An 84,250-nucleotide genomic window follows, 5' to 3' on the forward strand; every position below is an offset into this window, starting at 1 on the left:
TAGAAATTTTTTGATTCTCAAACAAATTCAAATTTTCTATTGAACCACCATTTTTCAATATTAAATTTCTTAAATTACTTACTACAAATTCAACTAAAGCTCCCACAAATTTACTAATAAAACTTATTATGTTTATAAATAATAACCAAATTATATTTAATAATTTTGAAAATGTAATATTAATAAACTTCATTACAGGATCTAAACTCATTACAATAATAATTATTACAATAGATAAGTTAAAATATTTAGCTTTTTCATTAAATATATTATTTTCGTATCTTAAGAGCTCTCTGAATGTAATAATCATTAATGCTAGATAAAAAATATATGCTCGAAATGAATATGCCACTATATTTTTCCATAAAAAAACATTTGCTAAGCACAAAATTAATAAAGATAATAACATAATGTAAACAAATGTTTTTCTAGTATCAATATATGTTATTGGTTCATCTATCTTTTCTAAGTTTATAAAATATATTACTATAAAATATATTGCTACAATTATATAGGTACTATCATTAATTAAAACTCTTAAAATTGATAGTGTAATTAAAAATGGAATAAATATAGCTAGTTTTTTATTGTAATTTTTATCAATACATATTAATGTACATACGGTTGTTGCTATTGTAAATAATATTAAATAATATGATAAGTTTTTATCTATTAATATGTTAGAAATTAAGTTGCCTAATAAGAAATACATAATATTTAATGTAGCCATATATAATAATTTTACTTGTCTAAACCAACTCATACTCTTCCCCCCTTAAATGAGAGTTTTTCTATGCCTGGTATACTTAACACATTAGATGATTGAGATATATCAATTATTTTCATGTTTACATTTTTCTTAGCTATGTCAGATAATAATTTGCAACTTTCTTCATCTAAATAGGGCGTTATTATTACATAAGTACAATTATTATAGAAATTTTTAATGTTTTGCTTTAAATAATCCGCAAACTTTTTTTTCGTCGAATAATCAATTCGTGCACACATTTCCATTATTTTCGCAAAGCTATTTAGCTCTGGCCTTATCTGTGATGGATAATTTTCAACATAGGATAATAGTCTTGCATTAGTCCACGCTCCTGTAGGTATACCTTCTTTTAATGCTTTATTAGAAAGTGCTCCTAGTAACCTTATGCCATCTTCTATGACGCTTTTTTGTATGTTCTGCCAAGGTTTTTCATCGCATTGAACATTAAACATTATGACCAATTCTCTTTCTGATGTGAAATCATAATCTTTAACCATTAACTTACTCATTTTTAGACTTGATTTCCAATGTATATCTTTCATCCTATCTTCTACATTATATTCTCTTATCCCTTTAATATATAAAGGATCCTTTTGAATCCATCTTCTTACGGTATTATTTCCATTAAAATTAGTTATATCGAAATTATAATCTCCTAATGGATTAATTCTAGGATAAATTAATATTTCTATATAATCCTCAATTTCTTTAACATTTGTATTTAAGCCGAAAAAGTCTCCAATTGTCACTTTCATATTTTTTATTAAATAAGTTCCTCTTTTACCACACAAAGTATATGTTCTAATTTTTCGTTTATAAGGTCCTATACTATAACTGCTATTATGCCACAAAACTTGACCTTCCTTAAAATCTAAGTTCTCTCCATAATAATTAATACCTTCAGGAATATTTTCTGCAATGTTTAAAAAAGCAATAGGTAATTTTTTATTATTTTCTATAATAATAGATATATTAAATTTCTCATTTTCTATTATTTTATCTTCCTGCACTTTTCTAGAAATACTTAAATTTTCAAAACCATTTTTTCTTGTAATATAAGCTAAATAAACGCACACAGTAGCAAATAAAAACATAAAAATATATAATGAAATCATATTTATCAACTCCTAAATTTCTTCTATCGGAGTTTTTACTGTACTTAATATTAAATTTATTACATTATTAGCTTTATCCTTTTCTACATTTATTTCGCTTTTTAGAACAATTCTATGAGCCATTACCGATACAGCTAATGCCTTTACATCTTCCGGAATTACATAATCCCTTCCATTTATTGCTGCATAAGCTTGACATCCTTTCATCAATCCTAAAGTAACTCTAGGACTACATCCTAGCTCTATATCCATATTATTTCTAGTTGCTACTACAATATTTAATATATACTCTTTAATTTCATCACTTATATGAACTTTACAATAATTATGCTGAACATATTTTATTTCTTCTAATGTTATAACAGATTTTAATATATCCAGTGGATCACTTTCCATAAATCTTTCCATCATGCTTTTTTCTTCATTATAATTTGGATATCCCATAGAAAGTTTCATGAAAAATCTATCTAATTGAGCTTCTGGTAATGGAAATGTACCAAACTGCTCTATTGGATTTTGAGTTGCAATTACAAAAAATGGCTCCTCTAGTTTTATTGTATTTCCTTCTACAGTTACTTGTCTTTCTTCCATACACTCTAGTAAAGCTGATTGAGTTCTTGGTGTTGCTCTATTTATCTCATCTGCTAAAATTATTTGGCTTAGAAGTGGTCCCTTTCTAAATTCAAATTCTTGATTTTTTTGATTATAGAAATAAATTCCAGTTAAATCTGATGGCAATAAATCAGGTGTAAATTGTATTCTTTTAAATGTACATCCCATAGTTTTAGATAAACTTCTAGCAAGTTTAGTTTTTCCAAGACCAGGAACATCTTCTAAAAGTACATGACCTGAAGTTATAAACGCTACTATAATTTTATCTATATTTTCTTCTTTTCCCACTATAACCTTTCCAACATTTTTTTTAACTTTTTTTTAAATTCTTCAAATACCTTAATATCCATAAATACTCCCCCCAAGGCTGCATGCTTTAAATAAATGAGTTATATAAATTTATTTAATTTCAATTGACTTTACTTAAATTTATAATTTTTCAATATATAAACATTAAATCTATTTCATTAATAAAATTAACGAAATTTTGTTATATATATAATTCATTTATTTAAATATTTTATATTTTAAAACTATATTCTAATATTATATATTTTATCTTATACATTTAAAACCCTTTATTTATGGATAAAAAATGTCTATAGGCTAAGCCTATAGACATTTTTTATCCAATATCTTCTTCTGTTTTTTTAGTATTCATGAATTGAAACTCATCTGCAATAACTTCAGATATATATTTTTTCTGACCATCATTTCCTTCAAAACTTCTAGTCTGTAATCTTCCTGTAACGCTTATAAGGTTATTTTTATCTAAATATTCACATATTATTTCTGCTTTTTTCCCCCATAAAACTACTGGAATGAAGTCCACACTCTTTTCTCCATTTGCTGTTTTATATGGTCTGTCTACTGCTAACATTATTCTCGTAAAAACTTTATTGTTTTTCTCATCAACAACTCTAATTTCTGGTTTTCTAGTTAACCTTCCTACTAAAACAATCCTATTCATAAAACACCCTCCATTTAACAATATCCTGTTTTAAGAATTTTTAAACTTTAATATTAATAAAATTTAACTTTAACTTTTTAAAATTCTATCCAATATTTTATTTTTTAATCAAAGGTGTAATTAAATTCTAATAGGAAATTTTAGTTATATATATCTGAAAACTCAATTTTTATTCTTTCTACATTATTACTTTTATTATCTTCTATTAATTTAGATTGTAAAAATGTAGGGTCTTTCTTAGATAACCTATTAGGAAGACTAACTACAAATTCACTTCCAATTCCTACTTTACTCTCAACTCTAATTTTACCGCCATGCGCATCAACTAATGCTTTAACTAAGGATAACCCTATTCCGCTACCTTCATAAGTTCTTGTAAATAGTGGAGAACTTTGAACAAATCTTTCAAAAATTCTTTCTTGCATTTCTTCTGGAATACCCACTCCATTATCTTTAACAGATATTTCTATAAAATCACCACTATCATATATATTAACCCAAATAGTCCCGTTTTCATTTGAGCATTTAATTGCATTAGAAAGTAAATTCAACATTATTCTTTCCATATTTTCTCTATCAACGCCAATTATTTTTTCTTCTATCTCTGTATCAAAAATTAAATTTAAATTTTTACTTTCAATATGTTCTACTGTAGACATTGTTATATCTTCAACTATTTTTACAATATCATAATTTCCAAAATTCATTTTTAAATGTCCTACATCTATCCTACTTATATCTATTAGATTATTTATTAACCTTAATAATCTATAACAATTCTGTGTTACAACCTGCAAATATCTTTTACCTGTAATAGAGTCTATATTTTCATTGCCTCTCTTTTTAAGTTCAAATAATTGAACTATGCTAAGTATTATATTTAATGGTGTTTTTAATTCATGTGATATATTAGCTATAAATTCTGTTTTTAATCTATCATATTTTAGTGCTTGTTTTAATTTAAACTTATCTCTTTCTGCATTTTTCTTTCAGTTATATCACACATAACTAATATAGCCGACAAATTATTTTCAAATAAAAATGGAGATGCACCCAGTTCTATATCTAGCTCTTTTCCATCTTTTCTTAGTAATTTCATTTCTGTAAATTCCACTTGCTTTAACTCACCAAATATATTCTTTTGCATATTCTTTATTATTTTTTTATCTTCATCCTTTATATATTGTGCTAAATTATTATTTAATGTATCTTGTATTGTTTTTTCTCCTAACATAGTTGCAAAACTATCATTTGAAAATGTAATTTTATTATTATTTACTATTGCTACTCCATAAGGCAAAAATTCAAGTAGCTTTTTATAATATTCTTCATTCCTTACCAAATTTTCCTCAATCTTAACTCTTTTACTTATATCTTTTGCAATCAATACACTAAACTCATCTTCATCTTCAAAAAACGACATAAAGCAAACATCAACATAAATTTGTTTTCCTTTAAAAGTTTTTAATTTCACCTGCGATACTGGTAATGCATTATAATAATAATATTCATTTTCAAAAATATTTTTACTGTACTTTTTTTCTTTAGCTTCAAAATTAACTATCTCATAAAATTCTTTTCCTATAATCTCAGATGCATCACTTATCCTTAATAAATGTTGTGCAGCCTTGTTTGCAAATATAATTTTTCTATCTTTTTTTATCATTATTATATTTGGTGAATATAACAATACTTTATTTACCATCTCCGCATTAATAACGGCATTTACATCAAATTCTTTTTGTAAACACCTTCTATGAATTTTAAAATAATCTGAAATAAATTCTTCACCTTTAATCATACCATATCCATTTAAATGGCATTTATTTGATACAAGTTTTTTTTCAATTGAAATCAAAAAAACTGGCTTTTCATTATATATTGAATCATTAATAATAATTTTAAAACAAAAATCTTCTTCATCTTTAGACTTAACTTGTATTTTAAAATCCCCCATATTTTTAAAATTATTTAAATATTCATAATTCAACATTTGTATATGTTCATTATATACTTCATCTTTTTCCTTTAATTCCTTAATTAATTTTTTAAAACTTTTATTTTTATACAAAACATTGTTTTTTTCAGATAAAATACATATTGGATTATTTAAGTTTTCTAAAAAGAACATATCTTCATCTTTTATAATCATACTTTTTGGTTATAAAAAACTTTAAATACGTTATAAAATAAATATTCTTTAGATTTCTATTAATTTTCAAATATAATATTGATCTTATAACATTTCTATTTTAAATAAGTTTTTTATAACGCCTCCCCCCCTATACCATTTTATATTCTCTTGATACTTAACCTTATAATCTATATATTTACTTTTCATTTATATGTCTAAGTGTTTTTTATTGTATATCTATAGGTTTCAAAACTTTAATTCTAATTCCTACTTTTATCAAATAGTAATTTTATAATTTAAATAGTACATATTAGCTAATGGTTAATGTAATTGTTACCCTCTCTTTTTTAAATGATATTTAATGCTAATAATAAAGAATAACTTTCTATTCTATTACACTTTACAAAACAAATCATATACAAATTAAGTTTCCTCCAAACTCCTATAGTAACAAATTTCTCTCTTAGTTTATTTTTTAAATTCTTTATAAGACAGAAACATTTCAAATAAATTAGTTATTTAGTAATTAATTTTAAATTTAGCTTATATTTATATAGTAATAAAGCAATACTTAAAATATATATTTTAATAATTAACTAACTCCATTATTATTTTACAATATTTTCTTAATATTTTAATAAATTTTTTATTACTTTTTTCAACAAAATTCATGGTATTTATCTACTTTAATATATAATAAAATCATTATTAATTTATAATTAACAATAATTTAACTTAAGTTGTAACTCAATTGAAAAGAACTTATGTATAATATTAAGATATGTATAATTTTTAATGGTTCTTAAAAACTACATAGAATCGAGGGATTACGAAATGAAAAAAAAGACAAAAACTATAACTTTTATTATATTATCCATCATAGGTGTTCTTATAATTTTTTCTGGTGTTTATGGATATTCTTTACTAAATAAAATTAAAACTGTTGAATTTACAAAGGATAAAAAAGAATTGGGTATATCAACTTCTGATACTGATGATAACTCAATAGATGATATAAAGGCAACTAATGGAATAGTGAATATTGCTGTTTTTGGAATAGATAATAGATCTATTAATGAAAATGGACGTTCTGACGCTATGTTAATACTTACACTTGATACTAATAGGAATAAAATTAAACTCTCCTCACTTATGCGTGATAGTTATGTAAATATTGATGGTCACGGTTATGAAAAACTAAACCATGCCTATGCATATGGTGGTCCTTTATTAGCCGTGAAAACTATAAATCAAACTTTTAAGTTAGATATAGAAAATTATATTACTGTTAATTTTGAATCTGTTATAGATATAATTGATTACTTTGGTGGTGTAAACCTTACTATCACTGAAGAGGAAAGAAATTTAATAAATAAGTATCAGTATGAAGCTGCAGAAATAACAGGTAAACCTATCCAACTACTAAATTCTTCTGGTGAAGTAACATTAACTGGTATCCAAGCACTTTCATATACCAGAATAAGAGAAATAGGTAATGGCGACTTTGAAAGAACTGAACGTCAAAGAGAAGTTTGTGAATTATTAATAGAAAAGGCGTTGAATATGGGCTTAACAGATATTCCTGGTGCTATTTCTTCTCTTGCCGAAATGGTAACTACTAGTCTATCTAAAGGTGAAATGCTTACTTTAGGTAAATCTGCATTAAATTCTATATCTTCTTTTGATGAACAACGCTTTCCGTTAGATGGGTATTGTGATAGAAAAGTAGTTGATGAAGTTTGGTACTTAAGTTTTGACGAAGCTGAAACAGCTAAACAAATTCATGACTATATATATAATGACATAAAACCAACTCCTAAAGATCCTTTATTTTAAGTAAAAAACTATGAAATTTTTTAAATTTCATAGTTTTTTATATATTATTAAATATTATAGTTATTAAAATTTAAGTCAATTAAATAATCTTTTAAACTATTTTTTATATCATTATTTCTTAGTGCAAATTCTATATTAGCTTTTAAAAAACCTAATTTGTCACCAATATCATACCTTTTTCCAATAAAGTTATATGCATAAACTGATTCCTTTTTAGAAAGTTCATTTAATGCATCTGTTAATTGTATTTCATTGTTTTTAGAAGGCTTTATGTTTTCTAATATATTAAATATTTCAGGTGTTATAATATATCTTCCTAATATAGCAATATTGCTAGGAGCTACTTCTATAGAAGGCTTTTCTATTAAACTTTTAACTTTATATAATCTATTATTTTCTATATTACCATCTACTATGCCGTACTTGTATACTTCATCTTTTTTAACATCTTGAACACCTAAAATTGTAGATTTTTTTTCATTAAATTGCTTTATTAGTTGTTTTATACAAGGTTCTTTACTATAAACGATGTCATCTCCTAAAAGCACTGCAAATGGTTCGTCTTTTATAAATGATTTTGCACATAATATTGCATGCCCTAATCCTTTAGGCTCTTTTTGCCGTATATAATGTATATTAGCCATATTAGTTATATCATTTATCTCATTTAATAAGATTTTTTTATTATTTTTCTTTAAATTCATTTCTAGTTCCAAAGCTCTATCAAAATGATCTTCTATTGCTTTCTTATTATGGCCTGTTATTATAAGTATATCCTTAATTCCAGAATCTACTATTTCCTCTACTATATATTGTATCGTCGGTTTATCTAGTATAGGTAACATCTCTTTTGCTATAGCTTTGGTAACGGGTAAAAATCTAGTACCAAGACCTGCCGCTGGTATAACAGCCTTTGTAATTTTCACTTTTTATCTCTCCTTACTCATCATACACTAACTTCTATAAGGCTTAAGTTTCCTATTATACAATATTCACCTAAAGAAGATGGAATCATTACTAATTCACCTAAATTTATGGTTTCTGTACCCTCCATATAAGTTATTACTCCCTTGCCACTAACACATATATATACATTAAATCCATCTTTATTACTTGTTCTTAGTAAGTTCTTGTTTATATCATACCTTTTTATAGAAAAAGATTTAAAATCGCCAAATTCATAACAAATATTATTTTTAATTATTTTTTCTTAGGAATAATTTTTTCACATTTTAATTTTTCATTTATTACTTTAGTAGCTTTATTTATGTGTAGTTCTCTACCTCTATTATAGTCATACACCCTATAAGTTAAGTCACTACTTTCTTGTATTTCAAGAAGGGTTATTCCTTTACCTATTCCATGTATTAAACCTGCCTCTATATAATAAAACTCATTTTCCTTAGGTTGTGTATAGTTTAAGTGATTTTCTAATTTTCCATTAACTATTTTTTCTTTAATATCATGTTTTTCAACATCATTTAAGCCTGTAATTATTTTTCCATCATTTTTAACTTTTAATATATACCATGCTTCTGATTTTCCATTGTCATTCTCAAAATTTTCAGCATATACATCATCTGGATGAACTTGAATAGAAAGATTATCATTAGCAGTAATAAATTTGATTAATATGGGAAATTTATCTTCTGATATATCTTTACCTATTATATTTTTTTTATTTTCTTTTATTAGTTCTTTTAATTTTATTCCTTTATATTTTCCATTGCTTATTATACTTTCACCATTAGGATGACAGGACAATTCCCAAGACTCACCAATGTTACCTTCTGGAGCATCTCTTTTTATACTTTCAATATCTCTTCCACCCCAAATTTTATTAAAATATATAGGGAAAAATTTCAATGGATACATATACTCCTCCTCAAACCATCGCTATAAGAATTTAAAATATTATATAGAGAAACAAATTTTTATTTAAATTTATACATGAAATTTTTTATTTTAATTGGAACTATTAACTATATATACTTTTTTATTTACTTTAAAAATCTCTAATTTTTATAATAGTAATAGCTTAGAACATTAATTTGAATCCCTATATTTTAAACCCATATATTATATATTTATGAGTAATATCTATTTTTTATATTTAAATATAGAAAAAAGACTATCAAATCTTATGAAATGCACATAAGTTTGATAGTCTCTTCTTTATATTACTTATAATATTTAATAATATTTAATTTTTTTTACTCTTTTATTCTTGTCACTATAGAATCCGCACTTTAATTCCTTTTCATGGCGCAATATTGCATTTAACTCTCCCCCTAATAAGATTATTATAGACGTAATATATAGCCATAACATTAAAACTATTATAACTCCTATTGTTCCATATACTGATGAATAATTACTAAAATTATTTACATAAAAAGAAAATACATAACTTGACACTAACCATCCAACCGTTGTAAATACAGCTCCTGGTACTACCTCACCCCAACTCAACTTTCTTGCTGGTATAAGACGATACATAGCAGCAAAAACAAATATCATTGACGACAATGCCACTGGGTACCTAATTAAATTAATATAATCAAATAGTGCCCATTCTAAATCTAACCAATTTTTTAAGCCATTACTTATTGCCTCTCCAAATACTAAAAATGCCAAAACAAACATAATAACTCCTATAAGACCAATCATAAATACTATAGACATTAAAATAATATTAATATAATTTCTCTTTTCTTTTGTTTCATATGCTCTATTCAAACCATACATTATTGCTCTAAAACCTCTTGAAGCTGTGTACAATGTAAATATTAATGAAAATGATAACAATTCACTATTTCTAGTTTGTAAAACACTCCTTACAGTGTTTTCTACTAGCATATATGCTTCATTTGGCATAACTGTTTTTAATGCTATTAAAACCTCTGTTGGTTCTAAAGAACTATGCCCCAATAATGTAAGCAGAAAGATTAAAAATGGGAAAAATGATAACAACATATCATAAGCAAGTTGTGATGCTAATGCAGATATATTATGTTGCTTATATTTTACAACCATCTTTAATATATAATCCGTTATACACATGTATTCTTTTTTCACCGTCCTTTTTACTTGGTATGTATTTAATAATACTATCAAGTATTTACTATGCTTAAAATCTTTAGAATTTATACAAAAAATTTTTAAAATTAACTTTAACCCCTATCATACAAAATTAATTAGAGTTAAATTTTCTAACTTATAATCTTCATTGTGATTTTTAAAGTATATATTGACTATAATATTTATAATTAATATTATAACATTATTTTTGTTATTGGTAAAAAATGTATTAAATTAATATTATGTGAACTTTTAAAAGTTTTATAAATATATATTTGTGAGGTGAAAGTAAATTATGAAATTAGGATTAGCTCAAACAAATATTAAATGGGAGGATAAAAAATTTAATATTGATATTGCTGAAAAATTTATATTAGAAGCAAAGAATAAAAATGTTGATTTAATTCTCTTTCCTGAAATGTCATTTACCGGTTTTTCCTTTAATGTAGAAAAACTAGGTGAAAATAACGACTTTACTATAAATAAAATCAAACTACTATCAAATAAATATGATATAGCCATTGGTTTTGGCTATATAAAAAAATGTTTTTGTGAAAATATCTTACTAGGTAAAAATAAATATATAGTAGTTTATAAAAATAATATTATTTCAAATTACACTAAGATACATCCCTTCTCATTTTCTAATGAAGATAAATATTTTATTTCTGGTTCAACTATAGTTTTTAGTTCTATTAAAGACATTACCTTTTCAACTTTTATTTGTTATGATTTAAGATTTCCAGAAATATTTCAAATTGCCTCTAGAAAAGCTGATTTAATAACAGTAGCTTCTAATTGGCCTCTAGAAAGAATTGATGACTTTAAATTACTTCTTAAAGCCCGTGCAATAGAAAACCAGTGTTATATAGCTGGTATAAACCGAATTGGAACGGACCCTTCCTTAATTTATAATGGTTGTTCTTGTATAATCGATCCTTTTGGAAAAGAAATTATTTCTATTGAGAACTCTGAATTTTTATTAGTAGCAGATATAGATAAAAATTTAGTTTTAAATCATCAAAAAGATTTTCCTTTGAAAGCTGATAAAAAATACAATATATATAATAAATATAATAATTTATTATATTAAAATTAAGTTCTCTAATTTAAAATTAGAGAACTTAATTTTATCTAAAACATTTTTAATTTACATTTACTATAATATATAAGTAAATACATCCTCATTTCTTTCTGGTGCTATTGGAGCTTCACAATCTTTATAACCTAAAGCTACCGCATAATATGGTTTATAACCTTCTTTTAAATTTAAAACTTTAGCTTCTTCTTTATTTTCAAAGAAGTATGAAACTAATCCATTCCATAATGAACCTATATTTAAGCTTTCTGCTGCTATAAGCATATTTTGTATAGCTGCGCTACAATCTGTAAGTGGTGAATATGTGCCCTCTTTACCGGAAACTATTACTACTGTAGGTGCATTATAGAAAAGAGGTCTATTTTTAGATCCTAATTTAGAAATCCATTCTATTTCTGAGTTTTTCATAGCCTCATTAGCTACCTCACTAATTTTATTTAAAACCTCTTTATTTTGTATTATTGTAAAATGCCATGGTTGATCATTATGACCTGTAGGTGCATATATTGCTGATTGTACTATTGCATTTAATTCTTCTTTAGTTATTTGATTATCTTTAAATTTTCTTATGCTTCTTCTGTTTTTTATAGCTTTTAAAGTTTCATTATTAGTCATATTTTCCCTCCAAAATTTATAAATATTAAAATTATTTTTATAAAAAATTTATTGCAAGCACTATACAAAATTTAATTTATAATTAAATTAAATATAGTCAATAAATTTAATTATATTTATTATATTAACATTATAATCAATATATTTGTAGTATAATATAAAGATACTAGATTTTTATTTACGTTAAGTTTTTACTTGATTGAAGTATAAATTTAAATTCTAGTTCAAAACAATATACAAGATAAAATAAATTTTATTTATTATTAATTTTTAAATTTATTAGTAATATATATATATATATAATTTAATATAGTTTTTATAAAATAATGTATTTTATATATTAAATTAGCCAACTTAATATATTTTTCATAATTATCAATAAGCTTCTATAATTTAACCTAAATTTAATTACATATAGAACCTAGTCATAGGATTGCAAAAAAAATTTATTTTGTGTTCCTAAAATACTAATTTTTTATATGTGTGTTGCATATTATTAGTTATATTCTTAAATTAAACATATTTATTCACTTTTTTATTCATAGGGGGTATAGTTATGAATTTTAAAGATAATTTTGAAAAAAAAACAAAAGAAAGAATAATTTCTACAGTATTAGAGCTCTTAGATAGAAATCCAGAATCTAATGTTGAAAGAATATTTTCACTACTTAGAAAATCAATTAAAGATGAGTATAGCCTCAAAATAGTAGAAGATGTTTATGTTCAATATTCGAATTCTCCAAATATCCAAGAATACGTTAAAAATATACTAAAAAATACAGACAAAAATTGTTTGAAAAAATTCTTTAAAAATATGCTTGGAAATGCTTTATGGTATGGAGTTAGTAAAAGAGAAAAAATAGGAATGGATAATGATATAAAAATTCCATTTACCTTACTTATAAGTCCATCTATGAGATGTAACCTTCATTGTACTGGTTGTTATGCTGCAAATTATTGCAAAAAAGATGATATTCCTTATGAGGAAGTAGACAGATTGGTTAAAGAAGCACGTGATTTAGGAATTTATTATATTATAGTTTTAGGCGGAGAACCTTTTTTCAATGAATACATGTTAGATATATATAAAAAATATAATGACATATACTTTATGCCTTTTACTAACGGTACATTATTTGATGAATCTTTAGTAGATAAACTACAATCCTTAGGTAATGTAATGCCTATGCTTTCTATAGAAGGCTTTAAAAAGGAAACTGATACAAGGCGTGGTGACGGCATTTTTAACTCTGTTATGAAAGGAATGGACTTATTAAATAAAAAAGGTGTTCCCTTTGGCGCTTCAGTAGCTACAGGAAATAACAACATTAATACAGTTATTTCAAATCAATTTATTGATATGTTATATGAAAAAGGTGCTAGAATGCTTTGGTATTTTATGTTTATGCCTGTAGGAGATAATCCTATTCAAGATATTAATTATATGCTTTCTCCAACAGAGAGATTAACATTAGGAAAAAGAACTCGTGAAATAAGAAAAGAAATGAAACTTTTCCCTATAGACTTTTTTAATGATGCTCCTTATGTTGGTGGTTGCATAGCTGGAAAATATTATTGTCATATTAATTCTAAAGAGGATCTTGAACCATGTATATTCTCTCACTTTGCCACAGAAAATGTAAAAAATAAACCTTTACTTGAAGCATTAAAATGTGATTACTTTAAGGAGCTTAGAAAAAGGCATCCTTATAATAAAAATTTACTACTTCCTTGCCCTATGGTAGATAATCCAACTCAAATAAGAGAAATAGTAAAATTTACTGGAGCAAAACCTACACATCCTAGTGCTGAAATTATGATTAAGGATAAAGAATTTATTGATAAAATTGATAAATTAGCCGCTAACTTTAAACCTTATGCAGATGAAGCTTTTGAAAAAGAATTTAATAATAAAGGTAATTATGATATGTCTAAAGGCTAAAAAGCAAAAGGGGAACACCCCTTTTGCTTTTTTATTTAACAATAGCTTATGGCTAAGAAACCACATCCTTCTACGCATCTCCCACAGCTTATGCACTTTTCTTCATCATAAATCATTCTTTTTCCTTCTCTTGTGATTGCATTTACATTACATACTGCTGCACATTTTCCACATAAAACACACTTTTTATCTTCTATATGTATCTTTTTTTTCATAACTCCCCCCATTAAACTAAAATCTAATATTTCTATAGAGAAACAAAGTCCTATTAAAACTATACATAAAATCTTTGTTATCAATTAAAAACTAAATAAATATATAAGTTTTAATTTAACTTAGAACTCTATATATTCATATTACATCCCATTTATTAAATTTGTCCATATTGGATATTGTATTATTATCTATTTATGTTATAATTCATATTATATAATAATTATTATCATTTGGAGGTATTAAAATGGATATTTTAGATAAGGTTTTGGAAACATTAAAGGAAAATGGTGCTATGAAATCTGGAGAAATTGCAGAAAAGCTAAATGTAGATAAAAAAGATATAGATAAAGCAATTAAAAAATTAAAAGCAGATGAAAAAATTGAATCTCCTAAAAGATGTTATTATTCTGCTAAATAATAATTAAATTTAATATTATATTAAATTTAACTAAAAAACACTCTCTATATTAAGAGAGTGTTGTTTGCATAAAACCAAATATAACTATACTTCTATAAATATTATTTTTTCATTATATAATATATACATACAAAGATAACATGTTTTTAAGTTATATAAATATTATATATTTATATTCTATAATTGTAAATATATTACCTTAAACATATATATTAAAAGAACTTAAATTCTGAATTTGTTTACAAATTTTAACTATTTAAATTAATATCCACAACTAAAAGTTGAACATTCAGTTTCTACATCATTATATGCAGATTGTCCTGCTATATGTATACTTTCAGCATAACATTTTTTATCACTATTGTGGATACAATTTTCAGCTTTACATGCTATATTAACACTTGGATTAGGTTCTGTAGTACAGTTAGTAAATGTATCATTTTTTTCTCTAAAACTACTACAACAAGTTTCCTCTGAATTTACTGCACTATTTCCTGTAACATCTATTGAACTTATACAGCAATAATTTTTATTATTATTTGCGCAATTTGAAGCTGAACAACTTAATTTAGTCATAAAAATCCCTCCTAATAATATTTTTTCTAAGTTTTAATGAATAATTAATAGCCATTTGTACCTTCTCATCTAACCACTAATTATTATAAATATTATAAGTTAACAGGTTAATTTTTATACACTTACTTAAAATGATTTTTAATTTATTAATATATATTTTAATTCATCATAAATATCAATATTTACATTTATAAATTCTTTTTTAACTGTTGTTGGTTTATCTGAAAGAACGCATATTTTATCAGATAATTCAATAGCTTCTTCTATATCATGGGTTACAAATATTACTGTATTTTTATTTTTATTTCTTAAAGTTTTAAAATCCTCTATTAAAACTCTTTTATTTTTTATATCTAAAGATTTAAATGGTTCATCCATAATTAAAAGCCCTCCTCCATAAAAGAAAGCTCGTATTATACTAATTCTTTGTCTCATTCCTCCACTTAATTCTTTAGGATAAAATTCTTTATATTTTTCCATTCCTACACTATTCAATGATTCCAAAATTTTATTTTTTAATTCTATGCCCTTATATTTTGATTTAAATACTAATTTTAGATTATCATATATATTTAGCCATTCTAATAGCCTATCCTCTTGAAAAACAAAAGAAACGTCATCTTTTTTATATCCAATTACCTCGCCTTCATAATCTTTTATATTTTTAGTTATTATATTTAATAAAGTACTTTTCCCACATCCTGATGGACCTAATATACAAGTAACTTTTTCTTTTTCACAATTCATTGATATATCTTTTAAAATTTTCAGTTTTCCAAAACTCTTATTAACTTTTTTAACTAAAATTTCATCCATAATTTTCTTCCTCTAAATTCCCCAATAAAGTTTATTATATAGTCTATAATTATAGTTAAAATAACAATAATTATTATCCACGCAAATACACCAGCAGTATTTAAATACACTTTTTGTAACTGTATTTCACTCCCAATGGAGTTGTTTGGTGCTGCTAGGATTTCTCCACCTACAACAATTTTAAAAGTTAATCCTAAAGTTGATGAAAATATCTTACCTAACCCTTCAAAAATTTTAGGTATGTATACATACCTAACAACATCTATTTTTTGTACGTTATATACATCTAACATATGTATTATCTTTTCATCAGTGCTAATAATATTCTTTAATAGTCCTTCATATAGTATTGGAAAAACTGATAAAATCCCCATAAGAATTGGAGCCTTATCATTGTTTAACCATACCAACGCTAAAATTACTATTGTCATTGTAGGTATAGTTTTCAAAAGTTCTATCAATGGTATCAAAAAATTATATATAACATAATTTAAAATTGAAAAAATAGATAAAACAATAGCAAAACTTAATGCTATAAAAAATGCCCAAACTGACCTGTTTAAGGTTCCAAAAATTATATTTGCAAAAGTTTTCTCTGTTATTATATGCTTTACTTCTATAAGTACTTCAACTGGAGAAGGTAATAATATTTTGTTGTTTATAACTTTATATAATAAGAACCATAGCATTAGAAATAATATTGTTCCTAATGCTACTAATTTTTTATTCTTCATAATATATTTTTTCATCTGGAATTTTACCACCAATAACTTTACTGTTAGACTCCATTAGTATCTCATAATATTTCTCATAATCTTTTTTAGAATCTTTAGCTTTTACAAATTTTAAATTTGATCTTTCTATAGCATCTTTTAAAATGGTTTTATCTACTGATATTCCAAGTTCTTCACAGTAGTTTCCTAATGTATCAGTATTATTATTTGCAAATTCTATACTATCTTTATATGCTTTTATAAATTTATTAACAAAGTTATCCCTATCACTTATAAGGTTTTCTTTAATTATTAAACTACTTTGTGGATAACCATTCTCTGTTTTAAATGTTGTTTTCCACTCTTCGTTTAAATCTATAATTATATTAGAAGTTGTCTTTTGAGATAAAACTTTTGTTAACATTGGTTCTGGTATTTGAGCTATTTCACATTTTCCACTTAAAAATGTAGGTGCTAATTCTGTCGCTCCCCCTAAATAATTTAAAGTTATATCCTTTTCTATATCTATACCTTTTTCCTTTAATATAGCTTTTAAAACTATATCCGGTGTCATTCCTTTTCCTATAGTAGTTACAGTTTTACCTTTTAAATCTTCAACGGTTTTTATATCTTCATTTCCAATTAAAGAAAAAGAACCAAATCCACCTGTTGCAGCAAGTTTATATCCTAATCCCTTATTATATGCCTGTGCTGCTAAACTTGATGGAACAATAGCAATATCTGCTTCTCCAGATAAAACTTTAGATGTTAATCCATCTGTTCCTTTCTCTATTGAATACTTTACATCAACAGTTTCATCAAAGTTAGGATTTTCTTTCATTATTTTTGCCATAGTAATTGAAGGTAATCCATCTGGTACAACTACATTAACTACCTTTTTCTCCTTTGTTTCTATAGTCGATCCTTTATTTGATGAATTTCCGCATCCAATTAATAAAATGCTTCCTACTAAAGCCATGGCTATAGCTATTTTTTTCAATCTCATTTCTTATGTTCCTTTCTTAATAAATTTTTATGTATTAAAATAAATTTAAAATTTATTCCACAATTAAAGGTTAAGGTAAGAAAAGAAATTATTTACTAACAATTTACATTCCATACCTTAACCATATTTTTTAATTATAAGACAACTTTAAATTAATTTTAGTTATGGATAGTTATAGTTTTTATTATAACTTTTGTTAAAAGTTCAATATCACTAACACTTATTGTTTCATTAAGTGTGTTCTTATAATTTACAGGTACTGATATTGCACCTGTTTTAATTCCACATAGTTCCTTGTGTATCATTCCACCATCTGTTCCTACTTTACTAAAAACATATTGACTTTTAATTTCATCATCTTTACAAACATCTTCTAATAGTTCTTTTATTTCATGATGAACTATTAAATTACTATCAACTACATGTATGCCGACGCCTTGTCCACTTTTAAAGTTATCTGATGCTTTTTCACTATCAATTGCCAAACAATAATTTGGTTCTAGTTTAAATGCTGCTGCTCTTGCACCTCTTCCACCTAATTGTTTTTGAGTAGAAAATACAAAATGTATTTTTTTATCTACATTATTTAATTCCAAGTTATGTTTACATATATATTGTAACGCTTTTATCATAGAATAGCATCCTATTTTATTATTTAAATTATGCCCTATTATATTCCCTTCCACTTCATTTATGTCACCATATAATACAGCAACATCACCTTCTTTTACTTTTTTTAAAGCTTCTTCCTTTTTATCTACAAATAAATCTATATAAACATCTTCTATTTTAACCTCATCTTTTTTACAACACACTCTACCAATTATACCATTTTCAAAAACCACTAAATTATTCACAAAGTCCTTTACTTGAAAATTACCTATTTGATCAACTAATAAATGCCCTTTTTCATCTATAAAGTTTACTATAAGACCTACTGAATCCATATGAGAAACTATCATCATATCTTTATCACTATTTTTTTACCAATAGTAACTATTACATTATCCATTTTATCTACTTCATATTTTACTGGTAATTTTTCTAATTCTTCTATTATTGCTAACCTGATATTTTTTTCATGTCCACTAGTTCCAAAAGCTTTTGCCAATTTATTTAATAACATATCCATACCAATACACTCCATTTCATATATTTTTATTATATCGAACTAAACCTTTACCTTTAATATTTAAATGCAAATTAGCATATATTAAAACTTCTTTAAATAACAATTTAACAATTTTACTGTATTTAAATAGTCTTTTTGTGATGCAACTGATATTGAAGAATGAATGTATCTACAAGGTACTGAAATTGTAGCTATTTTTGAAGTTCCATTTCCTACTGTGTGGATTACACCTGCATCATTTCCACCTGCTATTGAATTTCTTCTTTGATATGGAATTTTATTTTCATCACAGCATTTAATTATTTCCTCTACCATATCATTGCTAAAGATACTCTTTTTATCCATTATTGAAATTGCAGGTCCCTTATTAACTTCAGTTGCTTTTTTATTATCTGGTATATTAGGCATATCTGCACATATAGTTCCTTCTAAAACAATAGCAAAATCTGGTTGCACATTAAATGCAGATATATTTGCTCCTCTAGATCCTACTTCCTCTTGTACATTAAAAACCCCATATAAATCACAATCATATTTTTCTTTTAATATTTCTATAATAACTAAACATCCTATTCTATCATCAAAAGCTTTACCTTTTATAAGATTTTCTCCAAAACTATCATATTCTGTATCAAAAACCACATATTCTCCATATTCAACTTGCTGCATTGCTTCATCTTTTGATTTTGCCCCTATATCTATACAACAATTTGAATAGTTAAATGGCTTTTTTCTCTCTTCAGAACTTTGTAGATGTATAGCTTTTACTCCTATAACACCCTTTAATTTCTTTTCACCTATTAGAACTGGTTTAGATGGAATAACTAACTGATTCACTCCCCCTAAATCTCTAAATTTTAAAGTACCATCCTTATTATATCCTGTAATTATAAATCCAACTTCATCCATATGTGCTGCAATCATAACTTTAGGACCGTTACCTTTTTTATGTGCAACTATATTCCCCATTTTATCGACTTTTATATCATCTACATAATTTTCTATTTCTTTCTTTATTATATTTCTTACTTCACCTTCATAACCTGTAGGACCATGAGCAGAAGTTAGTTTATCTAATAAACCACCTTTTTCAAGTTCCTTTGCTAGAAACATAAAATCCCCTCCAAATCTTCATATTTTGTCTTTTCTATAATTTTAGCTAATAATCTTCCTGCATTCTTAATGTCATTTATATTTACAACTTCAACTGAAGTATGCATGTATCTCTGTGCCAATGAAAACAGTAACGTTGGTACTCCATCTGCTGAAATTTGTATATCCCAAGCATCTGTACCTGTAGCTCCAGGACACACTTCTACCCCATAAGGTATGTTATATTCTTTAGCTATATCAATAGTATACCTTCTAAGTTTCGGGTGAATATTAGGTCCTACAGATATCATTGGTCCATCACCTAAAGCTGTATTAGAATCTTCATCTCCCAAAAAACTATTATCAAACCCAACATCAATAGCTATTCCTATATCTGGTTTTATTCCATAAGTAGCTGTTTTGGCACCTCTATGTCCTACTTCTTCTTGTGATGAGCATACAAAATACACATCTAAGTCATGATTTATATTTTCAAGTTCCTTTGCACAAGAATAAAGTATTCCAATACAGGCTCTATCATCTAGTGCTTTCCCAGAAACATTATCATTTAAAAGTTCTATAAAATTTCTTTTTATAGTTACAAAATCTCCAACACTTATTTTTTCTCTTAATGATTCTTCACTATATCCTGTATCTATTCTTAAATCTTCTACTTTAATTGCTTTTTTTCTATCTTCATCGTTAAATAAATGTGGTGGTTTCACTCCTATGATTCCTGAAATTTTTTCTTTACCATGTATGATGACTTCTTGAGAAACTAAAACCTTAGCATCGAATCCGTTTTCTTCAAATTGTAAAAATCCATTTTTATCTATTTTAGTTACAACCATAAATATTTCATCAGCATGGGCCATTAACATTATCTTTCCTTTGCCCTTACCTTTTTTCTTTATAATTACATTGTTAAGATTATCTTTTGTAACTTCTCCAAAACTTTCAAAAGCACATTTTATAGTATCAAATAACCAATGCTCTCTTCCACTAGGACCATGACTTTCACATAACTTTTTTAAAAGTTCTTTTTCATTCATCTTCGCTCCCCCTTTTTTTCTAAATATTCTAATAAATTAATTTTACCATAAATATCTATTTTAAATTTAATTATAATGTTTAAATTTAAGTTTTTTAATATATATTAAAAGCTTTAAGTATTTGTTACTTATAGACTTAAAATATTATTTAAATAAATATTATAAATTATATTTACTATTTTTGTATTAATATCAAAACCTAATAAATAAATTCAAAACATTTTTATAAAATGCATTACTAAGTTTTAAGTAATTTAAAACATACCTCACTATTTAAGATATCCAAGTTTTGGAATGGATAACTTTAAGAGTCAACTTGGAACCCTATAAATGTATTTACTTTTTAATCAATACACATAATACCATTGACAATAATTTTTTAACAAATTTTTTCAAACTGTATAAATCATTTATATTTAATATATGTTCAAAATTTTTTAAATTTTTATCTTGTTTTTTCTCATAAAACCCGTATAATATAATCTTGTAGTTACTAAATTATTAACAAATTGTAAACTTTGTAAAGGAGGAAATAAAATGTCATCAAATAATAATAATAAAAAGTTATCTTTAACTGCACTAATATTAATGATATTCACTTCAGTTTATGGCTTTAATAATATGCCAAGATCATTTTACTTAATGGGATATGGTGCTATACCATTCTACATAATTTCATCTTTAATATTTTTTATTCCATTTGCATTTATGATAGCAGAATATGGAGCAGCGTTTAAAAATGAAAAAGGTGGTATTTTTTCTTGGATGGAAAAATCAGTAGGACCTAGATATGCTTTTGTTGGAACTTTTATGTGGTACACATCCGCAATAATTTGGATGGTTAATATATCATCTACTATTTGGATTCCACTTTCTACAGCTATTTCTGGAGTGGATAAGACTTCAACTTGGACTATATTTGGATTGAGTTCTCCTAAAACACTTGGAATTTTAGGAATTTTATTAATAACACTTATAACTTTTATCTCTACAAAAGGTTTAGATAAAATAAAAAAAGTTACTTCTATAGGTGGTACTGCTGTTGCATTACTTAATATTTTACTTATAGGTGGAGCTATAATTGTGTTAATCGGTAATGGTGGAAAACTTGCTCAACCAATAGATTCACTTTCATCATTTATGACTTCACCAAATCCAGCTTATACTAGCCCTATATCTATCCTGTCATTTTTAGTTTTTGCAATTTTTGCATTTGGTGGAATAGAAGTTGTCGGTGGTCTTGTTGATGAAACAGAAAATGCCGAAAAAAACTTTCCAAAAGGTTTAACTTTTTCAGCTATAGTTATAGCCGTTGGTTATGCTGTTGGTCTATTTTGTATAGGCATATTTACCAATTGGGATAAAACACTATCTTCTGATGTAGTTAATAAAGCTAATGTTGGTTACATAGTAATGAATAACCTAGGATATACTCTTGGAACAACTTTTGGTCTTAGTGAAACAGTATCAATATCAATTGGTAACTGGATTGCTAGATTTGTTGGACTTTCCATGTTACTTGCATTATTTGGCGCATTTTTTACTATGACATATGCACCAGTAAAACAATTAATAGAAGGTTCTCCAAAAGGATTATTCAATGACAAAATATCTAAAGTTGAAAATGGAATACCTGTAACTGCAATGAAGGTTCAAGCTGTTGTTGTAATTATAATAATTGCATTAGTATCTTTCGGAGGAGACGCAGCTACTAAATTTTTTGATATATTAATAGCTATGACAAATGTTGCAATGACCATACCTTATATGTTCTTAGCCGGTGCTTTTATATCATTTAAAAGAAAAGATGAGATCAAAAAGCCATTTGTAATGTTTAAAAGCAAATCAGTATCTTTAATACTAACTATAATTGTTACAGCTACTGTTGGCTTTGCAAATATATTTTCTATAATAGAACCTGCTATTAATAATGACTATATAACTTCAATATTCAGTTTAGCTGGACCATTAATATTTACAGCAGTTGCATTAATTTTATATGCAAACTATGATAGAAAAAAGAAATCTAATAAACTATAAATCAAATAAAAAACATTGACAATTAATGTCAATGTTTTTTTGTTTGATTTATAGGTAATATTAATGTAAATTTACTTCCTTTTCCTAATTCACTTTCAACTTTTATTTCACCATTATGAAGTTCAATTATTTGCTTAGTTACAGTCAATCCTAAACCACTTCCCCCATGTTCCTCAGTACTTTTACTGTAAGTCTGAGAAAATCTATTAAATATACTTTCATGATATTTTTTATCTATTCCTATACCAGTATCTTTAATATCTATATATACTTTATAACTATCAGTCCAAACACCAACTTCTATCTTTCCGCCTTTTTCAGTAAATTTCACTGCATTTCCAATTAAATTAATTAAACATCTTTCTATTGTATCCCCATCACATTCAATTTCAAACTCTTCTACCTCTGGATCTATAATGAGTTCTATACCATTATCTTCTACAAAATTTTTCATTGAGAGTGCTAATTCCTCAACTATATAAATAATATCCACTTTTGCTATATGTAACTTATATTCTCCTGCTTCTATTTTTGAAGTGTCTATTATATTATTTATAAGCCTTAATAACCTTTTAGAATTTCTTTGTAAAACTAGCATATACTCCTCTAATTTATTTCTACTTATTCCATCTTTAGACTGATTAAAACTATTTATTAATTGTACAGATGATAAAATTAAATTCAATGGAGTTCTTAACTCATGAGATAAATTAACAAAATAGTTGTTTTTATATTTCTCAACTTCAATAACTTGTTTATATAATTCTTCGTTCTCTGCAAATTTAATATTAAGTTGATGAGTTCTCTCAAATATTATGGATTCTAAAATTTTTACATAATTCCATGCTATATATATAATTAGTAAAACTACCAACAAATATATTAGATAGGCCCATCCAGATTTCCAAGGTGGATTCAATATTTTTATATTAAGTTCTGTAGGATTACTCCAATTACCATTTGAACTTCTTGCTGTAACTAAAAACTTATAGTTTCCTGGTGGAATATTTGTATACTTTGCATAGTTCCTATTTTCTGAATCTATCCAATCATCGTCTAGTCCTTGCAATTTGTAATAATATGTTGTTTGTGCAGTGTTTTTAAAATCAGGTAAAAAAAACTCAAAATTTAAATAGTTCTCATCGTATTTTAATTCAATATTCTTTTTTATATTTATATCTTTTGTATTAAATTTTAAACTTTCAATTTTAACTTTTGCAGTATAATCAGGCTTATTTATATTCTTTGGATAAAAGCTATTAAATCCACTTATTCCTCCAAAAAACATCTCACCACTTTTACTTTTAAAATAAGAATATGTATTAAATTCTTTATTTTGTAATCCATCTGTTATATCAAAAACTGTAAAGCTATCTCTTTCAATGTTATATTTACAAATTCCATTGTTTGTACTTATCCAAGGATTCTTATCATCATCAATTAAAATTCCATATGTAAAATTATTTGAAAGGCCATTTTTATCATTATATGTTATAAATTTTTCATTTTTTATGTTAAATTTATTTATTCCATAACTAGTTGCAATCCATAAATTACCTATACCATCTCCAGTTATGCATTTTATAGCATTAAAACTTATTGTATTCGATTCACCTTTTATATGAATATAGTTTTTAACTTCCTCCGTATCTCTATTATATTTTACTATTCCTCCATCTATAGACGTTCCAAACCACATATTTCCATATTCATCTTCATATATTGACGTTATAGACTTGTCCATTATATTATTATCATTAAATATATAGGAGTAGTCTTTAAAATTTCCATTTGAGTCTAATGTACATACTCCATTTGTTGTCCCAATCCAAAGTATTCCTTTATTATCAATAAAAAGTGATCTAACATCATTATTTATTAGACTATTTTCATTCTCCTCATGATAGTAATTAGTGAATTTTCCCGTATTTTTATTAAATTTATTTAATCCATTAGATGTAGCTATCCATATCTCGTTACTTTTACCTGTGATTTGCCATATTTGATTGTCACTTATGGATTTTATATCTTCCTTTTTAAATACTTTAATAGAATTATTGTACCTATCTAAAACATTTAATCCATCATTTTTGGTACCTAACCAAATTAACCCTTCATCATCTTCATATATTCCTGAAACTTGATCTGAACTTAAAGTTTGATCTATCATAGGAATCCTTTTGTAGTGTGTAAACAACTTATTAGGATTAAAAATACTAATTCCTCCATAAGTTCCTACCCAAATTAATCCCGATTTATCTTGGGTAATTGATAACACATTATTACTCACTAAACTTTGACTATCATAATAACTGTTTTTATAAGTTATAAAATTATTATTTTTAATGTTTATTAATCCATTATCACTTCCAATCCATAAATTTCCTGAAGCATCTTTAAATATACTACTTATGTTTCCGTTTAAGTCCTCATAATTATACTTACTCATTTTATTAGTTTCTATATTTAATTCAAATAATCCATCTTCCTTGGTTCCTACATAAATTTTTTCATTATCGTTATAAACTTTAGTTATATATGTACCATTTACTAAATCATTATCATATCTTATAAATTTATTATCTTTAACTTCAAACTTATTTAATCCATTATTAGTTCCTATCCATACATCACCATTTATATCCTCACATATACTAGTTATAAAATCACTACTTAACGAGTTACTATTATTTATTTCATTAAAAAATTTATCTACTTTTTTAGATTTTTTATCTATTATATTCAGCCCATTCTCTGTAGCCACCCATATTCTCTCATTACTATCTTCCATTATGTCTACAATCTTATAATGTGATAAATCACTATATGCATTATATGTCTCTAAAACTTTACCATCCTTATTTATTTTATTTATTCCTCGTGAAGTACCTATCCATAAATATCCTTCTCCATCTTCGAATATATCCGATATGCAATTGGAGTTTATACTTATCTCTTCTTCATCATATCTATATACATAAAACTGATGTCCGTCATACCTATTTAGTCCATCATCTGTTCCTATCCAAATATATCCCTCACTATCTTGAAATATGGCATTCACTGATGATTGAGATAAGCCATCATCTACTGTTATATTTTCAAAATTTAATTTATGAATTTCTGTTTCTCCATAAACAGAATAATTCTTTATACAAAATATAATTAAAAATATAAAAATCATTATAATTTTTTCTTTCATATCAAACTCCTTTTAATAAAATTACTTTATCTAAGTATTTGAATATTCAAATCAACATTCTATTACAAACTTTATAATTATATTATAGTATTTTTATTACATACACTTGTACTTTTACTAATAAAATTTAATAATTTTTTAAATTATATTAAATAAAAAGATAATGTGGTTTTAAATTTTAATATATTATTAAAACAACATTATCTCCTAATTAACTTTTCATTCTAAAATTTTTTAAGATTAAATTTACTTTATTATGAGTAATTTAAACTTCCTACATGAGTATTTCTATAGACAGGAAGTGTTATAACAAATTCACTTCCCTCTCCAACTTTACTAATTAGTTCTATATTACCCTCATGCAACAGAATCAATTGTCTTGTAACTGTAAGACCTAATCCACTTCCACCATATTCTTCTGTAGATTTTTTATAAGCTTGTGAAAATCTATTAAATATTACATCATGATATTTACAATCAATACCTATGCCAGTATCTTTTACAGATATTTTCACTTGCTCTCCCAAATCAAACAATCTAACCTCTATTCTTCCACCTTTATCTGTAAATTTAACTGCATTTCCTATTAAGTTTATAATACACCTTTCTATTTCTGCTGGAGCACATTCTATCATTTTTTCTTCCATTTCAGGATCTATTATAAGTTCTATTCCTTTACTTTCTATTAAATCTTTCATTGAAAGAGCAACTTCTTCAACTAAATAAACAATATCTACATTTTCAAATTTTACTTCATATGTTCCTGATTCAATTTTTGAAGTATCTATTATATTATTTATAAGCTTTAATAATCTATTAGAATTTTTATTCATAACCTTCACATAATATACTATTTTCTCCTTTGGAATATAACTTTTTTCTTCATTTAATTTATCTATAAGCTGAAGGCTACTTAAAATAACATTTAGTGGAGTTCTAAGTTCATGTGACAAATTAACAAAATAATTATTCTTATTTTTTTCTTGTTTAATAATTTTCTTATATAAATTTTCATTTTCATGTAACTCTTTGTTTAGTTCACTAGTCTTTTGTTTTACTAAAGAATCTAAAACTTTAAACTCATTCCACAAAAATAATATAATCATAGCCACTATAATTATATAAATCAAATAAGCAAACGGTGTTCTCCATGGTGGTGTTTGAATATTAATATTTACTTTTTTAGGACTACTCCACTGACCAATACAATTTTGTGAACATATTTCAAAAGTATAATCCCCTGGTGGAATCTGAGTATAACTTATATTATTTAAGTTTAATCCGAAATTCCAATCCTTGTCTAATCCTTTTAATCTATATAAAAATGCTCTATTCCCTAAATTCCTATAATCAGGAAGAAAGAAATTTATATTAAAACTATTTTCGTAATGTTTTAAACTTAAGTCCTTATAATCAACTATTTCTTTATCTTTAACAGAAATATCTTTTATAACTACATCTGTACTAATATCCTCTTCTTTAAACTTACTAGGACTAAATACATTAAATCCATTATTTCCACCAAAAAACATTTCTCCATTCTTATTTTTAAAATAAGATAATAAATTAAATTCTTTTCCTTGTAGCCCATCGAAAATATCAAATATGATTATTGATTGATTTTGAATCTCCAATTTACATATTCCTTGATTAGTACTTATCCAAGGATTATCTTTTTCATCTACTAATATTCCATATACATAATTGCTTGGTAATCCAGAACTTTCATCCCCTTGCGTAAATTTTTCTGTTTTAGGATCTAACATATTAATTCCATAATCACTACCAATTAATATAGTACCTTTACTATCACTATTAATACAACTTATTCTATTACTTATTAATCCATTGCAACTATTTTCTTCATGATAATAATTTTTTATTTTATTATTTTCTTTATTATATCTTATAAGCCCTATATTTCCCCCAAACCACATTTCTCCATTTTTATCTTGATGTATTGTTAAAATAACTTTATCTAAACTTCCAATGGTACTTTCTAAAATAAATTTATAATCTATAATTTCACCATTTGGAGATATTGCTATTAATTCATTGTTACCACTAATCCAAAGATAACCTTCTTTATCAAAGTATAACGTTTTAGGAGAACATATAGGTAAATCTAGTGTAGTACTTATTCCGCTATTTTTATTAAATTTTTTTACATAACGGGATGTATTCCAATATATTTCATCATTTTCATTACCTACTACAGACCACACATGTTCATTTTCATCTTCTTTATATATAACTTTATTTTTATTTTTTCTATCAATGCAATTAATTCCATTGTCTCTAGTTCCTACCCAAAGTAATTCATCTTTGTCTTCATAAATTCCACTTATTATATTGCTGCTTATAGAGTTTTTATCTCCAGTTTTTTTATAATGTCCAAAAAAACTTTTTGAGTTATATAAATTTATTCCATCTGCAGTTCCAATCCATATAAGTCCTGTTCTATCTTGGTATACATCTATAACTACATTACTTGATAAACTTTTTAAATCGCATGTGTTATTTTTGCATTCTATAATTTTTTCAGTTTTTAAATCATATATATTTAATCCATTATGAGTACCAATAAACATTTTGCTTTCTTCATTACAATTTACTATCTTTAATTTTGTAATAGTATTGCTTAATATTTCTTTTGTTTCGTTGTTATAAATAATATTTTCTTTTGTCTTTAAATTTAATTTATTAATTCCCCCTTTTAATGTTCCAACCCATAAATTATCATTTTCTACACACAAACTTGTAATACTATTATCTGTTAGATTGTATAACTCTCCTCCATGAGAATAAGTATCTATCTTGCTTAAATCTTCATTAATGCAGTTTAACCCATCCTTAGTTCCTACCCATATATTTCCTTTCTTATCTTCTTCTATAGCAGTAATTCTATTATCTGTTAGCTTTACACGAGAATCACTTTTATAAAATCTAAAAAAATTATCCTCATCATAGTTATATATATTTAAACCATATTCAGTGCCTACCCATAATCTATTTTTAGAATCTACCATCAATACTCTTATCCTATTGTTAGATATACTATTCTCATCACAATCATTAAATTTATATATTTGAATCTTATTGGTTTTAGTATCAAATCTATTAAGTCCATTTTTTGTTCCTATCCAAATATTTTCTTTATTATCTTGTGTAATACACAAAATATTAGAAGATGATAAACCTTTATCTTTAAATTTATTGTATTTAATAACTTCAAATTTATTGCCATCATATATGTTTAACCCTTCATTAGTCCCTATCCACATATATCCTTTTTTATCCTGTATAATTGATCTTATAGTATTTTGCGACAATCCATCTTCATTAGTAATTCTTTCAAAATTTAGCTGATTTCCTACAGCTAATGCATTAGATGTTAAATAAGTATAAAATAAAACAGAAATAATTAAAAATTTAATATAAAATTCATTTTTTTTCAAATTATAACTTATCATATAATATCCCCTCATATAATAACTTCAAACTTTATCTTTTTATACAATAATATAACAATTTTTATACTATTTCTATATTTTTTCATTTAATACATTATATTGTAAGTTGAAATATTTGGAATTTTATGATATTATTACTTAAATTCAAATTCCGTAAATTTTCAACTTTAAAACAAGGAGGATATTATGCATAATTCTACATTAAATTCAATATTTAACAGAACTTCTTTGCGAAAATATAAAAATGTCGAAATTGAAGAAAATCATTTAAACTTAATTTTGGAAAGCGCTATGCGAGCTCCTACTGCTGGGAATATGATGATGTATTCTATAATAGTAGTCAAAGATTCTAAAACAAAAGAATTGTTAAGTAAAACTTGTGATAATCAACCTTTTATAGCTACTGCACCAGTAATATTAATATTCTTAGCCGATATGCATAGACTTTATAAATACTTTGAAAATTGTAATATCAAAGATTATTGCAATAAAGCCAATGTAAAATTTAAAACTCCTAATTTATCAAGTTTATTTTTAGCTGCTGGTGATGCTTTTATAGCTGCTCAGAATACAGTTATTGCTGCAGAATCCTTAAATATAGGCTCTTGCTATATAGGTGATATAATTGAAAATTATGAAATCCATAAAAAACATTTTAACTTGCCTGATTGGACATTTCCTATATCCATGCTTTGTCTTGGTTACTATCCAGATGATTATCCTAAAAAAATCACACCACGCTTTGATAAAAAATACATTATTCACTCTGAACATTATCACGATTTAAATAAAGATGATTTTAAAACTATGTATGAGCCCTATGAAAATAAAATTCCTAAACCTAATAAATATAATGCTGAAAATTTTGGTCAATTTTTATATGGTAGAAAATTTAGTCAAGAATTTTCTAATGAGATGGAAAGAAGTATAAATGTAATATTAAAACACTGGCAAAAAAAATAATTTCATAATAATAAAACTGTATAAAAATAAAATTTAAATTCTACTTTTATACAGTTTCTCCTAACCTTTTATCAAGTCTGCTGTTTTTGCATTTACAATTTCTATTAAATTTTTAGGTGGTATTTCTATCTGAACACCAATTTTCCCGCCACTAACTATAACATTTTCCAATGACTCTACAGTGATATTTATAAAGGTCTTATATAGTTTTTTCATACCAATTGGAGAGCATCCCCCTCTTATGTACCCAGTATATTTATTAATATCTGTAACTTTTATCATCTCAATCTTTTTTTCACCACAAATTTTTGATGCTTTTTTCAAATCCAATTCTTCTTTTACTGGTATAACAAAAACATATAATTCCTTACTAACCCCTTGAGCTACTAATGTTTTATATACCATGTCTTCTGACTTTCCTATTTTAGCAGCAACTGATAATCCATCTATTTTTCCATCTTTATTTTCATAGGTTATAATATTATACTTTATATTTTTTTATCTAAAATTCTCATTGCATTTGTCTTTACCTGTGCCATATTTTCTCCTTTACTAATCCAATTATATATTTAATTAATCTTTTATTTATTGTATCAAATTTTAATTTAAAGACCAAATTATAGCACATATAGGAAAATAACTTAATATTTAAGTTTTGTTATCAATTGTTATATAGAAACAAGCTACAATTTAAATTTATTCAATACCATTAAAATATATTTTTATAAAAATAAAACTGTTACCTTAAATAACAATTTCTTTTTCTGAATTTTTTTTATTCTATTGGATATACTAATTAACGATGTTTTCATACATCTAAACTAAAACTTATTTATTATATTTATATATTAAGGTATAAATTATACCTTATATTTTAAGAAAGTATTCCCTATAATACTCCCCAAATATTATATTATACTTTCTTCATTTTCCTCCATTTACAGAGGTTATGGTTATACTTCTGCAAATACAACTCATAAAAAGAAGGTGTATTAAATTGGCATGCAACCATTTTAATACACCTTTTTTACTATTAAATATACTTATCAGTACTTTCACCTATTTGTAACGAATGCTTTATCGAAAAACTCTATACATATCTTCACTATGATTAAATTTTATCTTCTTGTGTCGTTACAAATCTAATTTTAATCTTTAGATTCCTATTTCTTTTCATATACCTTACTTAACTTCTTCACTTTTATCTATGGAAAATAAATATAAATATTTTTTTATAACCGGCTTTCCTATTCCTTTTTCTAAAGCTCTACTATAATAATCTAATTGCATTTTATATTTTTCTTTTATAGACTGAATTCCATTTTCATTGTTCATTGATATATAATCCGTTTTATAATCAAATAGAATAATTTTATTATTTTTTTCAAAATACCCATCTATTATTCCTTGAATTTTTATAAACTCATTATCATACACATCTTCTTCTAATTCCTTATAAACTTCTTTAGCTCTTACTTCTATGCTAAATGGTACTTCCCTATTTAAGGTTCCTTCTTTATAAGCTTCTATTATTTTTTTCCCCAAATCATCATTTAAGAAGTTAATTATTTTACTTATTTTAATAACTTTTTCTTGTTCTTCCGTTATTAGTTCATTTTCAACCATCTGTTTTATTTGCCTTCTTATTCCAGCCTCACTACAATCCTGTGAAAAATCTAATCTTTGCATAACAGCATGAACAGCAGTACCTTTTTCTGCTGGTGTTAAAATTTTCTTTTCTTCTAAAAATTTAGGTCTTTTAACTATTGATGGCACATAGTTTCCTGTATACTCCATTTCTTCTTCTTGATTATTCTGCCTCTTTAACTCGGATACAGTAAAATTAGTTTCCATAGTTGTAGACTTCTCATATTTATATTTATAATCTAATCTATTTAAAACTTTATTTTGTATTGTGTCATCATGAATCTCATAAATTCTATTTAATATTTCTTCTATATCCTTGTTATTAACTATTTTATCTTCATATTCTATAAGGTCTTTATAACTAATAAGTTTGACATTCCACTTAGAATTATCTTTAATTGTAGGAATTTTATTATTTTTTAATAAAAAGACGCCATCCTCATGTCTAATTATACAAGGCATAATCCAATCTAAATAATTATTAGCTCTTATTAAATATCCTTGCAAAATTTTCCCCTCACTATTTTTAGCTATACTTCTCCATCTCTCTATAGATTTTTCAAAAGACTTAACACTTCCTGAAATTATTAATTTTTCTTTAGCCCTTGTAAAAGCAACATAAAGTATTCTCATTTCTTCTGATAAATTTTCTTTCTTAATTTTATTCTTAATTATATCCTTAATTATAGGACTATATGAAATTCTTCTTTTAAAATCTATAACTTCGGGTCCAAAACCTAACTCATGATGAAATAATATTTTTTTCTTTATATCCATAGTATTAAATTGTTTTCCCATAGCACTTAAAAATACAACTGGGAATTCAAGCCCTTTACTTTTATGAATGCTCATTATTCTTACTACATTTTCATTTTCACCTATAGTCTTAGCTGAGCCTAAATCACCACTAGTACTCTTAACTTTATCTATAAACTTTATAAAGTTAAATAAGCCTTTATAACTTGTTTTATCATATTGTTTTGCCCTTTGAAATAGCATTCTTAAGTTTGCCTGCCTCTTTTCTCCAGTAGGCATCGCCCCTACATAACCATAATAACCTGTTTCCATATATAAATTCCAAATTAATTCATCAATAGGAACTATAAGTGATTTCTTTCTCCATATATCCAATTTGTCTAAAAATCCAGATATTTTTTTTGTTAATTCTGTATGTTCTAATTCAATATAATTTTTTAGTGCATCATAAATATCTGTTTCTGGACTATTCAATCTAACATTTACTATATCTTCTGAGGAAAAACCACCTATTGGCGAACGTAAAACCGCTAATAGTGGAATATCCTGCTTAGGATTATCTATAATTTCAAGTAAACTTATCATAGTTTTTATCTCTAGAGTGTTAAAATAACCATCATTTGCATCTGTATAAACAGGTATACCTATTTTTTTAAGTTCTTCTGAAAATATAGGTGCATAACTTGAGGTAGCTCTTAGTAAAACAACTATATCCTTATATTGTGGAATTCTGTATTCTTTTAAATTTTTATCAAAAACTTTAAAGTTGTTTTTTCCTTCTATAAATTCCTTTATTTTTTGTCCTACTGCTCTGGCTTCTAACTCTATAGTAGATATTTCTTCCTCTTCAACATCACCATTCTCTTCTAATATATTTTCATTTTCAAAAAGCATAACTTCTACAGGTCCACCACAAACACCATCTTCTAACTCCTCATAATCAGCACCTAAATTTAAAGACTCCTCTTCTGTGTAGTCTAATTCTCCTAACTGTTCACTCATTATATTTTTAAATATATAATTTACAGCATTTATTACTTCTTCTCTACTCCTAAAATTTTTATATAGTTTTACTAATCGTTCCTTTGCTCCTTCTAATTCACTATAAGTATTTTTCTTTTCAAGAAACAATTCTGGTTTTGCCATTCTAAACCTATAAATACTTTGCTTTACATCACCAACCATGAATATATTATTTTCACCAATGTCTCCTTTAGAAATCATAGTAAGTATATACTCTTGCACATAATTTGAATCTTGATATTCATCAATTAAAATTTCGTCATATTTTTCTCTTAATTCCATAGCTATCTTAGATGGTTTTATATTACTTTCTTCATCTATATTTGTTAAAATTTCTAATGCAAAGTGTTCAAAATCATTAAAATCTATTATTCCCTTTTCTTTCTTTTTTGCCTGATATGTTTTAGATAAATTAATTACTAACTCACATAGCTTTTTCATAAGTGGATATAAATATTTAATATCCTCCCTGCAATAATTAGAAGTTGCTTTATTTATAATAGTTGTTAATTCTAAAATCTTCTTTTTATTTGTTTCTCTTATATTTTTTACTTCTTCCTGAGAAACCTTATTTTCACAGTTTTTAATAGAAGGCATTCTTACAAATTTTATATTATTTATTATGTTTTTTAAACTTTCTAAGGAATGCCTGTTTTTATATAACTCTCTAAAGTATGAGTACTCATTACTTATAACCTTATAATACTTTTCTAAATATTCATCTTCTTCTACTATATTTTTTGCTATTTTCATAGATTTAGTTAAACTCTCTAATTCAATTCCTATGTCATTAATTAATGCTTTACCAATAGATGAATCTTCTATTTTAAATTCTTCTCCAATATTAAACATTTCACTTTTTTCCTGTAGCCATTGCTTAGGATATGGTGTACTCATAGAAAATCTATATAAATCTAAAACCATATTAAATAGATTTAAATCATTCTTATTATTACAATAACATTCTATAAGCTCTAAAAATATTTCATCATTATCTTCATACATTTTTTCAAAAACTTCTTCTAATGATTCTTGCTTTAAAAGTTCTGTTTCTGTCTCATCGGCAACTCTAAAACTAGGGTCTAAATCTATCATATGAAAATTTCTTTTAATTACCTCAAGACAAAAGGAGTGTATAGTCATAATACTAGCTTTATTTAAAAGCGTTAATTGCCTTTGAAGATGTTTTGATGTAGGTCTACTAGCAATTTCTTTTGAAATAGCATCACCTATTCTCTCTCTCATTTCTGATGCTGCTGCATTAGTAAATGTAACTACTAATAGTTTATCTATATCAATTAAATTGTCCTTATCTGTTATCATATTTATTATTCTCTGAACTAAAACTGCTGTTTTTCCTGAACCTGCAGCGGCTGCAACAAGTAAGTTAGCATTTCTTGTATCTATTGCCCACTGTTGCTCCTTTGTAAATTTCACTTTATTATCACTCATTTACTTCTTCACCACATTCCAATATTTTTAATATTTCTTTATCCTTTTTTCCCTTAATACTTCTATATTTATTTTCCTCGAAGGATAAATCAAATTGACATATAGCTGATAACTCACAATATTCACAAGGATCATCATCTTCAATTTTACATGGATTAATACTAATATCACCACTTAACATATCTTCACAAAAACCTATTAGTTCTTTACGAACATGCTTTCTAAGCACGTTAAACCCATCATAAGATATCACACTAGAATCAGCTGTAAATTCACCATCTTTTTTTAATCCAACAGGTATTATACTAGATTTATTTCCATTATCTAATGTTTCATCCATTTCCCTTAAAATTTCTACATCTCTAATTAAAAGCCCCTTCATCTTTAGCTCTTTTAATATACTGCTTTCTACTTCCTCATCAGACATATTTTCATCCACACTTATTATTGGATCATCTATTTTAAAATATAAAACTCCTGCTGGATTAGATTTTTCTCCTACGTTTAATTTTCTATTCAAAATTGCATCCAAGTAAGTTAATAGTTGAATCTGTAATCCATAATATACATCACTTAATTTGAATTTTTTTGACCCTGATTTATAATCTATAATTCTATAATATACTTGATTACCAGAAATCAATTTATCTATCCTATCTATTCTTCCTATTAGTTTTACAACTTCTCCATTTGAAAGTTCTATTTCTATTGGAGGATATTCACTATTCGTTGTCCCAAATCCAATTTCATATCCTTCTGGTTCAAATTCTCCTAAATTAATTTGATTCATGATAGTTATTACTGCTCTTATTAAAACTCTTTTCAGTCTTTCACTTATATATTTATATCTAAAGGAGCTATTTAATATAAAACTTCTATCTTCACTCATTATAATATTTACTATAGACTCCACTTTACGCTCACAATATTCACTATCAATATCCTGCCACGTCAATCCTTCTTTCTTCATATTTTTAGAAAAACTATCTAAAACATTATGCATGAAACTTCCCAAATCTGGTGCTGAAAATCCGTAAACTTTTCTTTCTTTTGCTTTTAAACCATATTGTATAAAATAAGCAAAAGGGCACCTAGCATATTTTTCTATTTTAGATACAGTAAAATAATTTCCACCATCATAAAGTTCTTTTGCTTTTTCATCACTTATAGCATCTACAATATTTTTATAGGAGAATCCATTAAAGATAGTTTTAGCTTTTTCACTATAATCTTTATTTTCTATAAAATATTTATATACCTCACCCCATACTGGCGATATTTCTTCCGTTTCTATATAATGTCTTATTTTCATAATAAGATTATTAAAAGTTGGAATATGTGAATTAACATCGTCTAACTCATCTATATTCATATCTTTTACTATGTCACTTTCTTCCTTCACTTTTTTAAGAATGCCTTTTATTCTAGATATTATTATAGATTGCCTAAGAGCCTTTCCTTCAAAATCTGCAACTGGATAACTTAAAGTAAGTTTTTCACTTGGAAGTGTTAGTGCAGTGTATATTAAAAATTGTTCCTCAAACATTAAAGTCTGTGTGTCACTTGACAACTTTACACCATTAGTTTCAAAAACTTTTTTATCTAAATCATTAAATATACCATCATCTATTGTAGCTTTTGGAAAAACTCCATCGTTAACACCAACAATATAAAGTGCTTTAATATCTTGAGCTCTTATACGTTGTATATCTCCTATTGTAACTTGATCTAATGCTGGGGGAATTATCCCCATCTCGTGATAAGAAATAGCCATATTAAATAATGATACAAATTGCTTTAATGCTATTTTTTCTTCCCCTAAAACTTTAACTAATTCATCTAAAATTTCCATGAGTAAATTCCATATAGAACTATACTCCCTTGCATCATTCAACTGTTCTTTTTCTTTTAAGTCTTCAATTTTTATATTTATCTTATTTCCTAAATCCAATTCTTCTAAAAATGCAAACAATGCTTTACACATACTTGCAATTTTATTTTCCTTCTTTAAACTTTTTTCAAATTAAGAATTGGTTCTAAAAATTTATCTTTTATAATTTTAGGTTTTTCTTCTTTCCAATAATATTCATCTAAATATTTTTTTCACCTGTTATACCATAGGCTATAACGTAATTTTCTAATATATCCACATCTTCCATATCAATATCAATAAACTCACTTTTTAGATATCTAAAAACACTTTCATATGAAAAATTTTTCAATATAATTTCTAGTGCAGATTTAACCATAATCACTATTGGATTACTTTCTACATCTTTTTTCATATCTAAAAAGTATGGAATCTTATACTCTGAAAAAATAGCTTTTATTATATCCTCATAACTATCCAAATTACGAGTAATAACTGCTATATCTTTAAATCTATAATTTTCATCTCTACATAATCTTAATATTTCTTTTGCTACATATTGTATTTCTGAATAAGTATTTAACCCTTTAAATATTTTTATATCATTTATTTCTTTTTCATAGGGTTTAGTAGCAATATTAAAATAGTTTTTTTCTATATAGCTTAATTCATCACTATTTATAAATCTATAATTATTTTCATTTTTAGGATTTCCCTTTAATATAATTGGTTTTTCATAGGATATATTATTTTCTGCCGCTATCTTTAAGATTTTATTTTCTGTATAAAAAACAGGATAAAATGCATCTGTTATATCAAAATCATCTTCTTTTTTTAAAATACTACTTCCCTTATATGGTAATGTTATATTTACTCTCTTACATATTTTAAAAAGTTTTTCTATAATATTATATTGTTGAGGTGTAAAACCATAAAATTCATCAATCCAAATCTCAGCACCACTTAAAAATCTACTTTTTAAAATTTTTCATTTAAAAAATCTAAAGTATCTGCTGGATCAAAAGTATCTTTTCCTAAAGCTGAATTATACTTTTCATAAATTAATGATGTATCAAATATTTTGTCTGATAAAAGTGAGTTTTCATCTATAACATTTTTCATTTCATTAATATCTTCAACAGTTACATTATATGTTTTAAATTCATTAATCATTGATATAATATTATCTACAAAACCACTCTGTTTTGCTGATAATGAAAATACCTTAAGCTCATCTTTTGATTCTTGAAGTATTTTATCAACTATTATTGCTTTTCCAGTATTACTTAAATTTTTATGTGTAATACCTCCTACTTCATTAAAAATAATATGAGCTAGCCTTTTAAAACTAAAGCTGTATACATTATTGACCCCTAAACAACCTAATCTTTCTAATAACATTTTTTCTGACTTAAAAGACAATTGCTCTGGAATTAATAATATTAAAGGACCATTTTCACCTTTTTCTTTTTATTTTCAATTTCCTCTATACATCTATAACTTTTTCCGCTACCTGAACCACCAAATATAAATCTTAATGTCATATCTATATTATTGTATTTATATATAATTTAAATTTTTAATAAAATAAATTATATATACAATAAAAACTCACCACCTTTAAATTAATATCTCTTCATTTTTTCTACTTATTATATTTAAATTATATACTATTTGCTCTAAAGTAGTCAGATGTTACTAATTAAAGTTAATACTCAAACTTTTATTATATATTTTTTCTTTTAGATTTAATTTTATTAAAATCCGCTTTGAAATTCATATCATTTTAAATTAAAGTTTATACATAAGTAAAATATTATTTAAATTTTATCCACTATTTTCAATATAATTTTTATTTTTTAATAATTTTGTGATTTTTTTAAAATAAAAGAAGGAATTTCTATTTTTGTGTAGAATATTCTTTATAGTAAGGCAATTAAAAATATTTGGAGGTATATGTTATGAACAAAATTGTTACTATTGAAGAAGCTATCTCTCATATTAAAGATGGCATGACTGTTATGATCGGTGGTTTCTTAGCAGCTGGAACTCCAGAAAAATTAGTAGATAAATTAGTTGAAAAAGGGGTTAAAGATTTAACTATAATTGCTAATGATACTGGATATCCAGATAAAGGTATTGGAAAGTTAATAGTTAATAAACAGGCGAAAAAAACTATTGCCTCTCATATAGGTACTAATCCAGAAACTGGACGACAAATGAATGAAAATGAAATGGACGTTCAACTTGTTCCTCAAGGAACACTTGCTGAAAGAATTAGATGTGGCGGTGCTGGTCTTGGAGGATTCCTAACTGAAACTGGAATTGGAACTATTATAGAAGAAGGCAAAGAAAAAATTACTGTTAATGGTAAAGAATATTTACTTGAACTTCCTTTAAAAGCTGATGTAGCATTATTATTTGGATCAAAAGTAGATACAAAAGGTAACATCTATTATCATGAAGCTACTAGAAACTTTAATCCATTAATAGCAATGGCAGCTGATATTGTAATCGTTGAAGCTGAAGAACTTGTAGAAGCTGGTGAATTAGATCCTAACATCGTTGTTACACCATCAGTTTTTGTTGATTACATTGTAAAGGGGGACAAGTAATTATGGATAGAAGTATGATGAGAGAAGTTATAGCAAAAAGAGTTGCGCAAGAACTTAAAGACGGAGATGTTGTAAATCTTGGTATAGGACTACCAACACTTGTTGCTAATTATATTCCTGAAGGTATAGATATAACACTACAATCTGAAAACGGTTTTGTAGGAATAGGTTCTTCACCTAAAGAAGGAGAAGAAGATAAAGATTTAATAAATGCAGGCGGACAATATGTTACTGTAGTACCTGGTGCTGCATTTTTTGATAGTTCAATGTCATTCTCTATAATAAGAGGTGGACATGTTGATGCAACTATACTTGGTGCACTTGAAGTTGACCAAGAAGGAAACCTTGCTAACTGGATGATTCCTGGTAAAAAAGTACCTGGAATGGGTGGCGCTATGGATCTTGTAGTTGGAGCTAAAAAGGTTATAGTTTCGATGGAACATACTGCAAAAGGAAATCCTAAAATTTTGAAAAAATGTACATTACCATTAACAGCTGCTCACCAAGTTAACTTAATAATAACTGAAATGGCTGTTATGGAAGTTACTAAAGAAGGTCTTGTTTTAAGAGAATTAGGACCTGAAGCTACAGTAGCTGATGTTAAAGCTGCAACACTAGCTGACTTAATAATTCCTGACAATATAAAAAGAATGAACATATAATATAATTATAAAAAACAAAAATGAACTGCATTTTATCAGTTCATTTTTTATTACATAAAAACATACTTACATAGCTATTTTATATATAGTAGTTGTTATAAAACATACTAAAAATGCCACTACTGTAGGCATAACCAAAGAAAATAAAGCCCATTTCCTACTTCCTGTCTCTTTCTTTATTGTAAGTATTGTTGTTGCACATGGAAAATGCAATAAAGAAAATATCATAGTATTCAATAATGTCAAATAAGTCCATCCATTATTTATTAAAATATTTTTAAGCATGTCTAAACTAGTATAATCCACCATAGTTCCGTTAGCTAAATATCCCATTAAAAGTATTGGAAGAACTATTTCATTAGCTGGTAATCCTAATAAAAATGCCATTAATATAAATCCATCTAAGCCTATTAAACTGGCTATAGGATTTAGAAAATTAGCAATATGACCTATTATACTCATGTCACCTATAATAATATTACTAAATATATATATGAGAACACCTGCTGGCGCTGCTACTTTAATAGCTCTAACCAATACAAATATAGTTCTATCAATTATAGAAGTATATATAACCCTCATTATTTGCGGTCTTCTATATGGTGGTAACTCTAATGTAAAAGAAGAAGGCATACCTTTTAATATAGTTTTTGACATTATTAATGAACTTAATAATGTTATTACAACGCCTAAAATTACTAACCCTACAACTATTAATGCAGCTAATATTGAATTTGCTGTATTAGATGCAAAAGTACCTCCTACAAAAATCATTGATAATGCTATTAATGTTGGAAACCTTCCATTGCAGGGCACAAAGCAATTAGTAAGTATTGCAATTAATTTTTCTCTTGGAGAGTCAATTATTCTACAAGCTATAACTCCTGCTGCATTACATCCAAAACCCATACACATAGTTAAAACTTGTTTACCATGACAACAAGCCTTTTTAAATGCTTTATCTAAATTAAAACAAATTCTTGGTAAATACCCACAATCCTCAAGTATAGTGAATATAGGGAAAAATATAGCCATTGGTGGTAACATTACTGCCACTACCCATGCAACTGTCTTATACATTCCTAAAACTAAAATATTAGTAAGCCAAATAGGACTATTTATATTTTCAAAAAAGTTTAATAAATGTGGTTCAAAATTATTAAACATATCAGCTAGTAACTTTGATGGATAATTAGCTCCCTGTATTGTTATCCATAAAATCATAGTTAAAAGCATAAGCATTACTGGTATTCCAAATTTTTTTGATGTTAAAATATCATCTACCTTTTGTTGTTTAAAAATTTGATTTTCATCTTTTTCTACTGTTTCTTCTGCAATATAAGAACAACTTTCATATATTTTCAAGGCAATTTTATCCCTAATAGAAACACTTTCATCTATAATTTTTTAATTTTTTAGTATCATCATCATCATATAATAAAAAATTTTCATCAACATATTTGCGTATAGAATTTATAATTGTTTTATCTCCATCCAGTAATCTTAATGAAACCCACCTGTAATTCATATCACTATATTTTTTATATAGCAATCCTGATATAGAATCAACTTTTCTTTCTATATCCTCACCATAATCTATTTTAAATGGAACTTTTCTTTTATATTCTCTAGTGTATACCTCTATATTTTCTTTTAAAGTATCAATTCCTTCTCCATTTCTTGCAGAAGTTACAACAACAGGAACTGATAATAATTCTTTTAATTTTTCAACATTTATTTCTATATTTTTCTTTTTAGCCTCATCAATCAAATTCAAACAAACTAAAACTTTAGGATTAAGTTCTAAAATTTGAATTAACAAGTTTAAATTTCTTTCTAAGCAAGTTGCATCTACAACTACAATATTTAAGTCTGCCTGTCCAAAGCATATATAATCTCTAGCAACCTCTTCTTCTGATGATGTAGCCAATAATGAATATGTTCCTGGTAAATCTACTAAAATATATTCATTATTTTTATAATTAAAAGTTCCTTGAGAATTTACTACTGTTTTTCCTGGCCAATTTCCTGTATGTTGATGTAATCCAGTTAGTTCATTAAAAACAGTACTTTTACCTGTATTAGGATTTCCCGCTAATGATATTATATATTGATTGCTTTTATTTTTTTCAACAATCTTAATATCTTTTAAATTTTCTTTCTTTGTTGAATCAAAAGTTAATCCCATTTTTCACCTCTAAAAAATTGATTAATAAAATAAATTTATTTTTATTACTCTTTATAAATAAGCTATCCAAGTATATTTGTATAAAACTTTTATAAAATACTTCTCCTTACCAAAATATTTTCACTTTCTTCCTTTCTAAGTGCTATACATGTCTCCCTTATAAGATAAGCTACCGGCTCACCAAAAGGTGACTCTCTTAATATGAAAATTTTGGTATTAGGTACAAAACCTAAATCTAATAACCTTTGTTTACTTAAACCTGTAGATAACACTGATGTAATTTCTACAGTCTCACCTACATTACATTCGCTAAGCTTAAATATTTTATCCTCCATAACCCATTCCCTACCTTTTGTTAATTTATTTTTAAAATTACAATTACATTACATAATATGTAATGTAATATACATTGGTTCTTAATATATATATTTATATAAAATATGTTTTTTAAATGAAATTGAGTACCATTTTCATTATTTTTTTTGACTTTTTACCCACATTTTGATACACATAATATTTCTTATATTGCTTAAAATATTATTGTAATGATTAAAGATTATAAAATTTCTTTAATCAATAAATTTAGAGGAGGTAATTACTAATGAAAAAAAATGAATCTATTGGATGTACTGTAGAACAATGTGAATATCATGCTAAAGATACTAACTATTGTACATTAAACAAAATAGAAGTAGGTACTCATGAAACTAATCCTACTATGCCTGAATGTACTGATTGTAATAGCTTTAAAAAATGTAATCACTAATTAAATTATTTTATAAAATATAAAATAATTTTTTATGATGAATTTTTTAATAATTAGTATTTATTACTAATATATTAGTAATGTTGATGTTAATTATTAAAATTGTAAAATCAAAATAAAATCTAAAGATTACCCTTGAAGATATTTATATGAGCTCATATTATACAAATTATAAATTGTTTAAATTTAAAATAATTTTTTATTAAATAAAAGATATTTAATAAATCTAATTTATAGCTGTATAATTCAGTTGTTAACAACTTTTTTTTAGAAAAGTAGAAGATTTTCTTCTACTTTTCTATAAATAAACTTATTATTTAAAACAATATTTGTCTCTAAAATATTTTTGTAACATTTTTGTAAAAACAAAAGTAAAATATAGGTTTATAATTTAATTTGTAGTGTTATGGAAAAATATTTATTTAAAAGGAGACATAAAGATGAATATTTCATATAAAAATACATCTAAATTAAAGAAAAACAAAAACGTTCTATTTTAATTTTTACTTTAGTAATATTTGTGTCTTTTATATCAATTTTTTATTGCAATCATAAATTAAATCAATATAAAGATGAAAATACAAATTTAAAGTCTAAAATAAATTCTTTAGATACAGATATAAGTGATTTAAAAAGTAAAAATTCTAAGTTATTAGAACAAAAAATAATTTAGAGTCTAAAATTAATTCATTATCAAAATAGTAAAATAGTGTATTTAATGGTTATAGGGGGGTAATCTAATGAAAAACAGGACAAGCGCTTTATTTATAAAAGTTCTACTTATTTTTACAATATTTATTCTTATTTTTACTTTATTTATAAATTCAAAGGCTATATTGGCAAAATCTGATACTAAAACTTTATCAGAAACAATTGAAGATAAAGTTGCTGAAAAAGATAAGCTAACTAAGGAAAATATTACCTTAGAGCAAAGTATAAAAGAAAAAAAGTCTCAATATAGTGAAGTTTTATCAAATACTAAAATTGCATATTTAACTTTTGATGATGGACCATCAAATCATACTTTAAAAATTTTAGATATTTTAGATAAATACAATGTAAAAGCTACTTTTTTTGTAAATTATAAACCAGGAATGGAACGTATGTACAAAGAAATATCTGATAGAGGTCATACTTTAGCTAATCATACTGCTTCTCATAGCTATAATAAAATTTATGCTAATAATGAAAGTTTTTTAGGTGATATACAATTTTTAGATGAAAAATTAAAATCTATAACCGGTAAAGAACCATCTAAAATTTTTAGATTTCCTGGTGGTTCTAATAATAGAGTAAATGGTCATAGTGATGCTAACTTTATGCCTGGCTTGTCACAATATATGACTGACCTTGGTTATACTTTTTTTGATTGGAATATAGATTCTATGGATGCTGCTACTTTTAAACAAGATAAAAATGTAATAATCCATAGTATACTTGATAATACTCCATATGTTAAACAAGCAAATATATTAATGCACGATTTAAATCCTAAAACAACTACTGTAGATGCATTACCTAGTGTTATTGAAGGATTGAAATCCCAAGGTTTTATTATTGAACCTTTAACTCATGATTCGGCTAAAATACAATTTACTTCTGTTAATTAATAGTAATTATAAAAAGTTATATCCACCAATAAAATTGGTGGATATAACTTTTTGTAGTACTTTATTCAAATTATTAATGATTATTGCTATTTTTTATATTTTTCTTTTAAAAATTTATCTACTCTCTCATTATTTACAGATACTATTTTATTAAATATATAATCATATCCATTTTTTGAATGTGGTATCATACAATTAGTACAATCTTTTATTCCATTACTCATTACATTGTTTCCACCACAGTCTTCAAGAAAGTATAATGGACAGTAGCAAAATAAACAATTGAATTCTTCCTCTTTATTTACTTTATGACAAGGAAAAAATTCGCAACTTTTGTGTTGAAAAAACTTATAATTCTCACTCATGATATTATCTCCAATCCCATAATTAATATTTAAAATTTACTTTTATTTTAACATTTTATTTCAAATTTATCTAACATTCAAATAATTTTTCAAGTACTTTCTGAATTATATGGCAGATTTTAAAAATCCTTTCCCCTGAACTTCCATAGCATCTGAAACAGAAACCAATGCTTTTTTATCTATACTTTCTATTAATTTTTGTGCATTATTAAGTTCTTTTTCTGAAACCACAGAATAAATGATTTTTCTTTTAACTCCAGTATAAGCGCCTTCTCCATAAAAAAAAAGTGGTTCCTCTTCCCAAACTGTCCATAATTGCATTAGATACTTCATTCTCTTTTTCAGTTACTATTATTAATATTTTCTTTTGGTTAAAAGCATTTATTATTTTATCTATAACTTTGGATTTTACATACATAAGCATTATTGTGTATAGCGTTAATTCTATACTTGTTATAAAAATTCCTAAAGCCACTATTATCCCATTTAATGCAAAATATAATGAGGATATTTTAATACCTCTATTTCTTCTTATTATTATTGCTATAATATCTGTTCCACCTTGTGATGCACCTTGCCTAAATATTATACCCATACCGATTCCACTTAAAATAGCTCCAAAAAATGTAGCTATAACTAAATCATTTACAACAAATCCTTTAAGCAATTTATCTGTTATAACTAATGCTACTGACATTGATACCATTCCAATAATACTCAAAAAAATAAATTCTTTATCTTTTAAAAATTTATATCCTATAATAAATACAGGTAAGTTTATTATGAATACCCAATATCCTGAAGGAATATCTAGTATATATTGAAGTATAAGAGAAATTCCAGCTATACCTCCACTTAAAAGTCTATTTGGTGAAATAAAAATATTTATTGCTATAGCATAAAGTATACTTCCAAAAATAATTTTAACTATTTTAAAATATATATTGTTATCTTTTAAATTCATACTAACATCTCCTAATGAATAACTAAATTTCATTTAATTTTTTAGCTATTCTTTTCATGTAATCAAATAACAATATACATATATAATATTAATTTTAATCAATTTCTGACTTCTCCTTCCCTCCGAAAGATTATCATAAGATTTTAGGCAGGTTTCCTGACTTTGTACTCATCCTCATTTAATCCTTCCCAGTATTAACCAGTGGATATTCTAAACTTGTCCTACTTACAGTAGCGGGGGCTGTAGTGGATTTTAACCACTTTCCCTTTTACCCTTAAATTAAGGCACCTATAAACCCTATATTTTTTTCTTTATATTTTTCTTTTAAATTAAACATAGGAGAGAATGAAACATCTCTCCTATAGCTTAAGTGTGTAAATTTAATAAGAGTTAATTTTCTATCTCTCATAAGACTTCAGTTAGCTGTGTTGTCTAAACTAATTTTTTAATATAAGCAAATTTTTCACAATTATTATTTTTTAAGTATCTAAAATTTAAACTCTAACGTTACTTAACTGAAACTTATCAAGTAGAGATAATTTAAAGTTTATAAAAAATATCTTCGTAAAACAAAGATATAATATAGCATTATTTAAGTAATAGTAAACTATTCATATTACTTTTTCCTTTATAATTCTAAATTATTATTTTATTTTATAAGAACATGTTATCAATTTTTTAGTAGTTTATCAAGTCTACTTAAATTTTCATTAAAACTTTAGTAGATAAAAAGTTTTTATTTAACCTATATCTACTAAAGTCAGGTAAATAAAAGTAATTTAAGTTATTGGAAATATATAAAAAACCTTCGTAAACTTTACGAAGGTTTATATAACAAATATTAAATAATATATTTAAATTCAATTAAATATACGAATTCAAAGATTGTTACAAATTCTTCCCTCCGAAGCTTTATAAAACAACGTTCTAGGCAGGTCTCCTGGCTCACGCATCATCCTACACCATCCTTCCCAAAATAATTCAGTGGATACTGGTTCGTCTGCGTTACAGTAGCGGGGGCTGCAGTGGATTTTAACCACTTTCCCTTTTAACTCTTTGTAGAGCACCTATTACACAATATTTACTTTATATTTATAATTATATCACTTTAAAAAATTTTTTCAATAGTTAATTTTTTTATTTACTTATTCTTTTACTTTTTAAGAAAGTTTAAATCCAAACTTAACAGGATCTGTATCATCAATAACAAAATGATTAAATCCAGTTATATACGCACTAGCAGTTATTTCTGGTATTATACCATTAAAATTTTCAATTTTTGTCGTTCCTAATATTTTTCCTCTAAACATAGTTCCTAAAATACTCTCATAAATGAATTCTTCCCCTTCTTTTAATAAACCTTTAGCATGAAGTGCTGCCATCTTTGCACTTGTCCCTGTTCCACAAGGTGATCTGTCTATTTGTCCATCTCCGAATACAACAACATTTTGAAGTGTAGCATTTATATTTTTTGCTGGTCCATATATTTCTACTAAATCTACAGTTTTTATATGTTTTAATGTAGGATGTTCTATTTTTATTGTTTTATTTACTATATCTCTAATTTGAAGACCAATCTTTGAAATTTGAGTAGAATTTTTAGGATCTATCTCAATACCTAAATCAGATGCTTTAACTAAAACAAAAAAACTTCCACCAAAGGATATATCAACTAATATTTTTCCTATCTCTGGTAATTCTATTTTTATATTTTCTTTATATAAAAATGCTGGTACATTTTCAATAGATGTTTCTACAGCTTTTCCATCTTTAACTTTTACAGTTGCTTTTATTAATCCTGCCGGAGCTTCTAATGTTATGTTTGTATATGGTTCCTTAACTTCTACCATACCAGTTTCAACTGCTACTGTAGCAGCACCAATAGAACCATGTCCACACATATTAAGATATCCGCCACCATCCATAAATATAATACCTAAATCAGCCTCTTCTTTAGTTGGCTGAGTTATTATTGAACCAAACATATCTTTATGACCCCTTGGTTCTAACATTATAGCTGTTCTTAAATTATCCATATGTTTTTCTAAGTAAGATTTTTTTTCTGGCATAGTTTTTCCTGGTATTTGTGGTACTCCTCCTACCACTATTCTTGTTGGTTCCCCCATTGTATGTGAATCTATAGCTTGAATAGACTTTACTACTTTCATTTTTATTCCTCCATTTTTCTCATTTTCAATTTCAAAAATGCTAATGCTTTTTTAGCATCTAAAGTTGTAACAGTGTTTTCACCTACAACTTCTGTTTCTATACCCTGTTTACTTTTATTAAAATCAACTATGGTGTCCATATATTTGTTTTTAACTACAAATTGAGCTTGTTTACCTACAAAACTTAATCCCACAACTGGAACTCCCCTTTTTCCTATTTCCTCAATAGTATTTGCAAAGTCTACATGACTATTTCCCCATCCATCTAAAGACAAAATAACACCATCTGCCCTCATAGCTTCTACCCAAGTTGCAGCCCTTTTTCCAACAAATAATTTATCTTTGTTGTTTTGAGGTGTCCCTACTATCATAATTCCTAACAAATCTATATCTTTATCATCTGAAACTAACTCCACCAAAGGATCCTTAAAATGATGCTTTGTTGTTTCCTTTGTAGACGGCCCTATTCCCATCTAAAAATCACCTCCACAATATAGCTTGTATAAGTTTTAAATTTCACCTTAAATATCAGTATATTTTTAGTGCATTGCTCTTAAAGCTCCATCTCTATATTCATTCGGAGTTAATATTATTGGAATGTTCCCCATATCGATTATTGATTTAGCACCTATAGAACTACATGGTTCATTCCCTAGCAAAGCTGTATCATACATAGCCCCTTGTCCTGCAACTTGCTTTATTATAACTACTTTTTTGCCCTCTTTATTTACTTTATCGTAATATTCATGTTTTTCATCACAATATCTGCCATTAATATTTTTAAGTAATTCCCTTATATTTTGAATTACTTTATCACAACATTTATGTATTTCTAAAATTGTTTTTCTTTTACTGGCTTTATCCTTATTTACTACTACATCAAATTGAATAATTATATCATCTATATCAGGAGTGCCTGCCTTATCAAATACAACTTGTTCATTTAAAATCCCCTCTGAACTCCCGAACTCACATATTTGAACACCTTCATCATCTATACCATTTATCATAACAGTTACTCCTGTTATAACATGAGTTATTCCTTCTCCTAACTCTCCTAAAACCTTAGTTGCTATAGGATAAAAGTCCATTATAGAATTTACCAATATATTTCTTTCATTCTTATAAATAATATTTAAATCTATGGATTTTATAATTTCCCTATCAAACTCCATATCTTCCATAATATTTTTTCTTATGTATAAAGTTTTATTGTCTATAAATGTTTTGTCATAAAATTTAACTTCTTCAATATGAAAAGCCTTAATTACAAGTTTTCTTAAATCTTTAAATTTATACATAAATATACCTCATGATTACTTTTATTTTAAAGTAAATATATAAAATTTTAATTTTATAATTTTCTAATATGTTTTTATGTGAGAATTCCGATTTTCTATCACTAAAAAATCGGAATTCTCATAATTTTATCTATTAAACTTTTGCTATATATTCATATGGAAGTGATACTATTTTTCCTGGAGTATCTATTTCAATTAACTTTCTTAAAGTATCTTTTAATATATTTATCTGCATTTCTCTGTTATTTGGTTCACCAGCATTAGCTCCCATTGGAACAAGTGGTGCTACAGCCCTTGGTGTACCAGTTTGTCTTACAACTGGTGGTAATGCAGCTATACAAATCGTAGGAATCCCTGATTCCTCTATCGCTCTCTGTACTAATACAGCTGAACGATGACAAGTTCCTCATCCTGCTGTTAATACTACAGCATCTACCCCTTCTTCTTTTAAGATTTTAGCTATTGCTGGTCCTGTTTCATGAGTAAATTTTTCTTGGTTTCCACCACCACCCATAAAACCTATATGCGTTGGGGCTATTTCTTTTATAAATCCTTCTTCTTTTAACTCCCTTAATCTGTCTATTGGAAACATACAATTTATATCTTTATTTACATCTCCATTATCATATCCACCATGAGACACCATTAAATCTTCTGTTTTAACATCTCCTGGTACTAATCTATAAGTAAAATCTCCTGCTAGATTGAATCTTTTATCACTTTTCAAATGAACTCCAGCAGCAGTTGCAAAAGCTATCTTCATATCTTTTAATTCTTTTGTAACTGGTGTCCATACTGGTGTTGGTGTTATTGGCACAAATATTTCTGATTGTAAATTATTCACAACAGTACTAACCATTTTGTGTTCCATCCTTTCTTTCTCTCTTCATTAAATTGCTTACATATTTATCATTTGGTTCTTCTTTTAAAACTTCTGGAAAACTCATTTTAAATCCTACTTCTTGGCCTAATTTTAGAGGATAATCAGTTATAAGCATTCTCATTGGTATTTTCATATATCCAAGCCTACCTTTTAAATCCATTGCAACACATCCATCATGTATTTCAACTATTATGCCTTGCATTTCTATAATCTTATCATCATACTTCATTTGCACTCCTCTTTTCATAAGGCATATGAAAAGAAATAAGAAACCAAAGATTCAAAGCATATTTGGTCTATTATTTATTTGATTATGCCTAAATAGAATTTAATTACTTTGTTGAATATTTTTCTAATCTTTTTTGACTCATAGGAATAGCTGTTTCATTTTCTACTCTAACTATATTTTTGTTATATGTTTTTTCTATTTCTTCCAAATTATTTTCTTTTACATTTGAATTCCATTTTCTTTCAGCTGCTTTTACATCTTTACCCGCCATAGCTGATTTAACCATTTCTAATGCCCTTATTGCATCTTCTTTACATAAAGTATTGCATCCTAGAACTTCATTTTCAATTCCTGCTTCTGATTTATTATTATCTACCATATACTTCATGTATTTGTTTCCAACAACTAATGCTCCTTGAACTGCGCAGAATGACATTCCCACACATGGAACATCTCTCATTCCAATTTGTTCAATATGAGAAGCAAAATCTATATGATTATTTCCAAATCCTTCCGTTGTAACTATAGCACCATCAACATCCATAGCTTCAACCATCATTCCAAGTCTTTCTGAAACATAGAATTTTTCAGCATTTATTTGTGGCGACCCTACAAATATAACTCCTGCTAAATCTATGTTTTCATCATTCATAGCTTCAATTACTAATGGTTCTCTCCAATAATGTCTTGAACATTCTTTAGATGCAGGCCCTATACAAGTTAAAGCATGTATACCCCCATCTAAAACTTCAAGTGGTGATAGCATAACTGGTACATTACCAAGGTCAACATTAGGTTTTCCCCCTAAAACACCTACTGGCTCTTGAGGTAGTATTAAGTTATCATGCATAGCACCTTGTCCCATTATTTCTTTAACTAAAATAACTTTTTTCTTTCCCGGTCTTCTATATTGAACTAATTCTTCTGTTGAAACAACTAAACTTTCATCTAATTCTTTAAGCGCAGTTCTTATTTCCTGTGTTATAAAATCCGTTGCTTTATGAGCAGCTAATGGACCTGGTCTTTCCATGTTTGTACCTCTCGCTATAACAACCTCTGATTTTATAAATATATCTCCTTTATCTGGAGCACCTGGTCTATTCCACATAATATTTTCATCTAATATACCTTCTGATGATCCAAATTCCCCAATTTGAACTCCATCCTCATCAGTTCCAGTAACCATAACTATTACACCATCAAGTACTCTAGTTACACCTGTACCTACTTTAGAATCACCTTCTTTAGTAGCTATTGGTTGAACATCCATTATAGTTTCAGAGTACGTATGATATTTTTCAGGTGTTATTATATCTATTTTTATAGATTTTACTAACTCACTTTCATTTTGAGCTTGATTACAAATATCTTCTCTTATGTATAATGTTGTTCCTTCTATTTTTGTTTCTTGTCCGAACTCAACTTTTTCTATTTTAAAATGTTTTTTAGTTAAATTTCTAACTTTTTTAGGCTCTAAAACAATTTCCTTTTTAGAAGTTTCTTCTTTTTTTAATGATTTATTCTCAACAGCTCCAGAAACTTTTTTTATTAAATTTTCTTTTTTATCTTCAACTGTCATAGGAAATGAATTTAAAGGTACTTCTATATCTATTCCTTTTCCCTCTTCAATTTTAATTTTTAAAATCCCACCATTTATACAAGATGTTATTCCCTGATTTTCTTTTACAACTTCTTTATATCCTTCTAACAATTCTGCTGTTATAGGAGTTAATGCTACAGTATCTACAGATAATACTTTTCCTAAAACTTCTTTTACTGTTAAAACTCTCTCGCCTAAATTAACAAGTAGTGAATCCTCTAATTCTTCAAAATACATAGGATTTTCTAAATCACTTTCATTTATAATTTCACCACATTTTTTATTTATCTTTAAAACAGCTTTTGAATCTTCATCTATTTTAAATTCTTCTTTTTTAGTCTTATCATTATTACCTTCTAATTCTTTAACACCTTCTAATACATCTTTAGTTAATGGTGTTAATGAATCTATTGTTTTTAAAAGTTTTGCACCAATAACTTCTCCAACTTTTAAACAATCACTTGGAATGTTTAAAAGTCCTGAGTCAACCATGTCTGGGAATATATCTGGATCTTCTAAATTATCTGCTGAAATTATAGTTCCAGCTTCTGTTCTACAACAAACTACAGCAACTTCATTTTTTAAAGCTTCTGCATGCTCTTTAGTCATTGACATAATAAATTCCTCCTAGTCTATTTTTAATCTTCTAGTTAATTTATGATTAACTGTTCTAAATACATGATCTGTATGATGATACACAGCTAATCCTAATTTAGGTGCTGAATTCATAACGGTATTAGAACAATCACTACAATTGGCTATTATTATTCTTTCTGCTCCGTCTTTTTTAAATTTCATTACAACAGCTGCTTGACCTGGGCAATCTCCTGGTGTTTTGCATTTGTTGGCACCTTTTATCTTTACTATATTTTTGCAATCCATTACAGAAACCACATTAGCCTTCATCTTACCTGCAATATCTCTAAGTCTCTCTTCATTAGCTCCACAAGCACATACTAATAAACCTACATTACCTTTATACTCTGGAAACGTCATAGTAACTATTGCTCCACCTGAAGTTTTTGTTACAATTGAATTATTAAGATCTCCTGCTTTTCCTGTATACGGTCCACCTATAACTATTTCTCCATATTCTCCATCAATGCCACCACATTCATCTATTAAAGAACTTATTTTTGTTCCTATTGGCACTTGTAAAAATACTTTTTCTTCTAAATCTTTTAATTTTCCTGCAACTGTAATATCTTTATCTATAACAGGTTTTCTATCTTCCACTGCTCTTTTTATATTTACAAGTGTTTCAGCATTTAAAACCACAACATCAGCCTCCACTGGAAGTTGTGTAGGCTCTAGCCAAACACCTAATACTTCATGTATTAACGCTCTTTCTTCTCCTGCTGGATATATATCCTTAAGCTCTTTAACTTCTATATTTTCTTCATTTTCTATTGCTTTTTTTATTTCTTCAATAGCCTTTTCATTTTTACCTTTGATTCCTATATAAGCTTTTGGTGCTTTTGTAACTTCCATAGCATATTTAATACCTTTAATAACATCCATTGGATTTTCTTGTAAAACTTTTATATTATGCTTTAATAATGGTTCACATTCAACACAGTTAGCTATTATACAGCCATCTGGAATTTCAACATTTAATTTCACATGAGTGGGAAAACCAGCTCCACCTGCACCAACAATTCCAGCTTCAAAAATATATTCTTTAACTGTAGTACACTCCTTTATCGGTACATAGTCATTAGTTTGACTATCATTTTTCAATATTTTTATTTCATTTTCAGTGATTTCTTTTACTTCACCTGAAATACTAGCATGTATCTTAGCACCTAGTCCCTTATTAGGTTCTCCTATGCACTGACCTCTTTTTACTTTTTCTCCAACCTTAACTATTGGCTCACAACTAGCACCTATATGCATTTTTAATGGTATTCTAACTATATTGTCCATTTTTTTACCTCACACATTTCAATATTTTTATGTAAACCTCGTCAATATATGTAGTCATAGTTATATTGAGCAATTTACATGCCAACTTTTATATTATTTGTAAAATTAATAACAAACACCATTAAAATAGCCACTATGAATAAACTAATATTCATAGTAGCTATTTTGTTCTTATTTTAAATATGACATTTTTTTGACAGTTAAAGTTACAATTTTGTTATTTTCTTATAAAGACTCATTGATTTGTCTTTATTTGTTAAATATGACTTATTTCTGACACATGTGTCATTTTTTTGACACTAATGCTATAATTAATAAAATGATATATTTTTGTAAATAATATTTTTTTAATCTATTTGATTTAATTTATAATATAAAGTACTTCTTTTTATTTTAAGCATTTCTGCTGCTTTTACTTTATTCCCATTACATATATTCATAACTTCTTTTATTAAATTACTTTCCAATTGCTTTACTCTCTTTTCCAAATCATACTTATCAATTATCATATTATTTAGTCCCATTATTTGTGATTTATTATACTCTAAAATATAGTTTGGTATATTTTTCGCACTAATTTTTTTATCAGTTGATAACACCACCATCCTTTGAACTACATTTTTTAACTCTCTTATATTTCCTTCCCATTTATAACTAGATAAAATCTCATATATTTCTTCATCCACAGAAATAATATCTATTTTTTCTTTTTGAGATATTTTTTTAATGAATAAATCTATAAAGTTTTTTATATCCCCTCTTCTTTCTCTTAACGGTGGAAGTTCTATTTGAACTATTGCTAATCTATAAAACAAATCACATCTAAAGGATTTTTCTTTTATAGCCTTATCTAAATCTTTGTTAGTAGCTGCTATTATCCTAGTGTTAGTATTAATAAATTTTTCACTTCCTAATCTATTTACAACACCATCTTGTAAAACTCTTAATAATTTACTTTGCATGCCTATAGGCATGTCCCCTATTTCATCCAAAAACAATGTACCATTATTTGCAAATTCAAACATACCCATTTTTCCTTTTTTAGTTGCTCCTGTAAAAGCACCTTCTACATATCCAAAAAGCTCACTTTCCAATAGATTTTCTGGTATGGCACTACAATTTACTGCTACAAATTGGCCATTTCTGCCACTTGCTTCATGTATTGACCTTGCAAAAACTTCTTTTCCAGTACCACTTTCTCCTGTAATCAACACTGAAGCTGATGTCGGAGCTACTTTTTGAGCTAAAGAAATTGCTTCTATTATTTTTTTACTTTTCCCTATTATATTTAAAAATGTATAATTATTAGAAAATTCTTTACTATATGCTTTGCTTAAGGCTTCTACTTGTGCATTTGCATTTTCTAATTTTTCAGATAAATACACAACTTCTGTAATATCTCGGTCTGTAGAAACTACCGCTATCATATCATTCTTTTGATTAAATATAGGTATTACGCTCAATATAACTGATTTTCCAGTCATTGGCTCATGATAGATGTTTTCCAATGGCTTTCCTTCCTTCAAAACTTTAGGTATTATTGGATTGTTAAAATGTTTTTTCACATTTTCACCAACAATATCACAAGCTTTTAACTTATATAATTTTTCTGCACTTTTATTCCAATATATTACCTTTCCATCCACATCACAAATACAGATGGCTTCATGTATATTATTAAGTATATTGTTTTGCAAACTAAACATTTCATCGATCTTTATATAAAAACTATCTCTTAAGTTATTACTAGTAAGAACCCCTATAACCTTTCCTTGTTTAACAACTGGAACTCTACCAATATTTTTTTTAATCATCATATCTCTAACATCTCTTGCAAATTCCTGTGGAGAAACTGTAAAAACATTTCTAGTTCCATGATTTATGATTGAATCTTCAAAAATATTAACTTCAGGATATTTTGAATTAACATTTTCAACTTTAGCTAAATCATTTCTTGTAAAAATCCCCTCCAACCTATCTAATTCATTTATAATTATTACTTCATCTAGATTATTTTTAATCATTGCTTCCGTTGCATATTTCACAGTATCATGACTAAAAACCTTCACAAAATTTTTATTCATAATATCTTCCGCTTTGTATATTAATTCTTCTAAGTTCATAAAATCTTCCTTTTCATACCATTTTTATATTGTTAATTTTTGTACATCTCATAAATTTTTATAATAGCTATTTTATTTGTTATATATAATTATATATATTGTAGATAATGTTATCTACAGTTTCATGATATATTCAAATAAACTATAAGGTTCCAAATTAAATTTTAAGATTATTGAATAAATTTAAATTGGAGCTTACTTCCTTATATGAGTAAAGCTAAACTACTTTATTTCAATAAAATATCTTCTTTTGATTTATTACTTTTTAAACTATAATTTTGGAATTTTTAGGCTTAGCTTTACGCTTATGCTTGCTTATCTATAAAGTTTTAATTAAATAAAAAATACTAAGAATATGTAAATACAATTGTATTCTATATTCTTAGCATACTATTATTTACATTTTTTATTTATACCTTCAAATAAATACTCTAGGTAGGTTGTATCTACACCTTTTTCTTTTAATTTTTCAATTCTACCTTTAGCTCCATCTAATGCTTCTCTACCATCAATATAATCCCTTGCTTTAACACAATTACTTGCATATTCTATTAAATAATCAATTTTTAAAACCATATTAGCAAGATCCTCATCTCCATTATTTACTAACTTTAATAATAAATCGTATACTTTTGGTGAAGTAGTATTTCTTACACTATTTAATAAATCATTATTTTTACTTGTTTTTTTAGGCATTTTAATCTCCTTGTTTAAATTATTTTTTAATTTCATATTTCTCATTTTCTATTATAACAAAAATAAGGTCATGTATACTTTTCGTTCTATACATAACCTTACTTGTGCTAATTAAATATTATAACTTTGAGATATTTAATGGTGACCCATAGGGGAATCGAACCCCTGTTACCACCGTGAGAGGGTGGTGTCTTAACCGCTTGACCAATGAGCCTCAATACAAGTTTAATTATATTCCTAATATTAAAAATCTTCAATATTTTTCTTTAAATTTTCTTATTTCTTATTTCTATAGTTATTTATTCTCTATTTAAATTGTAAATACTAAGATTTTTATTTTATTACTATATCAAAATACTTTAATAACATAGCTGCATCAGGAACTGTAAATATTGCCTTTTTTAAATTATTTACCTGTGGATTTATATCATATTCCTTAGCATATGAAAAATCTGCTTTTGATAAATTACAATCTAAGAAAACAGATTTAGTTAAAGTTGTATATGTAAAATCACACTCTTGTAAACTCACCTCTATAAAATCACATTCTTTAATTATACTTCCCTTAAAAGAAGTCTTTTTTAATGAAAGTCTAGAAAAATTACAACTATTTATTAAACTTTCAGAGAAATTTATATCTAATATAAAATTATCGCATTTAGTAAAGTTTATTCCTGCTATCTTACATCCATCAAATTTCACATTTCTAAATTTTGTATCATCCACATTTATTAACGCTAAATTGCATTCTTTAAATATACAATCTTCAAAAGTTGAAAATGAAAAATCTCCTTGTAAAAAATCACAATTTATAAACTCACATTGTTCAAAACTTTTCCCAACAAGCAATTTATTTTCTTTAATATTCCTAAATTCTTCTCTATAATAATCATTATCTAAAAACTCCATATCACACCTCTTATTAAATACTTTTTTAATATTATAACCTTTTATCTACTACTGGCTTTATATTTTTTACTAATATGTTAAATAGTAAACTTCCTGTAATTTTACCAATTACTCCTACTTTTTTAGTCCTATAATATACTTTATCTATCCACTGTTTTTCTTTCCAATAATTTTTATCAAGTTCAAAAATATTATTAGCTAATGCTCTTTGAACTTGATAAGTTGTTATTTGCTTCATGGTAACTCTGTATGACATCCCATCAGTATTTAAATGTTTTATAAATGGCAAAATTTCTTTTTTTTCAATTTCTTTATCCAAATTTGATATAGTTCGCCCTACTTCACTAACTACATCAACACCCCATTGAACTAAACCTTCATTTAATGATTTAAAAGTATTTTTTAGTCCTGAACCTGCTGTGGTAGCTACTAAAATTACTGGTTTGCCTTCAAGTACTGGTCTATGGAACCACCTACAAGTCCTATCTAAAAATGTTTTTAAAATTCCACTCATATTATTGATATAAACTGGTGTTCCTATAATAATTCCATCACATTCCTGTAACTTTGTCATTAAAAATTCCATATCGTCATCTATATTACATTTATTTTTATAAATACAATATTCACATCCATGACATGATGAAATTTTATAATCTTTTAAATTTATAACTTCAATATTGTATCCATAATTTAATAATACTTTTTTAATATTTTGTAGGACAATAAAAGTATTCTTTTTTCTATAACTAGAATTTATTATTAATATTTTTTTCAATAAAATCACCGCCCAATATTAACTACATATATTATATAATTATACAATAGAGCTAAAAAAATCACTATTAGCATTTATAATATATAGCGTAATAGTGATTTACCTATGTTCTTATTAAATTATTTCTTTGTTAATTGAATTTTTATAGCACTTGATTGTGGTGGAATTGACTTAGTCATAGCTGGGCTTAACTCAACATATACAGTATCACCTTTATCAAAGACAATTTTATTTAGTTCTTTTTTACATGGTTTTAATATTTTTGTGTCTTCACTTACTATAACTACTACAGTCTCCTTATAAACCTCACAACCCTTTAAATATCCTTCAACTAATAGCCTTGTATAATTTCCTTCTTGTTTAACTTCCTGTACTTCACCTATTAAAATAGTCTCAGGAATTTTCCCACTTGCTGGAATAGTTATTAATAACATCATCATAGTAAATAATAAAATTCTTTTTATTTTCATTTTTTATCCTCCTATAAATCCTTTATTAATAACTTTTGTTTTTTATAAAAAAATTATACTATTATAATTATTTTTCATATACAACTACATTTTTCCCACTGTTTTTTCCTTTATATAATAATTTATCAGCTAATAATATTGTATCTGTTACACTTTTTTTTCCATCATATTTAGCAGCACCTATAGTAACTGTTATCTCAACATTTTCTTTCCAGTTATATTCTTCTATTTCTTTTCTTATTTTTTCTAATGGACTTATATCCATTAAACTTTTCTTTTCTACTATTATTAAAAATTCTTCCCCACCATATCTCACTAAAATATCTTTTTTATTTAATATTTTTTTATAACCTTTACCAATTCAATTAATATATAGTCACCAAATAAATGCCCATAAGAATCGTTTATTTTTTTATAATCATCTATGTCTAAAATAGCTATAATACATTGTTTTTTATTTTCATCATAAGTACTTACTATATTATTAAAATATTCTCTATTATAAGCTCCTGTTAAAGGATCTTTATTTATCTTTTCTTTTAAAATTAAATTTACCTTTTCCCTTTTTTATTTCTACTATATAGTACAGATATTAATAATGTGAGTATTAGTATTATTGTAGTTAATATAAAAAATATTAACCCTACCTTTAAATTATATATAAATTTTTTATTATTATTTATTTCTCTATATTTATCCTTATGAATTTTTTCTATAATTTCAATTACAATACCATTTTCATTATCATTACTATTTTCATCTAAAAGTTCACCATTACGACGCCAATAAAGCTCTTGTTCTCTTTCTCCTTTAATTTCATATATTTTTATAAGTCTATTTACTATATCTTTTGACATTTTAAAAACACATTTTTCTTTCAAGTTATTATAAGCCTTATAATAATAATTTAATGCATTGTCATAATCATTTTTATTATAATATAAATTTCCATAAGCGTTATTTATTTTTCCTACCTCAATCAAATCTACAGAGTCATGAAGACTACTTTCTATAAGTTTTAAGTTTTTCTCTGCTTCATCAAATTTTTCTAATTCTATTTGAGAATATACTAAATTTAGCAGTAGTTGATTTCTAAAATCAACGCCATATTCATTTTTTAATTCTAAATATTTATCATAAGCTTTTGTAAAGTATTTTTCAGCTTCTTGAAAATTTTTATTATAATAATTATAAAAGGCTAAACTTGTATATATGTCATACCTATCTATTTTATTTTTATTTTCCTTTTCTAATTTTTGTCCTATATCATAATACTCTTTTGCATGTTCCGGCGCGTTTAATTGTTGTATTAATGTAGCCATAAGATAATTTATAGCTATTCTATCTTCTTTATATTTTTCCCTCTTATCTTTTAGTTGTATTTTATTTAATACTTCCAAAGATTCATAAGCATAATAACTGGACATCTTAAACTCTTCTTTTGATGAAGTCATATTAGCTGCCATACCATATAAATCTACTAATTCCTCATAATATTTTTCTTGTATTAAATAATATTTTGCAATATCAACATACTTTAATGCATCATCATAATTTAATTCTAATCTATTTAAATAAACAAGACTAAAATAAATTTTTGCCTGAAGCTTATCATTTTTTGTGTAGATTTTTATTTAACATTTCCTCACAATAATCAATCATTTTAACAAGATCATAATTGTTTGTTTTTCCAATTTGATTAATAAAATCTTCTACATTTTCCATAGCTATTACATTGTTTTGTTTTAAAAACATGCCTAAAAGAAAACTTATGCAGAAAACTTTTAACCTTCGAAATTTCATACTATCTCCTCATATAGTTTCTTATCCACTGTATATATTCATCTTCTTTTAATGGTTTTGAAAAATAATATCCTTGTATCAAATTAAATCCTAAATCCTTAAATAATTTATATTGATATTCAGTTTCTACCCCTTCAATTACTGTATCTGTTTTTAAAAGTTTTGCCATAAATATTACAGACTCCAATACTTTTAATTGACGGTCACTATATATTATATCTATAAAATCCTTAGGAATTTTCAATTCATTAAATGGAACCTGTGCTATTCTATTTAATGATGAATATTCTGTTCCAAAATCATCTATTGAAATTTTAAACCCTAATTTTCTTAATTCAGTAATATTATCTAATACTAATTTATTATGATTCAAGTCTATATTCTCTAATATTTCTATTATTATTTTTTCTTTTTTTACACCAGTCTCTATTATGATATCATTTACTATATTAACAATGTCCTCTTCTTGCAACGTTTTTACTGAAAAATTTACAGAACAAGTATTATATATATTTAATCCTTCTAATTTTTTTTCAAATTCACAAGCTTTTTTCAAAATACATAGATCTACTTTGTGTATTTTACCACTTTCTTCAGCTAATTTTATAAATATATTAGGAAATATTAATCCTTTATCCCTATGATTCCACCTAGCTAAAGCTTCAAATCCTTTAACATTTTCTGTTGTAGCACAAATTTTGGGCTGAAATACAACTGCAATTTCATCATTTTCTATAGCATCATCTAAGTCTTTTTCTAAATCTTTAATATTAGAATACTTTTCCTTCAATTCTTGTGAATATTCTACAGGATTATTTAACTTATTTTCCTTACCATAGTACATGGCCAATTCGCTATTATTTATAATAGTCTCAAAATCTTCATCTTCATTTATTGCATATCCTACATTTAATTCAAAAATCAACTCAATTTTTTCATCATTACAACAAACACTTTTATTCAAACATAATTCATCTAATACATTTTTTATATAATTACTCTCTGTCGTATCAATAGCATATAAAAATTTATCACTATTATACCTACAATACGCTTTTTTTACATTTTCATATGTATTTAATTTTTTTAATGAATTAGCAACCTGTATTAAAATCTCATTTCCTACTCCATGTCCGTAAACATCATTTATATCTTTTAATTTTTTACATTTATAAAAAATATAGTATAAGGCTTATTCCATGAAAAAATTATTTTTTCAAAAACATTAAAATTATATATATTAGTTAAATTGTCTTTTTTATAAATTAAATCTAACTCCTTAGAAAGTAATTTGTTTTTTTTCTTATATGAACATTTCTTGAAATGAATAAAAAAATTATAATAGTACTAACGTATATATTTAGATTTAGATATTTTGTATAAAACTTACTTAAAATAAGATATATTATTGAAAATAACGCAAACCTTACAGTTGAAAGTATTATTAAAAGCTTATTATTTTTATATGTATTCTTTTTAATTATTTTATTTTCATGGTAACAATATAAATATATTATAGAAATTAATATTCCATAAGATACATATTTAATTGTTTTTATGTGAAAAGTTTTTAAAGTTACATTAGAATCCCCACATATATTATATAAATTTAAATATGTTAAACTCCTAGTTAAAAACATAATGAAAAGCAAAGTAATTATTTTAATATACTTCTTTTGATTTCTCACATCTACTTACTCCCTCATTTTTTAAACTTCTTAATACTTTATATTTCGCCATTTTTATTCCATTACTTTATACGATTCACACAATTTTAAAATTCTGCTATAACTAAAAAATAAGCTGCCATTTTATACGGCAACTTGTATATATTTTATTTATTATATTTTAAAATTTATCACGGCTATAATATCTTCACATTCTGACAATATAATTTTAGGTTTTATTTTATTAAACCCTAAAGAAACCATAATATGAAAAATAGCTGTTCCTATATCTATTCTTTTTCCCTTTATAAGTTTTTTAGATTTTACAATATCTCTATCCCTTCTAATCTTTATACCATTTTCTAATATCTCAAATCTCCAAGGTTGTCTATTTAATAATGATGGTGCTAATCTTGCTGCATTTATTGCATCAAGAACTTGTTTTGATTTTATTTCACTTAATTTTTTATTTATTATTAAAGTTTCTAGAGAATTTCTTTCTCTTTTACTTGTATTTTCTTTCTTATTTTCATATCCAAATAAAATTATTGAATATATATTTTCATTCTTTTTTACACTACATCTTTCAATTACACTAGTTCTTTTAAAATTACCACTAATCCAGCAAGTTCCTAAACCTTTTGAGGTACAATTCAAAATTATATATTCACCTAAATATCCTACATAATCTTCTATAAATTTTTTATGTTTATCTCCTAATAATATAAAATATCCATTACAATTTTTGATTTTTCCATATGCACCAATTATATCGTTACAAATATCTCTATTTTGGTTTTTTTCAAAAACTACTTCTACCTTTACTCCACAATTTAAACTATTTATATAATTTTTTAAATATAAAACAAATCTTTCATCATTATAATCTAATTTTAAATCTTCATAAATTCTTATAGACTTTCTATTATAAATAGCATTATTAAATTTTTCATAATCCATATCTAAATCTATCATATCTTCACCTCCCCAACATGCTTTAATAATGTTATTACTCTATAATGTATATATTAAAACTTCTTATTAAATAAGAAAAAATGTAATTTATTTACTAATCTTATAAATACCTATTTAAATTATTCCTTTTATTATATATTATTTATTATTTTTAAATTTGTTCTTATATAGGGTTCAAAGTTAAGTTTTAAAGTTATTCATTTATCAAATGAGAAAACTCAAATTAGTATTTTTTCAATAACTAACAGATTATTTTAGTTAAGAGTGAATAGTTAATAGTTATGGTTATTACTACTCACTTCGTTTCTAGTAATTCTCAACGTATCTTCTTAAAAATTTGCAAAGTAAATTATGTTGATAGATTTTTTAAAATCATTTTCAGAAAGTGGTTGCCACTTTCATCCTAAACTTTTAATTCATAATTCATAACTAACTATATTTATACTTATTTCTATCAAGTTGAACCTTTTGATTTTAAAGTGAATTTTAAATTTTTATATTATAAAAAGCCACTGATTATTATTTAGCCAGTGACTTTAAATTAATATATTAAAATATTTTTATAAGTTATAAGAACTATAACTGCACTCAAAACCCCAATTATCATTCCAACAAAAACATCTGTTGGATAATGTACATATAGATAAATTCTTGAAAACCCTATCATAAAAGCTAATAAAAGTGATGCTAGCTTTAAATATGGGAATGTTATAAAAAGTACAGTTGCTATAGCAAAAGATGATGATGTATGTCCTGACGGAAAAGAGTATGACTTAGGTATTGTAACTAAAGGATTTTCTCTGGGGTATCTAATTATAGGTCTCACTCTCTCAACTATATTTTTTATTATACCTTCTGTTAATAAAACACTTAAAGCTAAAGACATTAAACACAGCACACCTAAATTTCTATATTGGGGTTTAAATATTAATAGTGCTGATATTATAATCCAAATTAAACCACCATCTCCTAGATGAGTAATAAACGGCATAACTCTATCTAAAACAGGATTTTTTAATTTATAATAAATAAAATCTATTATATTTTTATCTATAGAGTGTATTTTTTCTCTCATTTTTATCTCCTAACGTTTTTCAAATTTTTACTAATTAATCCTATTGTTTTAATATGAATTATATCAAAATTTTTTTATTTTTCTATAAATCAAAGTTTTTATCAGCTATTTTATATAAAAATCTTTGATGCTATTAAAGCATCAATATAATTTTGTCCTGAAGTTGTATATGCTATACTCATCGGAGTTAACGTTACACCATTAGCTTTAATATATTTTAAATCTCCAGTTTTTGTTTTGCATATAGACGATAAATAAAATCCTACAGTGTCATGGATAATATAATATTCTTCATTATATTTTCCTAAATAAATCATTACATGTCCTTTCATATATAGTATACTTCCTGGATGTAGCCAATCTAGAAAGTTTTTCTTCTGGTATACTTTCAAACCATTCATTTTTTTTACAATACCTAAATTCTCATCTGATTGATTAGAAGTGTTTCTCGGTATATATATCCCCATAGTCTTTAACACATCTAATACTAAACTTGAGCAATCTCTTGAAAAAAAGTCTCCTCCCCAACCATATCTTTCACCTAAAAATTTAAAACTTTGTTTTATTATATTTTCCTCAGTGTAATGTAGAAATCCAACTTTTACATCAGCACATATAGGTATTAGTGTTTTTACAAATTCTAATTTTCCGTTTTTCTCATTTCTTACAGGTAAATAAATTACATAGCTCGCTAGAACATCCATATCATCAACTTCATTTGGTATACAGTTTCTTTCCACAAGCCTTAATTTGACACCCATATCTATGGGAATTAACGATGTTCTTTTATCTATTGGATTATAATTTGTATAAATTCTTCTACCTGTTACAATTAAAAAATCTTCAGATTTTGTATATTCTTCTATATCATTTTTATTCCCAATCGCTAAATATTTTTTTCTAACCCAACCTTTACAATTATAACTTTCAATAAAATACCATTCTTTATCATAACTTTCATGAAACACCAAAACAGGTTCACATATATTTATTGCTGACTCCATTAACCTATCTATAACATATTCTTCTTTATTATCAAAAAATTTATCATCTGTAGGATATGATTTTATAACAGTTCTATAAGTTATAATTCCATATTTAACAACTGGATTATACGGTATTTTATCAATAGCTAAATTTGTTTGTAATTTTTTTATATCCTCTTCATTTAATTTTAAACCATTTCTATACATTTCTTTTTTATAGGAACACTTATAGATAAAATTAAATCTACTACTTCATTTTTAGCATATTGAATCTTAAAGTCAAATATATCTTTTATATGATTAGATGATATACTTTTGTTATTAAAACTTTCAATTTTATCATAACATCCTATTATTCTAGATGATGTTTCACTATGCCTTATCCAAAATTCAGGATTTAACATTTCATGGGTTATTTCCGGAATAGTTGAATTAAAATGTTTTTCCATAAAAAATCCCCCCTTCTTATATTTTTCTACTTTACTGTACACCTACAATATATTATATTTTTATACATTACTGGTTATACTTATAAAACAAATACTTATTAAATCTCTTTACTTAGTAACCTATTAGGATATATAATAATAATATATAAATAGTATAATATTATATTGTTTATATATTTCTAACATATTTTTTCTTTATTAATATTGACATAATATTTTTTAATGTTATAATATTAAAAAGTTTAATACTATGACGAGGACAGTAGACTATCGATACATTTTCAGAGAAAGAGTACATTAGCTGAAAGTATTCTTAAATGGAATTTAGTTGAAAACCACCTCTGAGTGACTCTAATACAGTCCGGTAGACTCCGTTACAAGTCTAGTAATAAAGTGGTCTATTTTTATAGGCAAATTGGGTGGAACCACGGGTTTATACTCGTCCCTTTCTTTTTTAAGAAAGGGATGAGTTTTTTTATTTTAAATTAATAAACTACAAATAAATTTTAAGTTTATTTTTACATAATATCAAAATGAAAAATCATTTTACTACTTAACAAAATAAATCATTATTTTGTATCATTAATTGAATTAGGAGGAGTTTTAGTATGATAAAAATTAGTTTAAAAGATGGATCTATAAAAGAATTTGAAAATGAATTATCTGTTTTAGATATAGCTAAAAACATTTCAGAAGGATTAGCAAGGGTTGCTTGTGCAGCAACTGTTAATGGCGAAGTAGTTGATTTACGTCATATAGTTGATAAAGATTGTGAACTTAATATATTAACTTTCGATTCTCAAGAAGGTAAGGATGCATTTAGACATACAGCTTCTCATATATTAGCTCAAGCTGTAAAGAAATTAAATCCTTCTGCAAAACTTGCAATAGGACCTTCTATAGATAATGGTTTCTATTATGATTTTGATGTAGAAAAACCATTTACTTTTGAAGATTTAGAAAAAATTGAAGCTGAAATGAAAAAAATCGTTAAAGAAAACTTACAAATTGAAAGATTTGAACTTCCAAGAGACGAAGCTATAAAGCTAATGGAGGAATCTGGAGAAATTTATAAAGTAGAATTAATTAAAGACCTTCCTGAAAACGAGGTTATATCATTCTACAAACAAGGTGATTTTGTTGATTTATGTGCAGGACCACACCTTCTATCAACAAAGCCAGTTAAAGCATTTAAACTTACTAAAATTGCAGGAGCTTACTGGAGAGGTGATGAAAAAAATAAAATGCTTTCTCGTATATACGGAACTGCATTTACTAAAAAATCAGACTTAGATGCACACATTGAAGCACTTGAAGAGGCTAAAAAAAGAGATCACAATAAACTTGGTAGAGAATTAGAACTATTTACAACTTCTGAACCGGTTGGCCAAGGTCTTCCTATTTTATTACCAAAAGGATCTAGAGTTGTACAATTACTTCAAAGATTTGTTGAAGACGAAGAACAAAAAAGAGGTTATTTATTAACAAAAACTCCTTTAATGGCGAAAAGTGATTTATATAAAATTTCTGGACATTGGGATCATTACAAAGATGGTATGTTTGTTTTAGGTGATGAAGAAAAAGATGATGAAGTATTTGCTCTTCGTCCTATGACTTGCCCATTCCAATTCATGGCTTATAAAGCTAAAAAGAGAAGTTATAGAGACTTACCTTTAAGATACAACGAAACTTCTACTTTATTTAGAAATGAGTCATCTGGAGAAATGCATGGTCTTATCCGTGTAAGACAATTCACAATTTCTGAAGGACATTTAGCTGTAAGACCTGACCAATTAGAAGATGAATTCAGAGGAGTTGTTGATTTAATTAACTATATGTTAGATACTTTAGGAATTAGAGAAGATATAACTTATAGATTCTCTAAATGGGATCCAAACAATAAAGCTAAATATATAGATAAACCAAAAGAATGGGAAGAAACTCAAGATAAGATGAGACAAATCCTTGATAATCTTCAATTAGATTATACTGAAGCTGAGGGTGAAGCAGCATTCTATGGTCCTAAACTAGACCTTCAAATAAAAAATGTTCATGGAAAAGAAGATACTATAATAACTGTCCAAATTGATTTCTCATTAGCTGAAAGATTTGGAATGACTTATATAGATAAAGATGGTAAAGAAAAACATCCTTACATTATTCACAGAACTTCTATTGGATGTTATGAAAGAACATTAGCTATGCTTATAGAAAAATATGCTGGAGCATTCCCAACTTGGCTTGCACCAATTCAAGTTAAAGTTCTTCCTATATCAGAGAAATATCATGATTATGCTGAAGAAGTTACTAAAGAACTTGAAAGAAATGGATTAAGAGTTGAAACTGATTATAGAGCTGAAAAAATAGGATATAAAATTAGAGAAGCTCGTAATGAAAGAGTTCCATATATTCTAGTTGTAGGTGAAAAAGAAGCTGAAAATAAAGAGGTAGCCATCAGAAGTAGAAAAAATGGTGATGAAGGTGCTATAGCATTAAAATCATTTATTGAAAGAATTACTGTAGAAGTAGAAAATAAAGAAAAGTAACTATTAAAGCAACACTTAGCAGTGTTGCTTTTTTCTACATTAAATTACAATATAATATTGTAATTTAATCAAAACAGTTAATAAGATTTAAATTTAATTAACTTTTTCTAAACTTTTTTAAATTTAGTTTAAATTTTTGTTTCATTTTAAAGTATACAGTAGATAAATCATCTTTTTAAGAGGTTCTTTTAAATATTCTATTGTAATGGCACTTTGCAGAATTGCCTGTTTATTGTAGTAAATTTAAAATAGTGATAAAATTTATCATATACAAATTGAGAAAAAATAAATATATTTTGGGAGGCGCTTATGAATAATATTGAAATACAAAACATAAATAAATTTTTACAAGATAATAAAGAAAATATAATTAATGATATAAGAGATCTAGTTGCTATACCTAGTGTTTCTGAGAATTTACCAAAAGTTAAAGAATGTTTAAAAACAATTATATGTAAAGCTGAGAAAATGGGTTTTAAAGCATATACAGTTTTAGATGATTCAATCGGTATTGTTGAAATGGGTGAAGGAACTGAAACTATAGGAATATTAACTCATATAGATGTAGTTCCTGCTGATGATTTAGACAAATGGAATAGTAATCCATTTGAAATGATTGAAAAAGATGGAGTTTTATATGGTCGAGGAGTTTTAGACGATAAAGGTTGTATAGTTTCTTCATTATATGCTATGGATGCTATAAGAAAACTCAACTTACCTATTAACAAGAAAGTTCAACTTATAATAGGTACTCAAGAAGAAGTTGAGTGGATTGATATGAATGAATATGTAGAAAAGTATCCTTTACCAGATTACGGATTTACTCCTGATGGACAATTTCCTATTTGTAATAAAGAAAAAGGATATGCTGATGTAGCATTTAAATTCACATCTTCCACTGGTTGTACTGGAGATTTTGAAATTATAAAACTTCAAAGTGGTAATGCTACTAACTCTGTTCCAGGAATGGCCACTGCAATATTAAAAGGTGATTTAAATAATTTTAAAGACTCACTAAATAAATATTTAGCTTTAAATAAAGATGCTAAAATAACATTTTCTGAGGATGGATCGGTTATAAAAGTTGTTGCTGAAGGTGTTTCAGGTCACTCTGCATTTCCACATTTAAGTGTAAATCCTATAGTTATGTTAGGTAAATTCCTTAATACATTAAGTATTGTATCTAATTCTCAAGGAAATGCAATTAAATTTATAGCTGAAAATTGCTATGATTATTTTGGAAAAGGCTTAGGAGTTTATAGCGAAAGCGAGTATTTAGATGGAGAATATATGCATAGAAATGTAATATCTCCAACGGTAGTTAAAGAAGATGATTCTCATTGTACAGTTATTTTAAATATGAGACCTGTATATGGTACAACACTTGAAGGATTAAAAGAAGTCTTTACTAAAATATCAAATGATACTAAATCTACATTTGAAGTATTAGATTTCTTAGCTCCTATATTTGTTAGCAAAGAAAAACCTTTCCTTCAAATAATGGAAAACACTTATAATGAATTAAGTGGTCTAAAAAATGATTTTACACTTGGACATGGAACTTCTTATGCAAAGGCTATGCCTAACACTGTTGCATGGGGACCAGTTTTCTATGATGAAGATGAATGTTGTCATGTGGCTAATGAATTTATATCACTTGAAAAGTTATTTAAAGCCACTGAAATATATTCTGTAGCATTAGGTAGAATGCTTGAAGAAACTAAACCATTAATATAAAGAAACAAGCATAAATATTAACTTATCGATGTACAATTAATTATAAATCAATAAATCTTTTAAATTCATATATAATTTTTATAAATAAAAAAGGGCATTAAGCCCTTTTTATTATTTACAAATCATTATATCTAAAATTACGTTATCACAATTTGTCATTCCACTATTAGCTAATGTAGCTAAGTTTCTTATTGATTGATCTGCCTCTTTACTTACTATTCCATCTTTATCAGAAATTTCGATACCATGTGTAGCAAGTATAGCTGATTTTACTGAAGAACCAACTGCTGTTGATAATTTTAATGCACAACCTGGTTTTGCTCCATCACAAATCATTCCAGATACATCACCTATCATATTTTTAATTGTGTAACATACGTTTTCTAATTTTCCACCCATCATATATGTCATAGCTGCACTAGCTCCAATTGAAGCTGCTACACCACATCCACAAAGTGCTGAAAGTCTTCCTAAATGACTTTTTATGTAATAAGTTATTAAGTGACTTATAGCTAATCCTCTTGCTAAAGTTTCATCACTAGCATTTATTTTTTTACTAACAGCTACTACTGGTAATATTGCTGTTAATCCTTGATTTCCACTTCCTGCACTACTCATAACTGGTAATGGACATCCAGACATTCTAGCATCTGATCCTGCTGCTGTGAATGCCATTGTAAATGACATTATATCATCACTTAATATTCCTTCTTCAATTTGACCCATTAAAGTCTTTCCTATTTTAAGACCATATTCATGCTTTAGTCCTTCTTCTGCAACTTTACTATTCATAGCTGCTCCATCTAGTAAGAATTTTATATCTTCAAATGGAACTGTTGTAGCATACTCATAAATTTTAGCTACTGAAAAAGTTAGTTTTTTCTTGTCTTCTTTTCCATCTTCTTTTGGAGCTTCTAGTGTTTCTTCATTTGAATAAACTATTTCTCCATTAACTTGTATTAAAGTTATATTTGTATGTTTATATTTTATAACAACCTTAGCTGTTTCTTCTCCACTTGTACAAATTGCTTCAATGTATAATTTTTCTGTTCTATCTGCTTTTTTTACAGAAACCTTACCATCTTGAACCATTTGTTTTGCTTTTGATACATCTTCTTGTGTACAATCTCTTAAAACCTCTAATTTTAAATCTGCATTACCAGCAACTGCCCCTAAAGCTGCTGCAATATCTATTCCATTTGCCCCTGTTCCTGGAATTCCAACTGACATTGCGTTTTTAATTATATTTGTACTTAAATATAATTCTATTTTTTCTACATCCTTTTTTAAACAACTTGCTGCTTTTGCTGTTGCAATAGCTATTGCTATTGGTTCTGTACATCCTAAAGCTGGTACAACTTCAATTTTTAATAATTCTGTTATTTCATTATAATTCATATTTTTTCCCCCTACATTATGTAGATTTTATTTTTCGAAAATTTATTATATTTTTAAATTTTTGATTTATTCCAATATAATAAATTTTCCATTAAAATTTTGTTCGCTAATCTGATATTCTTTACAAACTTATTTAATCAAAAAAACAAAATAAATACAAGTGAAATTCAGGTATTTTATACAAGATATATTAGCATTAGAATTCATTTTTCGTCATTTTTCTCACTCAATCTTAGGTATATTTACTTTTTTCTAACTTTTTTAACTTGATTATATTTTAGTAATTAACACAAAATTATAATTTAAAACATTATATATAATATTTAGCTTGTATTTTTTTAGCTATACTAAACTATTTTTAATATTCTTTTATTTGTTAATATTACATTAGGTTTTATATCATGTTCCTCATTTGGTATTTCATTTAAAACTTGAAAATCATATGCAAGAGCTATTTTAAATTTATCTTCACTTAAGTCATTTAAAAATTTATCATAAAATCCTCCACCATATCCAATTCTTCCACCATTCAAATCAAAAACTGTACCAGGCATTACAACTAATTCTATATCATTTTTATCTACCTCTTCAGCAGTATCATCACACTCTAATATTCCTTTATACCCTACTTTTAATTGTGAAAATGAATTTATTTTGAAGGCTCCCATATCACCATCTGCATTTTTTACTTTTGGAATAAAAACTTTTTTATTATTATTAAAGCAATACTTTATAATTTCATGAGTATCAACTTCGCTTTTATAGCTTACAAATATAAATATATTTTTACACTCTTTAAATTTTTTATGTGTTATAAATTTTTCAAATATTTGATTGTCATAAATCTTCTTAGTTTCTTTACTTATGCCATCTCTTAATTTCAAAATTTCTTTCCTTAATTCCTTTTTATTTAACATTTTAACTCCCCCTAAAAAAATAAATTCATTATAAATTTTATATTTTAATTTATATATTAACTTTTTTTAAAATAAAAATAACGCAATAAATATTGACGTTATTTTTATTTTGAATTTTTCAATTCACAAGTTATAGCTTTTCTACCTGTATTTGTCCAAATTTTCAAAAATATATCTTTTTCTATTTTGTCATTTATTTTTCCTGTAAGTGGATCATTATAGTATAAATATTCAGCATCATATCCTGTTAACAATACTGCATGCTGATTAAAATACGCCGTTACCGTTTCTCCGTTATTTTTCCATGATGTATTAATCTGCGGACTTGTAAAATCACTTGTAACCCACACTACAACTGGTCTATTTTCTGATAAGGATTTTTCAATATAAGAATAATCTAAATTTGTTAAATTAACACCTTCAACATACTGATTTACTAACTCCAGTAAAGGTATTGGATTTATAGAATATCCTGAAGAAACCCCTGTTATATCCCCTACAAAGCCTATATCTGGATTTCCCCATTTAATTATTTTTCCATTTTCATCATACTCTATTTTAGTATTATCTTTTTTCACCTTTTCTGCTAATGTCATCTTATCAACTTTTATGCCAAAATGATTTAACATCATAGCTACTGATGTTACTTCACAACCATTTTTTAATTCTGGAAGTTGTTTTATAATCTCTACATTCATAATATTACTCTTTAAATTAGAACTTTTTTCTTTATCATTACTAAGTTTTTTTTCCATTTCCTTTTTTTTCTTATCCCTTTTCTTTTCTTCAAGTTCTTTTAATACTTTTTTTTGTTCTTCTAACTTTTCCTTTCGTTCTTCTTCTTTCTTTATTTTTTCCTCTTCCTTTTGCTTTTCTTTTTCTATCTGCTCTTTTTCAAAATTAGTTAAATAATCATCTCCTATATTAGAGTTTATCTTTATGTTTTTTATATGAGTTTCATATGCCGATACCTGGCTACTAAATCTAATATAGGTGTACAAAGAAATTGATAAAATCATTATAGATAAAGCACAAGTGATTATAGAAAAATTTCTTTTTTTCTTCTTTCTATTCTGCTTCAACAATATCCTCCTCACTCATAACTTTAGGTACTTTAACTTATTTTATAATTTATATAGAGTTTCAAATTTTAATAAACTAACTTGAATTTATTCCTCTATACTTTTATATACGTAACAAATTTAAGTTAGTTAATAATAATCCTCTTTTATAATCTAAAACAATTCTAAATTATATCCATTATCTTTAAGCCATAATTCTTTTTCTTTATAATTCGGCATAGTTTTCCTTACATAATCCCAATATTCGGAAGAATGATTTTTGTGAACAGTATGACATAGTTCATGTATAACGATATAATCAATGACATCTAACGGTGCCATTATACATTTCCAATTAAATATTAAATCATTATTATATGTACAGCTTGCCCATCTTCTCTTTTGAATTCTTACTTTTACTGATTTGTAATTTAATTTTAACTTTTCCGAATGGATTTTAACTCTTTCTTCTATTAACTCCAAAGCTAATTTTCTATAAAATTTTTCTATCATATGTTTTGTCTTATTTAAATCTTTACAATTTAGGATTATTTCTTTTTCTTCTATTCTTATGTTATTTTTCCTCTTTTATCTAATATTATTTTCAACGTATATAATTCTCCTAAATAAAGATACTCTTCTCCATCAATTCCATACCTTACCTTCCTATTTAACATACGTTGATTATTTCTTTCAATTTTATTTTCTATCCAACTTAATTTTTTTTCTACTACTTCATAAATTATTTTATCTGAAATACCATTTGGTACTAAAATTTTAATTTTATTATCCTCTTGTATTCTTATACAAATACTCTTTCTTTCCCTGTATATTATCTCTATATCCAATTCATCTATCTTCATAAAAACCTACCCTAATATTAATATTTTATTTATTTGATTATGCATTAATTCATTATTATATCATAAACCACAGTATACTAAAAAAGATACCCATAGCTCTTTTGCTATGGGTATCAATTTAAAACTGCACTTTAAAAATATTATATATTATTATAAGAAGGATTTGGATGTTATTGACTTATTTTGAGTTTTGAATTTATAATATTAGCAAAATATTCTTAAAATCTATATTTTAAGCTATTTCATCTAATATTTCTGTTAAAGATAAACCGCTACAAACTTTATTTATTATTTCAAGCTTTGCCGCATCAAAATTTTCAAAAGTTTTCATAGCATAATATTCATCTTTATACACTTTCCAATATCCGCATATTAAACATTCACTGTGTGGACTTTCTATGAATATTTTTACATCATCTAGAGGAAATCCTAAGAATAACCCCAGTTCATGCGGACAAGCATTTTTTTCATATCTTTTCTTTAATAAGGTTAATTTTTCATATAGGGTCATCTCTGGCTTATAACCAAACTTTTTTAAATAAGTTTTTACTGGTTCATTTCCTAGTTTATTCTTTAGTAATTCTTCTTTATAAAAAAGTACTACTACTGCATCTTCTGTTTCTTTTAATTCGAAAGCTTTAAGTTTTAATCTTTCAAGTAATTCTTCTTTATAAACTTTCCAATTATTTTTCATATTTTTATCATGATTACAAAGGGTAACTGTAGTTCCTGCCTTTAATTCTTTTATTGTAGGTGCTGCATTAAATACTATAACATTAACCATATATTCTACATCATCAAATTCTTTAATTTTATTTCTAAAATCTTTAATAGCTATATCCAATAGTAATCTCTCCTTTAATGTCATAATAAAAATAGTTTCATTTATTTTTTATATTTAAAAACCATAAAATATTTTACAGTTTTAATATCACATTTATACTAATTTTTTTCCTAATTCAATACATTCTTCCTGTCCTTTTGAATCTGGTTCAGAATTTATAATTAAACCTTCATCTATTAAATTAGCACCATAACTTTCCATTCTTTCTGCCCAATCTCTCATCCATTGGCCATCTCCCCATCCAAAAGAACCAAATAGAGCTACTTTTTTACCGCCTACTTTATCACTTATAGATTCTATAAAAGGTTCCATTTCACATTCTTCTAAAACTTCATTTCCCATAGATGGACATCCTAATGCTATAGTATCAAATTTTTCTATATCCTCTGTAGTTGCCTCACTAACATTTTTTATTAAAACCTTAGCTCCACTTTCCATAACACCTTGACCAATTAAATTTGCCATTTTTTCTGTGTTACCTGTACCACTCCAATATACTATTAATATGTCTTTCATAAAACTCTCTCCTCACCATTTCTAATTGATAATGATTTTCATTACTAACTTGACTTTATTATATCTCTACTTTTTTTACTTGTCAACAGTTTAATTGAAAATAATTATCATTTATTTTAGTGATATATTTCTTAGTACTATTTTTAATATGAAAGACATATAATTTATTGATATATTTTGTATATTCCTAAAATTTATTATAAATTTAATACTATTTATATTATGCCGTAAAATTTTTTTTTAATTCTTTTGCACTTTAATTTATTAACAAGGTTATAAAAATAAATTTATTTATATATTTTAAACTGAAAAAATTAGGAAAGGAGCTGTTATAATGAAATATTCTTTTAAAGATGTTTTCTTATCTATTTTATACAAAAATAATAATGAACAAATTCTTTCTTTATTACGAAGTCACAATAAAATTCTTGAAAAAACTAAATATGAGTCTATAACTAAATTAAATAGATTAAAATATATATGTCTTAATTCTAATAATTTAGATGAGGTATTTTCTAATGACTTAACATCTTTATGTTTAGATAAATCAATTGATGATGCTTTATTAGAAGATATTCATATGGCAAATATTAATTATCCATCAGATGATAAAATTATAGAACAGTTATTTATTAGCAATAAACTTATACAGTGTATTGATAAAAATTGTATAATTTTCAATAAATATATTAATATAATTAAAGATTTAAAAAAATTTACAAAAGAAGCTAATGTGGATACTACTATACTAACTAGTCCTTTTTTTCAGTTTTCTAAGGACAAAAAGGGTTATCCTATGGCATTTATATGTCCTATTGATAAGAATTACTTTATAACAGGAAACTATAATTTCAAAATTTATGGTTTTTTTGGGAAATATGAAGATTTGTCGAAAAAAGGCGGTTACATGGAGCTTAATTTGAAGTATAATGAAATCATACCATCTTCCTTAGAGGTAAAAAATTTTTATTTAGGCAATAATTCTAATTCAGAGTTTGGCAATAAAGCTCTTATATATCTTATAGATAAACTTATTCCTGAGTTTAATAATTTATTTAAAAATACTAATAATAATATTAAACTTAAAAATAATTTTAAAACTAAAGTTATTTATGGTTGTAATACCCAAAAATCTAATTTAGAATTTTATAAAAAAAATGGTTTTACATTAAAGGAAGATAAATTTTATTTAAACCTGTATTAAGACATATAAAAATAGGTATCTTATTTCATATTATTAAAATATAAATCTATGTTAGTTAAATATATTTTTTATTACACTGTATTTTAAATAAATTATATACTTAATAATTTTAGTTTTATTAATGATACCCACATTCATGTCTAATAGGTATTTTTCAAATAGGTGGTGTATATTATGACAAAATCTAATTTATTTATAAATATTGAATGTCATGCGTCTCAATTAAATAATGCAATCAATTTTTTATGTGATATTCTAGAAAAAAATCTAAAAATCCCTTCAAATAATAAATTTAAAATTATCTCAACACTTACTGATTCTATATCAGCTCTTTTTCTAATTAATAAGGAGATTTCAACTAGATTTAAATCTAAATTTATTGATTCCCCTATACTAGTTAAATTAGAACAAGATATTGATTATATAAAAACTTTATATCCATCATCTTTTAAACCTTTTATTAAAACCTATTCTTTAGAAGGAAGTTACTGTGGTGTATCAGTATCAATAACTACTAGATTAAGAAATTATTTAATAGAAGTTTTAAATAATAATAATTATGAAAGTTTATGTGAAAAATATTGTGTCTTATTAGAAAATATTTAACTCATCTTTACAACTATATCATTTTTATTTTTACAGATGATTTAGTTTTAATGTAAATAAAAACATGTCATAATAGCAATTATTCTTAAAATTATAGCTAAATATCAACTAAGTAAAAGTACAATCAATATATATGGGATTGTGCTTTTATTTAGTTTCATTTTAAATTTATTTAAAATCACATTGATTATTTATAGAGTTATAAATTAAGTCCTAAATTTATACATCAAATTTTTGTTATCAGTTAAGAAAAACAAGCACAAATATAGTTAGTTAAAATTTAACTTGGAACCCTATATGTGTACAAAATCAAAATAAAACAGCGTATAATACATTTAATAGGAAGGTATACTACATTTAATAATATGTTACAGTGAATAAAAAGCAGGAGGAATACAATTATGTGTACAAGTGTAACCTTAAAAACACAAGATGGAAATCATTTTTTAGCAAGAACTATGGATTTTTCACTTATATTAAATCCCACTGCAATTATGTATCCTAGAAAATATAATTGGAAATTATACCATGATAAACAATCCATAGAAGTTAATTTTGCTTTTTTAGGAGTAGGTCAAAAATTCAACGGAAATTATTGTGCTTTTGCAGATGGTACCAATGAAAAAGGTTTTTCATGTGCATCTCTATACTTTCCTGGATATGCAACCTATTCTGACAAAGAATCAAATTCTTTATTAAACATTGCACCTTATGAAGTAGTTCCATACTTATTGAGTAAATGTGAATCTGTACAGGATGCTATAAAAAAAATCAAAAAAATACACTTGATGAATAGATCTTTAGATGAAATGAAATTATTACCACCACTTCATTGGATTGTCACTGATAAAAGTGGAGATTGTATAGTTATTGAACCAACAAAAAATGGTTTGGAAATTAAAGAAAATCATATTGGAGTTATGACAAATAGTCCTGAATTTAACTGGCATATGACTAATTTAAGAAATTATGTTGGTATTAATCCTTTAAAAAAGAAAGAAGTTACCTTAGGAAATATTACATTTAAGCCACTTTCTCAAGGTTCTGGTACACTGGGATTACCTGGAGACTTTACATCACCATCTAGATTTGTTAAAACAGTATTTGCAAAATATGCAAGTATTGATTGTAAAAATGAAATAGAAGGCGTAACAAATATTTTTCATATACTTGAGGCAGTAACCATACCTAAAGGTAATGTTATTACAGAATATAATAAAATTGACTATACTCAATATACTTCTTGTTTCAATTTAGATAAAGGAATACTTTATTATAAAACATACGATAATTCGCAACTAACAGCGATTTCATTATTTAATGAAAATTTAGATAGTGATGATATTAAATCATGGAATATGACATTTAAACAAAACATTAATTTTTGCAATTAACTAGTTAATTAGTTTAACTAACCATCTTCTTATATTTCTTATATATAATACATAATTTTAAATCACCAATAAAATATGTAATTTTTATTGGTGATTTTTATATTAGCAATTTAGTAGTTAAAAAACTACTACGTATATAAAAATAATTTAACTTAAGATAATTATTAAAGCTTTCATACAACAACTAAATAATTTAAAAGAAAAATAGTGATAATAAGAAATTAATCTATCATCACTATTTTATAGGTACCCTTATAAAATACTTACTTTTCTTAGTAAGCTAATATTTAATTTTATTTCATTGATTTTTTTATGTTTTTTATCATTATAGACATATCTTTTCCCATCTCCATAGAGAATTTTTTTATTTCTCTTTTAGTTTTAGCAGTTAATTTTTTCATTTTCTTCATATTAGGCATATTATTCATTCTACTTTTTCTACTTCTTCTCATCTTTTTCATTTTTATTCCTCCTACAATTTATTTTATATGATTAGTTTGCTCATTTTTTTAAATAAGAAACTAGTAAATTTTACTTATAATATATTTTTTATGTATCATAATAAAAAATACTTCATATTATATTAATGTATTAATATATCTAGGAGTGTTTAATTAATGTATGTTAGATATCCGTATGAAAATAAATTTAAAGATTTAGATGATGGACTAAATTTAGAAGAAGCTAATTCTGATTTTTTTATAGCAAATAGACAAATTCCAAGACCACCTATAAATTTTCCAGACTTTAATCCTAATCAACCACCTATAAATAATCCTAATCAAAACAGTGGTCAACCATCTACACCACCACCTAATTTTACCCCACAAAAATCTAATTTTAAAAGTGGGCCACAAACTAAAGCAGTATCTCCAAACTCTATAAGACCTTGTACTTTTCAATTTGTTTATATTTGGCCACGTAATGGAAATGGTTTTTGGGCTTGGTTAATAGGTGTTGATAGAACCTCGGCTTTTGGTTTTAGATGGAATGGCCGAAGATGGGTTTATTTTGGAATTGGTCTAAATAGAATAGATTACTTTGAATGTTTTGGACGTTCATCTGAAGAAAACATATATACTGATAATTTATTAAAAGATGAATTAGTTTTAAAACCACTTGATTTAGATTATTATGATTTTTCTAGAGAATCTAACAAAAAAAACTATGACCAACCAGTAGGTTCTCCACCTAATTTTACACCTAAAAAAGCAAATCTTAATGAACAACAAAATAAAACAGTATCTTCTAACTCATTAAGACCATGCTTATATGAATATGTATATTTATGGCTTTATAATGGAAATTCATTTTGGGCTTGGCTAACTAGAATTGATAAAAAAACTGCCTCTGGATACCGTTGGAAAAATGGTCGTTGGGTTTACTTTGGTATAGACTTAAATAGAATTGCTTACTTTGAATGTTTTCATAGAGAAACTAAAAATAATGATAAAACTAATATGACTTATGTTGAAAGCATAAATCAAATTTCTGATTTTATTTATGATAAAAAAATAGCACCAAATTCTTTTTCAATAATATATCCTTTCTTTAAAGGATTATCAAGTAAATCAGCTGAAGATTCTATAAACAATCTTATAGTTGATAAATATATGTCACTTATAAGACAAGAACTTTTTGTAGAAAAGAAAGTTGTGTATATGGATATTTATGGATCATATTCATTATCACTTCAAGTAGAAAATATAGCAAGTTTTATATTTTATCTTTACTCTTATGGATTTAATAATGAAGAAAGTATATCCTATGCTTCTTTAACTGTTAATTATGAAACTGGTAATTTAGTTGGATTAAAGGATTTATTTAATCTTAAGTCAAACTATATCGAAAAACTAAATAGTTTATCTATTGCTTTTCTCCAAAAACAAAATCCTGAAAAAGCTAAATTATTTAAAGGTATAACAGAAAATCAAGAATTTTTCCTAACACCTAATTCCTTAGTTTTATATAACAGAAATGAGACTAATGATTCTACTCCAGATTATTTATCCGTTGATTTTATATTTATTCCATATAGTGATATAACAGATTTACTAACAGAAAAAGGTCCAATAAAAAAAATTATGGATTCTAATAAATAAAAAATAAGAGAACAAATTTTCAAAATTTGTTCTCTTATTTTTTATTTGCAAAACTTTTCTATTTCATCTGTTATTTCATTTAAAGTTTCTTCCACTTTATCACCGTATTGTGTTACTTCACCATCAGATATTTTAGCTAAATCTAAAGTCATAGGCATTTCACCTAATAATTTAGTATGCATTCTATCTATGTACTCTTTAAAATCTTCATCTTTAAAGATTTTTATTTTAGTATTACAATCAGGACAAACTAAATAACTCATATTTTGTATTACACCTAAAACTTCAACATTCATTTTACGTGCCATATTTATTGATTTTGCTACTATCATAGAAACCATATCTTGAGGTGTTGTAACAACTACCACTCCATTTATTGGAATGGATTGCATAACAGTTAATGGTACATCACCAGTTCCTGGAGGCATATCTATTATAAGATAATCTAACTCGCCCCAATAAACATCTGTCCAAAATTGTTTAACTGTAGCTGATACTGCTGGACCTCTTAAAATTACTGGAGACTCCTCGTCATTTATCAAAAAGTTAATAGACATAACTTTTATATCTTCTTTTGATGCTACTGGTAATATACCTTGTTCTGATCCAAAAACTTCTGTTTCTTTTATATTTAAAAGTCTTGGAATACTTGGACCAGTAATATCTGCATCTAATACACCTACAGAATAACCTTTTTTTCTTAATGTTTTTGCTATCATAGTAGACATTGTAGATTTACCTACACCACCTTTTCCACTCATAACAGCAATAACTTTTTTAACTTTATTATTAACATTATTTTCTATAGAACAACTTCCCTTGTCAGAAGTACACTTGCCTTTACTTGGACATGTATCGCAATTTGAAGACATATTATCCCCTCCTTATAATAACTCTCAACTTAACTTTATCATAATTTTATTAATAAATAAAATTTAATACCTAATAATCTAAGACTATATTACTTTTTAATCTTTAAATAATTTCTATCTACTAAAAATTACTTAATCTATCTAATTTTTTTAATTTTCCATTGAATAATTGATACATTTTTTACAATATAATTAAATATATCTCTATTTTTATTGAAAACTAATATAAACTTATCTATAATAATACTAAAATAATTTTTTAAAATAATTTTTATTAATTTATTTTATACCTATTGTATGTTTGATATTAGATGAATTTATTTACTATTATAATAATTATTAATTATATTTTTAATATTGTTCTTATTTTTTCTTTTTAGTTAATACTAAAATTAGAATATATAATTAAAGGTATTATATATCTATGCATTAGGTATACAAGGAGGAAATATATAATATGTTTAAACTTACTTTTAAATTTCCACTCTCTAAAGCTGATGAAGCCACAGAAAAACTTTATATTCATGATATATATAATGTATTTTATGAAAGTCCTATAACGATAACTAAAACAGATTATGGATATGGTTATTACGAAAATGAAGATGAATTTGTTGATTTTAATATAGTTGTAGAAAGTGATGATATAGAAGAAGCTCAAAACCAAAAAAAAGTTATAATGAATACCCTTAATGTTAATGAAATTAAAATAGAATCCATAAATAATGTAGAATTAAATGAAACTTTAGAACCTATAGATTTAAATAATGGTTGGGTCTTATGTTCACCTGAATATGAAGTTGAAGGAAAAAATAAAATTAATTTTATTCCTCAAGGTGCATTTGGAACTGGTTTACATGAAACAACTCAAGATTGTTTAAGATATATTTTAGATGAAGATTTTAAAAATAAATCTGTATTAGATATTGGTACTGGTTCTGGCATCCTTTCAATTGCTACTGCAATAAAAAAAGCTGAAACTGTAATTGCTGTTGATATACGAGATGTTAATGAAGAAATTCAGCTAAATGCATCATTAAATGAACTTGATAATATAGATGTTTATGTTGGTAATATATTAGAAAATGAAATAACATTTAAAGATAAATTTGATTATATTATTATAAATATTGGTGGAGAAGAAACACAAATGTTTATGAATTTTATAGATAATCATCTTAAAAAAGGTGGTACCCTTTTAGTATCTGGACTAGTAGAGTGGACATTTGATTTAGTTATCGATAAGATTAAAGATTACGGATACACTTTAATTTCTAGTTGTCAAACAAATGAATGGTGCACTGCATTACTTACTAAAATTTAAAATAGAAAAAGCTATAAAATAGAATTTAAAATTCTATT

Annotated in this window: 73 protein-coding genes, 1 tRNA gene, 5 pseudogenes, 2 riboswitches and 1 other annotated feature; of the genes and pseudogenes, 18 read left to right on the forward strand and 61 right to left on the reverse strand. The window is 25.6% G+C overall.

What is annotated here, in order from left to right; all coding sequences use genetic code 11:
- The 6 genes from CSGHG_RS23600 to CSGHG_RS21925 all read right to left on the reverse strand — a co-directional run.
- On the reverse strand, nt 1-763 hold a 763-nt coding region (locus tag CSGHG_RS23600; protein WP_010294761.1), incomplete at its 3' end, for a hypothetical protein.
- On the reverse strand, nt 760-1,884 hold the full coding sequence (locus CSGHG_RS10305) for a DUF58 domain-containing protein (RefSeq protein ID WP_010294763.1): 1,125 nt from the start codon (nt 1,882-1,884) through the stop codon (nt 760-762). The genes CSGHG_RS23600 and CSGHG_RS10305, both read right to left, overlap by 4 nt.
- A 12-nt stretch (nt 1,885-1,896) precedes the next feature.
- Entirely contained in the window at nt 1,897-2,784 is an 888-nt protein-coding gene (locus CSGHG_RS20510; RefSeq protein WP_010294764.1) for an AAA family ATPase, read from the reverse strand.
- Nucleotides 2,785-3,121: 337 nt separating this feature from the next.
- Nucleotides 3,122-3,466 (reverse strand): single-stranded DNA-binding protein, encoded by a 345-nt coding sequence (locus CSGHG_RS10315; protein ID WP_010294767.1) that lies wholly within the window; start codon nt 3,464-3,466, stop codon nt 3,122-3,124.
- 140 nt (nt 3,467-3,606) lie between these two features.
- On the reverse strand, nt 3,607-4,383 hold the full coding sequence (locus CSGHG_RS21920; protein WP_052314797.1) for a sensor histidine kinase: 777 nt from the start codon (nt 4,381-4,383) through the stop codon (nt 3,607-3,609).
- A gap of 38 nt (nt 4,384-4,421) precedes the next feature.
- A complete protein-coding gene (locus tag CSGHG_RS21925) occupies nt 4,422-5,618 on the reverse strand; it encodes a PAS domain-containing protein (protein ID WP_010294772.1) in 1,197 nt (398 codons plus the stop codon).
- Between the two features lie 816 nt (nt 5,619-6,434).
- On the opposite strand from CSGHG_RS21925, the gene CSGHG_RS10330 reads away from it, so the two are divergent.
- Entirely contained in the window at nt 6,435-7,436 is a 1,002-nt protein-coding gene (locus CSGHG_RS10330) for an LCP family protein (RefSeq protein ID WP_010294774.1), read from the forward strand.
- Between the two features lie 47 nt (nt 7,437-7,483).
- On the opposite strand, the gene galU is transcribed toward CSGHG_RS10330, so the two are convergent.
- The 4 genes from galU to CSGHG_RS10345 form a co-directional block, all read right to left on the reverse strand.
- The gene (gene galU / locus CSGHG_RS10335; protein WP_010294775.1) at nt 7,484-8,362 is read right to left on the reverse strand and encodes a UTP--glucose-1-phosphate uridylyltransferase GalU; all 879 of its coding nucleotides are present in this window, start codon (nt 8,360-8,362) and stop codon (nt 7,484-7,486) included.
- Nucleotides 8,363-8,382: 20 nt separating this feature from the next.
- Nucleotides 8,383-8,640: a hypothetical protein gene (locus CSGHG_RS24885; RefSeq protein WP_328284735.1), complete on the reverse strand. Its 258-nt coding sequence runs from the start codon at nt 8,638-8,640 to the stop codon at nt 8,383-8,385.
- Nucleotides 8,637-9,311 (reverse strand): type I phosphomannose isomerase catalytic subunit, encoded by a 675-nt coding sequence (locus tag CSGHG_RS20520; protein WP_010294777.1) that lies wholly within the window; start codon nt 9,309-9,311, stop codon nt 8,637-8,639. Before CSGHG_RS20520 ends, CSGHG_RS24885 begins: the two co-directional genes overlap by 4 nt.
- Nucleotides 9,312-9,629: 318 nt before the next feature.
- Nucleotides 9,630-10,553 (reverse strand): YihY/virulence factor BrkB family protein, encoded by a 924-nt coding sequence (locus tag CSGHG_RS10345; protein WP_235700127.1) that lies wholly within the window; start codon nt 10,551-10,553, stop codon nt 9,630-9,632.
- Nucleotides 10,554-10,812: 259 nt separating this feature from the next.
- On the opposite strand from CSGHG_RS10345, the gene CSGHG_RS10350 reads away from it, so the two are divergent.
- Nucleotides 10,813-11,610 (forward strand): nitrilase-related carbon-nitrogen hydrolase, encoded by a 798-nt coding sequence (locus CSGHG_RS10350; RefSeq protein WP_010294782.1) that lies wholly within the window; start codon nt 10,813-10,815, stop codon nt 11,608-11,610.
- A 66-nt stretch (nt 11,611-11,676) separates the two neighbouring features.
- On the opposite strand, the gene CSGHG_RS10355 is transcribed toward CSGHG_RS10350, so the two are convergent.
- Nucleotides 11,677-12,231 (reverse strand): nitroreductase family protein, encoded by a 555-nt coding sequence (locus tag CSGHG_RS10355; protein WP_010294785.1) that lies wholly within the window; start codon nt 12,229-12,231, stop codon nt 11,677-11,679.
- Between the two features lie 556 nt (nt 12,232-12,787).
- Between CSGHG_RS10355 and CSGHG_RS10360 the strand changes: the two genes are divergently transcribed.
- Entirely contained in the window at nt 12,788-14,173 is a 1,386-nt protein-coding gene (locus CSGHG_RS10360) for a radical SAM protein (protein WP_010294786.1), read from the forward strand.
- 35 nt (nt 14,174-14,208) lie between these two features.
- Here CSGHG_RS10360 and CSGHG_RS10365 read toward each other — a convergent pair whose 3' ends face one another.
- Nucleotides 14,209-14,388 carry a 4Fe-4S binding protein gene (locus CSGHG_RS10365; protein WP_010294788.1) on the reverse strand — a complete coding sequence of 60 codons (180 nt, stop codon included), beginning with the start codon at nt 14,386-14,388 and terminating at the stop codon, nt 14,209-14,211.
- Nucleotides 14,389-14,633: 245 nt separating this feature from the next.
- Between CSGHG_RS10365 and CSGHG_RS10370 the strand changes: the two genes are divergently transcribed.
- Nucleotides 14,634-14,807: an HTH domain-containing protein gene (locus tag CSGHG_RS10370; RefSeq protein WP_010294791.1), complete on the forward strand. Its 174-nt coding sequence runs from the start codon at nt 14,634-14,636 to the stop codon at nt 14,805-14,807.
- A gap of 261 nt (nt 14,808-15,068) precedes the next feature.
- Here CSGHG_RS10370 and CSGHG_RS10375 read toward each other — a convergent pair whose 3' ends face one another.
- The 8 genes from CSGHG_RS10375 to CSGHG_RS10410 form a co-directional block, all read right to left on the reverse strand.
- Nucleotides 15,069-15,383 (reverse strand): DUF1540 domain-containing protein, encoded by a 315-nt coding sequence (locus tag CSGHG_RS10375; protein WP_010294793.1) that lies wholly within the window; start codon nt 15,381-15,383, stop codon nt 15,069-15,071.
- Nucleotides 15,384-15,521: 138 nt separating this feature from the next.
- A complete protein-coding gene (locus CSGHG_RS10380; protein WP_010294794.1) occupies nt 15,522-16,199 on the reverse strand; it encodes an ABC transporter ATP-binding protein in 678 nt (225 codons plus the stop codon).
- Nucleotides 16,184-16,948: an ABC transporter permease gene (locus tag CSGHG_RS10385; RefSeq protein WP_010294797.1), complete on the reverse strand. Its 765-nt coding sequence runs from the start codon at nt 16,946-16,948 to the stop codon at nt 16,184-16,186. Before CSGHG_RS10385 ends, CSGHG_RS10380 begins: the two co-directional genes overlap by 16 nt.
- On the reverse strand, nt 16,923-17,918 hold the full coding sequence (locus CSGHG_RS10390) for an ABC transporter substrate-binding protein (protein WP_010294798.1): 996 nt from the start codon (nt 17,916-17,918) through the stop codon (nt 16,923-16,925). The genes CSGHG_RS10385 and CSGHG_RS10390 overlap by 26 nt, the downstream gene beginning before the upstream one ends.
- Before the next feature lie 158 nt (nt 17,919-18,076).
- Entirely contained in the window at nt 18,077-18,883 is an 807-nt protein-coding gene (locus CSGHG_RS10395; protein WP_026022314.1) for a hypothetical protein, read from the reverse strand.
- Complete coding sequence (locus tag CSGHG_RS23215; protein WP_155844755.1) at nt 18,880-19,050, reverse strand: hypothetical protein; 171 nt, start codon at nt 19,048-19,050, stop codon at nt 18,880-18,882. Before CSGHG_RS23215 ends, CSGHG_RS10395 begins: the two co-directional genes overlap by 4 nt.
- Before the next feature lie 81 nt (nt 19,051-19,131).
- Nucleotides 19,132-20,163, reverse strand: a complete 1,032-nt coding sequence (locus CSGHG_RS10405) for a M42 family metallopeptidase (protein WP_010294801.1) — start codon at nt 20,161-20,163, stop codon at nt 19,132-19,134.
- Complete coding sequence (locus CSGHG_RS10410; RefSeq protein ID WP_010294804.1) at nt 20,154-21,194, reverse strand: M42 family metallopeptidase; 1,041 nt, start codon at nt 21,192-21,194, stop codon at nt 20,154-20,156. Before CSGHG_RS10410 ends, CSGHG_RS10405 begins: the two co-directional genes overlap by 10 nt.
- Nucleotides 21,195-21,731: 537 nt before the next feature.
- Here CSGHG_RS10410 and yjeM point away from each other — a divergent pair.
- Entirely contained in the window at nt 21,732-23,234 is a 1,503-nt protein-coding gene (gene yjeM, locus CSGHG_RS10415; protein ID WP_010294806.1) for a glutamate/gamma-aminobutyrate family transporter YjeM, read from the forward strand.
- 28 nt (nt 23,235-23,262) lie between these two features.
- On the opposite strand, the gene CSGHG_RS10420 is transcribed toward yjeM, so the two are convergent.
- Together CSGHG_RS10420 and CSGHG_RS10425 are read right to left on the reverse strand one after the other, a co-directional pair.
- A complete protein-coding gene (locus CSGHG_RS10420; protein WP_010294809.1) occupies nt 23,263-26,436 on the reverse strand; it encodes a ligand-binding sensor domain-containing protein in 3,174 nt (1,057 codons plus the stop codon).
- A gap of 254 nt (nt 26,437-26,690) precedes the next feature.
- Entirely contained in the window at nt 26,691-29,909 is a 3,219-nt protein-coding gene (locus CSGHG_RS10425; protein WP_010294812.1) for a ligand-binding sensor domain-containing protein, read from the reverse strand.
- A 186-nt stretch (nt 29,910-30,095) separates the two neighbouring features.
- Here CSGHG_RS10425 and CSGHG_RS10430 point away from each other — a divergent pair, with 186 nt between their 5' ends.
- Nucleotides 30,096-30,872: a nitroreductase family protein gene (locus tag CSGHG_RS10430; protein WP_010294815.1), complete on the forward strand. Its 777-nt coding sequence runs from the start codon at nt 30,096-30,098 to the stop codon at nt 30,870-30,872.
- A 60-nt stretch (nt 30,873-30,932) separates the two neighbouring features.
- On the opposite strand, the pseudogene ybaK reads toward CSGHG_RS10430, so the two are convergent.
- The 5 genes and pseudogenes from ybaK to CSGHG_RS25085 form a co-directional block, all read right to left on the reverse strand.
- Nucleotides 30,933-31,411, reverse strand: a pseudogene (gene ybaK, locus CSGHG_RS20525) (Cys-tRNA(Pro) deacylase).
- A 643-nt stretch (nt 31,412-32,054) separates the two neighbouring features.
- Nucleotides 32,055-35,750: a helicase-exonuclease AddAB subunit AddA gene (gene addA, locus CSGHG_RS10440; protein WP_010294819.1), complete on the reverse strand. Its 3,696-nt coding sequence runs from the start codon at nt 35,748-35,750 to the stop codon at nt 32,055-32,057.
- Entirely contained in the window at nt 35,743-37,734 is a 1,992-nt protein-coding gene (locus tag CSGHG_RS21930; RefSeq protein WP_010294821.1) for a PD-(D/E)XK nuclease family protein, read from the reverse strand. The genes addA and CSGHG_RS21930 overlap by 8 nt, the downstream gene beginning before the upstream one ends.
- Nucleotides 37,735-37,840: 106 nt before the next feature.
- A complete protein-coding gene (locus CSGHG_RS24190; RefSeq protein ID WP_010294823.1) occupies nt 37,841-38,101 on the reverse strand; it encodes an exodeoxyribonuclease V subunit gamma in 261 nt (86 codons plus the stop codon).
- Between the two features lie 231 nt (nt 38,102-38,332).
- Nucleotides 38,333-39,042 (reverse strand): annotated as a pseudogene (locus CSGHG_RS25085) (PD-(D/E)XK nuclease family protein); the annotation flags it as partial.
- A gap of 539 nt (nt 39,043-39,581) precedes the next feature.
- Between CSGHG_RS25085 and atoD the strand changes: the two are divergent.
- Complete coding sequence (atoD, locus tag CSGHG_RS10450) at nt 39,582-40,235, forward strand: acetate CoA-transferase subunit alpha (protein ID WP_010294830.1); 654 nt, start codon at nt 39,582-39,584, stop codon at nt 40,233-40,235.
- 2 nt (nt 40,236-40,237) lie between these two features.
- Nucleotides 40,238-40,897, forward strand: a complete 660-nt coding sequence (locus CSGHG_RS10455; protein ID WP_010294833.1) for a CoA transferase subunit B — start codon at nt 40,238-40,240, stop codon at nt 40,895-40,897.
- Between the two features lie 66 nt (nt 40,898-40,963).
- Here CSGHG_RS10455 and feoB read toward each other — a convergent pair.
- A pseudogene (feoB, locus tag CSGHG_RS24890) lies at nt 40,964-43,085 on the reverse strand (ferrous iron transport protein B).
- Between the two features lie 89 nt (nt 43,086-43,174).
- Nucleotides 43,175-43,420 carry a FeoA family protein gene (locus CSGHG_RS10470; protein ID WP_010294839.1) on the reverse strand — a complete coding sequence of 82 codons (246 nt, stop codon included), beginning with the start codon at nt 43,418-43,420 and terminating at the stop codon, nt 43,175-43,177.
- Between the two features lie 266 nt (nt 43,421-43,686).
- Between CSGHG_RS10470 and CSGHG_RS22690 the strand changes: the two genes are divergently transcribed.
- From CSGHG_RS22690 to CSGHG_RS10485, 3 genes are all read left to right on the forward strand, one after another.
- Nucleotides 43,687-43,851: a DUF1540 domain-containing protein gene (locus tag CSGHG_RS22690; RefSeq protein WP_010294842.1), complete on the forward strand. Its 165-nt coding sequence runs from the start codon at nt 43,687-43,689 to the stop codon at nt 43,849-43,851.
- Nucleotides 43,852-44,371: 520 nt separating this feature from the next.
- Nucleotides 44,372-44,524 carry a hypothetical protein gene (locus CSGHG_RS23890; protein WP_155844756.1) on the forward strand — a complete coding sequence of 51 codons (153 nt, stop codon included), beginning with the start codon at nt 44,372-44,374 and terminating at the stop codon, nt 44,522-44,524.
- Between the two features lie 67 nt (nt 44,525-44,591).
- Nucleotides 44,592-45,461, forward strand: a complete 870-nt coding sequence (locus CSGHG_RS10485; RefSeq protein WP_010294844.1) for a polysaccharide deacetylase family protein — start codon at nt 44,592-44,594, stop codon at nt 45,459-45,461.
- A gap of 86 nt (nt 45,462-45,547) precedes the next feature.
- Here the strand turns inward: CSGHG_RS10485 and CSGHG_RS10490 are convergent, their stop codons facing one another.
- The 23 genes and pseudogenes from CSGHG_RS10490 to CSGHG_RS10615 all read right to left on the reverse strand — a co-directional run bounded on the left by CSGHG_RS10490 (nt 45,548) and on the right by CSGHG_RS10615 (nt 66,828).
- On the reverse strand, nt 45,548-45,826 hold the full coding sequence (locus CSGHG_RS10490) for a cysteine-rich small domain-containing protein (protein WP_010294848.1): 279 nt from the start codon (nt 45,824-45,826) through the stop codon (nt 45,548-45,550).
- 105 nt (nt 45,827-45,931) lie between these two features.
- A complete protein-coding gene (locus tag CSGHG_RS24195) occupies nt 45,932-46,057 on the reverse strand; it encodes a DUF2179 domain-containing protein (RefSeq protein ID WP_010294851.1) in 126 nt (41 codons plus the stop codon).
- Between the two features lie 19 nt (nt 46,058-46,076).
- Nucleotides 46,077-46,790, reverse strand: a complete 714-nt coding sequence (locus CSGHG_RS20535; RefSeq protein ID WP_010294852.1) for a YitT family protein — start codon at nt 46,788-46,790, stop codon at nt 46,077-46,079.
- A 129-nt stretch (nt 46,791-46,919) separates the two neighbouring features.
- Nucleotides 46,920-47,097: riboswitch (cobalamin riboswitch) on the reverse strand.
- A gap of 606 nt (nt 47,098-47,703) precedes the next feature.
- Nucleotides 47,704-47,876: riboswitch (cobalamin riboswitch) on the reverse strand.
- Between the two features lie 74 nt (nt 47,877-47,950).
- Nucleotides 47,951-48,958 carry a proline racemase gene (locus CSGHG_RS10505; RefSeq protein ID WP_010294854.1) on the reverse strand — a complete coding sequence of 336 codons (1,008 nt, stop codon included), beginning with the start codon at nt 48,956-48,958 and terminating at the stop codon, nt 47,951-47,953.
- A gap of 2 nt (nt 48,959-48,960) precedes the next feature.
- Nucleotides 48,961-50,259 (reverse strand): annotated as a pseudogene (gene prdD, locus CSGHG_RS24200) (proline reductase cluster protein PrdD).
- A 133-nt stretch (nt 50,260-50,392) separates the two neighbouring features.
- Nucleotides 50,393-51,118 carry a D-proline reductase (dithiol) protein PrdB gene (gene prdB, locus CSGHG_RS22700; protein ID WP_081496300.1) on the reverse strand — a complete coding sequence of 242 codons (726 nt, stop codon included), beginning with the start codon at nt 51,116-51,118 and terminating at the stop codon, nt 50,393-50,395.
- Entirely contained in the window at nt 51,111-51,377 is a 267-nt protein-coding gene (locus CSGHG_RS10530) for a CBO2463/CBO2479 domain-containing protein (RefSeq protein ID WP_341473510.1), read from the reverse strand. The genes prdB and CSGHG_RS10530 overlap by 8 nt, the downstream gene beginning before the upstream one ends.
- Nucleotides 51,378-51,474: 97 nt before the next feature.
- The gene (gene prdA, locus CSGHG_RS10535) at nt 51,475-53,586 is read right to left on the reverse strand and encodes a D-proline reductase (dithiol) proprotein PrdA (protein ID WP_010294870.1); all 2,112 of its coding nucleotides are present in this window, start codon (nt 53,584-53,586) and stop codon (nt 51,475-51,477) included.
- Nucleotides 53,587-53,598: 12 nt separating this feature from the next.
- Complete coding sequence (gene prdC / locus CSGHG_RS10540; RefSeq protein ID WP_010294873.1) at nt 53,599-54,897, reverse strand: proline reductase-associated electron transfer protein PrdC; 1,299 nt, start codon at nt 54,895-54,897, stop codon at nt 53,599-53,601.
- A gap of 347 nt (nt 54,898-55,244) precedes the next feature.
- The gene (locus tag CSGHG_RS10545) at nt 55,245-57,020 is read right to left on the reverse strand and encodes a sigma-54-dependent Fis family transcriptional regulator (RefSeq protein ID WP_010294875.1); all 1,776 of its coding nucleotides are present in this window, start codon (nt 57,018-57,020) and stop codon (nt 55,245-55,247) included.
- A gap of 393 nt (nt 57,021-57,413) precedes the next feature.
- Nucleotides 57,414-57,716: a hypothetical protein gene (locus CSGHG_RS10550; protein WP_010294876.1), complete on the reverse strand. Its 303-nt coding sequence runs from the start codon at nt 57,714-57,716 to the stop codon at nt 57,414-57,416.
- Between the two features lie 139 nt (nt 57,717-57,855).
- Nucleotides 57,856-57,930 (reverse strand) — tRNA-Glu (locus CSGHG_RS10555).
- Between the two features lie 119 nt (nt 57,931-58,049).
- A complete protein-coding gene (locus CSGHG_RS10560; RefSeq protein WP_010294878.1) occupies nt 58,050-58,625 on the reverse strand; it encodes a pentapeptide repeat-containing protein in 576 nt (191 codons plus the stop codon).
- A gap of 31 nt (nt 58,626-58,656) precedes the next feature.
- Nucleotides 58,657-59,403 (reverse strand): flavodoxin family protein, encoded by a 747-nt coding sequence (locus CSGHG_RS21945; protein WP_010294880.1) that lies wholly within the window; start codon nt 59,401-59,403, stop codon nt 58,657-58,659.
- 119 nt (nt 59,404-59,522) lie between these two features.
- Nucleotides 59,523-59,873 (reverse strand): hypothetical protein, encoded by a 351-nt coding sequence (locus tag CSGHG_RS10570; protein ID WP_010294882.1) that lies wholly within the window; start codon nt 59,871-59,873, stop codon nt 59,523-59,525.
- A gap of 67 nt (nt 59,874-59,940) precedes the next feature.
- Nucleotides 59,941-60,419: pseudogene (locus CSGHG_RS25090) on the reverse strand (GGDEF domain-containing protein).
- Nucleotides 60,420-60,424: 5 nt separating this feature from the next.
- Nucleotides 60,425-61,339: a tetratricopeptide repeat protein gene (locus CSGHG_RS10580; protein ID WP_010294885.1), complete on the reverse strand. Its 915-nt coding sequence runs from the start codon at nt 61,337-61,339 to the stop codon at nt 60,425-60,427.
- 145 nt (nt 61,340-61,484) lie between these two features.
- Nucleotides 61,485-61,676 (reverse strand): hypothetical protein, encoded by a 192-nt coding sequence (locus tag CSGHG_RS10585; RefSeq protein ID WP_010294886.1) that lies wholly within the window; start codon nt 61,674-61,676, stop codon nt 61,485-61,487.
- A gap of 1 nt (nt 61,677) precedes the next feature.
- The gene (locus CSGHG_RS10590) at nt 61,678-62,856 is read right to left on the reverse strand and encodes a GGDEF domain-containing phosphodiesterase (RefSeq protein ID WP_268869862.1); all 1,179 of its coding nucleotides are present in this window, start codon (nt 62,854-62,856) and stop codon (nt 61,678-61,680) included.
- Between the two features lie 661 nt (nt 62,857-63,517).
- Complete coding sequence (locus CSGHG_RS10600) at nt 63,518-64,318, reverse strand: nitroreductase family protein (RefSeq protein WP_010294890.1); 801 nt, start codon at nt 64,316-64,318, stop codon at nt 63,518-63,520.
- A 541-nt stretch (nt 64,319-64,859) separates the two neighbouring features.
- Nucleotides 64,860-65,393 carry a phosphatase PAP2 family protein gene (locus CSGHG_RS10605; RefSeq protein WP_010294893.1) on the reverse strand — a complete coding sequence of 178 codons (534 nt, stop codon included), beginning with the start codon at nt 65,391-65,393 and terminating at the stop codon, nt 64,860-64,862.
- A 110-nt stretch (nt 65,394-65,503) separates the two neighbouring features.
- Entirely contained in the window at nt 65,504-66,586 is a 1,083-nt protein-coding gene (locus CSGHG_RS10610; RefSeq protein ID WP_010294896.1) for an SH3 domain-containing protein, read from the reverse strand.
- Nucleotides 66,568-66,828: a hypothetical protein gene (locus CSGHG_RS10615; protein ID WP_010294900.1), complete on the reverse strand. Its 261-nt coding sequence runs from the start codon at nt 66,826-66,828 to the stop codon at nt 66,568-66,570. The genes CSGHG_RS10610 and CSGHG_RS10615 overlap by 19 nt, the downstream gene beginning before the upstream one ends.
- A 241-nt stretch (nt 66,829-67,069) precedes the next feature.
- Nucleotides 67,070-67,278: a binding site (T-box leader), on the forward strand.
- A 158-nt stretch (nt 67,279-67,436) separates the two neighbouring features.
- Here CSGHG_RS10615 and thrS point away from each other — a divergent pair.
- Nucleotides 67,437-69,374 carry a threonine--tRNA ligase gene (gene thrS / locus CSGHG_RS10620; protein WP_010294902.1) on the forward strand — a complete coding sequence of 646 codons (1,938 nt, stop codon included), beginning with the start codon at nt 67,437-67,439 and terminating at the stop codon, nt 69,372-69,374.
- A gap of 309 nt (nt 69,375-69,683) precedes the next feature.
- Nucleotides 69,684-71,111, forward strand: coding sequence for a Sapep family Mn(2+)-dependent dipeptidase (locus CSGHG_RS10625; RefSeq protein WP_010294903.1), 1,428 nt, complete (start codon nt 69,684-69,686; stop codon nt 71,109-71,111).
- Between the two features lie 111 nt (nt 71,112-71,222).
- Here CSGHG_RS10625 and CSGHG_RS10630 read toward each other — a convergent pair whose 3' ends face one another.
- The 7 genes from CSGHG_RS10630 to CSGHG_RS10655 all read right to left on the reverse strand — a co-directional run bounded on the left by CSGHG_RS10630 (nt 71,223) and on the right by CSGHG_RS10655 (nt 76,710).
- The gene (locus CSGHG_RS10630; protein ID WP_010294905.1) at nt 71,223-72,509 is read right to left on the reverse strand and encodes an L-cysteine desulfidase family protein; all 1,287 of its coding nucleotides are present in this window, start codon (nt 72,507-72,509) and stop codon (nt 71,223-71,225) included.
- 347 nt (nt 72,510-72,856) lie between these two features.
- Nucleotides 72,857-73,426 (reverse strand): 5-formyltetrahydrofolate cyclo-ligase, encoded by a 570-nt coding sequence (locus CSGHG_RS10635; protein WP_010294907.1) that lies wholly within the window; start codon nt 73,424-73,426, stop codon nt 72,857-72,859.
- Nucleotides 73,427-73,530: 104 nt separating this feature from the next.
- Nucleotides 73,531-74,508 (reverse strand): C39 family peptidase, encoded by a 978-nt coding sequence (locus CSGHG_RS21950; protein ID WP_010294909.1) that lies wholly within the window; start codon nt 74,506-74,508, stop codon nt 73,531-73,533.
- A gap of 153 nt (nt 74,509-74,661) precedes the next feature.
- Nucleotides 74,662-75,060, reverse strand: a complete 399-nt coding sequence (locus tag CSGHG_RS24665) for a M48 family metallopeptidase (protein ID WP_147582185.1) — start codon at nt 75,058-75,060, stop codon at nt 74,662-74,664.
- Nucleotides 75,057-75,350, reverse strand: coding sequence for a YgjP-like metallopeptidase domain-containing protein (locus CSGHG_RS24670; protein ID WP_010294914.1), 294 nt, complete (start codon nt 75,348-75,350; stop codon nt 75,057-75,059). Before CSGHG_RS24670 ends, CSGHG_RS24665 begins: the two co-directional genes overlap by 4 nt.
- 232 nt (nt 75,351-75,582) lie before the next feature.
- On the reverse strand, nt 75,583-76,194 hold the full coding sequence (locus tag CSGHG_RS10650; protein WP_010294915.1) for a DUF3793 family protein: 612 nt from the start codon (nt 76,192-76,194) through the stop codon (nt 75,583-75,585).
- Between the two features lie 93 nt (nt 76,195-76,287).
- Nucleotides 76,288-76,710 carry a flavodoxin gene (locus tag CSGHG_RS10655; protein ID WP_010294918.1) on the reverse strand — a complete coding sequence of 141 codons (423 nt, stop codon included), beginning with the start codon at nt 76,708-76,710 and terminating at the stop codon, nt 76,288-76,290.
- 334 nt (nt 76,711-77,044) lie between these two features.
- On the opposite strand from CSGHG_RS10655, the gene CSGHG_RS10660 reads away from it, so the two are divergent.
- The 3 genes from CSGHG_RS10660 (at nt 77,045) to CSGHG_RS10670 (ending at nt 79,914) form a co-directional block, all read left to right on the forward strand.
- On the forward strand, nt 77,045-77,914 hold the full coding sequence (locus CSGHG_RS10660) for a hypothetical protein (protein ID WP_010294920.1): 870 nt from the start codon (nt 77,045-77,047) through the stop codon (nt 77,912-77,914).
- Nucleotides 77,915-78,088: 174 nt separating this feature from the next.
- A complete protein-coding gene (locus tag CSGHG_RS10665) occupies nt 78,089-78,520 on the forward strand; it encodes a hypothetical protein (protein WP_010294922.1) in 432 nt (143 codons plus the stop codon).
- Nucleotides 78,521-78,921: 401 nt separating this feature from the next.
- Nucleotides 78,922-79,914 (forward strand): choloylglycine hydrolase family protein, encoded by a 993-nt coding sequence (locus CSGHG_RS10670; RefSeq protein WP_010294924.1) that lies wholly within the window; start codon nt 78,922-78,924, stop codon nt 79,912-79,914.
- A gap of 293 nt (nt 79,915-80,207) precedes the next feature.
- Here CSGHG_RS10670 and CSGHG_RS23230 read toward each other — a convergent pair whose 3' ends face one another.
- Nucleotides 80,208-80,375 (reverse strand): hypothetical protein, encoded by a 168-nt coding sequence (locus CSGHG_RS23230; protein ID WP_155844757.1) that lies wholly within the window; start codon nt 80,373-80,375, stop codon nt 80,208-80,210.
- Between the two features lie 156 nt (nt 80,376-80,531).
- Here CSGHG_RS23230 and CSGHG_RS23895 point away from each other — a divergent pair, with 156 nt between their 5' ends.
- Complete coding sequence (locus CSGHG_RS23895; RefSeq protein ID WP_010294926.1) at nt 80,532-82,016, forward strand: polysaccharide deacetylase family protein; 1,485 nt, start codon at nt 80,532-80,534, stop codon at nt 82,014-82,016.
- A gap of 41 nt (nt 82,017-82,057) precedes the next feature.
- Here the strand turns inward: CSGHG_RS23895 and CSGHG_RS10685 are convergent, their stop codons facing one another.
- Nucleotides 82,058-82,888 (reverse strand): Mrp/NBP35 family ATP-binding protein, encoded by an 831-nt coding sequence (locus CSGHG_RS10685; protein ID WP_010294929.1) that lies wholly within the window; start codon nt 82,886-82,888, stop codon nt 82,058-82,060.
- A gap of 457 nt (nt 82,889-83,345) precedes the next feature.
- Here CSGHG_RS10685 and CSGHG_RS10690 point away from each other — a divergent pair, with 457 nt between their 5' ends.
- Nucleotides 83,346-84,212 (forward strand): 50S ribosomal protein L11 methyltransferase, encoded by an 867-nt coding sequence (locus tag CSGHG_RS10690; protein ID WP_010294932.1) that lies wholly within the window; start codon nt 83,346-83,348, stop codon nt 84,210-84,212.
- Nucleotides 84,213-84,250 lie beyond the last annotated feature (38 nt).

This window comes from Clostridium senegalense JC122, assembly GCF_000285575.1.
Taxonomy (GTDB): Bacteria; Bacillota; Clostridia; order Clostridiales; family Clostridiaceae; genus Clostridium_J; species Clostridium_J senegalense.

Coding starts and splice junctions, on each gene's coding strand:
- CSGHG_RS10425 (WP_010294812.1), bottom strand. CDS start 29,909: ATGATAAGTTATAATTTGAAAAAAAATGAATTTTATATTAAATTTTTA.
- CSGHG_RS10660 (WP_010294920.1), top strand. CDS start 77,045: ATGAAATATTCTTTTAAAGATGTTTTCTTATCTATTTTATACAAAAAT.
- atoD (WP_010294830.1), top strand. CDS start 39,582: ATGAACAAAATTGTTACTATTGAAGAAGCTATCTCTCATATTAAAGAT.
- CSGHG_RS10485 (WP_010294844.1), top strand. CDS start 44,592: ATGAAAAACAGGACAAGCGCTTTATTTATAAAAGTTCTACTTATTTTT.
- CSGHG_RS10610 (WP_010294896.1), bottom strand. CDS start 66,586: ATGTATAGAAATGGTTTAAAATTAAATGAAGAGGATATAAAAAAATTA.
- CSGHG_RS10305 (WP_010294763.1), bottom strand. CDS start 1,884: ATGATTTCATTATATATTTTTATGTTTTTATTTGCTACTGTGTGCGTT.
- CSGHG_RS10375 (WP_010294793.1), bottom strand. CDS start 15,383: ATGACTAAATTAAGTTGTTCAGCTTCAAATTGCGCAAATAATAATAAA.
- CSGHG_RS10665 (WP_010294922.1), top strand. CDS start 78,089: ATGACAAAATCTAATTTATTTATAAATATTGAATGTCATGCGTCTCAA.
- CSGHG_RS10360 (WP_010294786.1), top strand. CDS start 12,788: ATGAATTTTAAAGATAATTTTGAAAAAAAAACAAAAGAAAGAATAATT.
- prdA (WP_010294870.1), bottom strand. CDS start 53,586: ATGTCAATGACTAAAGAGCATGCAGAAGCTTTAAAAAATGAAGTTGCT.
- CSGHG_RS20535 (WP_010294852.1), bottom strand. CDS start 46,790: ATGAATTTAAAAGATAACAATATATATTTTAAAATAGTTAAAATTATT.
- CSGHG_RS10395 (WP_026022314.1), bottom strand. CDS start 18,883: ATGATGATAGTTTCTCATATGGATTCAGTAGGTCTTATAGTAAACTTT.
- CSGHG_RS10690 (WP_010294932.1), top strand. CDS start 83,346: ATGTTTAAACTTACTTTTAAATTTCCACTCTCTAAAGCTGATGAAGCC.
- CSGHG_RS23230 (WP_155844757.1), bottom strand. CDS start 80,375: ATGAAAAAGATGAGAAGAAGTAGAAAAAGTAGAATGAATAATATGCCT.
- CSGHG_RS10600 (WP_010294890.1), bottom strand. CDS start 64,318: ATGATAGATTTAGATATGGATTATGAAAAATTTAATAATGCTATTTAT.
- yjeM (WP_010294806.1), top strand. CDS start 21,732: ATGTCATCAAATAATAATAATAAAAAGTTATCTTTAACTGCACTAATA.
- CSGHG_RS10605 (WP_010294893.1), bottom strand. CDS start 65,393: ATGAGAGAAAAAATACACTCTATAGATAAAAATATAATAGATTTTATT.
- addA (WP_010294819.1), bottom strand. CDS start 35,750: ATGAGTGATAATAAAGTGAAATTTACAAAGGAGCAACAGTGGGCAATA.
- CSGHG_RS10580 (WP_010294885.1), bottom strand. CDS start 61,339: ATGGCAGCTAATATGACTTCATCAAAAGAAGAGTTTAAGATGTCCAGT.
- CSGHG_RS10385 (WP_010294797.1), bottom strand. CDS start 16,948: ATGAAAAAATATATTATGAAGAATAAAAAATTAGTAGCATTAGGAACA.
- CSGHG_RS21930 (WP_010294821.1), bottom strand. CDS start 37,734: ATGTGTAAAGCATTGTTTGCATTTTTAGAAGAATTGGATTTAGGAAAT.
- CSGHG_RS10470 (WP_010294839.1), bottom strand. CDS start 43,420: ATGGAGGATAAAATATTTAAGCTTAGCGAATGTAATGTAGGTGAGACT.
- CSGHG_RS10315 (WP_010294767.1), bottom strand. CDS start 3,466: ATGAATAGGATTGTTTTAGTAGGAAGGTTAACTAGAAAACCAGAAATT.
- prdC (WP_010294873.1), bottom strand. CDS start 54,897: ATGGACAATATAGTTAGAATACCATTAAAAATGCATATAGGTGCTAGT.
- CSGHG_RS10570 (WP_010294882.1), bottom strand. CDS start 59,873: ATGAAAATAAAAAGAATTTTATTATTTACTATGATGATGTTATTAATA.
- CSGHG_RS10560 (WP_010294878.1), bottom strand. CDS start 58,625: ATGGAGTTTTTAGATAATGATTATTATAGAGAAGAATTTAGGAATATT.
- CSGHG_RS10380 (WP_010294794.1), bottom strand. CDS start 16,199: ATGGATGAAATTTTAGTTAAAAAAGTTAATAAGAGTTTTGGAAAACTG.
- CSGHG_RS10420 (WP_010294809.1), bottom strand. CDS start 26,436: ATGAAAGAAAAAATTATAATGATTTTTATATTTTTAATTATATTTTGT.
- CSGHG_RS10405 (WP_010294801.1), bottom strand. CDS start 20,163: ATGTTTCTAGCAAAGGAACTTGAAAAAGGTGGTTTATTAGATAAACTA.
- CSGHG_RS10365 (WP_010294788.1), bottom strand. CDS start 14,388: ATGAAAAAAAAGATACATATAGAAGATAAAAAGTGTGTTTTATGTGGA.
- CSGHG_RS22690 (WP_010294842.1), top strand. CDS start 43,687: ATGAAAAAAAATGAATCTATTGGATGTACTGTAGAACAATGTGAATAT.
- CSGHG_RS10625 (WP_010294903.1), top strand. CDS start 69,684: ATGAATAATATTGAAATACAAAACATAAATAAATTTTTACAAGATAAT.
- CSGHG_RS23215 (WP_155844755.1), bottom strand. CDS start 19,050: ATGGATATGTTATTAAATAAATTGGCAAAAGCTTTTGGAACTAGTGGA.
- CSGHG_RS10545 (WP_010294875.1), bottom strand. CDS start 57,020: ATGAACTTAGAAGAATTAATATACAAAGCGGAAGATATTATGAATAAA.
- CSGHG_RS10550 (WP_010294876.1), bottom strand. CDS start 57,716: ATGCCTAAAAAAACAAGTAAAAATAATGATTTATTAAATAGTGTAAGA.
- CSGHG_RS10490 (WP_010294848.1), bottom strand. CDS start 45,826: ATGAGTGAGAATTATAAGTTTTTTCAACACAAAAGTTGCGAATTTTTT.
- CSGHG_RS20520 (WP_010294777.1), bottom strand. CDS start 9,311: ATGTATCCATTGAAATTTTTCCCTATATATTTTAATAAAATTTGGGGT.
- thrS (WP_010294902.1), top strand. CDS start 67,437: ATGATAAAAATTAGTTTAAAAGATGGATCTATAAAAGAATTTGAAAAT.
- CSGHG_RS10370 (WP_010294791.1), top strand. CDS start 14,634: ATGGATATTTTAGATAAGGTTTTGGAAACATTAAAGGAAAATGGTGCT.
- CSGHG_RS10455 (WP_010294833.1), top strand. CDS start 40,238: ATGGATAGAAGTATGATGAGAGAAGTTATAGCAAAAAGAGTTGCGCAA.
- CSGHG_RS23895 (WP_010294926.1), top strand. CDS start 80,532: ATGTATGTTAGATATCCGTATGAAAATAAATTTAAAGATTTAGATGAT.
- CSGHG_RS10615 (WP_010294900.1), bottom strand. CDS start 66,828: ATGGAAAAACATTTTAATTCAACTATTCCGGAAATAACCCATGAAATG.
- CSGHG_RS10410 (WP_010294804.1), bottom strand. CDS start 21,194: ATGAATGAAAAAGAACTTTTAAAAAAGTTATGTGAAAGTCATGGTCCT.
- CSGHG_RS10655 (WP_010294918.1), bottom strand. CDS start 76,710: ATGAAAGACATATTAATAGTATATTGGAGTGGTACAGGTAACACAGAA.
- CSGHG_RS10355 (WP_010294785.1), bottom strand. CDS start 12,231: ATGACTAATAATGAAACTTTAAAAGCTATAAAAAACAGAAGAAGCATA.
- CSGHG_RS10430 (WP_010294815.1), top strand. CDS start 30,096: ATGCATAATTCTACATTAAATTCAATATTTAACAGAACTTCTTTGCGA.
- CSGHG_RS24670 (WP_010294914.1), bottom strand. CDS start 75,350: ATGAAGATAGATGAATTGGATATAGAGATAATATACAGGGAAAGAAAG.
- CSGHG_RS10635 (WP_010294907.1), bottom strand. CDS start 73,426: ATGTTAAATAAAAAGGAATTAAGGAAAGAAATTTTGAAATTAAGAGAT.
- CSGHG_RS10350 (WP_010294782.1), top strand. CDS start 10,813: ATGAAATTAGGATTAGCTCAAACAAATATTAAATGGGAGGATAAAAAA.
- CSGHG_RS10685 (WP_010294929.1), bottom strand. CDS start 82,888: ATGTCTTCAAATTGCGATACATGTCCAAGTAAAGGCAAGTGTACTTCT.
- CSGHG_RS10330 (WP_010294774.1), top strand. CDS start 6,435: ATGAAAAAAAAGACAAAAACTATAACTTTTATTATATTATCCATCATA.
- CSGHG_RS21925 (WP_010294772.1), bottom strand. CDS start 5,618: ATGATTATAAAAGATGAAGATATGTTCTTTTTAGAAAACTTAAATAAT.
- CSGHG_RS10630 (WP_010294905.1), bottom strand. CDS start 72,509: ATGAATTATAATGAAATAACAGAATTATTAAAAATTGAAGTTGTACCA.
- CSGHG_RS10670 (WP_010294924.1), top strand. CDS start 78,922: ATGTGTACAAGTGTAACCTTAAAAACACAAGATGGAAATCATTTTTTA.
- CSGHG_RS10505 (WP_010294854.1), bottom strand. CDS start 48,958: ATGAAAGTAGTAAAGTCTATTCAAGCTATAGATTCACATACAATGGGG.
- CSGHG_RS10585 (WP_010294886.1), bottom strand. CDS start 61,676: ATGAAATTTCGAAGGTTAAAAGTTTTCTGCATAAGTTTTCTTTTAGGC.
- CSGHG_RS10390 (WP_010294798.1), bottom strand. CDS start 17,918: ATGAGATTGAAAAAAATAGCTATAGCCATGGCTTTAGTAGGAAGCATT.